At 42.9% G+C, this 115,343-nt stretch carries 86 protein-coding genes (1 of these 86 cut by a window edge); 60 read left to right on the top strand and 26 right to left on the bottom strand.

What is annotated here, in order from left to right:
* A protein-coding gene (locus HUW51_RS07025; RefSeq protein ID WP_228466953.1) for a protein O-mannosyl-transferase family crosses the window boundary here: on the bottom strand, window positions 1-1,639 show its 5' portion. Its footprint begins 1,541 nt before the window's first position; 1,639 of the gene's 3,180 nt are visible here — the first part of the coding sequence; it begins with the start codon at window positions 1,637-1,639; the stop codon falls past the left edge of the window.
* 169 nt (window positions 1,640-1,808) lie between these two features.
* On the opposite strand from HUW51_RS07025, the gene HUW51_RS07020 reads away from it, so the two are divergent.
* The 3 genes from HUW51_RS07020 to HUW51_RS07010 all read left to right on the top strand — a co-directional run bounded on the left by HUW51_RS07020 (window position 1,809) and on the right by HUW51_RS07010 (window position 5,834).
* The gene (locus tag HUW51_RS07020; protein ID WP_185273270.1) at window positions 1,809-3,062 is read left to right on the top strand and encodes a sensor histidine kinase; all 1,254 of its coding nucleotides are present in this window, start codon (window positions 1,809-1,811) and stop codon (window positions 3,060-3,062) included.
* Between the two features lie 25 nt (window positions 3,063-3,087).
* On the top strand, window positions 3,088-3,783 hold the full coding sequence (locus HUW51_RS07015; protein WP_185273269.1) for a response regulator transcription factor: 696 nt from the start codon (window positions 3,088-3,090) through the stop codon (window positions 3,781-3,783).
* 308 nt (window positions 3,784-4,091) lie between these two features.
* Window positions 4,092-5,834, top strand: a complete 1,743-nt coding sequence (locus tag HUW51_RS07010) for a S41 family peptidase (protein WP_185273268.1) — start codon at window positions 4,092-4,094, stop codon at window positions 5,832-5,834.
* A gap of 26 nt (window positions 5,835-5,860) precedes the next feature.
* Here HUW51_RS07010 and HUW51_RS07005 read toward each other — a convergent pair whose 3' ends face one another.
* Complete coding sequence (locus HUW51_RS07005) at window positions 5,861-7,345, bottom strand: hypothetical protein (RefSeq protein WP_185273267.1); 1,485 nt, start codon at window positions 7,343-7,345, stop codon at window positions 5,861-5,863.
* 373 nt (window positions 7,346-7,718) lie between these two features.
* On the opposite strand from HUW51_RS07005, the gene HUW51_RS07000 reads away from it, so the two are divergent.
* The 13 genes from HUW51_RS07000 (at window position 7,719) to HUW51_RS06940 (ending at window position 25,108) form a co-directional block, all read left to right on the top strand.
* Complete coding sequence (locus HUW51_RS07000) at window positions 7,719-7,892, top strand: hypothetical protein (protein WP_185273266.1); 174 nt, start codon at window positions 7,719-7,721, stop codon at window positions 7,890-7,892.
* A gap of 134 nt (window positions 7,893-8,026) precedes the next feature.
* Entirely contained in the window at window positions 8,027-9,751 is a 1,725-nt protein-coding gene (locus tag HUW51_RS06995) for an ABC transporter substrate-binding protein (RefSeq protein ID WP_185273265.1), read from the top strand.
* A gap of 3 nt (window positions 9,752-9,754) precedes the next feature.
* On the top strand, window positions 9,755-11,146 hold the full coding sequence (locus HUW51_RS06990) for an ABC transporter permease (RefSeq protein WP_185273264.1): 1,392 nt from the start codon (window positions 9,755-9,757) through the stop codon (window positions 11,144-11,146).
* Window positions 11,143-12,267, top strand: a complete 1,125-nt coding sequence (locus HUW51_RS06985) for an ABC transporter permease (protein ID WP_185273263.1) — start codon at window positions 11,143-11,145, stop codon at window positions 12,265-12,267. The genes HUW51_RS06990 and HUW51_RS06985 overlap by 4 nt, the downstream gene beginning before the upstream one ends.
* 306 nt (window positions 12,268-12,573) lie before the next feature.
* Window positions 12,574-12,807, top strand: a complete 234-nt coding sequence (locus tag HUW51_RS06980; protein ID WP_185273262.1) for a hypothetical protein — start codon at window positions 12,574-12,576, stop codon at window positions 12,805-12,807.
* A 497-nt stretch (window positions 12,808-13,304) separates the two neighbouring features.
* Window positions 13,305-16,355, top strand: coding sequence for a SusC/RagA family TonB-linked outer membrane protein (locus HUW51_RS06975; RefSeq protein WP_228466952.1), 3,051 nt, complete (start codon window positions 13,305-13,307; stop codon window positions 16,353-16,355).
* 20 nt (window positions 16,356-16,375) lie between these two features.
* Complete coding sequence (locus HUW51_RS06970) at window positions 16,376-17,995, top strand: RagB/SusD family nutrient uptake outer membrane protein (protein ID WP_185273261.1); 1,620 nt, start codon at window positions 16,376-16,378, stop codon at window positions 17,993-17,995.
* Window positions 17,996-18,228: 233 nt separating this feature from the next.
* Window positions 18,229-19,155 (top strand): sugar phosphate isomerase/epimerase family protein, encoded by a 927-nt coding sequence (locus HUW51_RS06965; protein WP_185273260.1) that lies wholly within the window; start codon window positions 18,229-18,231, stop codon window positions 19,153-19,155.
* A 26-nt stretch (window positions 19,156-19,181) separates the two neighbouring features.
* Window positions 19,182-19,952: a 3-keto-disaccharide hydrolase gene (locus HUW51_RS06960; RefSeq protein WP_185273259.1), complete on the top strand. Its 771-nt coding sequence runs from the start codon at window positions 19,182-19,184 to the stop codon at window positions 19,950-19,952.
* A gap of 42 nt (window positions 19,953-19,994) precedes the next feature.
* Window positions 19,995-21,335 carry a Gfo/Idh/MocA family protein gene (locus tag HUW51_RS06955; protein ID WP_185273258.1) on the top strand — a complete coding sequence of 447 codons (1,341 nt, stop codon included), beginning with the start codon at window positions 19,995-19,997 and terminating at the stop codon, window positions 21,333-21,335.
* A gap of 222 nt (window positions 21,336-21,557) precedes the next feature.
* Window positions 21,558-22,649 carry a DUF6807 domain-containing protein gene (locus tag HUW51_RS06950; RefSeq protein ID WP_185273257.1) on the top strand — a complete coding sequence of 364 codons (1,092 nt, stop codon included), beginning with the start codon at window positions 21,558-21,560 and terminating at the stop codon, window positions 22,647-22,649.
* Window positions 22,650-22,971: 322 nt separating this feature from the next.
* Complete coding sequence (locus HUW51_RS06945) at window positions 22,972-23,994, top strand: glycoside hydrolase family 43 protein (protein ID WP_185273256.1); 1,023 nt, start codon at window positions 22,972-22,974, stop codon at window positions 23,992-23,994.
* Window positions 23,995-24,052: 58 nt separating this feature from the next.
* Window positions 24,053-25,108, top strand: coding sequence for a family 43 glycosylhydrolase (locus HUW51_RS06940; protein WP_185273255.1), 1,056 nt, complete (start codon window positions 24,053-24,055; stop codon window positions 25,106-25,108).
* Between the two features lie 24 nt (window positions 25,109-25,132).
* Here HUW51_RS06940 and HUW51_RS06935 read toward each other — a convergent pair whose 3' ends face one another.
* Window positions 25,133-27,433, bottom strand: a complete 2,301-nt coding sequence (locus tag HUW51_RS06935; protein ID WP_185273254.1) for an InlB B-repeat-containing protein — start codon at window positions 27,431-27,433, stop codon at window positions 25,133-25,135.
* 654 nt (window positions 27,434-28,087) lie between these two features.
* On the opposite strand from HUW51_RS06935, the gene HUW51_RS06930 reads away from it, so the two are divergent.
* The 4 genes from HUW51_RS06930 to HUW51_RS06915 all read left to right on the top strand — a co-directional run bounded on the left by HUW51_RS06930 (window position 28,088) and on the right by HUW51_RS06915 (window position 32,704).
* A complete protein-coding gene (locus HUW51_RS06930) occupies window positions 28,088-28,483 on the top strand; it encodes a c-type cytochrome (RefSeq protein WP_185273253.1) in 396 nt (131 codons plus the stop codon).
* Between the two features lie 426 nt (window positions 28,484-28,909).
* On the top strand, window positions 28,910-29,950 hold the full coding sequence (locus tag HUW51_RS06925) for an aldose epimerase family protein (RefSeq protein ID WP_185273252.1): 1,041 nt from the start codon (window positions 28,910-28,912) through the stop codon (window positions 29,948-29,950).
* Window positions 29,951-30,034: 84 nt separating this feature from the next.
* Complete coding sequence (locus HUW51_RS06920; RefSeq protein WP_185273251.1) at window positions 30,035-31,195, top strand: galactokinase; 1,161 nt, start codon at window positions 30,035-30,037, stop codon at window positions 31,193-31,195.
* A 486-nt stretch (window positions 31,196-31,681) separates the two neighbouring features.
* Window positions 31,682-32,704 (top strand): UDP-glucose--hexose-1-phosphate uridylyltransferase, encoded by a 1,023-nt coding sequence (locus HUW51_RS06915; RefSeq protein ID WP_185273250.1) that lies wholly within the window; start codon window positions 31,682-31,684, stop codon window positions 32,702-32,704.
* 299 nt (window positions 32,705-33,003) lie between these two features.
* Here HUW51_RS06915 and HUW51_RS06910 read toward each other — a convergent pair whose 3' ends face one another.
* On the bottom strand, window positions 33,004-34,065 hold the full coding sequence (locus tag HUW51_RS06910) for an oxidoreductase (RefSeq protein ID WP_185273249.1): 1,062 nt from the start codon (window positions 34,063-34,065) through the stop codon (window positions 33,004-33,006).
* Window positions 34,066-34,511: 446 nt separating this feature from the next.
* A complete protein-coding gene (gene proS / locus HUW51_RS06905) occupies window positions 34,512-35,987 on the bottom strand; it encodes a proline--tRNA ligase (protein ID WP_185273248.1) in 1,476 nt (491 codons plus the stop codon).
* A 172-nt stretch (window positions 35,988-36,159) separates the two neighbouring features.
* Here proS and HUW51_RS06900 point away from each other — a divergent pair, with 172 nt between their 5' ends.
* Both HUW51_RS06900 and HUW51_RS06895 read left to right on the top strand, forming a co-directional pair.
* The gene (locus HUW51_RS06900) at window positions 36,160-37,464 is read left to right on the top strand and encodes a hypothetical protein (RefSeq protein ID WP_185273247.1); all 1,305 of its coding nucleotides are present in this window, start codon (window positions 36,160-36,162) and stop codon (window positions 37,462-37,464) included.
* Window positions 37,465-37,481: 17 nt separating this feature from the next.
* Entirely contained in the window at window positions 37,482-39,005 is a 1,524-nt protein-coding gene (locus HUW51_RS06895) for an OmpP1/FadL family transporter (protein ID WP_185273246.1), read from the top strand.
* A gap of 90 nt (window positions 39,006-39,095) precedes the next feature.
* On the opposite strand, the gene HUW51_RS06890 is transcribed toward HUW51_RS06895, so the two are convergent.
* Window positions 39,096-39,977 carry a hypothetical protein gene (locus HUW51_RS06890; RefSeq protein WP_185273245.1) on the bottom strand — a complete coding sequence of 294 codons (882 nt, stop codon included), beginning with the start codon at window positions 39,975-39,977 and terminating at the stop codon, window positions 39,096-39,098.
* A gap of 183 nt (window positions 39,978-40,160) precedes the next feature.
* Here HUW51_RS06890 and HUW51_RS06885 point away from each other — a divergent pair, with 183 nt between their 5' ends.
* Both HUW51_RS06885 and HUW51_RS06880 read left to right on the top strand, forming a co-directional pair.
* Window positions 40,161-42,371 (top strand): S9 family peptidase, encoded by a 2,211-nt coding sequence (locus HUW51_RS06885; RefSeq protein ID WP_185273244.1) that lies wholly within the window; start codon window positions 40,161-40,163, stop codon window positions 42,369-42,371.
* 163 nt (window positions 42,372-42,534) lie between these two features.
* A complete protein-coding gene (locus HUW51_RS06880) occupies window positions 42,535-44,010 on the top strand; it encodes a DUF2079 domain-containing protein (protein ID WP_185273243.1) in 1,476 nt (491 codons plus the stop codon).
* A 581-nt stretch (window positions 44,011-44,591) separates the two neighbouring features.
* Here the strand turns inward: HUW51_RS06880 and HUW51_RS06875 are convergent.
* Window positions 44,592-45,380, bottom strand: coding sequence for an SDR family oxidoreductase (locus HUW51_RS06875; protein ID WP_185273242.1), 789 nt, complete (start codon window positions 45,378-45,380; stop codon window positions 44,592-44,594).
* A gap of 35 nt (window positions 45,381-45,415) precedes the next feature.
* Window positions 45,416-45,880: a GyrI-like domain-containing protein gene (locus tag HUW51_RS06870; protein ID WP_185273241.1), complete on the bottom strand. Its 465-nt coding sequence runs from the start codon at window positions 45,878-45,880 to the stop codon at window positions 45,416-45,418.
* Window positions 45,881-46,125: 245 nt separating this feature from the next.
* Between HUW51_RS06870 and HUW51_RS06865 the strand changes: the two genes are divergently transcribed.
* Complete coding sequence (locus tag HUW51_RS06865; RefSeq protein WP_394353946.1) at window positions 46,126-46,644, top strand: 3-hydroxyanthranilate 3,4-dioxygenase; 519 nt, start codon at window positions 46,126-46,128, stop codon at window positions 46,642-46,644.
* A 161-nt stretch (window positions 46,645-46,805) separates the two neighbouring features.
* Window positions 46,806-47,237, top strand: coding sequence for an OsmC family protein (locus HUW51_RS06860; RefSeq protein ID WP_185273240.1), 432 nt, complete (start codon window positions 46,806-46,808; stop codon window positions 47,235-47,237).
* Window positions 47,238-47,687: 450 nt separating this feature from the next.
* On the opposite strand, the gene HUW51_RS06855 is transcribed toward HUW51_RS06860, so the two are convergent.
* From HUW51_RS06855 to HUW51_RS06845, 3 genes are all read right to left on the bottom strand, one after another.
* Window positions 47,688-48,878 (bottom strand): serine hydrolase domain-containing protein, encoded by a 1,191-nt coding sequence (locus tag HUW51_RS06855; RefSeq protein WP_185273239.1) that lies wholly within the window; start codon window positions 48,876-48,878, stop codon window positions 47,688-47,690.
* Between the two features lie 436 nt (window positions 48,879-49,314).
* Window positions 49,315-50,319: a flotillin-like protein FloA gene (floA, locus tag HUW51_RS06850; RefSeq protein ID WP_185273238.1), complete on the bottom strand. Its 1,005-nt coding sequence runs from the start codon at window positions 50,317-50,319 to the stop codon at window positions 49,315-49,317.
* Window positions 50,320-50,502: 183 nt separating this feature from the next.
* The gene (locus tag HUW51_RS06845; RefSeq protein WP_449369437.1) at window positions 50,503-51,012 is read right to left on the bottom strand and encodes an NfeD family protein; all 510 of its coding nucleotides are present in this window, start codon (window positions 51,010-51,012) and stop codon (window positions 50,503-50,505) included.
* Between the two features lie 178 nt (window positions 51,013-51,190).
* Here HUW51_RS06845 and HUW51_RS06840 point away from each other — a divergent pair, with 178 nt between their 5' ends.
* The 3 genes from HUW51_RS06840 (at window position 51,191) to HUW51_RS06830 (ending at window position 55,396) form a co-directional block, all read left to right on the top strand.
* On the top strand, window positions 51,191-51,877 hold the full coding sequence (locus HUW51_RS06840) for a class I SAM-dependent methyltransferase (RefSeq protein ID WP_185273236.1): 687 nt from the start codon (window positions 51,191-51,193) through the stop codon (window positions 51,875-51,877).
* A 322-nt stretch (window positions 51,878-52,199) separates the two neighbouring features.
* Window positions 52,200-53,363, top strand: a complete 1,164-nt coding sequence (locus HUW51_RS06835; RefSeq protein ID WP_185273235.1) for an MFS transporter — start codon at window positions 52,200-52,202, stop codon at window positions 53,361-53,363.
* Between the two features lie 1,142 nt (window positions 53,364-54,505).
* Window positions 54,506-55,396 carry a hydroxypyruvate isomerase family protein gene (locus HUW51_RS06830; protein WP_185273234.1) on the top strand — a complete coding sequence of 297 codons (891 nt, stop codon included), beginning with the start codon at window positions 54,506-54,508 and terminating at the stop codon, window positions 55,394-55,396.
* Window positions 55,397-55,727: 331 nt separating this feature from the next.
* Here HUW51_RS06830 and polA read toward each other — a convergent pair whose 3' ends face one another.
* On the bottom strand, window positions 55,728-58,583 hold the full coding sequence (gene polA / locus HUW51_RS06825) for a DNA polymerase I (protein WP_185273233.1): 2,856 nt from the start codon (window positions 58,581-58,583) through the stop codon (window positions 55,728-55,730).
* Window positions 58,584-58,936: 353 nt separating this feature from the next.
* On the opposite strand from polA, the gene HUW51_RS06820 reads away from it, so the two are divergent.
* Complete coding sequence (locus HUW51_RS06820; RefSeq protein WP_228466951.1) at window positions 58,937-59,302, top strand: ATP-binding protein; 366 nt, start codon at window positions 58,937-58,939, stop codon at window positions 59,300-59,302.
* Window positions 59,303-59,321: 19 nt separating this feature from the next.
* A complete protein-coding gene (locus HUW51_RS06815) occupies window positions 59,322-63,056 on the top strand; it encodes a hypothetical protein (protein WP_185273231.1) in 3,735 nt (1,244 codons plus the stop codon).
* 268 nt (window positions 63,057-63,324) lie between these two features.
* Here the strand turns inward: HUW51_RS06815 and HUW51_RS06810 are convergent, their stop codons facing one another.
* Window positions 63,325-64,230 carry a hypothetical protein gene (locus HUW51_RS06810; protein WP_185273230.1) on the bottom strand — a complete coding sequence of 302 codons (906 nt, stop codon included), beginning with the start codon at window positions 64,228-64,230 and terminating at the stop codon, window positions 63,325-63,327.
* Window positions 64,231-64,595: 365 nt separating this feature from the next.
* Between HUW51_RS06810 and HUW51_RS06805 the strand changes: the two genes are divergently transcribed.
* On the top strand, window positions 64,596-65,495 hold the full coding sequence (locus HUW51_RS06805; RefSeq protein WP_185273229.1) for a hypothetical protein: 900 nt from the start codon (window positions 64,596-64,598) through the stop codon (window positions 65,493-65,495).
* Window positions 65,496-65,568: 73 nt separating this feature from the next.
* On the opposite strand, the gene HUW51_RS06800 is transcribed toward HUW51_RS06805, so the two are convergent.
* From HUW51_RS06800 to HUW51_RS06780, 5 genes are all read right to left on the bottom strand, one after another.
* Complete coding sequence (locus HUW51_RS06800) at window positions 65,569-65,805, bottom strand: DUF2442 domain-containing protein (RefSeq protein WP_185273228.1); 237 nt, start codon at window positions 65,803-65,805, stop codon at window positions 65,569-65,571.
* Entirely contained in the window at window positions 65,786-66,022 is a 237-nt protein-coding gene (locus HUW51_RS06795) for a DUF4160 domain-containing protein (RefSeq protein ID WP_185273227.1), read from the bottom strand. Before HUW51_RS06795 ends, HUW51_RS06800 begins: the two co-directional genes overlap by 20 nt.
* A gap of 189 nt (window positions 66,023-66,211) precedes the next feature.
* Window positions 66,212-67,003 carry a TPM domain-containing protein gene (locus tag HUW51_RS06790; RefSeq protein ID WP_185273226.1) on the bottom strand — a complete coding sequence of 264 codons (792 nt, stop codon included), beginning with the start codon at window positions 67,001-67,003 and terminating at the stop codon, window positions 66,212-66,214.
* A gap of 107 nt (window positions 67,004-67,110) precedes the next feature.
* Window positions 67,111-67,551: a TPM domain-containing protein gene (locus HUW51_RS06785; RefSeq protein WP_185273225.1), complete on the bottom strand. Its 441-nt coding sequence runs from the start codon at window positions 67,549-67,551 to the stop codon at window positions 67,111-67,113.
* A 192-nt stretch (window positions 67,552-67,743) separates the two neighbouring features.
* On the bottom strand, window positions 67,744-68,322 hold the full coding sequence (locus HUW51_RS06780; RefSeq protein WP_185273224.1) for a LemA family protein: 579 nt from the start codon (window positions 68,320-68,322) through the stop codon (window positions 67,744-67,746).
* Between the two features lie 606 nt (window positions 68,323-68,928).
* Here HUW51_RS06780 and HUW51_RS06775 point away from each other — a divergent pair.
* The 11 genes from HUW51_RS06775 to HUW51_RS06725 all read left to right on the top strand — a co-directional run bounded on the left by HUW51_RS06775 (window position 68,929) and on the right by HUW51_RS06725 (window position 84,469).
* A complete protein-coding gene (locus HUW51_RS06775) occupies window positions 68,929-70,260 on the top strand; it encodes a hypothetical protein (RefSeq protein WP_185273223.1) in 1,332 nt (443 codons plus the stop codon).
* Window positions 70,261-70,328: 68 nt separating this feature from the next.
* Entirely contained in the window at window positions 70,329-70,730 is a 402-nt protein-coding gene (locus HUW51_RS06770) for a hypothetical protein (protein ID WP_185273222.1), read from the top strand.
* 384 nt (window positions 70,731-71,114) lie between these two features.
* On the top strand, window positions 71,115-72,563 hold the full coding sequence (locus HUW51_RS06765) for a hypothetical protein (RefSeq protein ID WP_185273221.1): 1,449 nt from the start codon (window positions 71,115-71,117) through the stop codon (window positions 72,561-72,563).
* 232 nt (window positions 72,564-72,795) lie between these two features.
* Window positions 72,796-73,173 carry an endonuclease domain-containing protein gene (locus HUW51_RS06760; protein ID WP_185273220.1) on the top strand — a complete coding sequence of 126 codons (378 nt, stop codon included), beginning with the start codon at window positions 72,796-72,798 and terminating at the stop codon, window positions 73,171-73,173.
* Window positions 73,174-73,310: 137 nt separating this feature from the next.
* Window positions 73,311-76,781: a hypothetical protein gene (locus HUW51_RS06755; RefSeq protein ID WP_185273219.1), complete on the top strand. Its 3,471-nt coding sequence runs from the start codon at window positions 73,311-73,313 to the stop codon at window positions 76,779-76,781.
* 347 nt (window positions 76,782-77,128) lie between these two features.
* Window positions 77,129-78,478 carry a hypothetical protein gene (locus HUW51_RS06750; RefSeq protein WP_185273218.1) on the top strand — a complete coding sequence of 450 codons (1,350 nt, stop codon included), beginning with the start codon at window positions 77,129-77,131 and terminating at the stop codon, window positions 78,476-78,478.
* Window positions 78,479-78,647: 169 nt separating this feature from the next.
* The gene (locus tag HUW51_RS06745; protein WP_185273217.1) at window positions 78,648-80,375 is read left to right on the top strand and encodes a hypothetical protein; all 1,728 of its coding nucleotides are present in this window, start codon (window positions 78,648-78,650) and stop codon (window positions 80,373-80,375) included.
* Window positions 80,376-80,538: 163 nt separating this feature from the next.
* Window positions 80,539-81,198 carry an OmpA family protein gene (locus tag HUW51_RS06740; RefSeq protein ID WP_228466950.1) on the top strand — a complete coding sequence of 220 codons (660 nt, stop codon included), beginning with the start codon at window positions 80,539-80,541 and terminating at the stop codon, window positions 81,196-81,198.
* 167 nt (window positions 81,199-81,365) lie between these two features.
* Complete coding sequence (locus tag HUW51_RS06735; protein WP_228466949.1) at window positions 81,366-83,579, top strand: prolyl oligopeptidase family serine peptidase; 2,214 nt, start codon at window positions 81,366-81,368, stop codon at window positions 83,577-83,579.
* Window positions 83,580-83,658: 79 nt separating this feature from the next.
* Window positions 83,659-83,853, top strand: a complete 195-nt coding sequence (locus HUW51_RS06730; protein ID WP_185273216.1) for a hypothetical protein — start codon at window positions 83,659-83,661, stop codon at window positions 83,851-83,853.
* 133 nt (window positions 83,854-83,986) lie between these two features.
* Window positions 83,987-84,469: a GNAT family N-acetyltransferase gene (locus HUW51_RS06725; protein ID WP_185273215.1), complete on the top strand. Its 483-nt coding sequence runs from the start codon at window positions 83,987-83,989 to the stop codon at window positions 84,467-84,469.
* 66 nt (window positions 84,470-84,535) lie between these two features.
* Here HUW51_RS06725 and HUW51_RS06720 read toward each other — a convergent pair whose 3' ends face one another.
* The 3 genes from HUW51_RS06720 to HUW51_RS06710 form a co-directional block, all read right to left on the bottom strand.
* Window positions 84,536-84,844, bottom strand: coding sequence for a DUF4286 family protein (locus HUW51_RS06720; RefSeq protein ID WP_185273214.1), 309 nt, complete (start codon window positions 84,842-84,844; stop codon window positions 84,536-84,538).
* A gap of 521 nt (window positions 84,845-85,365) precedes the next feature.
* Window positions 85,366-87,798 carry a TonB-dependent receptor gene (locus tag HUW51_RS06715; RefSeq protein ID WP_185273213.1) on the bottom strand — a complete coding sequence of 811 codons (2,433 nt, stop codon included), beginning with the start codon at window positions 87,796-87,798 and terminating at the stop codon, window positions 85,366-85,368.
* 132 nt (window positions 87,799-87,930) lie between these two features.
* Window positions 87,931-88,221: a hypothetical protein gene (locus HUW51_RS06710; RefSeq protein ID WP_185273212.1), complete on the bottom strand. Its 291-nt coding sequence runs from the start codon at window positions 88,219-88,221 to the stop codon at window positions 87,931-87,933.
* A 375-nt stretch (window positions 88,222-88,596) separates the two neighbouring features.
* Between HUW51_RS06710 and HUW51_RS06705 the strand changes: the two genes are divergently transcribed.
* Window positions 88,597-89,478: a toxin-antitoxin system YwqK family antitoxin gene (locus tag HUW51_RS06705; protein ID WP_185273211.1), complete on the top strand. Its 882-nt coding sequence runs from the start codon at window positions 88,597-88,599 to the stop codon at window positions 89,476-89,478.
* Window positions 89,479-89,668: 190 nt separating this feature from the next.
* Here the strand turns inward: HUW51_RS06705 and HUW51_RS06700 are convergent, their stop codons facing one another.
* Window positions 89,669-90,025 (bottom strand): YraN family protein, encoded by a 357-nt coding sequence (locus tag HUW51_RS06700; protein ID WP_185273210.1) that lies wholly within the window; start codon window positions 90,023-90,025, stop codon window positions 89,669-89,671.
* 135 nt (window positions 90,026-90,160) lie between these two features.
* On the opposite strand from HUW51_RS06700, the gene pgi reads away from it, so the two are divergent.
* The 11 genes from pgi to porN all read left to right on the top strand — a co-directional run bounded on the left by pgi (window position 90,161) and on the right by porN (window position 102,405).
* Window positions 90,161-91,828, top strand: a complete 1,668-nt coding sequence (pgi, locus tag HUW51_RS06695; RefSeq protein ID WP_185273209.1) for a glucose-6-phosphate isomerase — start codon at window positions 90,161-90,163, stop codon at window positions 91,826-91,828.
* 221 nt (window positions 91,829-92,049) lie between these two features.
* Entirely contained in the window at window positions 92,050-92,781 is a 732-nt protein-coding gene (gene lipB / locus HUW51_RS06690; protein ID WP_185273208.1) for a lipoyl(octanoyl) transferase LipB, read from the top strand.
* Window positions 92,765-93,169, top strand: a complete 405-nt coding sequence (locus HUW51_RS06685) for a hypothetical protein (RefSeq protein ID WP_185273207.1) — start codon at window positions 92,765-92,767, stop codon at window positions 93,167-93,169. Before lipB ends, HUW51_RS06685 begins: the two co-directional genes overlap by 17 nt.
* Window positions 93,170-93,382: 213 nt before the next feature.
* Window positions 93,383-94,405, top strand: a complete 1,023-nt coding sequence (locus HUW51_RS06680; protein ID WP_228466948.1) for an MraY family glycosyltransferase — start codon at window positions 93,383-93,385, stop codon at window positions 94,403-94,405.
* Complete coding sequence (locus HUW51_RS06675) at window positions 94,365-95,588, top strand: DUF4271 domain-containing protein (protein ID WP_228466947.1); 1,224 nt, start codon at window positions 94,365-94,367, stop codon at window positions 95,586-95,588. The genes HUW51_RS06680 and HUW51_RS06675 overlap by 41 nt, the downstream gene beginning before the upstream one ends.
* Window positions 95,589-95,655: 67 nt before the next feature.
* Window positions 95,656-96,447: a uroporphyrinogen-III synthase gene (locus tag HUW51_RS06670; RefSeq protein ID WP_185273206.1), complete on the top strand. Its 792-nt coding sequence runs from the start codon at window positions 95,656-95,658 to the stop codon at window positions 96,445-96,447.
* 165 nt (window positions 96,448-96,612) lie between these two features.
* Window positions 96,613-97,575 (top strand): PorP/SprF family type IX secretion system membrane protein, encoded by a 963-nt coding sequence (locus tag HUW51_RS06665; protein ID WP_185273205.1) that lies wholly within the window; start codon window positions 96,613-96,615, stop codon window positions 97,573-97,575.
* 225 nt (window positions 97,576-97,800) lie between these two features.
* Complete coding sequence (porK, locus tag HUW51_RS06660; RefSeq protein WP_185273204.1) at window positions 97,801-98,814, top strand: T9SS ring complex lipoprotein PorK/GldK; 1,014 nt, start codon at window positions 97,801-97,803, stop codon at window positions 98,812-98,814.
* Between the two features lie 121 nt (window positions 98,815-98,935).
* Window positions 98,936-99,727, top strand: a complete 792-nt coding sequence (porL, locus tag HUW51_RS06655; protein ID WP_185273203.1) for a type IX secretion system motor protein PorL/GldL — start codon at window positions 98,936-98,938, stop codon at window positions 99,725-99,727.
* A 48-nt stretch (window positions 99,728-99,775) separates the two neighbouring features.
* On the top strand, window positions 99,776-101,359 hold the full coding sequence (gene porM / locus HUW51_RS06650; RefSeq protein WP_185273202.1) for a type IX secretion system motor protein PorM/GldM: 1,584 nt from the start codon (window positions 99,776-99,778) through the stop codon (window positions 101,357-101,359).
* 20 nt (window positions 101,360-101,379) lie between these two features.
* Complete coding sequence (gene porN / locus HUW51_RS06645) at window positions 101,380-102,405, top strand: type IX secretion system ring subunit PorN/GldN (RefSeq protein WP_185273201.1); 1,026 nt, start codon at window positions 101,380-101,382, stop codon at window positions 102,403-102,405.
* Between the two features lie 219 nt (window positions 102,406-102,624).
* Here the strand turns inward: porN and HUW51_RS06640 are convergent, their stop codons facing one another.
* The 4 genes from HUW51_RS06640 to porW form a co-directional block, all read right to left on the bottom strand.
* The gene (locus HUW51_RS06640) at window positions 102,625-104,832 is read right to left on the bottom strand and encodes an FUSC family protein (protein WP_185273200.1); all 2,208 of its coding nucleotides are present in this window, start codon (window positions 104,830-104,832) and stop codon (window positions 102,625-102,627) included.
* A gap of 109 nt (window positions 104,833-104,941) precedes the next feature.
* Window positions 104,942-106,750, bottom strand: coding sequence for an excinuclease ABC subunit UvrC (uvrC, locus tag HUW51_RS06635; RefSeq protein WP_185273199.1), 1,809 nt, complete (start codon window positions 106,748-106,750; stop codon window positions 104,942-104,944).
* Window positions 106,751-106,881: 131 nt separating this feature from the next.
* A complete protein-coding gene (locus tag HUW51_RS06630) occupies window positions 106,882-109,194 on the bottom strand; it encodes a penicillin-binding protein 1A (protein ID WP_185273198.1) in 2,313 nt (770 codons plus the stop codon).
* Between the two features lie 3 nt (window positions 109,195-109,197).
* Window positions 109,198-112,284: a type IX secretion system periplasmic lipoprotein PorW/SprE gene (gene porW, locus HUW51_RS06625; RefSeq protein WP_185273197.1), complete on the bottom strand. Its 3,087-nt coding sequence runs from the start codon at window positions 112,282-112,284 to the stop codon at window positions 109,198-109,200.
* Window positions 112,285-112,491: 207 nt separating this feature from the next.
* On the opposite strand from porW, the gene HUW51_RS06620 reads away from it, so the two are divergent.
* From HUW51_RS06620 to HUW51_RS06600, 5 genes are all read left to right on the top strand, one after another.
* On the top strand, window positions 112,492-112,725 hold the full coding sequence (locus HUW51_RS06620; RefSeq protein ID WP_228466946.1) for an AtpZ/AtpI family protein: 234 nt from the start codon (window positions 112,492-112,494) through the stop codon (window positions 112,723-112,725).
* Window positions 112,726-112,868: 143 nt separating this feature from the next.
* Window positions 112,869-113,252, top strand: coding sequence for a hypothetical protein (locus HUW51_RS06615; RefSeq protein WP_185273196.1), 384 nt, complete (start codon window positions 112,869-112,871; stop codon window positions 113,250-113,252).
* 42 nt (window positions 113,253-113,294) lie between these two features.
* Complete coding sequence (gene atpB / locus HUW51_RS06610) at window positions 113,295-114,350, top strand: F0F1 ATP synthase subunit A (RefSeq protein WP_185273195.1); 1,056 nt, start codon at window positions 113,295-113,297, stop codon at window positions 114,348-114,350.
* 38 nt (window positions 114,351-114,388) lie between these two features.
* On the top strand, window positions 114,389-114,658 hold the full coding sequence (gene atpE / locus HUW51_RS06605; RefSeq protein WP_182414102.1) for an ATP synthase F0 subunit C: 270 nt from the start codon (window positions 114,389-114,391) through the stop codon (window positions 114,656-114,658).
* 149 nt (window positions 114,659-114,807) lie between these two features.
* Window positions 114,808-115,302: a F0F1 ATP synthase subunit B gene (locus HUW51_RS06600; protein WP_185273194.1), complete on the top strand. Its 495-nt coding sequence runs from the start codon at window positions 114,808-114,810 to the stop codon at window positions 115,300-115,302.
* The last annotated feature ends 41 nt before the right edge of the window (window positions 115,303-115,343 follow it).

The following is a 115,343-nucleotide window of genomic DNA, read 5'->3' as shown; positions in this document are numbered from 1 at the left end:
CTTTGTTGGTGGCTACGTTGTAAGGTAAAGCCTGATTATTATTCCTGGGCCAGTTTACGCCGGCATGTTGCACGTCGCTGTCGCGGCCCACAAAATTCCAGAGAAAATAACGCCCGTACATGTGCCCTAACTGGTAGCGCAGCATATACAGCAGGTTTTGTCCGAAAGTTGGTAATTTACTTGGGTCGATGGATACCCATTTCTGGTACTCGGTTAAATGGTTCGGGTCGCTGCTGTAAAGCCGGGGTAAAAGTTGTAAGCCTTTCGGGTCGTAAACCGGTTCAATTTTGTAATCAGCAATTTCGTAAGTTTCTTTTCCTTTGGTGTATTCGGGTTTGCCCGGCTTTTGATCTATTAACCCGGTGGCGTATTGCGGCCCGTAGAGCAAAGGCCGCTGTTCGTATTGTTCGCGTTTAAGGTAAGAAATAAAGCTAAGTACATCTTCCGGGTTGTTTTCGTCGAGCAGCGGGTTGTAATTAGACCGGATCGGAATAATTAAATAAGACGAATACCCCACTACAATAAAAACAAAGCTTAACAGAAAAAGCTGAACACCCGTTTTTTGATTCTGGTGAGATTTTCGTAAGCCAAAAATTAACAGCCCCATGAAGATGATCCCAAAAAGCAGCAACCCGCTCCGGAAGGGCAAACCAACGGCATTTACAAAAAACAACTCAAATGCTCCGGCTACGCTGGGCAAGCCTGTTATAATACCGCTCATCATTATCCCGATTAAAGCTAAACTAAGCAAAAAAGTAAGTAAAGCGCCTCGCCAGGTAAAAGTATACTGGTGGTAATAGTAGATAAAGGCCATAGCCGGGATAGCCAGTAAGTTAAGTAAGTGTACTCCAATGGAGAGGCCCATCATGTAAGCAATGAGCAACAGCCAACGGTAACCCACCATCTGGTTATTACTGCCTTGCCATTGCAGCATGGCCCAAACTACAAAAGCCGTAAAAAACGACGACAAAGCATACACTTCGGCTTCTACCGCCGAAAACCAGAAAGAATCGGAAAAAGCAAAACTGAAGGCTCCCACTGCGCCGCTGCTAATAATTAAAAATACTTGTAGCTTGGTTGGCGCTGTAGCTGGTTTTACTAAGAGGCGTTTAGCCAGTATGGTAATGGTCCAGAATAAAAAAAGTACGGTAAAAGCGCTGGCCAGCGCCGAAATGCTGTTTATATAAAAAGCTACCCGGGTAACTTCGCCGAAAGCTAATAAAGAAAAAAGCCGGCCCAGCAGTAAATACAAAGGCGCTCCCGGTGCATGCGGAACCTGTAATTTGTAAGCCGCCGCAATAAACTCCCCGCAATCCCAGAAACTGGCAGTTGGTTCCAGGGTAAGTAAATAAACGGCCAACGTTAAAGCAAAAATGAACCAGCCTGCCCAGCGGTTTACCCGGGGTAATAAATCAGCCGTTTGGGGGTTATTGCCGGCCAAACCCGCGAAGATAGCCCTAAAAGGAATCAGCAGGCCCAGAATTACTAACCCAGGTCCAATGGTTAAGCCTACAATGCCAAAACCATAAGGCTGATCGTCCAGGCCCATGATAATAAAGCCTAGAAATAAAGTAATTAATCCGGCGAGTAAAATCAGGTAGTTTCTTTTCCCGAATACCGAAATGGGTTGCTTTTGCATGGCAGTTTGCTGTTTTAGGCAAACATACCGGGCAAATAACTGCTACCTGGTTAACGAGTTGTAAAAAGATGTTAATGAAATGTTAAAAAATTTAAAAAAGTGATTTTGTAGCTTATTTTTGATAAGTAATAAGAACAATGCTAGAGCCATGAACCGCAAGAAAATCAGAATGATAATTGTACTGGCTACCTTTTCGCTGGGCGGATTAGTAACGGTACAGCTTTTTTGGTTGAACAAAGCTTTTAAGGCTGAAGAAAAAGAATTCAACTTCTCGGTGCAGGTGGCTTTAAGCAATACGGTACAGCACTTACTGGAAAAAGCAGATTTAACAGCAACACCTAAACCCATCAAGCAGCTCGCTTCCAGCTCTTTTCTCGCGGAAGTAAACGCCCCGGTAAAAGCTCAGGAACTGGATACTTTGTTAAAATACGAATTTAGCCGCCGGCATCTTACTATCCCGTACGAATACGGCATTTTAAACGCCGAAGATGATACCCTGATGTTTGGGAATTACGTGCCTGCCACGTTTAAAAAACAAAATTTATTAGAAAATCAAGCTGATTTAACTACCACCACGCCGCCGGGGCATTACAACTTTGTGGTAGTTTTTCCTGATAAAAATACCCACATCTTTAACGAAATGCAGTTCTGGATTTTGTCCACCATCGTGTTATTAGTGGTAATCGTTTTTTTTGGATACACCTTGTATTCTATTCTGCAAGAAAAGCGCTTATCGGAGTTAAAAGCCGACTTTATTAATAACATGACGCACGAACTCCAAACCCCTATTACCAATATTGCCATTGCCAGCGAAGTACTTAAAAATTCGGGAGCTAATTTACCCTCCGCCAAAACCCAACGTTACCACGAAATTATTTTTCAGGAGAACGAGCGTTTGAAAGAACAGGTAGAACGCGTATTGCAAATGGCCGAACTGGAAAAAAAAGAAATGGCGCTTACCAAAACCCAAACCAATGTGCACCAATTGCTGCAGGATAGTTTACAACGGCTTAGCTTGCGGTTACAAAAACGCGCCGGTAAAGTTTCCTGCCACCTGCAAGCTTCCCAGTTCACCATCCAAGCCGATAGCATGCATTTAACTAATGCCTTGTACAACATCCTCGATAATGCCGAAAAGTATTCGCCCCAATCTCCGGAAATTCAAATTTCAACCCGGAATTACCAGAAAGGCATTTTAATTTCTATCGCCGATAAAGGTTTAGGTATCCGCAAAGAAGTACAATCTTATATTTTCGATACTTTTTACCGGGTGTCGACGGGTAATGTGCATAATGTGCGGGGTTTTGGCTTAGGGTTGAGTTACGTTAAAACCATTATTCATGCCCACCAAGGTTCTATTTGGGTAAACAGCCAGGAAAACCAGGGCAGTTGCTTTGAGTTGTATTTGCCGTTTCGGGCGTAGTAGCAGAAATGCTAAATTTTTAAAAATGATGCGTTTACTACTCGTGGAGGACGACGAAAATCTAAGTTTTCTGGTGCAAGATAACCTGGAACAACAAGGGTACAAAGTGCACCTATGTCGCGATGGCTTTAGCGGGTTACAAGCTTTTCAGCAACAAACTTTTAATTTGTGTATTCTGGATGTCATGTTGCCGCTGTTAGACGGTTTTACGCTGGCGCAGGAAATCCGGAAATTAAACGAGCATATTCCCTTTCTTTTTTTAACGGCCAAAGCGCAGCCCGAAGACCGGATTTATGGTTTACAATTAGGCGCTGATGATTACCTGACAAAACCTTTCCGACTGGAAGAATTAAACCTACGCTTAAAAGCGATTCTTAAACGCACAACCGGAGCGGCAGTAAGTAAACCCGTAAACAACGCTTTATTGTATTTCGGCAAAAGCCATCTCGATTATCCTAATTTATTGTTGTGGGTGCAAGGACAAAAACTGCAACTTACCCAAAAAGAAGCCGATGTGCTCCGGATGTTGGGGCAACAATTAAATACCATTGTTAAACGGGAGGTTATTTTAAAAGCCGTATGGGAAGACAACGGTTATTTTGTAGCCCGGAGCATGGATGTGTTTATCTCGAAACTTCGAAAGTATTTGCGGCCAGATTCTACTTTAAAAATTGCTACTATTCACGGGGTGGGTTATAAGCTGGAAGAGTTAGCTAATTAGGTGTAATCTGCGCTACATATCATTAAAATTGTTCTTTTTTGGTATTAATTTAATTGCGCACAGAATCGCATTATCGAAGCCTTTTGCACTGGTTCCGGTAAATTTTTAAAAAAATATGCCGCAACAAGAGTATAAAAGAGCCGGAAAGGTGTCTTTATAAATAAATGCTTTAACGATTAAATAATGGTAAAACAAACACTTTCAAATGTATTTGAACCTATATTGCTGTAATTTCGGCGAGATAAAGTTTAGTTTGTTTTGTTTAGTACCAAAGCTATTGATTTAATGCTTCGGCGTGTATTGGGGTTATGAAAAAATATGCATCGTCTTTGTACCAAAAGGCTTTTTATGGTTGTTTGTTGCTGTTGGTTGTAGGGGCATCTTTTGGTTTTACCGATCGCTACTTCGAAATCGCTAAAAACCTCGATACTTTCGCGACCATTTACCGGCAGCTAAACAGCAATTACGTAGACGAGGTAAACCCCGCTAGCCTGGTTCGCGAAGGCATCAACGCCATGCTTTCTTCCCTGGATCCCTACACCGAATACATTCCGGAGTCGGACATGGAAGATTTTAAAATGAATTATGTAAGTAAGCAATACGCCGGCATTGGAATTTCTTTGTTCACCCGAAAAGATAAAATTATTGTTTCGGAGCCTTTCGATGGCTTTTCGGCACAACGGGCCGATATCCGGGCGGGGGATGAAATTATTGCCATTAACAACATCTCGGTGAGTGGGCGAAACAGCAGCAACGTAAGCGACTTACTAAAAGGTCAGAAAAACACCCCGGTTAAACTTACCATTAAACGGCTCGGCGAAAAGCAAGTGTTAGAGAAAACCGTACTCCGGGAAATCATAAATTTTAAAAATGTTTCCTACGCGGGTATTCTGCAGGACCACATCGGTTACATTAAACTCGATAAGTTTTTAGAAAATTCGGCCCAAGAGGTAAAACAATCATTGCTCGACTTAAAACAACAACACCATATAAATGCCCTGGTGTTGGATTTACGCGGTAACGGCGGCGGCATTGTGCAGGAATCCGTAGATATTGTAAACCTGTTCGTAGAAAAAGGAAAGAAGATTGTTACCCAAAAAGCCAAAATAAAAGATAAAGACGTGGTGTATAAAGCGACCCAGCCCGCAGTAGACCCGCTTATTCCGCTGGTTGTTCTGGTGGACCGGGGTTCGGCTTCGGCGTCGGAGATTGTGGCGGGCGCTATTCAGGATTTAGACCGGGGTACCATTATTGGTAACCGTACCTTTGGCAAAGGATTAGTGCAGCAAACCATTAACCTGCCTTATAATTCTTTATTAAAAGTTACCGTAGCCAAATATTATACACCCAGCGGACGCTGTATTCAAGCCCTCGATTACACGCATCGCAATCTGGATGGCAGTGTCCGGCGGATATCGGATTCACTGATGGCAGAGTACAAAACAGCTAACGGCCGCTCGGTTTACGATGGCAGCGGTATTTACCCCGACTTAATTACCAAAGAAAAAAATTACCATAATATTGCGTACAGTATTATTAGTAAATCATTGCATTTTGATTACGCTACGCGTTACCGGGCTACCCATGCCACTATTCCGGATGCCCGAAACTTTAATTTAAGTAATGCCGACTACCAGGATTTTATTAAATATTTAGCGGATAAAAAATACGATTATACCACGAAGAGCGAAAAGAACCTGGAAGAGCTAAAAGCCATTGCTGAAAAAGAAAAATACTTCGACGACATTAAAGAAGAATACAGTGCTTTAAAAAGCAAACTGGCCCAGAATAAAAAAGACGATTTAAGCCGCTGCCAGAACGAAATTAAAGAAGTGCTGGAAAGCGAAATTGTATCGCGGTATTATTTTCAAAAAGGCCGCCTCGAAGCTTCGTTCCGGACAGACCCAGATGTGAAAGAAGCCATTAAAGTGCTTACGGATAAAAACTTATATGTTGCCATTTTAAAAGGCCACGGACCCTATAAAGTAATTGGTAAACCCAAAATGGATGCCTTGGTAAATGCCGGCAACCGGGTGGTGAACAATAATTAAGATAGCAAATTACACGGCCTGTTCAATTATTGATCTTTCAACATTTTTAAAATTAAAGTCCAAAGGTGCTCGTAGGGCATAATTTCTATTTCGGCGTAAGCATCGCCGGGCACGGGGGTATTTTTTAACCGGTGTAGTAGCGGCTCGCCTTTCTTTTTAGCCTGATCATAATCTAGGTTTTCTTTTACCAGCAATACCAATAATTTAAAAAATAAAAGATTGCGCTTGCTAAGCTGGTGTTTTAAGTGGCGATCGGCGTATTTCTTAAGCGAATCAATCCGGTAATTTAAAGCATCCGTATCCTGCGACCGCACAAAGTACATAAACTGCAAAATTAAAATAGCTACATTAAAGCCTTGCTTATCTTTGCTGTGCTCCGGCACCGAACCCATGAGCTTCCGGTAATTAGATTGTTTAATAAACTCGTCCGAAGGGTTTACAAAGTACAGATAGGTGCCGTATAACGACCAGCGTTCCTGAGCCGTACGCGATATTTTTTTGTACGAGGTATTACGCATTACCTCGCCGTACAATTTAGCTGCTTGGTCGTATTTCCCGGCGTGCATGGCTAGTAAAAAGTAGTTTTCCATAAAAGCAAACCAATTGTTCGTAGACCGGTTAAAAACCTGAACGTACGAGGCCGCCGCTACCAAGCCTTTTTCGTATTCTTTTACCCGCAAATAGGCATACACATTAATAAACTTATTGTAACGTTCGTCAAAACGTTTTTTGTTGATTTTACCTTTTTGTAAAAGCTTTTCAATGTTAGCGGTGGTTTTTAAAATTTCGTCAAAGTTGCCGGTGAGCTCGTGCAGCGAAATGCTTAGCTTATAATAAAAATCAAAAATGTTGGCCGAGTTGGTTTTTGTCCAAAGCGCTTCCAGCTTTTGAACTACATTTTTTAATTTTTCTAAATATTTGTTTTTGGCGACTACCGATTTATTTAATTCTAAACGCGAAGTATAATATAAATCGGCGGCTTCTTGCTCTAGAGCGGCCAGCGCCCGGTACTTGGCTAAAGTGCTTTTGGTTTTATAAAAGTTGGTAGAAGAACTACTCAGGGAGTAGTTTTCCAGGAGCAGTTGGTAGCAGTCTATGATAATCTGCGTAAACTCGGCTTCTTCGGCCAATGCCAGGGCTGTACGTAGTAAACTTGCCGAAATCGTACTTTCCCCCTCATTCATTAAAGTGCGCGCCTGAAATAGTAAAGCAAGGCTTTTTTGTTCGTAGCGGTGCGAAATCTTAAGGCTTTGATCCGTGAAATCAAGAAAGAACAAATGATTCAATAACTTTTTACGCAACCTGGATTTCAGCATTTTAATGCGCGGGTCGTTGGGTAGGGTCTTGTACATTAAAGCCGCCGCCTGGTGGTCGCTTTCGCATTGGCCTGTGCGGATTAAGTGAAATAGATCTACTTCCTTATTCGGGTTTTTAGTTTTTAACTCTAACAGCGGGAAATTTTTTTGCCCTCTGGTTGTTACTATTTTAACTAATTCGCGCAGGTCATTCATGCAAAAAACGGCTTAAAGTTGGATATAAGAGGAAATCTTTAATTGGAAATGATTAATACAGTTAAAAAAAACGGTGTTACTTTTCGCAACAAATTTTCCTTTCCAAGTTAAATAGTTATTAAGATATTTGTAATATGTATTTTTATCTATTTGTTACTATAAGTAAAAATATTAGCAATATCTTTGAATAGCAACCGCGCTCTGTTTAATTTAATCAAAGATATATAGATAATTATATGTGTTTATTACTATGGCTCCTTGGAATTTTAATGGTTACCTTTAATGGCACTTTTTCCTTTCTAAGTCCTATTTTATGTGCCAACTTTGTTTCAACAAAATAACCAAACAGAAAACAATTTAAAGCCATAAAATCATGTTAGAATTACTCGTAGCCACACTTATCCAAGTAACTGTTTTAACCAGTGGTTCTGCTCCTGTTAAAACTACTACAGCCACTACTTCCACTACCACTACTGTTAGAACATCAGCTGCGGCACCCACTTCTACTACTAGCATTGGTACTTCTGGCTGGGACGATAGAAACTAATAAATCAGTATTTTAGCTACGTTTGCCGGTTAGTATCGAAGCAAACGCGTTGTTATATTTTGGGCAGAGTATTAGATTTGTTGTTAACTTATTTTAGTTTTGTTAAACTTCGCTTAAGTTAATAGCAATCTATAATGAGGGTAAGATTACTTTTCTTCTTTCTGCTGCTGCACATATTTATACAAGGTTGCCGGCCTGCAGGTAACAAAGAAGAGGTAGTGGTGCGGGTTGCCGCCGATCCGGAATCTTTAAATCCTATTTCTTTTACTACGGCTAACACGGCTCAAATAGTGGCTTTGTTGTATCAATCGTTGTTAACGATTGATTTGCAGGACCAGCAATTAAAACCATTGTTGGCCGAGCAACTGCCTACCGTAGTACAGGCCGAAGATAAATCGTTTATAACGTACCGCTTGCGGGAGGAAGCCGTTTGGGACGATAACCAGCCCATTACGGCCCAGGATGTAGCGTTTACGTTAAAAGTAATTAAAGCGCCACTGGTACGCAACGATAATTTGCGGGCGGTTTTAGAGTATGTGCACGATATTCGGGTAGATGCTGCCGATCCTAAAAAGTTTACCATTGAGTGCCGTAAGTATGCGCCTAACATGAGCTGGGAAACCGGCGATTTTGCCATTCTGCCGGCCCACATTGTTGACCCGCAGCAATTATTAACCGCGTTTACTATTCCGGAACTGGAAAGCCAGTACGATTCGCTGGCAAACCACCCCCAAATAAAAGCTTTTGCCAATTGGTTTAACAGTGCGCGGTTTACCAATAACAAAACTTTTTTAAAAGGGAGTGGCGGCTACGAGCTAAGCGACTGGAAAACTGGACAATACGTAAAAGTAAAGAAAAAGCAAAATTGGTGGGCTGCCCGGCTTACGCCCGCTATTTCTTACATTACCGCCGAACCCACTCAAATAAATTTCCAGATTATTCCCGAAAATACCACGGCGTTGCTGGCTTTAAATAACGAGCAGCTGGATGTGTATGCCGGCATCCCCGCCAATAGCTTTGTGCAATTGCAGAAAAATGCGGGTTTTCAGAAAAACTACGCGCTTTTTACCCCCAATACTTACGATTTTACTTACATCGGCATTAATGGCCGCAACCAGAAGTTTGCCGATAGAAGAACGCGTCAAGCCATCGGGCATTTGCTGGACATTCCGCAAATGATCCGGGTAGCGCTGGGAAGCTTTGCCGTGCCCACGGTTGGTATTGTAAACCCCGCCGATAAAATTTATTATAACGATAGCATTTCGCCGTATACGTTAAATTTAGCAGAGGCAAAACGGCTGCTGAAAGCCGCCGGCTGGCTGGAAACAGCGACCGGCTGGCAAAAGCAAATAAATGGCCAGGTAGTGCCCCTCACGATTAATTTTGATTATAGGGCCGGTAATACCGAGTTCGAAAATGTTTCTTTTATTTTCCGGCAGGCGGCAGCTAAATTAAAAATACCAGTAAATGTGCACCCCGTAGAGGCCAATGTGCTTAATAAACGGCTAAAAGCGCACGATTTTGAAGTTACTGTTCGATACTTATCCGGAAATCCGGGAATTTTTAATTTTCGGCCCATTCTGCACACCGAGAACGCTGACCCAGACGAAGGAAATTTTACCGGTTTTGGTACTGCCCAAAGCGATCGGTTAATCGAAGAAATTAGCGAAACAACCAATCAGCAGCACCGCATTGCTTTATTGCGTAAATTCCAAAAAGTAATGTACGACGAAAGCAATATGCTTTTTTTGTACTTCAACACCGAACGCATTGCTATTCATAAACGGTTTACCAATCTTAAAATTTCGGCGGCCAAGCCCGGCTACGATATAAGTTCTTTTAAGTTAAAAAGTAATTAGCCTATGGTACGGTACGTACTAAAACGTTTGGTATGGCTAATTTTTACCCTTTGGCTAATTTGCTCACTTGTTTTTTTCTTAAGTAAAGCCGTACCGGGTACCTGCCTCGATTGGCAACTCGGCGAATTTGGCCAGACTATTAACAGCACTAAAATAACCACCGGCCAATCCGGCAACAAACCCGTAATCCCCCTTTTTTACTTTTCGGTGCATTCCAGGGCCGTGCCCGATACGTTGTACCGGATGCAACCCGAACAGCATCAGCAATTTTTTAAAAATTTAATATTGCTCTCGGGCAATAGAGCGGCAGTGCAGGCTTTTTATCAAACAATAATAAACTTACAGAAAAGTGCAGCGCAGCTACCCAATCTTACTCTCAGTGAAAAGCAACAGTTACGTTATCAATTAGAATTAATTTTTGCGTTAGCCGATAAAACCCAGTTGGAACAAGCTCTGCTCCGGATTAAAAATCAGGTAAGCACGCGGTCGTACCCAGTAAGTTACCGTGAAAAAGTAACGTTGGCACAGCAGCAATGCCAGGCAATTTTTAAAAAAAAGCAAATTTTAAATGTATTAATGCCGGCGGTTACCTGGTATGGTTTTACAAATGAATACCATATTTGGTTTACCAACTTTATTCAGGGTAATTTAGGAACTTCCTGCCTTAACCAAGATCCTGTGAATGAGGTAATTGCCGAGGCATTTGCGAATACATTTGTAATTACTGTTTTGAGTTTAGGGTTAATTTTTATTCTGGCTTCGGAGCTGAGTATTTGGTTAAGTAATGCCCGTCGCGCCAAATGGAAGCAAACAATACTTAGTCTGTTATATGCCCTCGATAGCGTGCCGTTGTTTATTGTGGCTTTAATCTTAATTACTTTGTTTGCCAGCAACAGCTATTTCAATATTTTCCCGGCTTTTGGTTCTGCTCCGGATTCTGTACCGGGCGTGCCGGCTTATTTAACCTGGGTGTACCAATTGCCTTATCTGGCTTTGCCGGTAATTAGTTTAACCTTGTCGGGTTTACCTTACGTTACGGGCCAAACTTACCAGGCTATTCAGCAATTATTGTCCCGTGAGTTTGTATTGGTGGCCAAAGCGAAAGGCCTACCGGAGCAACTGGTTTTACGACGCCACGTGTGGCGAAATGCCTTGCTAACCCTTATTACATTATTTACCGGATTTTTACCCGTAATTATAACCGGAGCGGTAATTATCGAGAATATTTTTGCTATTCCGGGTATGGGCAGGTTATTGTACCACACCATTCTGGCGCGCGATTTTCCGGTATTAATTGGTATTGTACTTTATCTGGGCTTAATTAAAATTTTAGCGCATGTTTTAGCCGATATTTTGTATTACCTGGCCGATCCGCGCATTAAAGTACCAGCATGAATGTAATAGCAGATAACTCCAGACGAAAAAAAGCAGGCAAGTGGCGGTGGACTGAGCGGCTGGCGGGCGGTTATTTGCTGTTATTTTTAATAGTTGCTTTTATGTTGCCATTTACCGGTATGGTGCAGCACCCTTACGAAAACTTAAACCCGGGCCCGATTAGTCAACCGCCATTTATTTTTTCGTCTGGTTTGGGTAGTAATAACTCCAGTATTTATTGGCTGGGCACCGATGGAACAGGGCAAGATGTGTTGGCTAATTTAATTTACGGCGCCCGTACAGCCTTAATCGTGAGTGTGCCGGCAATGGTATTGGCTACTATTATTGGGGTAGGGCTGGGGTGCTTAGCAGGTTTTTGGGGCAATTCGGGTTTGCGGGTGCTGGTAGTTAATTTGGTGATAAACGTAATTCTGTTGCTTGTTGGGCTTTATTATATTATCTATATCCGGCAGGTACATTGGTTAAATGCTTTTAAGGTTGGTTCTTCTAAAGTATTACTTGAATCAGGCATCGCTTTACTTACACTGTTTAGTTTAGGTGTTTTGGGCTGGCTATTAGCTAAATTTTTTAAAAATTTCGGTTTTAAGAAACAAATAACGTTGCCCATAGATCATGTTGTGCTCCGGCTAATTGAGGTAGTGGGGGCTATTCCTCGTTTATTATTAGTGATGTGCCTGGTAGCTTTTGTGCAGCCTTCCTTAATTAACGTTATATTTTTAGCAGCCTTTACTTACTGGACCGGTATTGCCCGTTTAGTGCGCGCAGAATTGTTGCAAATAAAAGAGTTGCCTTACATCGAGGCGGCCCGGGTAGCGGGTATGTCTGATGTACGTATACTTTTAAAGCAGGCTTTGCCCAATGCCTTGCCGCCGGTAATTGTGGCAGTGGCATTTGGGCTCGGCAGTTTAATTAGCCTGGAAGCCACTTTATCTTATTTAGGAATTGGGATACCCCTTGAGGAAGCAAGTTGGGGCAAAATAATTAAAGGCATACTGCAGAATTCGGATGCCTGGTGGTTGGTTGTTTTTCCTACGTTAACTTTATGCTTTACCGTGTTGTCGTTGCAAATAGTAGCAGAACGTATTTTAAAAGAAATTACCCCCACCCGCCAGGATTTTTAAAAAAAAATCAATGTTACAGATTGGTTTTATTTGCGAAACTTTGCGGATTGTTTCTGCCAATTACTAACAGAATTTAAAATAAATTATTTACATTAATTTGCTTATTAACAGTTGATTAAAAATTATTTATTTTTAAAATTTGCCGCTTCATTCCTGCGCGCTTACTTGTCCGATTAGGTAATAAAGAATGTTACCAACGACGCAGAATTTTCTTTTAATTAAAAGAGGAAAATAAATAGTATTGTAGGTAGTGATTAGTTAAATAAGGACTTGCTGTAATTACTGAAAGCGCAATAGTAATACTAAATGGCAAAAGTTTATTGTTTAAAAATTCCGGGATCTACCAAAATTCTAACCCTCCGCAACGTACGTCCTGTAAAACCGGCGGCACATACGGTCACTTCGTGCCCTGATTCCATCTTGCTGGATTTAGCGGGCAATTGCTTTACCAATAAACCCCAGGCCAGTATTATTATTGGCGGTTACGTAATCCAAAGCCTCGATTCAGAAGGATCTGTTGATCTTCAAATAAAGTATTAGCCTTTCTTTTAACTTCAGCTTTGCCTATTTTAATAAAAGATTAGTCGGCTGTTCTACGAGGTAAGATTGTTTTTATTATGTTGCATTTGCAAACGTTTTCGGTAACGTTTGCAGAAAAAATATTAATTTTTCATTATTTAATTGCTTGGTAATTACTGCTAATTTTTGTATGATTGTTATCCCCGGTAATTAACAATGTAATACTTACCAGCGCTTATAACGACTTGGTACCAGTAGCAAAATTTTAAATTTTTTAAATATTAAAATTTGTTGGCTTCTTTAAATTCTTAATTAACCAATAATATGCCTCATATTAAGTGATTTTTATCTCTTAATATAGTTTGTGATTTAAAAATTTTTAAAATTTCTAAATTTATATTTAACCATTTTTATTTTCTTGATTTTTAAAAATCTGCAAAAATTATGTTGCTTATATGAAAAATTTTACTCTAAAACAAAGTTCGCTTATTTGTATTTTGTTGATAAACGGATCTGCAATGCTATATCCGGCCCTGGCCAATGCCAACCATAATGCATCTCCCGGGGGCATGGCTGCTTTTACCGCTTTAAAACCGGTGCTGTTCGATTGGCAGATAACCGGTAAAGTTACTACCCCAAACGGGGAAGCTTTGCCCGGGGTAACGGTGTTGGTTAAAGGAACTACAATTGGAGCTACAACTGCCCCGGATGGTACCTATACTTTAAACATACCCGAAAAAGCAACCACGCTGGTATTCTCATTTATTGGCTATACCACCCAGGAAAGGGCAATAACCGGTCCCGGAACAATAAACATTACACTTTCTGATGATACCAAAGCTTTACAGGAAGTGGTGGTAGTGGGGTACGGTACGCAAAAGAAAAGCCAGGTTACCGGCGCTATTTCTTCGGTTTCGGCGAAAGAAATTTCAGAATTGCCCATTACTAACCCGCAGCAAGCTTTGCAAGGTCGGGCCGCTGGGGTAGAGGTATTAAGCCAGGGTAACAGCCCGGGAGGCGGTGTAAACGTGCGGATCCGCGGGCGGCGGTCTTTTAACGCCGGCAACGACCCACTTTTCGTAGTCGATGGCATTCCGCTTTCTGGCGATATTAATGATATTAACCCGCAGGACATTGAGTCCATGGAAGTGTTAAAAGATGCTTCTTCTACGGCTATTTACGGGTCCAGAGGGGCTAACGGGGTAGTAATTGTAACTACCAAACGCGGCGCACCCGGCAAAATAAGTATATCCTACGACGGGTATTTTGGCGTGAACAGTATCATCAACCAGTACGACGTAATGAACGGGGCTGAGTTTGCCGAATACAAACGCGAATCACGCCGCACTACCGGTAAATACAACGACGCCGATCCGGTTGGTTCCGATAAAGCCATTTTTGATGCGGTGGAGTTAGAAGGAATTGCGCAAGGCCGGTCCACGAATTACCAGGATTATATTACCCGCACTGGTACCCAGCAAAGCCATCAGTTAGGCATTTCGGGTGGTTCCGACAAAACGCGTTATTCCGTTTCGTTTAACCACTTTTTTGAAAAAGGAGTAACCATCGGTCAGGATTTTACCCGCGACAATATCCGGATTTCCCTAGATCAGCAAATCGGCGAAAAATTAAAATTTGGGGTTACCATGATGGGGAGCTTAGGTAAATTAAACTTTGGTCCGAACCCTTACGGCGTTTCTTTACGCGAAAACCCTTTGGGTACGCCCTACGATGCCAACGGTAACTTGCTTTTCCGGAATACCTCTGATGGCGCGCAAACCAACCCTTTATTAGAAGTTGTACCCAATGCCATTGTTAATGAAAACCGGCGCGGCCGGATATTTACCAGCTTATTCGGCGAGTACCAGATTGCCAAAGGATTATCTTACCGCTTAAATTTTGGACCGGATTACTCTACCCGCAGAAGTGGTCAGTTCCAGGCTAGTCTTACCAATGCCCGTTCCGGCGGTACCCCGTATGCCCAAAACGATAATAATTACTTGTTCTCCTACACCCTGGAAAACATCCTGAACTATACCCGCAAGTTTAACGAAGCGCACGATTTAAATATCACCGGCTTATTCTCCATCCAAAAAGAGCGGCGGGAGTTTTACCAAATCCGGGCGAGCGGTTTAACTTCAGCCCGGCAGTTATTCTATAAACTATCGCATGCGCCTAACATCGAAGGCATTGACAGCGACCTGAACGAAAGCGGTTTACTATCTTACATGGGCCGGGTAAACTATGGCTTCCGCGATAAATACCTCTTGACCTTAACTACCCGGATTGATGGTTCTTCTAAATTTGCCGGCGAAACTGGTTTGTTTGGCGATACAAAAAAATATGGTTTCTTCCCGTCAGCGGCTATTGGCTGGCGCATCAGTGAAGAAAGTTTTATAAAAAGCATTCCGTTTATCGATAATTTAAAATTACGGGCCAGCTACGGCCTTACCGGTAACCAAGGCATTGGCGCTTACGCTACACAAGGTGCTCTAAACCGCACTACTTACGCTTTTGGTACCACCGGCGCCTTTGGTTATTCTCCTCGGGCTTTGGTAAATCCGGACTTACGCTGGGAAACTACCGCTACTACCAACGTGGGCTTAGACTTTGGCTTTATTAATAACCGCATCTCTGGTTCGGTGGAAGTGTACCAACAGAACACTTTTGATTTGTTGATGCCTCGGAACCTGCCCTTTACCAGTGGCTACGGTAGCGTGCTTCAGAACGTAGGTAAAAGCAAAAACTCCGGTTTAGAAGTAGCGGTTTCTACGGTAAACGTAGATAGGGGCGGCGACGGCTTTAAATGGACCACCGATATTAACTTTAACTCCAACAAAGAGCAAATTGTAGAAATTTATAATGGTAAAAAAGACGATGTAGGTAGCTTGTACTTTATTGGTCAGCCTTTAACCGTTTACTACGATTACGAAAAACTGGGAATATGGCAAACCAGCGAAAAAGACCAGGCAGCCTTGTATAAGCAAGCTCCCGGCGAAATAAAAGTAAAAGACCAGAATAACGATGGCGCCATTAACGCTTTAGACCGGAAAATTCTAGGTTCTGATATTCCGGATTGGTCTGGCGGTATTACTAACCGGTTTAGCTACAAAGGCATCGATTTCTCGTTCTTTATTTTTACCCGACAGGGCAGTATGATTCAAAGCGATTTATACAACAACCTGAACTTCCTGGCAGGCCGGTATAACAACATGGACGTAGATTACTGGACGCCTACCAACCCGACCAATGCCTATCCGCGGCCTAACCAGAACCAGGAGCGTCCTTTGTATAACACTACCATGTCGTATTTCGATGGCTCATTTACCAAAATCAGAAACATCAGCTTAGGGTATAATATTCCTACGGCCATCAGCAACAAATTAAAACTATCCTCTTTGCGGGTGTACGCCAGTGCCCAGAATCCATTTATTTTCTCGAACTACGGCAACAACCTGGATCCGGAGCAAGCCAGAGGCCGCAGCAACGATCGGGAGCAGGTTAATTTAATTACCATCAGTACGCCATCTGCCCGGCTGATTATGTTTGGGATAAACGCTAAATTTTAAATTTTAGGAAGCATTTTATTATGAAGAAGATATTATTATTAATAGGTGGTCTGGCATTTATGAGCCAGGCTTGTAAAGATATCCTGGACGAACAAGTAGTATCTAGTGTTACCCCGGAATATTACCAAACTACTACCGGTTTTGAGGATGCAGTAAAAGCCTCGTACGAGCCTTTGCGTACCTGGTACGGCACCCAGCGCGGCTTTACCCTTACCGTTTTCGGTACCGATACTTATACCAAAGGAGCTGACGGTGATTACAAGTTTGTGAACGATTATACGCCCAACTTAAACTCGCAGGTAGATTATATACGGGATCTCTGGAATGATTTTTACCGGGCCATTAACACCACCAATACCGTAATCGATCGGGCGCCAAATATTACCTTAGACGAAACTTTAAAAGGCATCCGGGTAGGAGAAGCTAAATTCTTGCGGGCGCATTATTACTTTGTGCTGGTGCAAACCTACGGTCCTATTCACATATCACTCAAAGAAACTACCCAGGTGCAAACCACCGCCAGCCGCTCGTCGGTGAAAGATGTGTACGATGTAATTGTGGCAGACCTGGAAAGTGCCATTGCGGTATTGCCGGCGAAGCAAAACGATTACGGCCGCGTTACCAAACCCGCCGCCGAACACTTACTGGCGAAAGTGCTCTTAACCCGGGCCAGCATACCAGAAGCAGCTAAACCCGACGATAACCAACGGGCTGCCGATTTAGCCAAAAGTGTTATTAACAATTACGATTTTTCTTTGCTGCCTACGTTTGCTGCCGTATTCGACCAAGGCAACCAGCAGCACTCCGAGGTGGTATGGTCCGTGCAATACACCCAGGATTTAATTACCAACGGAGGCGGTAACAGCGGTCACCTTTACTTTTTAATGGAATACGATGCAGGCCATAAAGGAACCATGCGCGATATTGCCAATGGCCGTCCGTTTAAACGGTTTAAACCTACGCAGTACACCCTCGATTTATTCGACCGTACCAAAGATTCGCGCTATAATGGCTCGTTTAAGCAAGTGTTTTATGCCAATAACCCAGCTACTTTAGCTCCCGGCATGAAATTAGGCGATACCGCCATTTGGGTAGCTCCCACAGATATATCCGCCGAATACAAAGCCTCAAAAAATTACCGGATTATTGACCGGGCCGAAGTTTTCTCTTCGGGCAATTACCGGTACTTTCCTTCTTTAAGTAAATTTTTAGATCCGCTGCGGCCATCGGTACAGCATGAGCCCGGTTCCCGCGACTTTATGGTGGCCCGCTTAGCCGAAACCTATCTGATTGCCGCCGAAGCTTTATACAAAGTGGGTAACATCGACGAAGCTGTGCAACACATCAACGCCATCCGCCGTCGGGCTGCTATCCCGGGCAAAGAAGCAGAAATGGAAATAACGCTGGACCAGTTAAACATGGACTTTATTCTGGATGAGCGGGCCCGCGAGTTATTAGGCGAAATGGACCGTTGGTTTGACCTGGTAAGAACCGGTACTTTAGTAGACCGCGTTAAAAAGTATAATCCGGATGGCGGCCCCAATATTCAGCCGTACCACGTATTACGCCCCATCCCAAGCGACCAAATTGACCGGACCGAAGGCGGTGTGGCATCTTTCCCGCAAAACACGGGTTACTAAGTTTTAAAAAATTTAAAAAAAATGGTTGTTTAGCCCGGCTAAGCAACCATTTTTTTAAGGTTGCAAACGTTCACGATAACGTAATCGGAAAATATCTTGGTTTTTTACTATGATAGAACGGTAAATAAATATAAATTTAAGGAGCTGAAAAACTCGTTTAGCTCTTTTAAACTGGTTAGAGCTGTATTTTACCGGTTTAAGCTAAGTAAATACCAGAAGTAAAGTCCAAAATAATGTCACAAGAAATATCCCGCCGCCGCTTTCTCTCGCAAATAAGTTTGGCCGCCACGGCACTGCCTTTAGCTGTTTTTTCTTCCAATGCTTTAGCGGCTGTTTTGGCGCAAAACGGCATCAAGTTAGGCTACTCGGCTATTACCTGGGAAGGCAACGATATGCAAGCTATTAAAGAAATCGCGGCGCTGGGTTTTACCGGTATTCAGTTGCGGGCTAACGCCTACCAGGAGTACGGCCAGAAACCAGCCGAATTAAAAAAGATTCTGGACGACGCCAAGTTAGAACTGGCCATGCTTTCGAGCGGCAACGCCAACATAAACACTGGCAACGACGAAGGCGAGATTAAAAAACACGTAGAGCACGCCAAATTCGTGAAAGCTTTAGGCGGTAAATACATTCAGGTAACTAATTCGTCGAGGCCCAAAACCGGCACGCCCACCCAAGAAGACTTAGTAAAATACGGCAAATTACTCACCGAAGTAGGCAAGCGCACCCAAGCCGTCGGCATCCAAACTGCTTACCACAACCACATGCACCAACTCGGCGAAACACCCGAAGAAGTGGACGTGATTATGCAAACCGTTGATCCCAAGTACGTGAGTTTATTACTGGATATCGGGCATTACCACCAGGGCGGCGGCGATCCGGCCAAAGCCATCCGGCAATATAAAAGTCAATTAAAAGCCTTGCATATAAAAGACGTGCGCGATAAAAACGCCATAGACCCCAAACGTCCTTACCAGTTTGTGGAGTTAGGGCAAGGCAAAGTAAACTTACCGCAGGTTTTTGCGGCTTTAAAAGAAATTAAATTTAACGGCTACGCCATTGTGGAACTCGATGCCGTGCCGGAAAAAGGCCGCACGCCTTTAGAAAGTGGCCAGATCGGGCGCGATTATTTAAAAAATCAATTAAAGTTTAGTATTTGATTTACAAGAGTATAGTATTACTAATTATGATAAATTTAAAATTATGTATTCTTACTGGTTCAGTTGTTTTCAGCTTATGGGGTACTGGTTTCGCCCAAACAAGCGCAAGTAAAACCAAGGCGGCTGGCAGCGCGGTAAATACCTTAACCGCCGCCGAAAAAAAGCAAGGCTGGCAATTACTCTTCGATGGTAAAACCACCAACGGCTGGCGCGGCGCGCACCGCGAAACTTTCCCGACGCAGGGCTGGCAGGTAAAGAATGGGGAGTTATCGGTGCTGCAATCCGATGGAGCCGAATCGCAGAACGGCGGCGACATTGTAACGAAAGAAGAATACGGGAACTTTGAGTTAACTCTGGAAGCCAAACTTACCGAAGGCGCCAATAGTGGCGTAAAATACTTTGTAACCGAAAAAGAGCCTCCGCATCCCGGTTCCGCTATTGGTTTAGAATATCAGATCCTCGACGACGATCGCCACCCCGACGCTAAAATGGGAAAAAACGGCAACCGCACTATCAGCTCTTTATACGATTTAATTCCGGCCAAAAACAAAAACGCCAAACCCATTGGCGAGTGGAACCAGGTGCGCATTGTATCTAAAAACAACCACGTGGAACATTGGCTAAACGGTACCAAAGTAGTGGAGTTTACCCGCGCCAGTCCGGAATACCGGGCTCTGGTAGCCGAAAGTAAATACAAGAATTACCCCAACTTCGGCGAGGCCGCTACAGGGCACATTCTCTTGCAGGACCACGGCAACACGGTGCATTACCGCAACATTAAAATCAGGAAAATTTAACCCGCAGGTATATTAAATAGTGCTATTAAACCTTAATTAATAATGGAAAATAATAAAGAAAATTCCCGGAGAGATTTTATTAAAAAAGCGGCGCTCGGTACCATTGGCGTAGCCGCCATGGGCATCAGTGCGAAAAGCTACGGCCGCATTTTAGGCGCCAACGATCGCGTAAATGTGGGTATTGTGGGTTTCTCCAGCCGGTTTAAAAGCTCCCTGGTTCCTTCGTTCATGGACCATCAGAAAGAGTTGAATTTTGCTTTTATGGGAGTTTCGGACATCTGGAACCGCCGCCGCGACGAAGCAGAAGCCTATATTAAGGAAAAAACCGGCATGAAAATTAAAAAATACCGGAACAACGACGAACTCTACGGAAATAAAGATATTGATGCCGTTATTATTTCTACCGCCGATTTTCAGCATGCTTTAATGGGTGTGGAAGCCGTAAAAGCCGGCCGCGACGCTTACATTGAAAAACCCATGGCCGAAAGCATGGACGATGCCCGGGCCATTTTAAAAGCGGTAGAAGAATCGGACCGGATTGTGCAGATTGGTTCGCAGCGCCGCAGTGCCCCCAACTACATTGCCGCCAACGAGTTTATCCGGTCGGGTAAATTCGGCGATATTACCATGGTAGAAATGTGCTGGAACGTAAACCAGCCGGGCCGCTGGCGGGTGCCGCTTACCAAAGAAATCCGGAAAGAAGATACCGACTGGGACCGTTTTTTAATGAACCGGCCCAAAGAAGCCTGGGACCCCCGGAAATATTTAGAGTTCCGTTTGTTTTATCCGTACTCCACCGGTATTCCGGGCCAATGGATGTCGCACCAGATTGATACCGTGCATTGGTTTACCGGCCTGGACCACCCCCGGAGCGTATCGGCCAACGGCGGTATTTACATGTGGAAAGACGGCCGCAAAAACGCCGACACCATGACCGCGGTATTTGATTACGGCCCAAAAGACGATATGAGCAAAGGCTTCCAGGTAGTGTTCTCTTCGCGGTTCCATAACGGGGCCGGCGGTACCAAAGAACTGTATTACTCCAACGGCGGTATGATGAACCTGGATACCAACAAAATAACTTCTGAAGGCGGTTTAACCCAAAGAATGGCCGATGAAATGGGTATGAAAGCCAATTTGCTGCAGGAGTTTACCTTGCCTAATGCCACCAAAATAGAAACTGCCGCTAACACCGGCGGCGACCCCATGACTTCTTTGCACATGCGCAACTGGATGGAATGCGTGCGCAGCCGTAAAACCCCGAATGCTTCGGTACGGGCCGGTTACAACCACTCCGTAGCTAACCAAATGACGTACGCCGCTTTAACTACTGGCAAGAAAATAAGCTTCGACGATACCAAGCAGGATTTAATTCTCAGCTAGTTTAATTTCTGGTTAATCTATGTAAAAAGGAGGGGTGATAATACGTAAGTTTATCATCCCTTTTTACTTACCGGGGCAGCTGCGCCGTGCTCAGGCAAAATGTAAAATTTTGTAAAATTTAAAATTTTTAAATTTCTGTTATTCCGGAGGAACCTATTTTGCTACACAGCAGAAAAGTTTCTATTTGAATGACAGAAGGTTTGTTTAACTGTTTCGATAACCATGCAGCAAATAAAAAAGAAGCCTGTTGGGGCCGGTATATTTCTGGTAGTTCTTATAATCAGCGCCGGTTTTATTTTAAAAAAACAAAGTGCCGTTGAAACTAAAGCCCAAAAATTTACGCTGGTAGCTGATGCCAAAAACAAACGGGTAGATGTGCTGGTAGATGGCCAACCTTTTACTTCGTACTTCTACCCAAATGATTTAATGAAACCGGTGTTGTACCCCATCCGCACCAGTAAAGGCACGCTTATTACCCGGGGCTGGCCCTACGATCCGCGACCAGGCGAACGCGTAGACCATCCGCACCACGTGGGTTTGTGGTTTAACTACGGCGATGTAAACGGCCTCGATTTCTGGAATAACTCTACCGCCATTGAAGCCAGCAAGAAAAACGGGTACGGCACCATTAAACACAACAAAATTTTAAAAATGACCAATGGCGATAACCAGGCCGAACTCGCCGTAACCATGGATTGGCAAAAGCCCGACGGTACCAACTTGCTCCGCGAAGACACCCGCTTTATTTTTAGCGGCTCCGGCAACAGCCGCTACATCGACCGCATTACTACGCTCACTGCTTTAAAAGAAGAAGTATTATTTAAAGACAACAAAGAAGGCGTGATTGGTTTGCGGTTAGCCCGGGAACTGGAACACCCTTCCGATAAGCCCGAAGTATTTACTGATGCCAGCGGCAAAGCTACGCCGGTAGCTAAACTAAATAACGAAGGCGTTACGGGTAAATACCGCAGCTCCGAAGGCAAAGAAGGCGATGCCGTGTGGGGTACCCGGGGCAAGTGGGTAAACTTAACCGGCACCATTAAAGCCGAACCTGTTTCGCTGGTGCTACTGGATAATCCGCAGAACGTGGGTTTTCCTACGTATTGGCACGCACGCGGCTACGGTTTATTTGCGGCTAACCCCCTGGGCCAGAAAGCAATGAGCGAAGGCAAAGAAGAGTTAAACTTTAAACTGGCCCCCGGTAAATCGGTTACCTTCCGCCACCGCCTGATTGTGCACTCCGGCAGCAATTTAACCGACGAGCAGGTAAACGCCGAATACCAGAAATTCGCCGGTAAAAACAGCAAGCTGTAAACAACTTATCCCAGAATATTTTTTCATTGCTTCATAAAATGGGTTAAACCCGGTGGTTGCTAACTGTCGGGTTTCTTCGTTTAAGATAGTTTAAGCAAAGTTTTGATAGCGCCTAAATCAAATTTTTTAAAAATTTAATCAATTACAAACCATGGAGTAAAAGTTAACCGGAAAATGCTACGGGAGATTTGGTAGGCTTTATTAAAATGAATAAACTTAATGCCCGTTGTGAAAACGGCGGCTATTTTAAAACATTATCGTGTTTTTACGGCAGCAACCAGGTTGTAAACTGCTTTTATCCGAAGCGTTTTAGCGTTCTAAAATGAAAAAATTTAAAAAAACAGATGCTCTGCTTTTAGCATTAACAATTTTTTGGAGTGCTTTAACTGCCCAGGCGCAGGATAAAACCTTTACCAATCCGCTGTTGCCCAACGGACCGGACCCTTGGGCTTACCGGCATACCGACGGCAATTACTACTTTATGTCTACGGGCGGCAATAAACTGGCTATTTACAAATCGAAAACTTTGAGCGGTATTAAACAAGTCAGCCCGCAGGTAATCTGGACGCCACCCGCCGCCGGGCCAAACAGCAAAGACATCTGGGCGCCCGAAATCCATTTCTTAGATGGCAAGTGGTACATCTACTACACGGCCACGGACAAAGCCAACCCCGGCGATAAAACCCGCTACGTGTTTGTTTTGGAAAACGCCAGCCAAGACCCACTCACCGGCACCTGGGTAGATAAAGGCAAAATAAATACGAATTACTCTGGCCTGGATGGGTCGGTGTTTGAGCACCGCGGCAAACGTTATTTTTTGTATTCGGCGTACGTGGGGCCGCAAAGCCGCTTGTTTATCGCGGAAATGAAAAACCCCTGGACCATCAGCGAGAAGCAAATAGAAATTGCCAAGCCTACTTATGACTGGGAAAAGTTTAAAGACCGCGAAATTCTGGAAGGACCGCAGTTCTTAATGGGGCAGAAAGGTACTTTGCACATTATTTACTCGGCCAGTGCGTGTTGGGACGATAATTACGCGTTGGGCATGCTTACCGCTTCGGCTACAAGCGATTTATTATCCGGGAAAACCTGGCAAAAAGCCCCTGCTCCAGTTTTTAAAGCCTCCCCGGAAAACAACGTATACGGCCCGGGCCACAACAGTTTTACCAAATCGCCGGACGGCAAAGAAGATTGGATTGTGTACCACGCCAAGTCCGAAGCAAACGGCGCATGCAGTGGCCGCAGCACACGTATTCAAAAGTTTACCTGGAAGCCAAATGGTACTCCGGATTTCGGGATACCTTTAGCCATTGAAACTGCCATTACAAAACCATCCGGGGAGTAAGAAATAGGGCGTTTATTTTCGTACCGGAAAAACAAAATTTTTAAAAATTCTTAATGCTATGAAGTATTCTTTCGCTTCTAAATTCCTGATTTTACCGCTTATTCTGGTTTACAGCTTTTTTATAAATCCCGAATCAGCTGATGCTCAATCCGGCGCAGCTACCAGCGGCCAGCAAAAGCTTACCTATCAAAATCCGGTATTTAATCATGATTTTCCGGATCCTAATCTGGTACAAGCCCCGGATGGCTATTTCTATTCGTATTCTACTCAGGCTAATTGGTCGAGGGATAATTTTGGCGGGCCTTTTATAACTCCGATTTTGCGCTCCAGAGATTTGGTAAACTGGGAGAAAGTAGGCGATGCGCTGACCAAAAAACCGGATTGGAAGGAAAAAGGCGGTATTTGGGCACCCGATGCGGTCTACTACAAAGGCAAATACTTCCTGTACTATTCTTTCTCTACCTGGGGCGACCCGAACCCAGGCATTGGCGTAGCTACTTCTGATAAACCCGAAGGCCCCTTTACCGACCATGGCAAGTTGTTTCTGAGTAAAGAAATTGGCGTAGATAATTCCATCGATGCATTTTTCTTCGAGGATAAAGGCGTACCGTACTTAGTCTGGGGCAGTTTTCACGGGATTTACGGCGTAGAGCTTTCCGAGGACGGTACCCAAGTAAAAGGCGAAAAATTTAAACTGGCCGGCACCGCTTACGAAGGTTCTTACATCCATAAAAAAGGCAAATACTATTATTACCTAGGCTCTACCGGCACCTGCTGCGAAGGCGAAAAAAGCACTTACGAAGTAAAAGTAGGCCGATCTAAAAAGTTTAAAGGTCCTTACCTGGATAAAAACAAGAAACCGTTGCTCGAAAATGGCGGCACCCAGCTCTTAAGTAAAAACACCGGCCCAACGGGCTTTGTCGGCCCCGGGCACAATGGTGATTTGGTAACGGACAAAGCCGGCCAAACCTGGATGCTCTACCACGGCTTCCGGAAAGACAGCCCGGAAACGGGCAGGGTAATGCTACTGGATAAAATTGAATGGAAAAAGAAGTGGCCGGTAATTAAAACAGCGCAACCATCCATAACGCCGCAAGAAGGGCCAGTTTTTTAAAATTTGTGGATTTTCAGCAAGCTATTATTCTTTCATAAGCCTTAATACTACTTTTTGCTGGTTGCTATCTTTGTTATGCAGGTGTAAGTAGTAGATTCCTCTGGTCGGCATGTGTTTAGAAAAATTAAACTCTAGCTGGCTGGTTGGTTCGCTTAATTTTAGTTCTCCTGTAGCTAAAGTTTGCCCCACTTCCGATACCAGCGTATATACTACCTCTCCTTGCCAGGCAGAGCCAGGATTTACCTGAACTTGGCCTATTGTAGTAGGCACAGGATAAGCTACCGCCAATATAGTACTGGCTATCGCGCGATTTTCTACTTTAAAACTTACGGTTAAAGGTGGGCCTGCCGTGCCGCCACTAGCCGCAGAGTAGGCCGTAGCCTTTAAAGTATAATTACCTGTAATGGGTGTCCAGTTGTTGTAGTTGCCCGTATTATCGCCGAATAAAGCATAGGGAGTTGTAGTTTCCGTAATGTTTCGGGTTTGCGCACCGCTTAAGCTAAATACCACGCGGCCGGTGGTGGCGGGGTTCGTGTTAGCCCGAATATTTAAATTTTTGACCAAGGCTAGGTTAATAACATCGTTGGCAACTAAATTTCGGATGGGCTGATCGGTTGTGGCATTCATCAAGGTAAAGCTTACCACCTGCGGTCCGGCAGGAGTAAAGTTAGCCGTAATACTTTTATTAACTGTCATGGTTATTGGCAAGGGATTGGTTGTTCCCGTGGCAGCACCAGACCAGCCAGTGAAGCGATAGCCACTGGCCGGCGTTGCCGTTAAAGTAACCGTAGTACCGCTGGGGTAACTGGTTTGATTAGGATTTTTAGTAACAGAGCCACCAGTCGTAACATTTACCTGCAAAGTATAAGTAGGAACCGGTTTTACGGTAACGGTTACAAGTTCTTCATCGGTTAAAACCGGCGAACCTGTATCGGTTACTTTTACAGTAAAGGGGAACGTGCCTGCCTGCGTAGGTTTCCAACTAAAAACTCCCGTGGTGGAATTAATAGAAGATCCGGTGGGGGGCTTAATTAAAGAATACATTTTAGTTTGGCTTGCATTTGCATCAGTGGCCGAAGCTGTAAAGCTTACAGTTTGGCCAACAGTAATGGTTTTGTTGCCAATGGGGTTAAGCACTGGAGCCGTATTGGGTTGTTCCCGGCGCATCAATGCTTCTAGGTAATAATACTCCGCAAAAATAATAGGTACATCTATTTCGGTTCCGGCGGGTTTGTGCCCGGTGCTATGCAGCAAGGTAAATCCCCGGTTTTGTTCTGCTGGTGAAATGTACTGGGTAGAAAGGGTGGTCATTATTTTATCGGCGGTAGCCAAATAACTACTGGCTTGCGTGCTGTAGGTGCTTAATTCGTACAGAGCAGACGCGATAATAGCAGCTGCAGAAGCATCGCGCGGCTCATTTGGAATAAGAGGTGCATCAAAGTCCCAGTAAGGTATTAAGTCAACGGGCAATCGTGGGTGATTTAGAATAAATGCGGCAATTTTTTCGGCGTGTTGCAGATATACCGGGTTCTTAGTTTCGCGGTAGCACATGGTGTAGCTATACAAGGCCCAAGCTTGGCCTCGAGCCCAAGCCGACGAACTACTATAACCCTGAAAAGTGTCTTTTTTTAGTACCTGGCCAGTATTGGCGTCATAGTCCACCACGTGCCAGGAGCTCCCATCCGGGCGGAAGTGGTTTAGCAAGGTGGTATTTGCATGCGATACCGCAATGTTATAATACGATATATCCCCGGTTAACCGGGTAGCCGCAAACAGCAACTCCAAGTTCATCATGTTGTCAATAATTACGGGGTATTGGAACAAGTTAGTACTATGATCCCAGGATCGGATACAACCTGTTTTTGCGTTAAACCGCGTAGCTAACGATTTTGCTGCTTGTATAATAGCATTGCGATACGTGGCATTAGGCTGAAGCCTATAACCAGTGCCGTAGCTGCAGTAAATTTTAAAACCTACGTCGTGGGTACCCGTGTCGTACTGCTCGGGGGCGAGTTTGGCGGTATAAGCTTGGGCTTGCGCTAACCAGAACGGGTCTTTGGTGTGCTCATATAAAAACCATAAGCTCCCCGGAAAAAAGCCACTAGTCCAATCTTTCGTAGCTACCAGCTTTAACGTGCCTGTAAGGGTGAGCGAACGCGGAATAAGTAAATCGGGCCGGTCGGGCGTTTGCGCTAAGGTAATTTCTTGAAGTAAGTGCCTGGTTTGGGTTTGTATGTGCCCAAACGCATTATCCACCGCTACTTGAGCATTACTAGTTAACCACCAAAATCCAAATACAAATAATAGAACTAATTTAACCCTCATAGTTTTATAGAATTATTAAGAACGAAAAAGATGAAAGTAAACTAAGGATACTTAGCTTATGCGAGATCATATTTTAGTGAACTCGTTATGGCTTGGGATTTCAGTTATTTTAAAATAAAGAGCGGTAAGCCTGTAAACATGAGTAAGCGTGTTCGCCTCTGCGTATTGCCGTGTAGATGTTGTAAAAGTAGATACTTAAGTAACCAGCTTTGTTACCCTTTGGGGCTAAGTATAGTGACTAGCCCAGAAGTTTACTCAGAAATAAATGGAGTTTATTGTAGAACGTAGAAGTAATTTTTGCGGACTCAAATGCGGTTATTTTATCTGGAATAGTTGGTAAACACCATAATTATGGTTGACACCATTTTTGATTTTAAAAAATATAGTATTAGTAAGCCAAGCAAAAGAGATAAAATTTGAAAAAAAGGTATAAAAATTGTTACTTAGAGTTTTGTTTAGCAAGCATGTAGCCACGTACAGCTTATAAGGTATCCCCCTTAATAAACGTTTACTAATGTAAAGGTGAATGGCTGGTTTTAGTGTGGTTGAAAAGTGCCGGAACGGTTGTTGTGTTTCAGAGGAATAATTGCCAGTTGATGCATTCCCGGTAGACGTAGAATTTAAATTAATAGCTCCATATACGTAAAATTAAAAATGAAAAAAGTAGTTAATTGTTTTAAAACTGCCGCTTTAGCTGCGGTACTCTTGGCTTCGTCGGCGGCTTATGCCACTACTGGTGTACCGGTGCAAGGATCGGCAAATTTAAAAGGGAAGGCTCTTATGGATAAAAGCGACTGTAATGCTTGCCATCAGATGGAAGTGAAAGTAGTAGGACCTTCTTTCAAAGACATTGCAAAAAAATATAGCGCTGATAAAACGGCTGTAAATAAACTTTCTGATAAAATTATTAAAGGTGGCGCTGGTAGCTGGGGCGATATCCCGATGGCACCGCACCCGCAAGTTTCTAAAGCCGATGCTTCTGAAATGGTAAAATATATTTTATCGTTAGCGCCGGCTAGTGGGGCTAAACCTGCTGCCAAAAAAAGCTAATCTAACGTAACAACAATTTTAAAAAGGCCGGTAACAAGTAGTTGCCGGCCTTTTTTATTGAATTTAATTATTGGGTTTAGCGGAAATATCCGGTGTTTTTAAGCATTTTAAAGTTACAACCTACAACAGGGTTTGCTTTTATTGAAACAAATTCGCTTTTATAAATTATGCCTTTGTTATACTTGCAACCTTAAACCAGGTATTAGCCTTGGTTTAATTACTGATTTTTTAGTAGGTTATGCCGGATTTTATAAATACCGGTAGTTTCGTGGATGGAGTAAATAAAATTTTTAAAATTTAACGCTCATTTTAATTCCTTGAGGGTAATCTGGCGTAAGCAAAGTTTAAAACGAATCCATCAGAAAAGCCGAACAAAGTGCTGCTACGATTCCCGGAGCAGAAAATAGATCTACCAATAATAAACTCATGCAAGAAGAAAATTTTGGTAAAATCCCGGATGGTACCGAAGTAAAGCTGTATACGCTTACTAATAAACAAGGTACGATAGTAAAAATCACCAATTACGGCGGCATTATCACACAAATTGTTACCCCGGACAAAAACGGACAAGCTGGCAACGTGGTATTGGGGTTTGATAACCTGGATACGTATTTAGCCGGACATCCTTACTTTGGTGCTATTGCCGGCCGTTGCGCCAACCGCATTGCCCAAGGCAAATTCACCCTGAATGGGCAAGAGTACACCTTAGCCATAAACAACGGACCGAATCATTTACACGGCGGTTTGCAGGGTTTCGATAAACAAGTGTGGACTGCCCAAATGCTGCGCGAGCAAAATGCTTTACAGCTAACCTACATTAGCCCAGATGGAGAAGAAGGCTATCCGGGTACCTTAACTACCATAGTTACTTATACACTTACGGAGGCAAATGAATTAAGAATAGACTACGAAGCTACTACCGATAAAGCCACCCCGATTAACTTAACCAACCACAGCTATTTTAATTTGTCGGCGGGGCAGGCCGAAGATGCTTTAAACCACGAGGTGTATATTCAGGCAGACCGGTACACGGTAATCGACGATAACTTAATTCCTACCGGAGAGTTACGGCCTGTAGCTGGTACGCCCATGGATTTCAACACCCCGCACACCATTGGCTCGCGCATTGCCGAGGTAGATGGCGGCTACGACCATAATTACGAGCTCACCAAAAAACAGGACGGTCAACTGGAATTAGCGGCCTGGGTATATGAACCATTAACCGGCCGGGTACTAGAGGCTTATACCACGCAACCGGGCATGCAGTTTTACTCTGGCAACTTCCTCGATGGCTCTTTAACTGGTCCGGATGGTAAAATTTTTAAAAAACACTACGGTTTTTGCCTCGAAACCCAGCATTTTCCCGATTCACCGAACCAACCCAGCTTTCCATCTGCTATCCTGAACCCTGGCGATACCTTTAAGCAATCCACTGTTTACCGGTTTCTGGTGCAGGATGAGGCCTAAGGTGCCTGGTTGTAAACAAGCCAAAAATCTCTGCGTAAACCAAGCTATTATCAGCCGTTCACTTTGGCTGCTAAATCTAAAACTATGATCAACGAGATAATTTTAAAATTTAAAGAACTTTACAAACAAGAACCGGTACTAGTGCGCTCGCCGGGTCGGGTAAACTTAATTGGCGAACATACCGATTATAACAACGGCTTTGTGTTACCGGCTGCCATTAATAAAGAAGTTTACTTTGCCGTGGCTCCTAACAACACGAACCTGTTCCGGGCCTACGCTTTTGATTTGCACGAGCAGGCCGAGTTTAGCTTACAGGACGTAAAAAAATCAGACATTGGCTGGGCTAATTACCTGTTGGGCGTAATCGCGCAAATGCAAGAAGCCGGTCACCAGTTATCTGGTTTTGATGTGGTATTTGGCGGCAATATTCCCATTGGGGCGGGTTTATCCTCTTCAGCAGCCATTGAGTGCGGACTAGGCTTTGCCTTAAATCACATCTTTAACCTAAACATCGAAAAGTTTGACCTGGTAAAAATGGGGCAGAAAGCCGAACACGAATTTGCCGGTGTGATGAGCGGTATTATGGACCAGTTTGCCAATACTTTCGGCAAAAAAAATCATGTGGTAAAACTCGATTGCCGGTCGTTGGAGTACCAGTATTATCCTTTTGATATTACCGATTACCGCATTGTGCTGTGCGATACGCAGGTAAAACATTCGCTGGCCTCCTCGGAATACAATACCCGCCGAAAAGAATGCGAAGCCGGCGTAGCCTTGTTGCAAAAATATTACCCCGAAGTACAAAGCCTGCGCGATGTTACCGAAGAAATGCTGGCTGCCCACGAAAGCGAATTTGAACCCATTATCTACAAACGTTGCCGCTACGTGGTGCAGGAAAATAACCGCGTAGAAGCGGCCTGCCAAGATTTAGAAAACAACGACCTAGCTGCGTTTGGGCAGAAAATGTTCGCATCGCACCAGGGCTTACAACACGACTATGAAGTAAGCTGCCGGGAGCTGGATTTCTTAGCTGATTTGGCACGGCAAGATGATTCGGTTTTAGGCGCCCGCATGATGGGTGGCGGTTTTGGGGGCTGTACTATTAACCTAGTAAAGCTAAGCGGCCTGGATGCCTTTACGCAAAAAATGACCACCGCCTACCAGCAAGAATTTGACGTAACCCTAAAAACCTACGTCGCCGAAATCGTAGACGGAACCGGTTTAGTTGGAAGGTTAGAAAGTTAGAAAGTTAGAAAGTTGGAAGGGTAGGAGGTTGCAGGTTGGGAGTAAAGAAAGCTCCCCTCCTTGGATAAGGAGGGGTTGGGGGTGGTTGACTATAGCAGTGGAAGATGCAAGAACGTAACCACAATCAGAAAAATTTAAAAATCTACTCCGCCAGAAACGCAACAACTTAAATCCTGCTAAAGCGGGCAATTGAATTAGGTGGGTAAACTTACTTTATTGGTATTAAACTCAGGAGAAAATAAAATTTTTAAAAATTTATAATATAGAGTTGCTACGGTTTAACATGAAGGGGTATTTGAGCAGTTAGAAGAGGATTCAGCGGAAGTCACCGCCCAGTTTACCACCCCCAACCCCTCCTAAAGCAGGAGGGGAGCTTTCTTTACATGTACCTAGTACCATTTTACCACTTCAATTATTTATCACTTTAATCCGTGGACCGTCGACCATGGACTGTTAACTATTAACTATCGACTAAAAACTAAAACTATGGCATTTGATTTAGCAGAACATCCGCACCGAAGATATAATGCACTTACCGGCGAGTGGGTTTTAGTGTCGCCACACCGGGCCAAACGGCCTTGGCAAGGCCAGCAGGAAGAAGTAGAAAAAGAAACCCGGCCGGCTTACGATCCAAAATGTTACTTGTGCCCCGGCAACGAACGGGCAGGTGGTGAGAAAAATCCGCCGTATACCGAAACTTTTGTTTTTAACAACGACTTTGGCGCTTTACAGGAAAACACGCCCACCGGCAGTTTCGAAAAAAGCGGATTGTTAAAAGCCGAAAGCGAGCGAGGTATTTGCAAAGTTATCTGCTTTTCGCCCCGCCACGACCTGACCTTACCCGATATGGCAGTAGCCGATATCCGGAAAGTAGTGGATCTCTGGCAAAACGAATACGAAGAACTGGGCAAACTCGACTTCATTAACTACGTCCAGATTTTTGAAAATAAAGGCATTATTATGGGTTGCAGCAATCCGCACCCGCACGGTCAAATCTGGGCGCAAAGCTCTATACCCGTGGAGCCGGCTAAAGAATTAGTTCAGCAGCAAAATTACTATAGTGCCAATAACCGCAGCCTACTCCACGATTATCTGGCCATAGAGCTGGAAGAAAAAAAACGCATTGTGGTAGAAAACGAGCACTTCGTAGCCTTAGTCCCATTCTGGGCGGTGTGGCCTTTCGAAACTATGATCGTGAGTAAGCGCCATTTCGGGAATCTGAGCGAGATGACCGAAGCCGAAAAAGATGCTTATGCCGATAGCATTAAGAAGTTAACCACCGTTTACGATAAGGTGTTTAACGTATCATTCCCGTACTCGGCGGGTATTCACCAAACCCCAACGGATGGGCAGGAACATCCGGGTTGGCATTTTCACATGCACTTTTATCCGCCTTTGCTGCGTTCGGCTACGGTTAAAAAATTTATGGTGGGTTACGAAATGCTGGGCAACCCGCAACGCGACATTACCCCCGAAACTGCCGCTGATCGTTTACGGAGTTTGGTGTAGTAAAACGATTTGCAGGAGAAACAGCCAGAAGATACAAGCTTGTTTGGTGTATCTTCTGGCTATTTTTTATGTCATATGGTTAGAATTAGTAGTTTGGTAAAAGGGAAAAAGTTAAAATTCCTGCTTAGCAGTAGAAAATTTAAAAAAATCAACCACCCCCAACCCCTCCTTATCCAAGGCGGGGAGCTTTTTTGCGATTAATAAATAGCATCAACCAGTTAGCAGAATCCATTTACAACCTGCAACTTGTAACCTGCAACTAATAACTTTCCAACCTTTTAACTTTTCAACCTTCCAACTCAATCAACCAAAACCGTCCGCTTCTCATTGTGGCTTTGCTGGGCTAGTTCTATGAGCTGAATGCCAAGCGCAGCTTCTTCGGGTTCTACTTGCAGTTCCTGGTCTAAGCGAATGGCTTCGTAAACGTTTTGGTAGAAACTAGGGAAGGAGCCGGGTAACGTTTCGATGGTGCCGGTAAAGTGTATGCCGTTTAGCTGCGTATTAAGCTTACCCCAATCCGCAGTAGGCTCCTGGCCCCAGGTAGGTCCGGTAGGTATTTGCCCTGCCTTTAAAGCTTCTTCCTGTGGGTCGATGCCGTATTTATGAAAAGAACCTTCGGTGCCGTTTAAAATATAACGCGGACCGGGTTCGCGCACCAGATAACTGGATTTGATGCTGGCTACCAGGTCCGGATAATGCAAGGTAATATCGTAGTAGTCATCAATCTTGCCTCCGGGGCGTTGCGTGCCTAAGTGCGCGGTAATGGCTTGCGGTTTGCCGAATAAAACCAAAGCCTGGTCGATCATGTGGGAGCCCAGGTTATACAATAAACCGGACCCAGGGCCGGTTTCTTCTTTCCAGGTGTTGGCTTCTATGTAATTCCGGAAACGGTCGTAATGGGCTTCGTAATACACGAGTTTACCCAGGAGTTTTTGCGTAACTATTTGTTGAATGGTGCGGAAATCGCCGTCCCAGCGGCGGTTCTGAAAAACCGTTAAAATGCAATTCTGCTCTTTAGCCAGCGTAATCAGTTCAGTTGCTTCCTGGGCTGTAACAGTAAAAGGTTTTTCCATTACCACGTGTTTCCCGGCGCGTAAAGCCTGCTGTCCCATTTCAAAATGTAGCGCATTGGGCGTGTTAATTACTACCAGCTCAATGCTTTCGTCTTGAATAAGCGCTTGAAAATCACGGACTACTTCTACTTCCGGGTACCGCAATTTCGACTTTTCGCTGCTGCGTTCCAGCACTTTGGTTAGTTTAAAGTGCGGACTAGCTGCCAGCAAAGGACCATGAAATACCAAACCAGACATGCCAAAAGAAGCTAAGCCCACCGTGATCGGGGCATTTTGAGAAGAAGCCATAAGTTGCTGCAACTTGTTTTACCGGAAAATTCAAATATACAAGCAAAGCCAGAGGAAGCAATGTTTTGTAAGATTTTCTTGAATGGTAAGATTATTTAGATTTGATTTTAGTACATCCGCAGAAGATGAGAATTAATGGAGCGATGATAGCGAGGATAGAAATAAAAATTTTTAAAATTTTCTGATTCTAGCGACTTCTCTCTGGCCAGTGTTGGTTTAATTTCTTAACCATCCGGATTTCAAATCCGAGTGCTCTGTAAAATGAAATAACAAATCCCGTTCAGCTTTCTTAATTCTGAATAAACGGCACTTAACCATTACTAGAAACTGCAAACAGGAACATGAAAAACTAACCCCGGTAAGTTTTATAACTTACCGGGGTTAGCTTAAAATATAAAAATCCTGATACTTGTGTCCTGATACTTGCGCCTAGAATTTACTAGTGTCTAGTAGGCTCGGGCAAAATGCACGCGACGGCCAGAAGGTTTACCGGTTAAAATACAAGTTCCTTCTTCGGCTTCGGCATCCAGGGCAATGCACCGGATGGTGGCTTTGGTTTCTTCTTTAATGCGCTCTTCCGTTTCAGGGGTGCCATCCCAGTGGGCTAATACAAAACCGCCTTTGGTATCCAGCACGTTTTTAAATTCTTCGTACGAATCTACTTTGGTAATGTGCTCTTCCCGGAACTGGAAAGCTTTCTGGTAAATGTTCTCCTGAATTTCATTTAACAAATCAGCTACTTGTGCATCTAAGTTTTCGAGCGGATAAGTGGTTTTAACTTTGGTATCGCGGCGGGCTACTTCGGCGGTGCCATTTTCCAGATCGCGGGCGCCAATGGCAATACGTACGGGTACGCCTTGCAGCTCGTACTCGGCAAACTTCCAGCCCGGCTTCTGGGTATCGCGGTCGTCAAACTTTACGGAAATGCCGCGCACTTCTAAAGCTTGCTTTATCTGTTTGGCTTTTTCCGAGATTTGAGCCAGTTGCGTTTCGTTAAAAAATACGGGAATAATTACTACTTGGATCGGAGCCAGCATAGGAGGTAATACCAGGCCATCGTCATCGGAGTGGGCCATAATCAAAGCGCCCATCAAACGGGTGCTCACACCCCACGATGTTCCCCAAACGTATTCTAAGCCGCCTTCTTTCGTCGCAAATTTTACATCAAAAGCTTTCGCAAAATTCTGACCCAGGAAATGCGAGGTGCCGGCTTGTAAGGCTTTGCCATCCTGCATCATGGCCTCAATGCAATACGTTTCCAGGGCACCAGCAAAACGTTCGTTCGGGCTCTTTACGCCGCGTACAACGGGCACGGCCATGTATTTTTCGGCAAACTCGGCGTATACGCCCAGCATTTGTTCGGTTTCCGCAATGGCTTCCTGGGCCGTGGCGTGGGCAGTATGGCCTTCCTGCCACAGAAACTCTGAAGTGCGTAAAAACAAGCGCGTGCGCATTTCCCAGCGTACCACGTTGGCCCATTGGTTTAACAACAGCGGTAAATCGCGGTACGATTGAATCCAGTTTTTGTACGTATTCCAGATTACCGTTTCGGAAGTTGGCCGCACAATTAATTCTTCTTCCAGTCTGGCGTCCGGATCCACCACAATACCGCTGCCATCTTCGGCGTTTTTAAGGCGGTAGTGCGTTACTACGGCGCATTCTTTGGCAAAACCTTCTACGTGGTTGGCTTCTTTACTGAAGAAAGATTTAGGAATAAACAAAGGGAAATAAGCATTGCTATGACCGGTTTTCTTGAACATGTCATCCAGAATGCGCTGCATCTTTTCCCAAATGGCATATCCGTACGGTTTAATTACCATGCAACCCCGTACCGGCGAGTTCTCGGCTAGGCCAGCTCTTTTTACTAACTCATTGTACCACAGGGAGTAATCTTCGCTTCTTTTCGGTAAGCTTTTGCTCATTTTTCTATTATTTTTCGTATATTTGTATTGGAAAATTCGTAGTTATTTGGTACGAGATTTGACAATTAAAATAATATATCAAATCTGCTCAAAATTACGTTAAATTATAATAAAGCCAACCTTTAACGGGCGGCTGTTTAAATTTTGTACTAAGAGTTATAGCCCCTATACCATGAAATACTTACATAAACTAACGTTGGTACCATTGGCAACCCTCCTGCTGGCAGGTTGCAGTGGGCCTACTGCCATTCAGTCATCTACCGAAACGGATGATTTATATTATGCTTCAACGGATAAAACCGTTTTTGCCAGCAAACCTACGGCGGCTGTAACCGAAAATAATGTAGCTACGGAAGCGAATACAAATACCAACAGCGACGAAGTAGCTAATCCGGAATATTCGGGTACTACTAACAATAACCGCAGCAACAGCAGTTCGTACAGCGATTACGATTATTACTCCGAAGATTATACCTATGCTTCGCGGATTCGTCGGTTTAACAGCCCGTACCGGGGCATGTCTTATTACGATTTTGCCTACACCGATCCGTATTGGTACGGTTCTGGCTTTAATGCTTACAATCCATTCTACGATCCGTTCTCCTATGGTTATGGTTCGGGCTTTTACCGTCCGGGCTTCTATACAGGTCTTTCTTTAGGCTTGGGCTTTGGTAATCCGTTTTTCTCGCCTTATGCAGGTTATGGCGGATTTTACAATCCGTACGGCTACTATGGCGGCGGCCTTTTCTCAGGTTATCGTAATGGGTTTTATAACGGCTATTACAATGGGTTCTATAACGGCTTTTATGCCAATGGCGGCAACTACGATCGTTATCCTACTAACTTTCGGCCACGGAATTATGGCCCACGCCCAGAGCGCAGCGTAGTGCCTACCGATCGTAATACAGCCGGTAATCGTGTAACGCCTAATACGGGTAGCCGGGTAGGTGATAATACTGGTGGTCGTCCGGCTCGTATTGTGAGCGGTGGTGGCTTAATCGCGCCTAATACTGGTACTGGTAGTGGCTCTCGCGTTGGCGATAATTCCGGAACAACTACGCAGCCGCAAGGCCGGGCGGTACGGGGTGCTCGTACCGGGGTTGTTAATCCGGTAGATGCTGGTTCGGTAATTACGCCAAACAACAACCAGCCAGCGCGGGTAGGTACCGACAATGCCAATATCTACCGGCCATCTACGCGTCCGGTTCGTCGGTTCGAAGGCACCATCTCGAATGAGCCTGCCCCAACCCCACCTAGCTTCCCGGCCGAAACGCAACGGCAAAGTCGGCCAGCACGGGTAATTGAATCCCGGCCACGGACTTTTGAAACCACGCCGCGGCAGGATATCTTCCGTTCGCAGCCTGCTCCACGCAACAACGATTCCTGGAGCCAGCCAAGCCGGTCTTCTTTCCCATCTGGGGGTGGCAGTAATGGTGGCGGCGGCAGCAGCGGTGGCGGCAGACCCAGACGTAATTAATTTCCTACTGATTTAAAATGAAGAAATATAGATTTTTAATAGCCGGCTTAATCTTTTTAAGCTGGACAGGGAAGGTATCGGCCCAAACCGAGGTCGATGCCCTCCGTTATTCCCGCACCGATTTTGGTGGTTCGGCTCGCATGCAAGGTATGGCGGGGGCGCAAACAGCTTTAGGGGCAGATATTTCTACGATATCGGGTAACCCGGCTGGTTTAGGCTTGTACCGCCGTTCCGAAATTTCTTTTACACCAGGTATTAGTTTATCCGGCAGCGAAAGCCGGTTAAATGGCAGTACCAGTGCTACGGATCAGCGCAATATTTTGAATATCCCTAGTTTAGGTATTGTTTTTACGAAACGTAAATCCGATACCGACGAAAGTGACTGGCGCTCGGGTGCCTTTGGTATTGGCTTAACCCGCTTGAACAATTTTCAGAACCGGTTTAGCTACGGTGGCCCCGTTGATCAAACCCGGTCTATGGTACAGTCGTTAGGAGAAACAGCTATTGCCAACCAACGCACCGAAGCTGACCTGGATGCAGAATATGACAACGGCATTAATACTTTAGAAGGCTTAGCTTATTCTACGTACTTAATCGGGGTAAATAAAATTCCTACTAATCCAAATAATCCCAATTCGCCAACTCAGGAAGAAATTTACGTAGAGTCGCAGGGGAATTTAAGACAGAACGAAACCATAACCAGCAAAGGCGCACAGAACCAATGGGACTTTTCGTACGGAGCCAGTTACCGCGATAAGTTGTACCTGGGGGCTTCGGTTGGCCTTACTACGGTGCGCTACAACCAGACGCGCGTTTACCAGGAAGTGGATGCCGATGCGAATACTGATTTTCAGGATTTAACCTTAAGCGATGAGTTTACTACTACCGGTTCGGGTATAAATTTAAAAATTGGGGTAATCGTACGGCCAGTGGATGCGGTGCGTATTGGTTTATCGGTGCAAACGCCAACGTTCTATACCTTGCGCGATCAGTACACCACTTCTATGGCAACTACTTTTGGCGGTTCTACGCCAGGTAACTATAATGCTAGTGTTGTGCCCGGCGATTTTGAGTATACTTTAACTACGCCCATGCGGGCCAATGGGGGAGTTGCTTTTTTTGCCGGTAAAAACGGGTTTATATCCGCAGATGTAGAATACGTAAATTATGGCGGCGCCCGCTTAAATAACAGCAACGGTGCTGATGCTTTTTCCGGTACCAACGATATTATTAAAAATACCTACCAGTCTACCTTAAATTTCCGGGTAGGCGGTGAGTACCGGTATAATGTTTTCCGGGTAAGAGCGGGCTATGCGTTGTACGGCGATCCTTATAAAAGCAGCGCTTACGACCGCGATAAAAGATACATTACGGCTGGCGTAGGTATTAAGCAGGAAAATCACTTTTTTGATTTAGCGGTGGTAAACTCCCGGTACAACAGCGTGTATTCGCCTTATTCTTTAATAGATAATTTGCAACCCGTAGTTAATTCCGAAAATACAACTAACAGCGTGTTATTTACCGTTGGGTTTAATTTTTAAAAATTTAATTATTTAAAAAAGCGCGGCTCTGATTTACCGGAGCCGCGCTTTTTTTTGAGTATTTTGAAAACGGGCTGCACCTTGATTTACTTACTTCTCTACTTTTAATTCAAATCTTAAAGAATCCTGCGTTCTGAAAACTTCGCTGATGCGGAGTACCGCCATTTTATTCTTTCTGGTTCTAAAGGCTAACACATCATTCACTTTTAAATTTTCCGCTCTGGCTTGCCCCGGAGCAGAGGGATAGGCATTTTTTATTTTAGTAACATTATTAATTTCATTAAAACCTTCAAGGGTTAATGCGGTTCGAACTAAGGAATCTCCTTTTATTAAACTTAAACTAGGTTTTTGCGTGCCGATGTTGTTTAACACAAAATCAATATTAGCGCTTTGCTCGTTTATCGCGTAGGTCGGGAAAGCAGTACCAGTTGCCGATGCAAAAGTATAAAGGCTGACTGGCACAACTAAAGGATTAACCCGGATAAGCAGCACATTACTATAGGTGTAGTAAGTTGATTGATATGTATTAGCCGTGCTCGTAGTTCTGATGCGGACAGATCTCGTATAAGTTTTATTATTACTATCAGTTACGGTAAAGTTCCAGGTTTCCCGACTAGCTAAATTACGGGGCGTATAAACTACCGGCATCGAAAATGATTTGGTTTCTGGGGCTAAGGTAGAATCTAAATAAATCATCTCATACTTCTTATCAGGAGTGGCGGCGGTATCGTAGTTGAGAGTTACCAAAAATTTAGTTAAGCTCACGTTTTCGGCGGGAGCCTGGGCGTACACGCCCGTAGTAACTGACGCACCACCCGGCTTGGTAATATTTTCCGAAACGTAATTCTGATTGGTACTGGAAACCAACTGCAGCACCGTAGGCGCTTCCGGTTCGTTGTTACAGGCAGTAACTAAAACCGTAAAAAGCAATAAGAAAATCGGGGCAAACGTAGAATTAAAATTTTTCATCATGTAAGTACCAGGCAAAATATGTGTTCTTAGAACGAATCAAAATTACTTATTCTGTATACGATTTGATACTAACCTTCATTATAATTTAAAATTTGGTTCAGCGTTCTGGTTACTACTTATTGGTGAGAGGGAATAGTTTCGTGTAAAACCGGTAACTTTGCATCGTTAATTTTTAACTGTCTTATGCGTATACTTTTTTATAAACATTTCTCTTTTTTACTTCTTATTTGGCTGTTCTCCGGAGCGGTAAATGCCCAGCAAAAACAAAAAATTACTTTAGAAGATATCTGGCAGCAAAACACCTTTGCTGCTAAAACAGTGAGTGGTGTAGATTGGGCTAAAGATGGACGTTACTATACCTCCATGGTAGCCAACGACCAAACCAATGCTACCGATATTATCCGCTATAACGTTACCAACGGCCAACCGGTAGCTATGGTAGTAGCCGGGAAAGATTTAAAAGTAGCGGGTAGCGATAAGCCCATTGATTTTGAAGAGTACACCTTTAGTGCCGACGAGCAGAAGATACTTTTTGCGACCGAAACCGAACCTATTTACCGGCATTCTTCGCGTTCCGAGTATTACGTGTACGATGTAAAAACTAAAACTCTCCGGCCTTTAAGTAGCAAAGGAAAACAGCTTTTTGCTACCTTTTCGCCGGATGGTAGCCGGGTAGCCTTTGTGCGCGATAATAATTTGTTTTACGTAGATTTAGCCAGCAACCAGGAAAAGCAAATTACCACCAACGGCGAGCGCAATAAAATTATAAACGGCGGCACGGACTGGGTGTACGAAGAAGAATTTAGTTTTGCCAAAGCTTTTTTCTGGTCACCGGACGGATCTAAAATTGCTTTTTATACCTTCGACGAGAGCCAGGTAAAACAATACACGCTGCAAATGTGGGGTCCTTTGTACCCGCAGGATTATACTTTTAAATATCCTAAGGCCGGCGAGGCAAACTCGGTAGTAACTATTTCGGTAGTAGATTTAAATTCCAATAAAACTACCCGTCAGGATATTGGCACTGAAACCGATATTTACATTCCGCGCATTGGCTGGACCGAAACGAAAGATTTGCTTTGGATTCAGCGCATGAACCGTTTGCAAAATACTTTGGAAATACTGCACGCCAACGTAAACACCGGCAAGACTACGGTTGCGTTACGCCTCACCGACAAAGCTTATATTGAGATTACAGACGATTTAAAATATTTAAAAAACGGGAAGCAGTTTATTATTTCCAGCGACAAAGACGGCTACAACCACTTGTATTTGTATGATATGCAAGGCAAACAACAGCAGCAACTTACCAAAGGCAACTGGGACATAACCGATGTAGTAGGTGTTGACGAAAAACAAGGTTTGGTGTATTATATAGCCGCCGAAGTATCGCCGATGGAAAAGCAACTATACAGCGTAAACCTGAAAGGTAGCAACAAAAAACGGTTAACCATAGCCAAAGGCACGCACCGGATCAGTATGAGTCCGGATTTTACGTACTACCTCGATTACCAGAGCACCGCCAACACTCCGCCGGTAGTAAGTTTGCACGCCGCTCCCAGCGGTAAATTAGTAAAAACCTTAGAAGAAAATACTCAACTGAATGCCAAATTAAAGCAGTTTGATCTATCGCCGTTGCAGTTTATCTCGTTTAACACCAGCGAAAATGTAAAACTGAATGCGTATGTAATTAAGCCCAGCAATTTCGACCAATCTAAAAAATATCCAGTATTGATGTTTGTGTACGGCGGTCCGGGTAGTCAGCAGGTATTGGATACATGGAATAGTGGCAATTACTTCTGGTTTCAGATGCTGGCGCAGCAAGGCTATATTGTGGCTTGCGTAGATAACCGGGGTACAGGCGGGCGCGGAGCCGCTTTCCGGAAAATTACCTACGCCAACTTAGGCCATTACGAAACTATCGACCAGATAGAAGGCGCCAAGTATTTCGGGAATTTGCCTTACGTAGATAAAAACCGGATTGGTATTTGGGGCTGGAGTTTCGGGGGTTACATGACCTCGTTGGCTTTAACCAAAGGCGCCGATTATTTTAAAACTGGTATTGCCGTGGCACCCGTTACTAACTGGCGCTATTACGATAATATCTACACCGAACGTTATTTAAAACGGCCACAAGAAAACGCTGCTGGCTACGACGAAAACTCGCCGGTAACGCACGCAGATAAATTAAAAGGCAAGTATTTGCTCATTCATGGTACCGGCGACGATAATGTGCATTTCCAAAATGCCGTAGCCATGGAAGATGCGTTAATTGCAGCCAACAAACAGTTCGATTCGTTTTATTACCCCAACCGCAACCATGGCATTTCCGGCGGCAATACCCGCCTGCACCTATACACCATGATGACTAACTTTGTGCTGAAGAACTTGTAAGGGAAATTGGTGAATTTTTAAAAATTTTACTTTTTATTAACGGAAAAGCCATTTTGAGGATGATTTTTAGTCTTGTTCTCGGAATGGCTTTGCTGTTATGCTGGAATTCAAAACTTGTCTTTACAGCATTTAATTATCATCTACTACTAAGGATTATTTAATAATGATTGCTCCGGCATTAAAAAGCCACAAAATTCTACTAATTCTCCTGATCGTATTTGGGATTATTTACGGACTTATATCGCTGGTTAATCATTATAACTTCCGCACGTATGCGCTTGATTTAGGTTTGGTAAACCATGCTATTTATGATTACGCGCACTTCCGGGTGAATTACTCTACCTTATTGGTAGATGCTGCTCCTATGAATTTTCTGGGGTCGCATTTTACCTTATTGCCCTTGCTGTTCTCGCCTTTGTACTGGTTGCTGGGTTCCTACACGTTATTAGTCGTGCAAATTGTGGCAGTTTTGTTTGGGGGTGTGGGTATTTACGTTTATTGCCGGCACCGCTCTTCCAGCCCGACTATGCCGTTGTTAGTTACGGCTCAGTTTTTTTTTATGTGGGGAATTTACTCGGCCCTGGCTTTTGATTACCACGATAATGTGGTAGGGGCCATGTTGCTACCTTGGTTCTTCCATTACTTCGACCAGAAAAAATATTGGTTGGCTTCCGCGTTTTTTGGGCTACTAGTTATCAGTAAAGAAAACATGGCTTTATGGGGCGTTTTTATTGCGGTGGCTTGCCTGGGTAAATACTTCCCTGATAAATCTGCCCGGAAAGTAGCGTTGAGTTTAGCCGTTATTACTACCGCTTACTTTATCATAGTTACTTCGGTAATTATGCCGGAATTAAATACTACCCATCGCCAGTTTGCCCAATTAATCCGGTACCAACATTTAGGAAATTCTTTTGGCTCTATTGTTCAGTATTTATGGCAACACCCGGAAGTTATTTATTCGCATTTATTTTTAAATACTACCGGTAATCCTAAGTTCAATTATATCAAGGCCGAGTTATACGGGATGATTTTGCTTTCCGGTGGCGTATCTTTCCTTTTCCGGCCCTGGTATTTGTTTTTATTATTGCCAATTTTCGCCCAGAAATTATTGACCCACGATTTTACTTTGTGGGGCATTAATTACCAATATTCCATTGAGTTTGCCCCGGTATTGGCCTTGGCTACCTTCGAAGCCTCGACTAAGTTTAAGCCGGTTTTTCAAAAAAGATATTTAGTGGCCTTTCTGGTGCTTACTTTAGCGGCTACCAGCGTTACTTTAGTAAAACGTAAATCGAAATGGTTTATAAAACCTTTGGTGCAGTTTCAAAGGCGTATGCATTACCGTTCACTTTTCGACCGGGAAAAACTACATGCGATGTTGCAACTGATTCCCAAACAGGTTTCCGTAAGTGCTTCCTCTTGTTTAACTCCCCGCTTAGTAGAACGAGAAAAATTGTATCATTTCCCGGTAATCCGCGATGCTACGTATATTGCCTTGGTTAAAACAACGGAAGAAGGAACCTACCCGCTTACTCCCGCCGCTTATACCCAGAGCATAACTCAACTCCGGCAAAACTCAAATTTTAAAATTATTTACGAAGACGAGCAAGCAATTGTATTTCAGAAAATAAAGATGTAACGCAGTTTCCAATTAAATCAGAGAAGCTGACTCAAGCCTTATGGATTTAGAAATTTAGTTTTCTGCTGCAGCAATATATATAGCATTTATCCTCCCCCTACCCCCTCCAAAGGGGGACTTATCTTCTGCTGATTAAATCTAAAAGTTCATGTTACTAATTCATCAATTAACAAATTCAAAAATTTCCTAAAGGCAGAAAGACAAACATCAACCGTAGCTAAGCGTTACTGACACCAGTTTGGCTATTGAGGGCCTTCTAAGGTTCCGGATCTGCGCAGCAGAATTCCGAGGTACGAGGAAAGGAAGCTTAGACAGCCCGAAAGAGCCAAATGAGGCCCGCCGGCCATGAGGCAAACTCAGCCCGTTCAAATACGTTGGGACCAGTAAATGGAGACGGGAACCGGCTCCAAGTAATATCAGTAAGTACCTGGTCGAAAATAAATATTCATTCCGGTCGCTGCTTTAATAAAAAAAACAACCACCCCTGCCCCTCCTAAACTTAGGAGGGGAGCTTTTACCCCAACTTGTCCTGTATATTTTAATTTGTCTACTTACTTAGAAAAGTAAATTTTAAAAAAAAGTTACAAATTCCCCGTTCTACCCCCATCAACCGGAATATTAATCCCATTAATATAACCTGCTGCCGGACTAGCCAGAAAAGCAGCAGCAGCAGCCACTTCCGCGGAGCTACCAAAACGCTTAGCCGGAATATTTGCCAGCATTTCCGATTCTATTTGTTCGATGCTTTGCCCGGTTTTCTCTGCTTTAGTTTGGATAAGCGAAGTATGGCGGGCCGTAACCGTAGCACCAGGCAATACATTATTAACCGTAATGCCAAACGGCCCTAATTCCAACGATAACGTTTTAGCCCAGTTAGCCACGGCTCCCCGGATGGTGTTAGACACTCCCAAGCCCGGCAATGGCTGTTTTACTGACGTAGAAATAATATTAATAATACGGCCGTATTGGGCTTGTTTCATGAGCGGCGCTACAGCTTGCACCAAAATATGATTACAGATTAAATGGTTACTAAAAGCTTGTTTAAATTCATCTAAACCAGCATCTATAATCGGTCCGCCGCTAGGGCCGCCGGTATTATTAACTAAAATATGCACCACTGGTTTTGTAGCTACATAAGCTTTTATTTTTGCGGCCAGATCATCCGGGTTCGAAAAGTCGGCGCATATATAATCGTGTTGCTGACCGGTGGCTCGGTCAAGTTCCTGCAAAGTAGCTTGTAATTTTTCTTCGTTGCGGGCCACCAAAGCTACCGAAGCGCCCATTTGAGCCAGTTCTACCGCAATGGCTTTGCCAATGCCCTGCGTGCTGCCGCACACAATCGCTCTTTTTTGACTTAAATTTAAATCCATGGCCGTTTATACGTATGGTTTTTAAAATTTGATAGTTATGCCGTAATCGAAAGGTAGGTTTTTACAATAGCAGCTTCCGGATTTTGCGCCTCCGGGCCATACACATCAAAGTCGGCAGTGTATTTTCGGTTTTGGGTATGCTGCCAGATGTAATGCCAGGTTTGCCCTACACAATCAGGTAATTTGCCTTGCGAGGTGTATACCTGGTAATTAGCCGCCGGAATAGGTATACCGCTTAAGCCGTCCGGAATATTTTGCAGGGATTGTACTTTACAACCTAAAACCGTAGTGTAAGGACCCTGGTAGTCGCTTTCGTAATCGGTGTAGACGCAATAAAGATCATTATTTACTTTATCCGGGATTTGGCTTATTATATTTTGATTGAAAAACCGGCTCCACAGCGCACCAATATCTGCCTGAGCCTGGCCGTTTGCATTAGCTGTTCTAACCGAAATACCAATTATATAAAATTCATCCAGAACCGTAGTTTCAAATTGCATGTGCTAATTTTTTAAATTTTTCGATTTTTATAGAAGCTGCAAGCTGGTTCAAAGCTCTTTATTTTTCTGTTATCCTCCTATAGTAGCTCTCATTTATAATAGATTTAACTGCACAAGTTATGTAAGCGGCTTGCTTATTGGGAAATTGGATAGTTTAAAAGTGACGCTTATCTTAGTTGTAAATTACTTAAAGCTAATTTTTTCGTAGATTACCTGCAGCGAATACCTAATAACGATTAATACCTATGATCAGACCGTTGAATTTTCGTACCTGGATTGAAGAGCACCGCCATTTGTTAAAACCACCGGTAGGCAACGCCCAGGTTTTCCAGGATAATAAAGATTTTATTGTGATGGTAGTAGGCGGCCCTAATGCCCGCAAAGATTACCATTACAACGAAGGCGAAGAGTTTTTTTACCAGCTCGAAGGTGATATTGTACTCAAAATAATTGAAAACGGCAAACCCGTAGATATTCCGATCCGGGAAGGCGAAATATTTTTGCTACCCGGCGGTACACCACATTCTCCCCGTCGGCCAGCCAATACGGTTGGTTTAGTAATGGAACGGTACCGTCGCGAAGGCGAACAAGATGGTTTCTTGTGGTTTTGCGAAAATTGCGGCACCAAGCTCTACGAAGAGTATTTAGTTGTAACTGATATTGTGCAGCAGTTACCGGTAGTTATGAATAATTTCTTTGCCAACGAGGAGCACCGGACCTGTAAAAACTGCGGCACCGTTATGGAACCACCAGTAAAGAAGTAGCAATTATCAGGTAGTAAGTAGTATGTAACACGACAAAAATGTCAGGTTTTTTAAGCCTAAAACCATCCGGTGTAATTATTGTTATGAAAAGCAGGTACTAGGGTTATTGTCCGGATATTTCTATCCTGATACCTTTGTACTGATACTTATATTTAAAGAAAATGAAAGTTGAATTAAAGCGTGTCGATAATGCCTTCCATTTTGAGGCGGTAGGAGCAGCGGGCGTACCCGTAAATATAGATGCTAATCCCGAAGTTGGCGGGAACAATGCCGGCGCCCGCCCCATGGAAATGATATTAATGGGTTTAGGTGGTTGCAGCGCCATTGATATTACCTTAATTTTAAAAAAACAAAAGCAGGAAATCACGGATTTTCGCATTCACATTGATGGCGACCGGGAACCAAACGTAACGCCTTCTGTTTTCACCAACATTCGCATTCATTATGCCCTATCTGGTAACCTGGATGAGCAAAAAGTAAAGCGCGCTATTGATTTATCGATGGATAAATACTGCTCCGTTACGGCTATTTTAAATAAAACCGCGCAAGTTTCGTATACCTTCTCGATTAACGCGGTTTCGGTAGAAGTTTAGTAATTTTTGTTTCTTTCTGAATGGCTCTATAAGGGTATTCAGAAAGAAACTTTTGTTTTGCTATTACTGGAGCTTTGCAAGACGCTAGGCTCTTTCTCTGGTGCAAGTTTTCAAACTCGTACCTACCAATAAAGTAAAGTCTGTGACTTTACTCTGGCTTTAGCCTGAACCCGCCTCGGCTTTAACTAGCTGCTAAAAAGTAAATTTTTAAAAATTCAGTATTCTACCGTACTTCTTTGGAGTCTGTTTCAGCCTCCAGGCGTTGGCGCTATCTAGCTTGACAAGTAACCATTTTGCTTCGTGGCCGACGGACCTCGTTTGGCTCTCTCGCACTCGCTAGAATCCCTTTCCTCGACTCCGTCTGCGGAATACTGTGCACTAGAACCCAAGATTCGCAGAACCCGGAAGGCCCTCAACAGCCAAATTAGTATCAGTTTTTATTTTTGCGGTTTATAGCTGGGCAAAATGATCGATAAAGGCTTTGGCGAAATCGGAGGCAGTAAGATTGCTGTTTAAGTTTTTTCGTAGCGGATTAAATAGGCCAACCATGGGCAGTGGGTGGATAAGATGGTAAAAGGGCCGGCTAAGATCCTGCGAATTAGCCAGAGCAATAAATGTTAAATCTTTCTCCGGAATTTTTACCAGTAACGCTGAGTAGCCGGTCCACCAGCCGGTATGCCAGAGTAGTTTCACACCTTTGTAATAGGTTACGTACCAGCCCAAGCCATATTGGATGGATTTTCCTTTAACTGTTTCAAAAGGTGTAAAAATTTGCTGCCAGGTAGCTGCATTTAAAAATTTTTGTTCGTCCAGAGCATTCGAGTAAGTGGCTAAATCTGAAACCGTGCTCATCATGCCAGCCGCCGGGCCAAAGCCATACGTAAACTGAACTGGCACCAAATGCTTTTTCTGCCAATCGTAAGGCTTGGCCACTTTTTGCTTAAATAATTCTTTGTCGTACCCGGTTAAATTAAAATTAATACTATCATCTGTGCTCGGAACAGTATTTTTTAAATTTAAGGGTAGAATAATATTTTGAAGAAGTAAGTTGCCGAATGACTTTCCCGATGCTTTTTGAATTACTTTTCCCAGCTCCTGGTACCAACTGCCATTATACCGGAAAGTATAGCCGGGTTTAAACCCATTCCAGGTATTTCCCATAGCCGTATGGGTTAGCAAATGTTTTACCTTTATTCTTTCGTCGCTGCCCCAACGGGCACCCAGATTAATGTCGTATTTGGCAATAGGATCATCTAAACTTACTTTACCGGCTTCTACTAACTGCATCAGGATAATAGAACCGAAAGTTTTAGTAAGTGACGCAATTTGGTAAACGGTATTTTCATCGGGTGCAATTTGCTGCTCTATATCCGCGTAACCTAACCCTTTTTTCCAAACTAAGTGTTTGTTGTTTACTATCCCCACAGAAATGCCCGGAATATGGTACCGCTGGCGCAAAGTTTCCAGCTTTTGCTCAAAAGCGTTCACGTTGTTTTCTTGCCAAATGCTATTCTGGCGAATAATAGGCTTAATAGAATAGTCGTGCGCCTGAATCGGGTACGAAGAAAGTAATACCAACAAGCTTATAAAAAGCACGTTACCAGATAGGGCAAACCGGCATAATCTTAAGAAGTAGAGCATGGTAAAAATAAAATTTTAATTTTTTATTTTTAACTTAAGTTGCTACAATATAACTATTTACAATTAGTTTCTTTCTCGTTGAAAATTCTCTTTTTACTAATCAGAGAAAGAGCCGCGATAGAGTAACAATTACCAGTTTGGTGATGGAGGCATTCTGGGTTCTGCGAACCTGTGATTCCGGTGTGGCGCTGAGGTGCATTCCGTAGTGGAGTTAGGAAAAGAGAAAACAAGAAATGCCATAACTCATTCCCTGTTCTTAGCTTGTACTCAGAAAAAGGAACAACCAAAGCTCACCGGCCACGAGGCAAAACGAGAAGCTAACATTTATCTGTTATTCTCTGCTAACAGTCAGAATCTTTCAGGACGACAGTTTGGGAAAGGAATGACACTTAGCACCCGGAAGACCCATTTTGGGAAAAATTAAACGATTTAATTATTACGATAATTTCGTTTCGTCGCGGCCAGCGCGGTTGGTGGTGTTGCCAGTATTCGGGTTGGCAATGGAGTCCCGCATGTCGGTATCGGCTTGGATGTTGCGCATTTTATAGTAATCCATAATACCCAAGTTGCCCGACCGGAAAGCATCGGCCATGGCTTTCGGAATTTCGGCTTCGGCTTGCACTACATTGGATTTGGCCTCCTGGGTACGGGCGCGCATTTCCTGTTCTACGGCTACGGCCATAGCGCGACGTTCTTCGGCGCGAGCCTCGGCTACCTTTAAATCGGCGTTGGCCTGGTCAATTTGTAATTTGGCGCCAATGTTTTCTCCGATGTCTACATCGGCAATATCAATCGACAAAATTTCGTAAGCTGTACCGGCATCCAGGCCTTTTTGTAAAACCAATTTGGAGATTTTATCGGGGTTTTCGAGTACTTCTTTGTGCGATAAGGACGAACCAATGGACGTTACAATGCCTTCACCCACCCGGGCCAGAATTGTTTCTTCGCCGGCGCCACCCACTAATTGCGCAATATTAGCCCGTACGGTAACCCGCGCTTTGGCAATTAACTGAATGCCATCTTGGGCTACGGCGGCTACGTTGGGGGTATTAATTACCTTGGGGTTTACCGAAGTGGTTACAGCTTCAAATACATCGCGGCCGGCTAAATCAATGGCCGTAGCTTGTTTAAAAGTAAGCGGAATATTGGCTTTATCTGCAGAAATTAATGCTTTAATAACAGTAGGCACGTTGCCACCAGCCAGGTAGTGCGTTTCCAGTTCGCTGCCGGTAATCTGTAAACCAGCTTTGGTGGCCGTAATCAAAGAATTCACAATTAAGCTGGGCGGCACTTTCCGGATGCGCATAAAAACCAACTCAAACAAATTAATCTTTACACCCGAAAATAAGGCCGTAATCCAGAGGTTAATCGGTACGAAATACAAAAATACCAACAGTAAAACAAAGCCACCAGCAAGAAGAAGTAAAGGCGATAATTCCATGAGTTAAGGTTTAGTTGTTTGAGGAAGCCATATTTTTAAAATTGAGAGAAAGTTGTTTTGGCTTCATCTTAAAAATTTAAAAAAGTAAAATCTAATTGAGTAAAAGCATTGAATATCTAAAAGTTAAATTATTCAAAAATTTTTAAATCTAATGTCTAGCGTCTAGATACTAGTGTCTAACTTTTAACTTACCGGCTTTACAATTACTTTATAATGATTAATGCGGGTGATGATAATGGTTGTATCCGGATCCAGAAACTCGCCATTGGTGTGTACCTCGTAGGGTTGGTCGTGGAACATGGCGGTGCCCGAAGGCCGGAGCGCCGATAAGGCCTTACCAGTATCGCCTTCCTGTAGTTGTGGTTTTACGTTGTCGTTTACGCGGCTATGGTTTACGTCTTTTAAAGCAAACTTCGACCACACATCGGCTTTAAAACTAAAGAATACAATAGCAATGCTTAATACCAGGGCGATGCTCAAAATAATATGGCCATTAGCCATTCCCATTTTATCGTAACCCAGCCAAACCCCGACCGCTAACACCAGAAAACCCAGAATCCCAATCAGCGTGATGCCCGGTAAAAAAATTAACTCTACGAGCAAAAGCACCAAGCCAATAAAGACCAAAATTAATACCGTAATTAAGTCCATATTTTTAAATTTTAGTGCAAATAATAAATAGCATCTTAAAATTTTTTAAAGGCTACTGCTTAAAGATACACTTTTTAGCTGGTTATTTTATGAAAACTTTTGCTTAATTCTGGTTACAGCACCGTTCTGATTCACAGTAAAAACAGTGATTTAGGATTAGGCTTGGTGGCTTACGCTAGAAAGAGTACTTTTGCCGCTCGAAATTTTAAATCCTGGTATCATGGATGTATTCGGCCAAGCGTTGCGCGATTTTTACACCGACAACTTTACCCAAAAATTAATACTGCACACCAGCTACGGCGAGCCGGAAGACATGCCTCTGGACATTTTTTTCCGGGACGAGGATGAAATGTCGGAAGTAGAGCTCGAAGCACTAAGTTGCTGCTACGGCAAAGTGCTGGATATTGGGGCCGGCGTAGGCAGCCACGCCCTGGCGTTACAGGAATTAGAATTAGATGTTACCGCTCTGGAAATATCGCCTTTAGCCGCGGAAATTATGCAACAACGGGGCGTAGCAAAAATTATCAACCAGGACATTTTTACTTATTCCGGCGATACCTACGACACCTTACTTTTGCTCATGAATGGCATTGGTTTAGTAGGTGATATTGCCGGACTGCGCCAATTTCTGCAACACGCCAAAAAGCTACTTAATCCCAATGGGCAACTGGTATTTGATTCTTCGGATATTACTTATTTGTACGAAGGGAACTTCCCCACTGGAGAAAAGTACTACGGCGAAATTGCTTACCAATACGAATACCGCCAGGTAAAAGGCGAGTGGTTTAAATGGTTATACATCGACCAGGATACCTTAGCCGAGGTAGCCGGCGAAGAAGGCTGGCTCACGATTATTCAGTACGAAGACGAGCAAGACCAATACCTGGCCCGTTTGATTTTAGCTTAAATAAAGCCAGTTGCCAATTTTTTAAAATTTTAGTTAACAGATTAAATCAAAACCCCTTAAACAATATTCTGATCATTGTTTTCTCCATAGAGCAGATTAATATGGCGGATCTGCTAAGTAATAAGCACGTTTTTAATAATTTATTAATGGATAAGTCTTAACTTTGTGTAAATTACAGCGTATTAGCTGTTATATTGTAAAATATTTATTATTTTTAGTAATCAATAAAATATTTTGTAATTAATAATAGCTTTTGGAATGAAAATTGATAATCAAAAGCTATTAACAAACACGAGTACCTTTATTATTTAATTTTTTTAGTATGATTTCTCTTAGTTTACCCTCCAGCTTTCCGGTTTCGAAGAAAGTACACCGATGGGCGGTAAGTACTTTATTTTTTCTGCAAGGCTTGTGCTTTGCTAGCTGGGCCTCCCGGATTCCGACCATTCAAGATAAATTAGGATTAAACGAAAGCCAATTAGGCGCTGTTTTATTAGCTATTCCCATTGGCTCCATGATTTCGTTGCCCGTATCGGGCTGGCTAGTGGCCAAATTTGGGAGTAAAAAAGTAGTTACCTTGGGTGTGTTTTTGTACAGCTTAACTTTGGTTACGTTGGGTATGGCCCAAAATACTTTTCAGTTAATCAGCTATTTGTTGTTGTTTGGCTTTGGTGGTAATTTTTTAAATATTGGCATAAATACCCAAGCCGTGGGTGTGGAATCGATGTATAAAAAGCCGATTATGGGTATGTTTCACGGAATGTGGAGTTTAGCCGGTTTTTCCGGTGCCGCTCTGGGTACTCTGATGATTGGCGAAGGTATTGTGCCCGTGCAGCATTTTTTAGCCGTTACTATATTTGTAGTATTAGCAGCCCTGGTAAGTACCCGGTTTACTATTGCCGAAGATCCGAACCGCCAGGCCGACCAGCCGATTTTTGCTAAACCCGATAAATCTTTGCTGATGCTGGGCGTTATTGCTTTTTGTTCTATGATTTGCGAGGGCGCCATGTTCGACTGGAGTGGCGTTTATTTCCAGAAAGTAGTGCAGGCCGATAAAGCTTGGGTAGGGGCCGGTTACACCGCCTTTATGGCAACTATGGCATCCGGTCGGTTTGTCGCCGATTGGTTTACCGGTAAATTCGGTCTGAAACGTACGCTGCAACTAAGTGGGGTATTAATTGCTTCCGGTTTATTGCTGGCAGTACTTTTACCAAATTTAATTACCGCTATGGCGGGCTTTTTACTAGTAGGTGCTGGTGTATCGTCCATCATACCGTTGGTGTATAGCGCGGCTGGTAAGTCAAAAGTATTATCGCCGGGTGTTGCCTTAGCGGCTGTTTCTACCATTGGCTTTTTAGGGTTCTTAATGGGGCCTCCCATTATTGGTTTAGTAGCGGGTGCTACCAGTTTACGCGTTTCTTTCTTTATTATTGCCATTATGGGATTATGCGTGTCCTTTTTCGCAACCCGGGCTAAATTAGATTAAGAGTAAAAAATTTAAATTTTTTTATTCCTGCAAATCCAGATGGTACGCGTACTGTCTGGATTTTTTATTTATTCCTAAATAATCTCCAATAGCGTTTCCCTAGTGCTCTGCTAAGTAGAAATGGTAAGCTCGTATTAGTAGATGAGAAAGGTTTTTTAAAATAGATAAGGAAGGCTGTTCTTTGGAGCCTTTTCAAGTCTCCAGGCTGCGGTGCTAACTAACTTGCTGGCTACAAGTTTTGCCTCGTGGCCGGCGGACTCGTTTAGCTCTCTCGCACTCGCTAGACTCCCTTTCCTCGACTCCGTCTGCGGAATTTTGCTGCGCAAAACCGGAACCCTAGCAGGTGCTCAATAGCTAAACTGGTGTTAGTTATTCTTAGCTGCAGTTATTACCAATTTTGCAGGTATAGTTTTTTGTTTTATACCAACCAAGACTGATTGATGTTATCATCTTAAGTAAATGGACAAATTAAAATATATAGGATAAGTTGGAGGTAAAAGCTCCCCTCCTAAGTTTAGGAGGGGTAGGGGTGGTTGTTTTTTATTAAACCTACCAGGAAAATGAATATTTAATTCTGTCCTATTACTTTATTATAAGCTATGCTTAATTAGCTAAATTCATAAAGTTCTTTTACCTTATTACCTGTAGCACAATTTGATTTACTCTCCAAATAAGATTTTCTTACCAAAAAAGGCAATTTTATTAACTACTAGCGACTGACACCAGTTTAGCTATTGAGCACCTGCTAGGGTTCCGGTTTTGCGCAGCAAAATTCCGCAGACGGAGTCGAGGAAAGGGAGTCTAGCGAGTGCGAGAGAGCTAAACGAGTCCGCCGGCCACGAGGCAAAACTTGTAGCCAGCAAGTTAGTTAGCACCGCAGCCTGGAGGCTTGAAAAGCCTTCACGTAACTACTCAATACATTCTAATCTATCTTAATTTACTGAAATAAAGCTAAAATTAGTTACGGTTTATTTTTTAAGCAAATAGTGATGCTTTCCACTTTACTGAAGGTTAAGCCTGCTATAAATATCTAACTAAGTTTAGAAGTTTTAAGCAAAGTATTTCCTACATTGCATACTGGCAAATACCTGTAGGGTACGAGCCGTTAATGAATTTCACTCCTACCTTTATATCGTATTATTATGAAAAATGCATCTTCTCGGCGTGCGGCGTTAAAAAAAATTGCCGGTAGTGCCGCTATCGTAACGGTTGGCTCTACGCTGTCGGCCCGGGTGGCTGCGGCCGAACAAGCTATGGGAACTGAACTTAAAGGAAAAATTAACCACTCGGTGTGTAAGTGGTGCTACGACAAAGTGCCCCTCGATCAATTCTGCCAAGAAGCCAAAAAAATTGGCATAAAATCCATTGAATTACTCGGACCCGAAGACTGGCCAACTCTTAAAAAATACGGCTTAACCTGTGCTTTGCCCAATGGTGCCGGCAAGGGCATTGAGCAAGGTTTTAATGACCCCAAGCTGCACGACGAACTGGTAAAAAGTTACGAAGAAGTTATTCCGAAAGTAGCCGCAGCGGGCTATAACCAGATTATTTGCTTCTCGGGCAACCGTCGGGGCATGTCGGATGAAGAAGGAATGAAAAATTGTGCCGTTGGTTTAAAACGCCTGATGCCTACCGCCGAAAAGTACAAGGTAACTTTAGTAATGGAACTGCTTAACAGCAAAGTAAACCACAAAGATTACATGTGCGACCATACCGAGTGGGGCGTAGGCTTGTGTAAAATGATCGGTTCGGAGCGGTTTAAATTGCTGTACGATATCTATCACATGCAAATTATGGAAGGCGACGTAATTGCCACCATTAAAAAATACCACCCGTACATTTCGCATTACCACACTGGCGGCGTACCCGGCCGTAACGAGATTGATGAAACCCAGGAATTATATTACCCGGCTATTATGAAAGCCATTATAGAAACGGGCTTTACCGGTTTTGTAGCGCAAGAGTTTATCCCGAAACGTGAAGATAAAATTGCCTCTTTAAACCAAGGTGTAAAAATTTGCGACGTAGCTTAACTAGAAATAGAAAATTTTAAATTTTTAAAAAAGCAGGCTGAAAGGTCTGCTTTTTTTAGTTTAAGCTTGATGTTGTTTTACGTTAAGCGTAGAGTTAGCAAAGCGCTCTACGCTTTTTCCGGAATAGCCAATCTCTGATTGGCGTTAGCCAGATTTTGAGTAGAAATTTACTAAATACGCCAATCAGGAGATTGGCTGTCCGATAATGAGTAGAGTTCGCGTAGCGGTCTCTACTCATAACGAAGAGATGTAGCTGAAGTAAAAAAAAACAGGCTGTTAAACCTGCTTTTTATTTTTAGAGATTAACTAAATCTGGCTTATTTTAAAAATATTAATGAGCCGCCAGCCAATTATCGCCTACACCCATACCTACTTCCATTGGTACACTAAGTGGCAAGGCATTTTTCATTAATTCTTCAATCTTAGGCTGGATAATCGCTAGTTCTTCTTTGGGCGCATCAAACACCAATTCGTCGTGTACTTGCAGCACCATGCGGGTTTGCAGTTTTTCGGCCTCAATCCAGTTATGAATGTTAATCATGGCAATTTTAATAATATCGGCGGCGGTACCCTGAATAGGCGCGTTTATGGCGTTGCGTTCGGCGTAGCCCCGGATATTGGCATTGCGGGAGTTAATATCGCGCAAATAGCGGCGGCGGCCCAGTTTGGTTTCGGCGTATTCTTTTTCGCGGGCGCTGTTAATGGCGCTGTCCATGTATTGTTTTACCGCCGGAAACTCCTGCCAGTACGCATCAATAATTTCTACGGCTTCGCGGCGCGGAATACGCAAACGCTCGGCTAAACCAAAGGCCGAAATTCCGTAAATAATCCCGAAATTAATGGTTTTGGCTTTACGGCGCATATCGGCATCTACCTCGTCTAAGCCTACGTGGTACACTTTAGCAGCCGTAGAAGCGTGAATATCTAACCCTTTCTGGAAAGCTTCTTTCATGGTTGCATCGCCACTGAAATCGGCCATAATGCGCAACTCAATCTGTGAATAATCCGCTGAAACCAAAACGTGGCTGCTGTCGCGGGGAACAAATGCTTTTCTTATTTCGCGACCTTTTTCCGTCCGGATGGGAATGTTCTGTAAATTCGGGTTGGTAGAACTCAAGCGTCCGGTGGCCGCAACGGCCTGGTTAAACGAGGTATGCACGCGCCCGTCGCGGGAGCAAATTAACTGCGGCAAGGCATCGATGTACGTCGATTTTAATTTGGTCAGTTGCCGGTGGTCCAGAATAAGTTGGGCGATTTCGTGCTGGCCGGCTAGTTTAGATAGTACTTCTTCGCCGGTAGCGTGCTGGCCGGTTTTTGTTTTCTTCGTTTTATCACCGGTTAAATTTAATTTTTCGAACAGAATTTCGCCGAGCTGCTTGGGCGAGCCAATGTTAAAAGTAGTGCCGGCAATAGCGTAAATCTGTTTTTCCAGGTCCGAAATATAACCTGCCAGTTCTTTCGATGATTCGGCCATGGCGTTGCCATCAATCGAAATGCCTTCGTACTCCACGGTAGCTAACACCGGAATAAGCGGATTTTCTACTTCGTCGAATAACTTACGAACCTTGTTTTTCTCCAGGAGCGGCTCAAAGTAATTTTTTAATTGCAAAGTTACGTCGGCATCTTCGCAGGCGTATTCGTAAATTTCTTCGGGGCTTAGTTCGCTCATATTTAGCTGCTTCTTGCCTTTTTTACCAATCAGTTCGGTAATAGAAATAGGCGTGTAATGCAGGTAGGTTTCGGCGAGCAAATCCATGTTGTGGCGCATATCCGGCTCCAGCAAATAATGCGCGATCATGGTATCGAACAATGGTCCTTTTACGGCCACGCCGTGGCTCTTCATTACAAGAATATCGTACTTAATATTTTGCCCGATTTTTTTAATTTTTTCATTTTCCAGCACGCTCCGGAATTGATCTAGAATGGCTTGGGCTTCGGTTTCGTTATCCAGCGGCACGGGCACGTAATACGCTTCGCCGGGGATATAGCAAAACGACATGCCAATTAACCTGGCAGTAATGGCATCAATGCTGTTAGTTTCGGTATCGAAAGAGAATTCTTTTTGTTTTTCCAGGTACGAAACTAAACTGGCCCGTAGTTCCGGGGTGTTTATCAAGCGGTAATCGTGTACAGTCGTAGCAATTGTTTTCCGGACGGCTGGAGTTGTAGCTTCTTCAGTTGTACCAGCGCCGTTTTCGGTAAATAATTCGTCCATTTCCTCGAAAAGCGACGATTGCTGATCGGATTTTTTTCCTTTTACTAAAGTAGCTTTAGCGGCCGGAGCTTTACTGGTTGTAGATGGCGTTGGCGTACCTAAAATACGTGCGGCTAATTGCCGGAATTCCAGCTCGTCGAACAACGCCCGCAGTTTTTCTACGTCCGGACCTTTGTATTCAAAAACGCTCTCGTCGAAATCAATGGGCACATCTAAATGAATAGTAGCGAGTTCCTTGGAGAGTAAACCTTGTTCGGCGTATTGGATAATGTTTTCGCGCTGCTTGCCTTTGAGTTCGTCGGCGTGGGCAATTAAATTTTCTACGGAACCGTATCTTTGAATGAGTGATTTAGCCGTTTTCTCGCCGATACCCGGAATGCCCGGAATGTTATCGACGGCATCGCCCTGCAAACCCAGAATATCAATTACCTGCTTTACGTTGCTTACTTCCCAGCGTTCGCACACTTTTTTCACATCCAGAATATCTACGCCATTGCCCAAAAAGGCGGGTTTGTATAAATACACGTGGTTGGTTACTAACTGGCAAAAATCTTTATCCGGACTCATCATGTACACGTCGAAATCGGCTTTTTCGGCTTTGCACGACAGCGTGCCAATCACGTCGTCAGCTTCGTAACCCGGGATGAGTAACAGCGGAATATTAAACGCTTCGACTATTTTTTTTACGTACGGAATAGCAATGCCAATATCTTCGGGCATGGCCTGGCGGTTCGCTTTGTATTCCACAAAGTTTTCGTGCCGGAAAGTTTTAGCTGGTCCGTCCATGGCTACGCCAATATGCGTGGGTTTTTCTTTGGATAAAACCTCAAACAAGGTGTTGGTGAAACCCAGGGCGGCCCCGGTGTTCATGCCTTTCGAATTAATGCGCGGATTTTTACTAAACGCGAAATGGGCCCGGAAAATAAGGGCCATGGCATCCAGGAGAAATAATTTTTTGCTTCGTTCGCTCATGCTATAAAGGTATCGTGTATCTATTAGGTATGCAAATTACGTACGTGGGTAGGAGTAGTACGAGAACCAAGGTTTTTCTGGTTTGGCATTGCCAAAAACTTAACAGATAGGTGGCATTTGAGTTTTTGCTGGTGCTTTAAATTTCCGGATAAACCAGATGATCTCATGTTATCAATGCTCGTGAGAAATTAAAATTTTTAAAAATTCCGGAAAACAAGCAGGTGAAATCCGTAGAATTAAAGCAGTGCTAACCAGATAAAAAATTGCAGGCAGTTATTTTTATAGGTATTCCGGCTTCGGGGAAATCATTTTTTTACAAAGAAAGGTTTTTTAATTCTCATGTGCGCATTAGCATGGATTTATTAAAAACCCGTAAGCGAGAAGATCAATTTTTAAAATTATGCCTTGGTACCCACTCCCAGTTTTTAGTAGATAATACAAACCCCACTAAGGAAGAAAGAGCAAAATACATTAACCTGGCCAAAGACAAGAAATACCGGGTAATTGGTTACTTTTTCGCTTCTAGCGTAAGTGCAGCTTTAGAACGAAATAAACTACGAAAGGGTAAAGATCGGATTAAAGACGTGGGAGTAGTAAGCTTTTATAAGAAACTGGTGTTGCCGGATTTTGCCGAAGGTTTTGATGAACTTTTTTACGTGCAGTTGCAGCAACAGGAATTTGTTGTGAGAGCCTGGCAGGATAATGTTGCCCAGGGTTAAGAAGCTGAATTTTAAATATATGTTTAAAAAATTACTCCTATTAGGATTACTTAGTTGGGTGATTGCTTTACAACAAGTAAATGCCCAAGCGTTTGATTCGGTGGCGCAAGTAGTTTACCTACTAGGCAATACCGCTACCGCTGCTATTGCTCCTAACCATTTAATGGCTTTTCAGCAGGTTTTGCAGGCTGAAAAAAGTCCGTTTACCGTGGTGCATTTGGGTGATATTGCAGCTAACCGGGGTATTGGCAAAAGGTTAAACGCCGGAGCTAACCAGAAAATAGACCAGTTGCTGCAAATAACCAAAACCCGGGGAAAGCTGTACCTGGTACCCGGCGATAAAGATTGGGATAACTCCGGTAAAGAAGGCCTGGAAGATGTGCGACGTTTGGAGCAATACATTAAAACCCACCAAACCAACGCGCAAGTACTTTTACCGGGCAATGGTTGCCCCGGACCCGAAATAAGGGATATTGGTAAAACCATTCGGCTGATTGCTTTAAATACTCAATGGTGGATGCACCCGCACCGCAAACCCGCCGAACCCGACACCGACTGCGGTATTTTATCGGATGCCGAATTTTTAGAAACTTTAGAAAATGCCATTACGGATGCCCGTGGCCGGCAGATAATTATTGTGGGGCATCACCCGGTACTTTCTAATGGATTTTACGGCGGGCATGTGCCGGTAAAAAGCCATTTTTTTCCGTTCGCCGATACCCGGCTTAAACCACTTACCTGGTTGCCTTTACCGGGTTTAGGAAGTTTGTACGCTTCGTATCGGCAAAATACGGGCACTCCCCGCGACATGGCTAATCCGGGTTATCAAAATTTTATCGCCAACATGAACCGGGTATTTCAGGAACATGACCAACTTATTTACGCCGCCGCGCACGATTATTCCTTACAGCTAAATGCCCTTGAAAATAACTATCATATTGTTTCGGGTAGTTTTTCGCAGAAAAGAAATGTGGCTAAAAATATAGAAAGCCTGTTTAACCGAGTCAAAACCGGGTTTGCCAAAATTACCACCTACGCCAGCGGCAAAGTAACCACTACGTTCTTTCAATTTACTAAATCGGGTACTGCGGCCGAAGTTGCTAATTATACTTTACTGCAATCAGCTTGCAACCCTAACCCAGACAAAGCGATACCGGTAAACAAACAAGTAGGGCCTTGCATTAAACTGGAAATGCCCGCGCCTATTACCACCGAAGAAGTTACTACCAACGGCAATAAAGCCACGGTAATTGCCGGCCCCCAATACGCCGCCAAAGGTTTAAAATTAAAATTTTTCGGCCATTTATATCGGAAAAGCTGGGTGCAACCGGTACAGGTGCCCTTGTTGTATTTAAGCCGAACCCCGGAAAAATTACGGCCTTCTAAATTTAGCGGAGGGCGGCAAACTACGGCCTTGCAACTACAGGCCGCCGATGGTCGGCAGTTTGTATTCCGATCCGTGGATAAGGATCCGATTGGCGCCATCCCCCCTGAGTTGCGCAACACAGTAGTAACCGATGTGCTGCGGCAAATAACACCTACCGAGCAACCCTACGGTGCTTTAATTGTGAGTAGCTTATTAGATGCAACGGATATTTTGCACGCGCAACCTAAATTATATGTTTTGGGCGATGACCGGGTTTTAGGGCCATACCGGAAAAATTATCAGGAATTATTTGGAATGCTGGAAGAGCAACCGGGCGATGCCAAAGGCGAAACACCGGGTTTTGGCGGAGCCACTAATTTAAAAAACAGCTTTAAACTTTACCAGGAATTATACCGCGATAACAACAACCGCGTAGATGCGCAGGCTTTTGGCAAGGCCCGGGCTTTCGATATATTTATTGGCGATTGGGGCCGCCAACCCGATAACTGGCGTTGGGCTGGCTACAAAACAGATTCGCAGTGGGTATACCGCCCCATTCCGCGCGCCCGCGATCATGCTTTTTCCCGCTGGGATGGTGTAATTCCCTGGCTAGCCGACCGCAAATGGGCCATCCCGAATATCCAGAATTTTGACCCCGAAATTGGGGGCATCCGCAGCCTTACCTGGGCCGCCCGCCACCTGGATCGTTTTTTACTTACCTCGCTTACCCGCCAGGATTGGTTAAATCTGGCCGAGAATTTACAGCGTACCTTTACCGATGCTGTAATTGATAAAGCCATTGCTGAATTACCACCATTAATTGCCAAAGCCCAAGGGCAGGAGATTGGGGCAACCTTAAAAGCCCGCCGGTCCCGCTTACCCGCTGCGCTGGAAGAGTATTACGAGTTATTAGCCCAGTACGTAGATGTGGTAGGCACCAACAAAAACGAATATTTTAAAATTGAGCGCTTGCCCGATGCCCAGGTGCGGGTACAAATATTCCGGAAGAACGACGAAACTAATTTACCCCAGGGAGAACCGTATTACAACCGCATATTTTTTAAAAAAGAAACCAACGAGATTCGTTTGTACGGCTTAGGCGGGCAGGATGTGTTTGATGTTTCCGGGCAAACGGCAGCCAGCATTCGGGTGCGCATTATCGGGGGCGATGGTCAGGATAGCATCCGCGATGTATCGGCGGTTAAAAGTTACGGTAAAAGCACCGTAGTTTACGATAATAAAGCTACCAAGCTGGACCTAGGCAAAGAAGCCCGCAACTTAACTTCCGATGCGCCAGATATTAATGCTTTTAGCCCGACTTCGTTTGTGTATAATGCCTACAGTCCCAACGGCAGCCTCATCTATAATCAAAGCGATGGGTTTGGTTTAGCCTTAGGAATAACGTATAAGCGGCAGCATTTCCGGAAAAAAGATTTTGCCAGTATTTATTCTTTTGGTGCCCGGGCTACGCAATTTGGTAATTTGCAACTTACTACCAACACTTTGTGGCGCCACGTAGTAGGCCAATGGGATTTAGGCGCGTACCTGGATTTGGGCGGCTATTTCCGGACCTATGACTTTTTTGGCTTGGGTAATAACACCCAAAAAAATGAGAAGCTCTACAATGATAAATTTTACAAAGCACGTTACGGCGGTGTGATGTCGTCGGTGTTTGTGCAGCGGCAGTTTTTTCAAAAAAGTTATTTCCGCATCGGGCCCTTGTTTGAAACGCTCACCACCAACTTCCGCGAAAATTCATTTCTAGATGAGCCCAACGTGGCCTTGCCGCCGGTAAATACCACCAAGCAAAAACTCATTGGCATTAACACCGACTTTGTGCTAGACTTACGCGATAAGCTTATTTTTACCCAACGTGGCATTCGCATTTTGGTGCGGCATAATACCTATAAACCTTTAAAAAACAACGCAAAAGCTTACGGCCTCACCGAAGGTTTTGTTGATTATTACGCTACTGGTCGGGTTTATTTGCCGGTAACCTTAGCGCTACGGTTGGGGGGGGGCCGCAACTACGGCGATAACTTACCTTACTATAAATATACTACCTTAGGCATGCGCTCGAATTTGCGGGGCTACGTAATTAACCGCTTTGCCGGCGATGCCAGCTTGTACGTAAACAGCGAGGTGCGCTTCCATTTGGGCGAGGTAGAAAGCGCTTTTCTGCCATTCCGGTACGGCGGTATTGCTTTTTTTGACCGGGGACGGGTGTGGTACCAAAATAAGAGCGAAGGCCGCTGGCACGATGGGTATGGTTTCGGGTTTTACATTGCCCCGGTAGCCGAACGATTTGCTTTTTCGATGCTGTTGCAGCACTCCCGCGAAGAGGCAGTATTATTTTCCTTTGGTGCCGGTTTCCGGTTCGATCAGTAAAGTTGTTGCTTCTGCTGAATGTGTTATTGCATGATTGAGGGTAATTTTAAGGATATAACTATGGCGCGGAAGTTACTTCCGTGACTTGTATTTAGGTAAGTCACGGAAGTAACTTCCGCGCCATAGTGAAAATGTAAATGAGTACTTATCTCGAACGCACGTTATTTAACTTTCAGTATAAGGTGATAAAGTTTATCGTTAATCCTTGTATTAGAAATAAAAAAGAGGTTACCACATTGGTAACCTCTTTTTTTAAATTTACTAAATTTTACCGATTGTAACCTCTTTCGTCCGGATGGTTGCGGCGGGAGTTGTCTTGGTTTCGTACCCGGCCACTCATCGGGTCGTAGTGCCGAAGGGGTTCTTCGGCCGGGCCGCGATAACCATCGTACCCATCGCTTAACGAACCGACTACATTGGTGTAATCCATCTCGTTACCTACGTTATGTTCCTGATCGCTGCCGGAACCTTGCCGGAAGTGCGGCCGTTGCCGCGATCCGTAGTGTTGCTGCGGGTTATCTGTGTGCGTGCGTTGGTAAGGGTGCTGGCTAATGGAACCGCCGCTGGCGTAACCGTAATTGCTCCGGTTATTTATACTTTGGCCGGAATCGTAAATTTCGTAGCGGCTATCATCGTCGCGGCGGCGGTTATGGTCGTCCTGGTAATCGCGCCAGTTACCGCGGTGTTGCTGGTCGTGGTAATCGTTGCGATTCGGGCCTTCGTTGCTGGCGTAGCTGTTCTGGTCGCGGTAAGCCCCATAAATTTGCCGGTTGGGTGCCTGACCCCGGCCGTTTTCGTTTTGCCAGCCCTGTGGCCCATGGCCGCTGGTAGCATCAAAGCCGCTGCGGTCTTGCGGATGCCGTTGCGAACTGTAACCAGCGCGTGAGGAGCCAAAGCCTTGCGCCCCACCGTAGCTGCCCATGTTACCGTAGTTATTAGAGCCACCTTGGGTATTGCGTTGATCTGCCCGGCCCCGATTTTCGCGCTCATCAGCGTAGTTTTGGCCGCGACTGCGGTTATTATTCGCGTTATCCGGGTAGCGGTGGTAGTCGTCGCGGGCGGTGCGGTGGTCATCAAACCGGTAAGCACCCCGGTAATTACTATCATCCCGGCGGTTATTATCGTTCTGGTATTCTTCTCTTCTGGGCTGATATTGATCTTCTCTTCTGTTCATAGCTAAGTTATCTTAATAATGATACATCAAAAACTTACCTATAAAACGGTATTCGGGCCGGGTGGTTGGCAAAAATGCAATTTTTATGATTTACATAGCTTCTGCGTAAAGGAATATTTTTCAGGTTTTATTCTGGAGATGAATGGTTTACCTGTTTATAAACAATTATTTACCGATGAGCTATTTGCAATTTTGTAATCACAACAAAAGCAAGAGTGAATTTTTGAATTTATTTGAAATTTACTATATTAATGGAGTGTTAAGCTGGTAAGTTGTTGCGCTTGCGGCAAGCATTGTGGTTATTGATCGCCCCAGATTGATAGTAATAAGAACCGGATCTATTTTTAAATTAACGGATAAAAAGCATGGCTTGTTATGTAAAGATAGTACTCTTAAGTTTGGCTGTGCTGCTCTTAAGCCTTACCGCCAAACAGGCTTCAGCCCAAACGGCCACCGATACTACTGGCCTTTACCGCATTGAAACATCCGATGGCAACGAGTATTTCGGTAAAATTATAATCGAAGACTCAACAGGAATTCAATTAAGAACCGAAAAACTGGGTACTATCCGGATTGCGCGACCAGATATTAAAACTATGATTACTGTAAACGCTAAAAATTTAAAAAACGGCACTTATTGGTTTGATAACCCGCAAAGTACCCGGTATTTGTTTTCGCCAAACGGCTACGGATTGCGGGCCGGCGAAGGTTATTACCAAAATATTATGGTAGTGGTTAACCAGATTAGCGTAGGAATTACCGATAATGTTTCGATTGGTTTAGGTACCGTGCCATTGTTTCTGTTTGGTACCTCTACGCCGGTTTGGGTGCTACCCAAAGTTTCTTTTCCGGTAGTGAAAGATAAGTTTAATGTGGGCGCCGGAGCATTAGTAGGTACGGTAATGGGCGAAGAATCTGCCGGGTTTGGTATTGTGTACGGTATTACTACCTTGGGCTCCCGCGATAAAAATATTAGTTTAGGATTAGGCTACGGGTATGCGGGCGGCGATTGGGCGCGTACGCCTACTTTTACCTTAAGCGGCATGTTGCGAACCGGAAATCGGGGTTATCTGTTAACGGAAAATTACTTAATTGGTAGTGCTGATGGTTCTATTGGGCTAATAACTTGTGGTGGCCGGCGAATAATTAAAAAAGTAGGTCTGGACTTTGGTTTAGTTCTTCCGACGGGTTCCGAGATAGATACATTTATTGCTATTCCTTTTCTGGGTTTAACAGTGCCTTTCGGGCAAAAACCTACCCGCTAACCTTAATACTATTTTGGAAATAAGGAGTAATGGTGAAAATTTGAATTTTTTAAATTTTCATCATTGCGAGAACTTACAACAAAGCCGCAACCGATAAATCTTCGTCTAAACTTTCCCAGGCAATACCAATGCCGTTACCGATCAATCGCCATTTAGCGCGTTCCTCGTCGGAGCAGGTACTTAGCTTCGGAAACCATTCCAGCGGAATACCTAACTCACGGCCATCGTTGAGCAAAACGTATAATTTATCTTGGGCGAACCAAACCTGGTTAACGGTAACGGTTATCTTTTTACTTGCTGCTAAATTCATTCCACTTAGTTAAAAATAAAGATTGATGCTGTTGTACCAGGTTGCGAATATGACTTAGTTCGTTCGCATTAAAGGCAAAAGAGGTAGCATGTTCTACTGGCGCCAGGTAGTACTTGGCGTAGGCGTTGTTTTTTTCTATATGAATATGAGCTGGTTCTGTGGCTTCGTTGCTGAAAAAGAAAAAGCGCAAGCCATAGGTTTTTAAAATAGTTGGCATTTTTAGTCTGGTAAAATAAGGTACCTGGCCCGATAAGTAGTTGTTATTTTTTAGTAACAATCCGGACCAAACAACCAATAAGGCGCTTGCTGCCTGCGCGCAAGAATGTATTTAAAGATTTGTAGGGTGCTTAATAAATTTAAAATTAAGGTAGCACCAGAGGCTTAACGAAAGAGTAGCCGTAAAATTTTACCAATCGCTGCTGGCACCGCCGCCCCCAAAGGAGCCACCGCCAAAGCCACCGAAACCACCACCGCCTCCGCCAAAGCCGCCACCACCCCCAAATGGACCACGACCGGAAGAAAAATCACCGAAAATAACCGGCGGGAAGAAACCGCCACCCAACGTGCGCATGCCGCCGCCACCCCGGCCACCTCGGCCACCACGTCGGAACATACTAAAAATGATAATTAAGGCCAGAATACCAATAATCAGCCAGAACGAACCGCCGGACTCACCATCGCCGCGGGTATCGCGTGGATCGGCTTTGTATTGACCGCTAAAAATATCAATAATTAAATTGGTGGCTTCATCCAAGCCCTGGTAGTAATTACCGGCTTTGTAGTTGGGTTTTAAAGTATACTCGGTAATGCGTTTGGCTAAGGCATCGGGTAGCAATGCTTCCATGCCATAGCCGGTGGAAATATTTACTTTTCTTTCATCTACCGCTGTTAAAATTAAAATACCGTTGTTTTTACCTTTTTGGCCAATACCCCAACTTTCGGCTAACCGGTAAGCATAATCGGCTATTTCGTAGGGCCCAATGGACTTAACCGTAACCACAGCAATCTGAGTGGAAGTAGTATCGTTGTAATTACCCAGCTTCTGCTCCAAGGCTTGTACTTCATCCGGACTCAAGATGCCCGCTAAATCGTTTACCAGTCGCGGCGGATTGGGCCGGGGCGGAATGCCGGCATTATCCTGACCCCAAGCCAGAGCAACGCTGAAAAAAGTTAAAAACAGAAAAAAGTATTTTTTCATAATTAGTAGCAGGTAGTAAGTATCAAGTAGCAAGAGCTTAGTAGCAACTAATAAAAATCAATTAATTATATTCCTGATTCCTGCTACTTACTACCTGATACTGTAATTCAATCTTTCCCGAAGGAAATGTCGTTTTGCAATTCGTTGGTATCGGCCGCATCGCCGGCGTAAGGGAAAAACGCTTTTAACTGCTGGCCGGCCATTAATACGCCTTTGCTTAAGCCTTCGGCATACTGGCCTTGTTTAAAATGCTGAATAACCAAAGCGGTTACTTCTTTCCAGAAATCAGGGGGTACTACCGCGTTAATACCCGCATCGCCGAGCACCGCAAACTGGTGACTTTTAAAGGCCACGTAAAACAAAACCCCGTTGCGCAGTTTCGTCTGGTGCATGTGCAAATAAGCAAACACCTCTGTAGCCCGGTCGAGCACATTGCCTTTACAGGTATTTTCGATATGCACCCGAATTTCGCCGGAAGTATTTTTTTCCGCTTCCGCAATGGCCGCCACAATCCGGGCTTCGTCTTCCGCCGTAATGTCTTCTTTCATTTTAATAAGTTATGAGTTGAAAGTTAAGAGTTATGAGTTACTATTAATTGAGCAAACCAAGGCAAACTAAACGTAATAACCGCAGTTCGGGCTTTTAAAAAGTTATGTATTGTGGTTACTAAATTTTACCACTCATAACTTTTAACTCATAACTCTTAACTCCCGCAGTTACTTTTTAAGTAGCGTTGCTACTTAAAAAGTAACTGCGGGAGCGCGTTGGGCGTTAGGGTCGGCAGCGAATGGGGTTTTGCGTTCGAAGCCAAACCAGCCGGCAAAAATATTTCTTGGGAACGACCGGATGTAGGTATTGTAATCCTGCACGGCGTTATTAAAATTCATGCGTTCCACGGAAATCCGGTTTTCGGTGCCTTCCAGTTGGGCTTGCAGTTCCAGGAAGTTTTGGTTGGCTTTTAACTGCGGATAACTCTCTACGGTAGCCAGTAACCGCGACAAGGAACCACTTAGCTGGGCCTGCGCCGCCTGAAATTTCTCAATATTTTCCGGGGTTAAATCATCCGGGCTTAGCTGAATGCGGGTGGCCTGAGAACGGGCTTCGGTTACATCGGTTAAGGTTTTTTGTTCAAAATTGGCAGCGCCTTTCACGGTATTTACCAAATTCGGAATCAGGTCGGCGCGGCGTTGGTAGGCATTCTGTACCTGCGCCCACTTCGACGCTACATTTTCGTCTTTCGCTACCATATCGTTGTAGCCGCACGACGTTTGCGAAGCCAGAATAATAAAGCCAAAGAAGTAAAGCAATAATCGTTTCATAGTTTTTTAAAATTTAAGTTCAGTCTGAGCATTTAATTAAACAATAATAAGTAAAATTAACCAGATTATATTTGTCCGGTGTTGTTCCGGGTAAAAGCCTAATGCAAAAGGTGTTTTATGGCCGCTGCAGTTTAGCGTAAGCAAATACAACAGGTTTTATTTTACTTTTTACCAACCAATGTGGGTGCTCAACGAAGAGTATACGTATATTCCAGTAAATAATTTACATTTTCCGGTAGTTGTTCCCGAAGCAGGAAACAGGTTAGTTGTTTCGAATTGAGGTTGAGGTACATCTACCATTTCTGATTTAAAAATATTTAAAAACTGTGGCAGATGATATAACAGTCCGGAATAGGTTGAAATTTAAAAATCAAGGGCAGTTATAGGAAAACAATAGTTTTAAAGCTAATAAGTTAAACCAACTAAACTAAAACAGAAAACGCGCGGAAGCCAGAGCTGGAATCGGCCAAATGTGGCCAGAAAATTAAGCAGAGAATCATGCGGGATTTAAGAAATATTAGAACACCTATATTCGTTAGTGCGTAGACAGGTACCCCATTATCTAAATACTTACGTTAAACAATTCATCCACCTTAATCGCCATCCATGTCGAAGAGAAAGCGGCAATTTTTTAAAAATTTTTTATTTACAGCAACTGTGGTGGGGGCTATTAATTTAAGTGCCTGTTCCTCGGGCAGTAAGGACGAAGCCACTTCCGATAGCACTACCACCGAAGAAACTGCCACTACCAAAACTAAAACCAAAGCGCCCTCCGCTGCTACCGTGGGGCAGGTAAATGTTTTCCTGGAGATTTCGGGGAGTATGAAAGGTTTTATGCCGGCCAGTAGCGGCGGCCAGATTACCCAGTTTCAGGAAACCCTGGATGCTTTGCTGGCTACGGTGCAGCAAAATAACCAATTAGGCAAAAAGCAATTTTACGAAGTAAGCGAAAAAATAGCACCCGCTAATTATAGCCAAGTATCCAAACACTTACGCTACGGTTTAGAAGCAACCGCCAGCAGCAGTACTATTCCGGTTATGCTGGATTCTATTATTTCGAATTACAGCCAACCCAACGGAGTAAACGTGTTCATTTCGGATTTTATTTACGCGCCCGCCAATGGCCGTGCCGTAAACTTTGTGACCACCGATATTTACCAGGTAATTGCCAAAGCGCAGCAACAAGGCCAGGCGGTTTCTATTTTTGGTGCCACTTCCGATTTTAAAGGTACGTTTTACCCGGCCGTAAAAATTAATCACAAGACTATTCCTAACTGTTGCGCCACCGAGGTACCTTATTATGTATGGGTAATGGGCAAACCGGAGCAAGTGCAATTATTTAACCGCCAGGTAATGACGGGTAAATTTGCCGACGAAATACACCTGGGCTTTGCGTTCCCGGAGCCGGTTTATTCGGTACTGGATAAATATTTGCCGGTGGGTAATTGGTACTGCAACAGCAGCAATAATGCTTGCCACGAAATTACCGTTAGCGACCTGAATACTCCTTTGGAAATGGTAGTGGGTTTAAACTTAACGCAACTGCCAGCGTCGTATACCAACGAGCCTTACCTGAAGAAAAATCTAAAAATACAAGCCGACAACTCCGACGCGCAAATTACCGCTATTTATACGGCGGCTCAATTTAAAACGCAGAAAGGCGTAGCGGGCCAAAATACCAATCCTTTAAAACCGTACTCGCATTTTGTAAAAGTTAAATTTTCGAAAATGGCGGCCCCCGAAGTAGAGTTGCTACTAAGTTTACAAAACCAGCGGCCCGCCTGGGTGCAAAACCGCACCACCACCGACGATAGCCAGATGAACAATGACGGCGCCAAAACTTTTCAGTTAGCCGGTATTGTGGCAGGCGTAGAACGGGCATACAGCACCGAAAATAATACTGTTTTTACCGCTACTATTCAGGCCAAAAAAGAATAAAAACTTAACTGCGGAGGCAAGCTAATTGTATCACTTGCTTCTGTTTACATTCAAATTAAAAGAAAACCATGCTACCCGGATTTTTTAAATTTATCTACCAATTATTTTTATCGCCGCCCCAACCACCGCAAGCGCGCCCTACCTACTGGAACGAAATTTTTCCGAACGTAGGCTTGGTAACCGTACTGGCGGCCTTGGCCATGATGGTTATTTTTTATTACGTTATTAATCATTGGCTACCTATCGCATTTTTCCGGAAAGCGTGGCACTGGGCCTTGTTTATGATAATTAGTGCGGTTATTGGTTTCGCCTACGCCGTTAATTACGCCCACGGCAAAGAAGTGGAAGGCGACTACGTTTACCGGTTTGCCACGATAAATGCACTGTACGGGGCCTTATTTTACCTGATTTTTTCGTTCTTACTTCGACGCTGGTCCCGGGGAGCCAGTACTACCCCGGTCAGGTTTTAGGTTGGGTGCAGGTTACAGGTTGCAAGTTGCAGGTTGGAAAGTTTTAAAGTTGGAAGGTTGGAAAGTTGAAATTTTTAAAAATTTAAAATTTTAAAAATTTCTGTAGGCGATTGGCTGGCGCGAGCGTCCACGCTCGTGTCTACTATCTGGTAGGCCTCCGGCCGGGCGAACTGATAAGCAGTAATTAAAAGCAAATCAGCAACAAATTCCAACCGGCCAGAGGCCGGACGATAAGCCTCACGAGCGAAGACGCTCGCGATAAAGTAGAAATAAAAATAGGAAGGGCCTGCTTATAGCAGGTAAAAATTTGAAATAAGCATGTATTGATGCTTAGAGAAAACACGAAAGTCGAATATCTAACATCGAATATCCAAAATCTAAAAAATGGCAAAACTATTCATATTCGGTATTGGCGGAACGGGTTCGCGGGTAATCCGGTCGCTGACCATGTTGCTGGCGGCGGGTGCCGAAATTAAAAACTGCGAGCGCGTAGTGCCCATCATCATCGACCCGGACGCACAAAACGGCGACATGAACCGCACGGTGGAGTTACTAAAAACCTACAAGCGCATCCAAAAGCACTTAGGCCTCCGCGACAAAGGTTTTTTTAAAACCGACATCAGCACTTTATCCAACATTGCCAACGATAACGATGGTGCGGTGCAGGATACTTTTGTGTACGATTTTGGCGGTATTAACCAACGTTTTCGCGATTACATTAATTATCATTCTTTGTCGCCGGGTACCAAAAGCGTTGTAGAGTTATTGTTTACCCAAGATAACCTGGAGAGTCTGCTTACCATTGGTTTTCGGGGCAGCCCGAATGTCGGCAGTGTGGTGTTGAATAAAATAGTCGATTCGCCCGAGATTCAGTATTTTGCCAAGAACTTCCAGAAAGGCGACCGTATCTTTTTTATCAGTTCTATTTTCGGTGGTACCGGAGCGGCGGGTTTTCCGCTGTTACTTAAAAACCTGAAAGACCAACAAGCGCCGCTGGCTAACGCCGGCTACATTCAGGACGCTTTAACCGGCGCTATTACCGTGCTGCCGTATTTTGCTTTGCAAGCCGAAGATGGCAGCGTTATTGATTCCAACACGTTTATCACCAAAACCCGCGCGGCTTTATCGTATTACGAGCACCACCTGAAAGGCCTGGAAGCTTTGTATTACATTGCCGATACTCCCGATGCACCGTACCAGAACCAGCCGGGCGGTAGCGGTCAGCAAAACAAAGCGCATTTAGTAGAATTACTCAGCGCGCTTGCCGTTTTGGACTTCATGGATTACAATGCGGGTGATTTTAGTGCCGGCACGCTTTACCACGAATACGGTTTCACCGAAGATACCCGCGAAGTTCAGTTTGGCCACCTGGCACCGGAATCAAAAGAAAAAATTGCCGAGAGCCTGAGCCGCTTCCTGTATTTTGCCAAATACTTTAATAATCAGTTAAAAGACGATAGGGATTCGCCGTATTTTAAAAATCTGGAATTACAGAATTTACTCGGTAAAGACAGCTTATTTAAAGATTTAGATAAAATTATCAACAGCCCGGATTATGGTTTCCTAAACTGGCTCCGCGAACTAAACAGCAACCAGCGCAGCTTTGCCCCCTTCAACCTGAGCACCGACGATTTTAATCAATTAATTAAAGGCAAAGAAATTATCACTAAGTCCTGGAATATTTTTGATAAAGGCATTAGCCACGGTTTCTTCCGCAACGAACTCGATGCCGCCGAAAAGCAAATTCCCGAACAAGACCGTTTCCGCAAATTCATCCAACTCTTCGACCGGGTTACGGAGAAGGCGTTTAGTGAGAAGGTGAAGACGGTGTAAGGGGAGATTAAGGCTGTAAAAGGTAAGCTTAGAGATATAAAAATGGACATAGAGAATAACTAAAAGTCAACCACCCCTGCCCCTCCTTATCCAAGGAGGGGAACTTATATCTTTACTGAATTAGCAAAGATGTAATTTTCGCAAGTTGTGGCTTAGTAAAATGCTTAATTTAAAGATTAACAAAGCTCCCCTCCTTGGCTAAGGAGGGGTTAGGGGTGGTTGACTAAGACAGATGAAGATGCTAGAACGTATCCATAACCAGCAAAATTTAAAAAATCTGCGCCGCCAGAACCGGAGTAATTTAACCCCAGCCGAAGCTGAATTATGGAAGCATTTAAAGAACGGTCAACTTGGAAGGAAATTCAGAAGACAACACAGCGTTAATAAGTATATTCTGGATTTTTACTGCCCGGAAGAAAAGCTAGCGATTGAACTAGATGGGAAAGACCATTTTACAGATAACGGTTTTGAACGGGACGAGGAGAGAACAAAATTTTTAAAAAATTTAAATATTAAAGTGCTACGATTTGAGAATAAGGATGTATTTGAACAATTGGCAGCGGTATTGGGGGAAATAAAAGTAAATTTTACCACCCCCAACCCATCCTAAAACAGGAGGGGAGCTTTGACCCAATACAATTAACCAGAATACATTTAAAATATCCCTCGAACAACGAGCAGCGAATAATTAACAACGAAAACTCTGTGGTCTATCGACTGTGGACCATGGACTAAAAAATAAGAATTATGCCGAAAGTACTGCGCTTGCACGATAAAGGAAAACAGCAAATAGAAGGCTGGCAGCAATCCTCGCCGATAACGCATATTGAACTGAACGATATAACCGACCCCACCGGGGCCAAAGCCAGTAAAATTGTTACCTCCATCCCGACGCCGTTTGCCCGGATGCATTTGTTCGAGACGGCCTTTGATTTTGTGAATACCGATAAAAGTGGCAACCGGCATTCTATTTACCACGAACTGGTATCGCATTACTGGGATTTGTTCGAGCTGATTTTTAATTACCACCAGTACGCCCAGGCCGGTAAGAAAATTACGCTGCGGCGCTGGAACATCGATAGTGAACTGCAAATCCTGCGCAACAACCCAACTACTAAAATCCTGGGGGATACCCTACGGCTTTTCTTGAACGATGACCGATTTACCGGTTTTTCAGATTTATACCTGATTTACTACGAATACCATTTGCCCAACGGCGAAGCGGCGGAACGCTTGATTGGCGGGACTTCCCCGTTTACGTTATTCTTTACTGCACCTACCATACAGCCTTTGGATATTGAACGGCCGCAGGCCCGGGGGCACTATTTCGATAAAAATACGGTATTGCTGCACGAGCGGGACAAAGCTTTCCAGGATTTCGTGTACGGCTTGTTTATGGTGAAACCGGAACTGCGGAGCAAGTATTTCTGCGGCAGCGTATTTGCCAATTTACAAACCGACCGTTTTAACGCCATGGAACTACGCGGCGAAGTATCGCAGGCAAGTTTTGAGGCGCAGTATATTCCCTTAGCCGATGCGAATGGCAACCCGGTGCTGGTAAAAAATGTAGCGCTGCCTACCCGCTCGAACCGCATCGAAATAAACAGCGATTTATTCATTCGGATAAGCCCGGGGGTAGAGCATCCGGGTACTTTGCCGATTGTGTTAAAACCAAATTTAAAAATTGAGGCCAATTACATTAACTGGCAGCGTTGGGACAATGCCACTACTGTACCTTGGGCAGACCCGTTGCCACTGGAAAGCCGGGTATTGCCGGGTAAAAAATACAAATACCCATTCCTCACTATTGGCGATTTCCTGGAAGAATACCTGGTGGAACTGCCCTACGAAGTAAATACCGAGCGTTTTCAAACCGGCCAAATTACCTACAGCTATGGTGCCGATACCCGTGTAAAGCATAAGTTTCCGTACCTGCTGCCCATTAAACGTACTTTCTTTGATTATTTTGAAGTGCGGGATTTGTACGAGTTTCTGACGTTTACTATCGATATCAACCACGTAAAAGTAAGTTTGAAAATACCGGTGCAAAACGGGCAGTTTGTAACCTACGAGCGCAGCTATTACCAGAATCCGCAGAACGTAAAAGACGAGTTTGGCCGCGAAATTCCGGAAAAAGGGGCTATCATCCGGGCCAAAGTGGGTTTGGGAATATTTCCGTTCTACAAAATGCGTAATCAGCCGCAGCATAACGATTTATACAAAATTATGCTCGTGGACGATGATACCGCCCCTTCGCTGGTAAACAAAAACTACGACCTGCATTTTTACGTGGGTAGCCACCGCATTGAGGGGCAAGGGGGTAGCCGCAGTGCTACTAAAACCCAACGTACTTCTAAAAATCCGGCGGCGGCTGGTTCTACTTACTACGAGGTAAAACACACCCATTTCGATTATGTGGAATTGGTTTGTCCGCAAGGTCAGGATATAAAAGGCTTGATTGTACCGAAATGGACGGAGCTGGATCGGGGAACGCAGACTTTTACTTTTTCCGTGGATTTTGGTACCACCAACACCCACGTTGCCTACAATAACGCCCAGGGAGCGCACCCAAAAACCTTTACCATTGGCCAAAACGATATGCAGGTGGTGTTGCTCAACAGTCCATCCGCGGATGTAAATAAAACGGTTTACGAGCGTTATCGCGCCGGTTTTGGCGAGTTGTTTCCGGTATTACTCATTCAGAACCGCGAGTTTGTGCCGTCGTTTATCGGGGAGCAGGGGAGTATTTTTGAATTCCCGATTCGTACGGCTACCTGCGAAACTCCGAACTTCCCAAATGAACCGAAAAATGTACTCGGTAACATTAATATCGGCTTTGCGATTAACGCCGAAGTATCGATGGTGCAGCAAGCGCGTTACGAAACAAACTTAAAGTGGTCGCTGGAACTGGATACCCAAGGTGAAGCCCGGGTGGAAGCGTTTTTCCGGGAGCTATTATATATCATCAAGCACAAGGTAGCGCTCAACAACGGCATTATCGAAAATACCCGCCTGATTTGGTTCCGGCCATTGAGTTTTGATTTATTCTCTTTGAACCAATTTAAACAAAAGTGGGACGAAGCCTACCAGGAAATTTTTAAAACTTCTGAATTTACCGTATCGCTCACCGAATCGGTAGCGCCGTATTATTATCTCACAGCCACTAACCAGGTAGTACCTAACCGCGACGAAAACGTGGTAAACATTGATATAGGCGGTGGTACTACCGATTTGTTATTCCTGAAAGGGCAGCAACCGGCGTACAGCACCTCGTTTAGGTTTGCCGGCGACGATTTATGGGGCGAAGGCTACAGCCGTTTGCACGGCAGCGAAAAGTATAATGGTTTTCTGCAACTGTACCGGCAGGAGAGCCGGAATATTCCGGTGTCTGGCTCGGAGCAGGAAGCCCGCACGGCTTTTGAATTGGCCATGAACAACGACCAGTTCCGCTCCGCCGACGTAGTGAGCTTGCTGTTTAGCTACGACAACGAGTTAAAGTTCAGTCACCAGTTAATGAAAGCCCGGCACCTGCGGATTATTTTTTATCTGCATTACACGAGTATTATCTACCACATTGCGCAACTCATTAAACATCTGGAACTGGAAACGCCCCGGTATTTCTGTTTCAGCGGGAAAGGCAGTTTGTACATAAAGTTACTCAGCGGTGGCCCGAACCTTTTGGTAGTAGAACGCTTAACCAAAACCATTTTGCGGAAAGTAACCGGCAACGAACCCAAGCAAAATTTTAAAATTATTCTGGCTAATAACCCGAAAGAAGCCACAGCCAACGGCGGCGTATTGTTCCAGGGCTCAGCGCAGCAAACGGAATACGGCCATATTCAGGAAGTAAAGTTGGTGGGTGGTCAGGAACTGCAGGATATCCGGAGTAATTTTACCACTACCGAGCAAATTGATTCAACGGTGCGACAATCGGTAGTGGAAAATGCCAAAGCGTACCTGAAACTGGTATTGCAAGACCCCGAAATTACGTCGATGCTACCGGATTTAGGTGTACAAATCGACCCGAATTTCTTGTTACCGTATCTGCAAAACGAGGTAGAAGATAGCTTAAGCATCGGCCTGAACCAAACGCACCAAACCCTGCGCGCCGACGAAGTTCTGGCCGAAACGCTGTTCTTCTATCCGTTTAAGCAAACCTTGTATCAACTGTCCCGGGATTTGTACGAACGCCATTACGCCAGCAAAGCGGCGGTATAAAGGATGAATGAAGAATTTTAAAAATTAAAAAAATAGTAAACTGGCGTTAGTCTTAGCGTATGGAGACTTGGGACTTACCGACAAAAGCCAGTTTATGGATCAGCGAGTACCTAACCTAATACACGTCAGCCGGGAGACTGATTCTTGTTCATAGGCACAACTTACGCTTTGCTTAACACTTGCGCCAATTGATGCAGTTGTTTAATAAATAGAGAACATAGTTGAAATTTTAAATTTTTTAAAATTCCAGTTAACCAATTATGAAAGGGAGTAGTTCTTTTTAGCAATAACCCGAACGCGAAAAACTATATGCGCTATCTTTGCATAAGATTTTTAAATAGAGTACAATGAAGAAAAAGCTTGCAATTTTAATTTTTGGGATATTTCTAGGAATCGCGCCGGCAGGTTGGGCTCAGTCGGAAATGGAGCAGGCTAAACTGGATATCTGGACGGAAACGGCTGATTTTGTGTACCGCGATTCAAATTTACCAAATGCGGCTCAGTTCAATAATGTTTCCAGTATGGCCGAGTTTGTAGCCCTTATCAAAAAAGAAGATGCTACTTCGTCGATCTATTCAAAGCTATATAAACCCATTGAAGACGGTGGGTTCTACAAACAACCCAAAGCGGCCAAAGATCAGTTAAAAACTTTGGTCAAAAGCATTTACGCCCGTTTGCGCACCAACGACCAACGCATGAACGATATTAACCGCCGGCGTAAATTAGACGACCTGCACAAACAACTGCAGCAAATTGCGGCCGACTATGGCGTGCCAGCCGCTACAGGAGCACCCATTTTGCAAGAGGCAGTGGCTACAAATCCTGATAGCGCGCAGGCAAATGGGTCGTTTACTGACCCTGATGGCACCGATACAGATGCTACCGACGAAGAAAGATTATCCTCTTTGGCTAAACGTGATGATTCAACTACCTCAACCGGAAATAATTCTATGACTATACTTGCTATTGCCCTAGGCTTAATCAATTTAGTTTTAATTTACCTGCTCAACAAAGAAATTAAAAAACAAAGTAAACGCATTGACCAGCGGCGCATTGATATTGATAATCTGGCACAAATGGTAAATTTACCCGGTCGCACCGGCGCCGATAGCAGTAGTAAAATTACCATGGCTGCAGTAGAAAATTTAATTAACCGAGCTATTGCCAAAGAGCGGGAAAGCTGGCAGGCTAATGCTTCAGGTAGTACATCCGGGTCGCAGCGGCCAATAAAAATGGCAGCAGCAGTGCAGTCTCCGGTAACTCCACCTCCGGCTCCCACCAGTGCTCCGGTTCCTGTTCCCGACGACTCAGCAAGCATTGAGGAACTACTTACGCCACCCAATCTGGTAGCGGCTGCGCCGGTACCAGTTCCCGATAAGCCTCAAAGCAAGTTTGCCCGCATTCCGGTAAATGGCGGTTTTCACGAGCAGGATTTATACGATGCACCGCAACACGATAGCATTTACGAAATCCGGATTAGCCGCAAAGACCCGAGCCGGGCCATGTTCCGGATTGTAACTAACCCCAGCGTGCACCGCAGCGCCATCGAAAGTGCTTACTTATCGTTGAAAGATGCCTGCACCTACCAGATGAACAATACTAACGCTACCCGCATCGTAAACGACGAACCCGGCGTATTAAGCCAGGTAAATGGTTTCTGGAAGATAGACCGCAAAGCCCTCATTCATTTCGAGTAAAATTTAAAAATTTAAAAATTTACTGTGCTGATTTAAAAATTTCTGTTTGCCGGATAGGTTTAAATTCTGGAAAGTTGATAATTTATACATCCGGAACTTATCATAGTAATCAATATCAGGTTAACCGGCCCGTGTGTCGGTTAATTGCTTTTTATACGTAAGCCTTTTTATGTTCGAAATATTTTTAGAAGCCGTTATCATCATCGGGATTGTTTGTTTGCAAGGCTATGTATTTTGGCAGAACAGGCAAAAAATCAACCGGTTTGCTTCGCTTTATCCTGATAAACAGCGCTTAAACATTAGTAAAGAATACCTGAATGCCGCTGGCAACAGGGTGCAGGAAATCCGGAATAACTTATCGGCGGCGCATGCCGAAAAGCTGCAATTGCTGGAGCAAGGTAAAAAGTTTTTGTTCTTGCATAAGCCTTCTGAAATACACCGGGTAGTTAATTTAAATAATCGCGGCGACCAGGTCGAAGTTCGTCGCACCATTTACGATGGCTTTGCCTCTACCGCCGAAACGTATTTTATTCCTTACATCCGGCTGGTTAATTTAGCGGGTAGTAACGAAATAGAGTTGCTTGGCCTTAAATCGGATGCAGCGTCTGCGGTCCCGGTAATGCCGCCAACCACCAGCCAACCTGCTCCCGAAATAGAACTGGATTTGATTGCCGCCGAGAATCCGTCGCCGGAGTTCCTGGAAATTGTGAATGATACCAACAATTACTTGCGCAACAACAAAGGTGCCGCCGCCGATTTTAATATTTTAAAAGATATCTCGGAACGGCAATCAGAAGTACTGGAAAAAGAAATTAATTCAACCATAGCCACGCCGCTTTACGTGGGTTTGCTGGGTACATTTCTGGGGGTAATTTTTGGTTTGTCGGGTATTATTTTGGGTGGTGGCGTTACCAATGAGGCTATTCAAACTTTTATCACCGGTGTGGTAATAGCGATGGTGGGTTCGTTTGTGGGTTTATTGCTTACTCTTTGGGGAAATACTTTATTTAAAAACGCCCGCTTTACCCGGGATCGGTACCAAAATGATTACTATACTTTTTTGCAGGCACAACTGTTGCCACGTTTGCATTCCGATATGGCTGGTAGCTTAAGCAGCTTAAAAGCTGTGCTGGATGCTTTTAACCGGGAGTTTCTGGATAAAGTAGCCGATTTTAAACCGATTATCGCGGGTATAACGGCTAATATTGAGGTGCAGAAAGATTTTTTGAAAAAACTCGAAGAAATTGGCTACGACCAAATGGCCAAAGCCAGCTTGCAGGTATTTGATAAAGTAACGCAAAGCACCGAAGAGTTTCAAAAGTTTTTGGGTTATCAGCAAGCCTTAAATCAGTCTTTAGAAGCCGGTGCCGGTGCCGCTGCTTCCGTCCAAAGTATTCTGGACCGTTTAACGGGTTTTGAGCGCGGTATTAATAAGGTGGGGCAATACATTGGCCAGCACGACAACTTAATTCAAAAGCAGCTTGACTTTTTTGGTACCCACGAAAAAGAAATGAATGATATTTCGGCCAAAATAGAACAGTACTTCGACCAGGCGGCCGGCCGTTTAACCGAGCTGATGGATGCCCGTATGCGTTATTTAGAAAAAGATGCCCAAAATGCCTACGAACGCTGGTCCAGTCATTTCGAAGCCTTAAACCGAGACAATATTTACGAACGCGTAGTGCAGTACCTGGAGCCTTTTAAACGCTTAAATACGCAGCAAGACGAGATCAGCCGCGAAATAAGCCAAACTCAACGCACATTACTTCAGAAAATGGACCGCGATGCCGACACCCAAACGCGCCTGTTGCGGCAACTCGAATACATGAACCAAAACCTGGATAAAGTAACGCAACCCGGCATGCTGAAAAAGCTGATGGATCGGATGTTTAAGTAAAAGGATTAAAACACTGGTAAATCAAATGTCCCTCCGCATCTTAGGAGGGGAGCTTAAATTTAATATGCCAAGTACCGTTTACAGATAAATTATACAACCTTCTAACTTGCAACCTGCAACCTGCAACTTGTAACTTTTAAACCTTCTAACTTTTTAACCATTCTTGAACAACAATAAAGAAGACTTTTTCTGGCCCAGCTACGTGGATTTAATGACTAGTTTGTTCATTGTTATGCTCGTGCTGTTTGTGCTTAGCTATAAACTGTTCCGGGATAAAGAAAGCGAGCTGTTGGTGCAGGTAGAGCAACTCAATAAAATCCGGGAAATTGAAGCGGCCTTAAAAGGTTTGGAAGGCAAATATTTTAAATTCGATCCGGTAAATAAACGCCACGAATTAAAAGTACAAACCAAGTTTGATCCGAACAGCTGGGTAATTAAAGAAGCCGACAAAAAAGATTTATACGCGGCTGGCTTAACTTTAAAAAAGATCATCGACGATATTAAGCAAGACCAAGGTGTAAAATACCTGGTAATTATTGAGGGCATGGCCGCCCGCGACCCCTACGATCCTTCCTTTCATATCCGGCAACGCGATTACGGTTACCAGTTGAGTTATAATCGGGCATTAGCGCTGCTAAATTTATGGCAGAGCCGCAATATTAATTTCGATGAAAAAAGGTTTGAAGTAATTATTGCGGGCAGCGGTTTTTACGGTACTGGCCGTTACAAAAACAAGCGTGAGTACGATAACAAACGATTTTTAATTCAGGTAATACCAAAAATCGGAAAAATTGAACGTACTGTTGTTAGCACTACGCCTTAAAATTATTGAACAAGAAAACAAAGCAGCGCAGCACTGGCGTAAGTAAAGCCCACTGTTCCGGTAAAAATCACGGGTAAATTTAGCTTAGTAAATTCGTTCGTATTCTTCACTTTCTTGCTGTAATTTTCGTTATTTACAAATAGCCGTGGTACTATGATGATCGAGTTATGAATAAAAAAGCTTTAGTTATGTTGGTTAGTGGTTTTGGTCTGCTAACTGCTTGCAAATCTTCTGAAAATAATAATCCAACTACAACAAAAACCGAAATGGTTACCGAAACTCCCGCGCAGGAAGTAAGCGAACCCATGCGCAAGTTAAGTTTTCCGCATTCTGTTAGCGCTAAAGTAAATCAGGTCGATAATTACCATGGCACATCCGTTGCCGATCCGTACCGTTGGCTGGAAAATGATACCGCCAAAGTAGTAAAAGAATGGGTGTCGGGGCAAAACGAATTGACTTTCGGCTATTTAGATAAAATTCCGTTCCGGCAAAAGATTAAACAACGGCTCACTAAAATCTGGAACTACCCCAAGTTTGAAGCGCCTTTTAAAGAAGGTGGGAAATATTATTTTTTTAAAAATAATGGTTTGCAGAATCAGAAAGTACTGTACGTGCAAGATGGTTTAAAAGGGGCACCTTCCGTTTTTCTGGACCCGAACAAACTCTCCAGCGATGGCACCACGGCTATTAGCACCATCAGTTTTTCGGCAAATGGTGAGTACATGGCTTATGGCACTTCCGGCGGTGGCTCCGACTGGAACGAGTTCTACGTTATGGAAACGGCTACTAAGAAAAAACTCGCTGATTCGCTACAATGGATTAAGTTTTCGGACGCGGCCTGGTTTAAAGATGGCTTTTATTATAGCCGCTACGACGAGCCCAAGACCGGCTCCAAAATGGCCAATAAAAACGAAAACCATAAAGTATACTACCACAAAGTTGGCACCACGCAAGCCGAGGATCAGTTAATTTACGAAGATAAAAACCACCCGAACCGGTTGTTTTACGCCCAAACTACTGAAGATGAGCGTTTTTTAATTATTAGCGCTACCGAAGGAGCCAGTTCCATCAATGCTTTATTTTATAAAGACTTAACGGACGAAAAATCAGAGATAAAGCCTTTAATAGATAATTTTGAAGCCGAATACGTGCTGGTCGAAAACTTAGGTGATCGGTTATTAGTCCGGACGAACAAGAATGCGCCCCATTACCAACTGGTACTTATTAACCCTGAAAAGCCGCAGCCCGATAACTGGAAGGTTGTAATTAAAGAATCTGATAATGTAATGGATGAGGTGTCGCTGGTAAACAATAAATTATTGGTTACCTACATGCGCAATGCGTCCAGCCACTTGTTAGTGCACGATACCAAAGGTAAACTATTAAATCAGGTAAAATTACCCACTCTGGGCACCGTAACTGGTTTTAAAGGTAAGAAAACCGATAAAGAAATTTTCTACACGTTTAACTCTTTTACATATCCAAGCACCATTTACCGCTATACGGTTGCTACTAATAAATCGGAGTTATACCGCAAGCCCCAGGTAGCGGTGCAAATGGATGGCTACGAAACCAAGCAAATATTTTATACCAGTAAAGATGGTACCAAAATACCCATGTTTATTGTGCACAAAAAAGGCTTAACCCTAGATGGTAAAAACCCAACTTACTTGTATGGTTACGGCGGCTTTAATGTTTCGCTGTTACCTAGTTTTAGTATTTCGCGCATGTTGTGGCTCGAAAACAACGGAGTACTGGCTATTCCGAACCTGCGGGGTGGGGGAGAGTTTGGTGAAGATTGGCACAAAGCGGGCATGACGCCCAACAAGCAAAACGTATTCGATGATTTTATAGCGGCCGCCGAATATTTAATTAACGAGAAGTATACGAGTCCTAACCGTTTAGCTATTGCGGGCGGCTCTAACGGTGGTTTATTAGTGGGTGCGGTTAGTAATCAACGACCCGAGTTATTTAAGGTAGCTATTCCGGCGGTAGGTGTTATGGATATGTTGCGGTTTCATAAATTTACCATTGGTTGGGCCTGGGTAGAAGAATACGGTTCCAGTGATAACCCGGATCAATTTAAAAATTTACTGGCTATTTCGCCGCTGCATAATATCAAAGAAGGAGTAAGTTATCCGGCTACCCTCGTTACCACCGCCGACCACGACGACCGGGTAGTGCCGGCGCATTCTTTTAAATACATTGCCACCTTGCAGGAAAAAGGCGCTGGGCCCAATCCGTATATAATCCGGGTAGACGTAAATGCCGGTCATGGCGCAGGTAAGGCTACATCTTTACTGATAAATGAAGCCACCGATACTTGGGCTTTTATTTACCATAACATGGGTATTAATCCTTATACAGGTAAAAAAGTGTAATAATTTTAATATTTTTTTGCGTAATATTAATTATGAATTAAATTATCGCTATATTTAATTCATAATTAATATTACGCTTATGAAACTAACTGCTACTCTAATATATTTATTTTCTGGCCTGTTAGTAATAGGTGGAATCTTAATCTGGGTATTTATATTACCCGAAGAACAAGTATGTTTAGTTACCTCTTTATTTGGCGTACTTTTTTACGTGCTCGCCGCCCCGGAACAACCCCGCATTTACCGGCGTAACCTGCAACAAGAAAAGTTGTAGTATTAAAATTGAATTACGCTTCATAATTGCCATTTGTAAGTAATCTAACCACTGGCTATAAGTTCTTGCTAGGCGGTAACTTTTGTTATTAGGGTTAATCACTTAACTTGCCCCCACAACAAATTTACTAAGCATGAATATCGCTATTCGCCGGGGCAATTTAAATGATTTGCCGCAGGTTTACGCTTTAATTCAGGAACTGGCCGTTTACGAAAAGGCTCCCGAAGAAGTAACTAACACCCTATCGGCTATGCAGGAAGATGGTTTTGGCCCCAATCCGGTTTTTGAATTTATGGTGGCCGAAGTTGATAATACCATTGTGGGGCTTTGCTTGTATTACATGGCCTATTCTACTTGGAAGGGCCGGATGTTATATCTGGAAGATTTAGTAATTACCGAAACCTACCGCCGGTACGGCATCGGCAAAAAGTTATTTTACGCTTTTGCCCAGCGCGCCTTAGAGCTTAAAGTGCAACGCTTAAAGTGGCAAGTACTGGAATGGAACGAACCCGCCATTAAATTTTACCGCAGTTTAAACGCCAACCTGGATCCGGAGTGGATAAACTGCAATATGACTGCCGAAGAGATTGCTGCTTACGTGGCTGCAAACGCTTGAAAAAAAAAACTTTAAAAGTTATAAAAGTTAAAAATTAAAATTTCTAACTTTTATATAACTGCAACTTTAATCCATCACTTCCAGAATAGAGTGGAAGGTAACGTATTTATTTGGGTACCGGGCGTGGTGTTTTTTCTGTAGATCAGCTTCAAAATCGCGTTGGTATTCTTCCAGGTCTTGCATGTGGCGCGCAAAGTACTGCACCGCGTAAGTGGTACCGCCATTATCTTCGTACTCGGTAAGCATTTTACAAACCTGATACTTGATAAAATAGGTAGTGGCCATTACTTCCGGAATATGTACTTCTTTCATCCAGGTCAGCCAATCTTCAGCTACACTGTTATCAATATTTATGGTTACATTATATAAAATCATGTACAAAAATAACAATTTTATTCCTTAAACGATGTACCCAAAAAATGGTCTGGAACTTAGTACTGAAAAAAGGTAAATAAATATATATTAATTTATATTAAACGTGTGGCGGGCTAAGTTAAACAGGCTAGACTAGGTGTTCGTCGAAAAATAGTTTACAAACATCTGATTTACTTTATATTTGTATATCAATTAAAAACAAACGCAACACCAAAGCGGGTTTTACTTGAATAGTGAAATAATTTTATAAATAATTAAATTAAGTTCTGTTTAGAGCTGTTTTACTTGTTAACATTCACGCACTTATAATATTTGCAAAAGTTATTAAATTTTTAAAAATATTGTATTTTCCTGGTTTTGATAAAGGCAAATTAGTACTTTTAAGAACCATTTAAAATAGTAACAACAACCAATAAGTATACTATAAAGGAGCAGCCCCTTGGGCTGCTTTTTTATTTACTTCTATTTTTAAAAATCCTGTTTAATCAGCTTGTTATTTCCGAAAGAACTCTCCGGAATATTTATTTTGGGTGATGGATGGTGAAAGATACGGGTATATGTAAACGCAGGCCAAAGTTGCGGCCTATGTTATAAACTCCCCGCCGGTTGGTAGCCTCGTTTACTGCGGCGTATTTTAATCGGCTTAAATGGTTTTGGTAGGCCACATCAAATAAATTACTTACTGTAAAATAAAGCGTAGCTAAAGTTCGCTTCCCGTTGGTTATGTCGGCGCCCAAGCCGCCGTTCAGCAGCGTATAAGCTGGGGTAGCGGTTTCGGTGCCGTATGCCCTATAAAAGCGATTTTGCCGGAAATTATGTTCTAACTCTAACCGGGCAAAGATATTACGAAATACAGAGCTAAACTTTTTTAAATTTACCCGAAGTTCGGATACTAACCGCGGTGCCGGAATAAAAGTCAGGTATTTGGTAGAATCGGGTTGGTTGGCTTGTGTGCCCCGCACCAGCGAAAAAGAATTTTCGAAGTGTAGCCAATCCAAGGGGTGCGGGTGAATATCTAAACTTACTTCGCCGCCAACTAAGCGGGCATTGCCTTGTACGTATTTAAAAGTAGCCGCTAAATCATTTGGATCGCCGCTCAGCGAATCGCCGCCAAAGGCGCTGGTTAATTTTTCGGCAAATATGTAGTGCTGCACGGCATTATAAAACCCGCTTAAGCCCAGTGTTACGTGTTCGGTGTTTGCGTTAATGCCGGCATCTACTTGCAAACTGGTTTCCGGGTTTAAATTTGAATTACCTACTTCGTACCGGATGGTGCCTTCGTGAATGCCGTTAGAAGCTAGCTCCGAGATATTAGGCGCTCGAAAACCACGGGCTGCGTTTAACTTTACCGAAACTTTTTCGGAAAAATCGTAAGTGCCACCTAAACTACCGGAGATATTAGAAAAATTGGTTTTAAAGCCCATAAACTTAATAAAGCTAGCATCAGTAGAATTAGGTACGGGAACTTCGTTTTCATTTAAATAAAGTGCATCGGCGGTAAGCCAACGCTGGTCGAAGCGTAAACCGCCGCTTATATTTAAATGGCCAAAGGTTTTTTTAGTAAAGCCAAATACGCCAGCGTCTTGTAAGCGGTATTCCGGTATTAAAAATTCTATGCCTTTGTTTTTGTTGCGCTGCTGCATGCCGCTGAGGCCAAAAGTAGTTTCCCAACCATTTACTTCCGGTAAAAAGTATTTGGCATCGTAACTAACCGTTTGTAAGTCAAAAAACAACGATTTTTCATTCTCATCCAGCGCATTGCCGTATTCTTTGCGTAAGTTTTGCTGATAATCTACGTTAACGGCTAGCCTGGAAGCTCCCAGAATAAAGTTGTTTTGCAAGGCAATACGCCGATGGTTGATGCTTTGCCTGGGAATATCCAGGTGATAACCTTTTAAATCGGCGGGAGTTACTGGTAGCTCTGTGGTAGTTGAATCCGATTCAGGCCAAATTTTTAAAAAATTTCCATTTTCGTCGCGTTCTCCTTCTACTAAACCTATTTCCTGGTTAAAAGAACTAAAATTTAAATGCGAAAAGCCCCAGCTTTTGTTTAAGCCAATATAGCCACTGCCATTTAACTCGTTAAAACCCGAATTATAAACCGGGCCATCGTACCGGTTCCGATAATTGCCGGCTTGTTTGCTGCTTAAACGCGCCTGCCAGTTAAAACCGTTGATATTGCCCGCATTAAAAAGAGAATAAGTTTGTAACCGGTTGTTGGTTTGATATCCCGAAGTCAAACTACTTACTATTCTACCTTCTTCTACGGGGTCGGCGGCAATAAAATTAATAACGCCGGCCATGGCATCGGAGCCATACATTATACTGCCGGGGCCTTTTACTATTTCGGCCCGATCCACCGAAGCTTCGTCAATTTCAATGCCGTGTTCATCGCCCCATTGCTGGCCTTCCTGCCGCATGCCATTGTTTAAAGTTACAACCCGGTTCGCGCTCAAGCCCCGGATTACCGGCTTAGAAATAGCAGCCCCGGTAGAAATTTGAGAAATGCCCGGCGCATGGGCAATGGCATCAATAATGTTACTGGCCGAACGCTGATTTAATTGTTGGCTGTTGATAACCGAAGTAGGTACCGGATTGCGGCGCATTTCCGTGGAAGCCGAAACACCAGTAATAATTACGGTATTTATTTCGGTAGCGGAAGAAGAAAGCGGAAAGTTTATTTTGGTGTCGCCGTTAATGGTAATAGAACGGGCCGTGGTAACGAACCCTACATAACTAATTTGCACCAGAAACCGGCCTTGGGGTAAATTCCGGATTTGAAAATCTCCGGTGGAATTGGAGGCAGCTCCCCTTCGCAGGTCGGGCAGGTAAACCGTAGCTCCAATTAAAGGTTCCTGAGTAGCTTGGTCTATCACTTTTCCGGTTAAAGTATTTTGCGCCAGAGCTGGAACGGCTGCAATAAAGAATAAGATGTACAGTATTAATTTAGGCATAATAGCATAATAAAAGCTATTGGGATTACCCGGGTGGGGGCATACCAATAAACTTAATTAAAAATAAATTGCGCTATTTCAGGATAAAGTAAACCCTGATCATAATAGTAAGAGAGCACAAAAATTTAAAAATTATGCTACCGGTGGCCCACGATAAGCCTGATTGTTAGGAAAAGTAAATTTCCATACCGAAGTAATTACTGCCTGGTAGATAGTAACTGAGGAAACTATTTGTGCCCGGAATGGGGTTTGCGTAAAATAAAAGAGACTGTTGAATAAATGATCGGTTGGGCAGTGGATATGCTTTTGTTCCAGTTTTGCAGTAATATTTTTGGAAATGGGCTTATGCGTTGTGTGCTGATGGCGGTGTAAGGCCAGTACCATTTCGTCCGGAATAATAATCCGGCAAAATAGCAAGAGCATGAAATAAGCGGTAAATTTCCGGAATAAGCTCACACCAGCAATAGTTATAGGTGGTAAAGTTAGCCACAATTAAATTTAATGCAATTCTTTTAAGTTAAAGCATAGCCACTTCTATTAGTTAAGAATAGCCAGGAGCATGGTTATTGTAATATTTAAAACTCTTACTTGAACTGGAATATTGAAATAAAAGTTTTGCATTATATTAAATAAGAAATAGAATACCAGAATCGTTTTTAAAATTAAATAAGTTTGATTAGCTCCTGATTATAATACAGGACAATTTTACTTATTTCGGTTTTTAATTGATCATGCATCAACCTTTTTTAACTGTTTTTTATAATGCACCGGTTTAAGATTTTAACGGGAGTACTTTGTATGCTTCTGGTTTGGCAAAGTACCAGCTGTAGCCAGCGCAACTACAACGTAGATGCCGAAACTGCACCAACAACGTCGGCAAAAGGCGGATTATTTAAAAAAAAGTTAGTTGAACCGGTTGCTGCACCCGTAGATACAGCCCGGCCATCGCTGGCTACTACGCCCGTGGTGGATACCACGCAGCAAGACGTAAAAAAGCGGAAGAAGCAAAAAAAGAGCAAAAAGTTATTCCTGGGCTATCGCATCCGTAAAGGGTATGTGAAATCTGGTAAAGGCCCAAATGCCACCATCGAGAAGTTTTCATACCTCGCTCAGTATGTAGAGCCCAGTATGTACGCCCCCGCCAAATACTTTTACGATACGAAGAGCCACCGGATTAAAAAAGCACGTACCATCGACCCGAAACGTGCCCGGGTTTTGCATGGGCCTTACAAAAAAATGATTGGGGGCAAGGTAGTAGCCGAAGGGTATTTTTATATCGGAACCCGGCATTTACGTTGGGAGTCTTACAACAAACAAGGTATTTTAACCAGCAAGTCGCACTTCGAGAAAGGCTTTCCCCGGGATGCTATTGTAAATTACTACGATGGCGCCCAAACAAAAATGAAAGAAGTAATACCATACGTTAATAACCGCATAGAAGGAGATTACGTGATGTTTCATCAGAACGGTTTACTGGCTTGGGAAGGACAGTTTGAAAAAGGGAAAAGAGTGGGAGTATGGATTGAGTTTTACAATTTCCGGAACCGCAAGCATTACGAATACCAGTACCCGGAAACTGCCGATGATCAACCTTTCGAAGCTTTTCTGCTGAAAGAATACGACCGCAACGGCAATCTTATTTACGAAAAAGGCAAACTGGATAAGCGGCCAAAAATGTGAGTTAGTCGACAGTCCATCCTCGACAGTCTATAGATTATAGTTATCGGGGTATAGTGATAAGCTAATAATAAATTATTAACTCCATTACCAAGGAGTAAGTTGCCAAGCTTGTAATACTTTTTTACCGGTTAATATGCAACTACTAAATCGCCCGTCCGGGGACTGTGGTCTAGCGACTATGGACCGTGGACTAATGAAATGCATCTTCGATGTGGTGAATCTCATAAGGCAGGTGGTCGCCGCCACTTATCGCAATAATATCAAACCGGATATCGTGTTGCCAGTTTAGCTGGTAAATAAATTCTTCGGCGGCCAGTAAAAACAAATCTACTTTCTTTGGGGTAATTGCTTCTTCCGGAAAGCCGTGCCGGGTAGTGGTACGCGTTTTTACTTCTACAAAAATTAAAACCGTAGATTTTTGCGCAATTATATCAATTTCGGCCCGGTGGTAGCGGTAATTACTGGCCAGAATAGTATATCCGTTTTCAACTAAATAAGCAGCGGCTATTTTCTCGCCTATCTGGCCGGTTTGGTTATGTTTTGCCATGTAAAATGTTACCGTTACCTATTGTAAAGGTTCTACTTTTGTTCCTGTTGCGCAGGAAACCGCAATTTTTTAAAAATTTACTGACTTTTCTTTTGGGAATGTTATTAATTTCGCCCAAGTCAAGCAACTACTACTATGTTACAAAACATTAACCCGGTTACCACGAATTCCTGGAAAAAGTTAGAGCAGCATTATGCTATCATGAAAGATAATCATATGGTAGACATGTTTGCTATGGATCCAAGCCGTTTTGCTAAATTTTCGTTGCACTTCGAAGATATTCTAGTTGATTTTTCAAAAAATATAATTAATGATACTACCCTCGAAGCTCTGCTGGAATTAGCAGAAGAAGCGCAGGTTAAAGATGCCATTGAGCAAATGTTTAGTGGCGATAAAATAAATCTGCGCGAAAACCGGGCCGTGCTGCACGTTGCCTTACGTAACCGGTCGAACGACCCAATCTACGAAGACGGCGAAGATGTAATGCCGGAAATAAACCAGGTATTAGAGCAAATTGAAGTTTTTTCAAAAAAAATAATTGCGGGTGAATGGCTGGGCTATACCGGCAAACCAATTACGCAAATTGTAAACATTGGCATTGGCGGTTCTGACCTGGGGCCTTACATGGTAACCGAAGCCCTAAAGCCCTACCAAAAGCCTAACATACAAGTGCACTTTGTATCCAATATAGATGGTACGCACATTGTAGAAACCCTGAAAAAGGTAGACCCTGAGACGACGCTGTTCATGATTGCCTCTAAAACATTTACTACCCAGGAAACCATGACAAACGCCGAAACGGCTAAAACCTGGTTTTTGGAACACGCGCAGGACGAAGCCGAAGTAGCCAAACATTTTGTCGCGATTTCTACGAACCTGGAGGCCGTAAAAGAGTTTGGTATTGCCGAAGAAAATATGTTTGTGTTCTGGGATTGGGTTGGAGGCCGCTACTCGCTATGGTCTTCTATCGGGCTTTCTATTGCGTGCTCCATTGGTTACGAAAATTACATTCAGTTACTGGAAGGAGCGCATGCCATGGACAAGCATTTCCGGATGACGCATTTTGAAAAAAACATTCCGGTATTATTAGCTTTAATCAGCATTTGGTACATTAACTTTTTCGGGGCGCAAACCGAAGCTATTTTACCTTACGACCAGTACATGCACCGCTTTCCGGCTTATTTTCAACAAGGTAATATGGAGAGTAACGGCAAATCCGTAGATCGTAACGGCGACCGGGTTACTTACCAAACCGGGCCGGTTATCTGGGGAGAGCCTGGTACCAACGGGCAGCACGCGTTTTATCAACTAATTCACCAAGGTACTCAGTTAATCCCCTGCGATTTTTTAGCGCCTGCTATCAGCCATAATCCTACCGGCGACCATCACGTTAAGTTGCTATCGAACTTTTTTGCACAAACCGAAGCCTTAATGAATGGTAAATCTTTGCAGGAAGTAGTGGAAGAATTAAAAAATGACGGTTTATCCGAAGCCGAAATTAAAGAGTTAGCGCCGGTTAAAGTATTTGCCGGAAATAAACCCACTAATTCTATTTTATTTAAAATTTTAGATCCGCGTACCTTAGGTAGTTTGATTGCCATGTATGAACATAAGATATTTGTGCAGGGCGTAATCTGGAATATTTTTAGTTTTGACCAATGGGGTGTGGAACTGGGAAAACAATTAGCCAAAAAAGTACTGCCTGAACTGCAAAGTACCGAAGAGATTACTGCGCACGATTGCTCCACCAATGGGTTGATTAATGCTTATAAGGGCATGTGTAATCAATTTTTTAAAAATTAACTGCCCTACACCATCCTAATTACTTCTTTATTGTTTTTATAAATAAGTAAGCACTGAATTTTTTTGTAATTCCGGTTTGTTAAGCTTTTATATAAGCACAATTATAATTTGGCGAGTCCCTGTTATAATTGTGCTTTAACTACTAAATTAAGTTGTAATATTAGTTTAAAGGTTACGTTAGTTAAAGCTAAAAACCTGTTGATTGATTATTTTTAAAATCTGTGATAAATAAAGAAGTTACCTTTATTCCCTTAGGCACTATAGATTACCAGGAAGCCTGGAATTATCAGGAACAATTGTTTGCCCAAACCATTGCCATCAAAACAGATAACCGGAATTTACCACCCCAAGAACAAAAGATTACGCCTAATTATTTGCTGTTCTGCCAGCATCCGCACGTATATACGCTAGGTAAAAGCGGCCAGGAAAGCCATTTGTTATTAAATGAACAAGGCTTACAAGAACACCAGGCCCAGTTTTATAAAATTAATCGGGGTGGCGATATCACTTACCATGGGCCAGGGCAACTAGTAGCTTATCCTATTCTGGATCTTGATAATTTTTTCACCGACATTCATAAGTACCTCCGGCTCTTGGAAGAAGCTGTAATTCTAACTTTAGCCGATTTTGGCATTCGGGCTGGTCGGATTGCTGGTTTAACGGGGGTATGGCTTGATTTTGAGGAACAGAAAAACCCGCGGAAGATTTGTGCAATGGGTGTTAAATGCAGCCGGTGGGTAACCATGCACGGTTTGGCCTTAAATGTAAATACCGATTTAACTTATTTCGATCATATTATTCCGTGCGGTATTCCTGATAAAGCGGTTACTTCTATGGAGCAAGAACTTGGCAGACCTGTTATGCTGACGGAAGTAGAAGAAAAACTCTTAAGCTATTTTGAACAACTTTTTGGGGCTACCTGCCATATACTTACCAATGAAGCAAGATATTAATTTTGATCCGGTAGAAGGAGTTACAATTGCCGTGGTTTCGGAGTCCGATACAGCAAGTACGCCCGCCTGGAGTGTTTATCTTATCAACCAGAACGATCTGTATCTGGATAATGTGTTGGTTTCATCCAAGGGATATGGTGAACAAGAAGGGGAAAAAATAAAAACTTCTGTTTTGCGCCACATGTTTGAACAGGTGCAACCTAAAAGTTTTGTAAAAATAGAACCCATCGATCCGGCCATTTTTCAACTTTATAATGAGTATTGGGTGAGTTACTACATCGGGCGTAAGATCTACGATAAAAAGTTTGTTTTTGTGCCAGGTTCTATTGTAGAAGAAAACCTTATTTATATTTCGATGGTTGGCCGCAAAGGAGTACTGCATAATTAATAATACTTTACAGCCGGCCTTTAAATAAATGCACTTAGGAAGGATTGTGAACGGATTTCGGGAAGAGTAATTGTTGATTTTTTAAAATTTTTAAATTTTAATGGCAAGTAGCCCGGCAATCAGTAACTTTATTTTAGTTTATACAATTATACGGGCTGCAGTTATTAGGTCGTCTGCATATAAAAGTAATTGCATTACTTTTACAAATACTCTATGATTTCATTATTGCTTTCTTTTAGTTGGTCGTTCTTAATTGCCCTGTTTGCGGTACCTTCTATTATCTATGTAGCCCATTTAAAAAATATTCTGGATCAGCCAAACTTACGCACCGTACACGAATCATTAACTCCGCGCCTCGGAGGCCTGGCTGTATTTGCGGGTTTTATGTCGGCGCTCACCATATTCGGTGATTTAGGCAATGGAGTGCAGCAGTTATTAGCCGGTTGTATTATTCTGTTCTTTATTGGCTTAAAAGATGATTTAGTAGCTATATCGCCTTTTAAAAAATTTGCGGTACAATTGCTGGCCAGTGGTATTGTTATGGTAATGGCCGATATCCGGATAACCAGCTTTCAGGGTATATTCGGCATTCATGTGCTGCCAATAGGTACCAGCTTTGCTTTTACTTTTATAATGATTGTGGGTATAACCAATGCCATTAATTTAATAGACGGCCTGGATGGTTTAGCCGGCACAATTGTTCTTATTATTACGAGTACTTTTGGTTGGTTCTTTTTTATGCACAACAGCAACTACGCTTTTGTAGCTGTTTGCCTCATCGGCGGAATTTTAGGATTTTTAAGATACAATTTTCATAAAGCAACCATTTTTATGGGCGACACCGGCTCTTTGCTTTGCGGGTTTATTATATCGGTGTTAGCCATTGAGTTTATTGAAATGCGGGTGGTAAACTCATCGCCCACCATTACATTAGGTATTTTGTTTGTACCCTTATTTGATACTGTGCGGGTATTTATTATTCGCATTTCTAAAGGTATATCCCCTTTTTCACCGGATAAAAACCACATTCACCACCGATTATTAGCTATGGGGTTCCGGCAAATAAATACGGTACTTATTTTAGCTTTTATTAATATTATCGTTATCGGTTATGTAGTATTATTAGACCACATGGGTAATTTATACTTGTTAGGTTCGCTGGTACTGTTTTCGGTTCTGTTAAGTTTTATTTTAGGTGTATACAAAGCTAAAGCTCCTGCCCGCATTTCGGCTTAAGAAAATCCATGTTTTAACCTTTGGGTTTTTTATAGGCTTATGGCTGCTGGCCAGTAGTTTGCAGGCGCAGGATGGCCGCAACATTAATCTTAAAAATAAGAACCAGATATCTGCTGATTGGTTGGTATTTAAACCTGCCCATAATCGACTAACCTTATATTTACCTGATTACCACGGACCGGTAAACGCATTGTACCAATGGGTATATATCCGACCGGAGCAGCCCTTTAGAATTAACTTTACTGCTCGCGAAGGATTATGTATTTTTATAGATAACCAGCTTATTTTTACCGCAGATTCGGTGGCGAGTTATGAGGTAGATTTAACAAAGCTAATAATTAATAAACCCGATGCGCTCCGGCAGCATCTATTATGTATCTGGCATCCGGGTGGGCAGTTAAATTATCAAACTTTCCGGAATGCCGTACTCACGCCACAAGAAGCTGCCGAAATTCAAGTAAATATTAAGCCAGTTAGTGCCAGCATTAGTATTCAGCCCAAAAACATACCTAACCAAAATGTATTTATTTTATTCTTGCTATTAATCGGGCTTATGTACGGCAGCCTGCGAACTACATATACCAGCGATTTCTATAGTATATTCCGGCTTAATACGTTTTTAAGAAGTTCATCCTTAGAAGAAGGCTTTCTGGCTAAGCCAATTAGTAGCTGGTCTAGTATTTTATTTGTGATAGCTTTTTCCCTCTCTTTTGCGTTGGTAATTGTTGCTATTCATACGAATGTGCAGAATAACTTCATCTTTAATCGCTTATTTCTGGTATCAGAAGCCGATATTACTTCTAAAATTGTTTTTTATACTTTTCTGATTTTTGTTTTTATTCTTGTTAAGTATATTTTTTTACGGGTAATGGGGATTATTTTTGGTTTAAAGCAGTTAGTAATGACGCAATACCGCGAATTTTTGCGTACTACTTTGTTTATGGGCCTATTTTTCCCGCTAATTATGCTGTTGTATTTGGTGTTAAATACCGCTAATCCCCAATTAGTTTTATTCGTGTCTAATATTGCGGTGGCCAGTATTCTGATTTTTACTGTATTAAGGATATTTTACACATTAAATAAAAAAGTGTCGCTTCGTAATCTTCATTTGTTTTCGTACATTTGCGCCACGGAAGTAATACCACTTATTATACTTATTAAGTTGATTGTTTTTACTTATTAAGTACAAAATAAGCCGGAGTAGCTCCAAAAACGACTTTAGAAATATATTCGAACAACAGAACTAATATATGGCCGAGAGTAAAGAAAAGCCGGGTACTGATAAACACGCCGTTAAAATAAAAAGCATTTTAGTTACCCAGCCGAAACCAACTAACGATAATTCTCCTTATTTAACGCTGGCTCAAAAGTATGGCATTAAGGTAGATTTTCGGGAGTTTATTCAAGTGGAACCTGTACCTTACAAAGAGTTCCGGAAAGATAAGGTTAATATTCTGGAGCATACTGCTGTTATTTTCACGAGTCGTAATGCCGTTGACCACTTCTTCCGGATTTGTGCCGAAAGTAAGATTGAAATGCCAGCCGAGATGAAATACTTTTGTATTTCTGAACAAACCGCGTATTACCTGCAAAAATATATAGTACTTCGCAAGCGTAAATTATTTACTGGCGAAAAGACGGCTACTGACTTATTTGAGGTTATTAAGAAGCATAAGAACGAAAAGTTTCTGTATCCTTGCTCTAATATCCGGAAAGACGATATTCCGGAGTTTATGCGGGCCAACAATTTTAACTTTACCGAAGCCGTTATTTACAAAACAGTAGCTGCTGACTTATCTGATCTAGCCGAAGTAAAATACGATTGCATTGCTTTTTTTAGTCCATCCGGAATACATTCTTTATTTGTAAATTTCCCGGACTTTAAACAAAACAATACGCGTATTGCAGCCTTTGGCCCTACAACGGCGCAAGCGGTACTGGATGCTAATCTGGAATTAGATATTGTGGCGCCTATGCCCAATGCCCCTTCTATGACGGGTGCCATTGAACTTTATATTCAAAAACAAGCCGGAAAAAAGTAACACCTTCCTGTTAAAAAAACGTACGGTTGAAAATATAAGATGCGAACAAAAAATCGTTATGATTTTGTGTTGCTTTGCATTTGCATTATATTTTTATCTATTTTTGGTTAGATTCCACGCTTTTTAAAAGCTATTGGTATACCCAAATTTTCTTTAAACCGTACTATGAGGAAATATTTCTACGTTTTAACTGTACTTTTAATTGTTCAGGTAAGTGCTTTGGCGCAGCAACAGCCCCAATTTAGTCATTATAGCTTTAATGGGATGTATCTGAGCCCCGCTTACGCTGGCATTACGGATAAAACGGAAGTAAATATGTTATATCGTTATCAATGGGCCGGGTATCAAGCTAGCTTTGATGGCAGTGGTGCGCCTAAAACCGGACTAATTTCTATTTCAATGCCGGTACGATTTTTGGGCGGAGGGATAGGGATTTATGCCACCAATGATAGGTTAGGTGCTACTGAATCAAGTAGCGCATCTTTGGCGTATTCTGCACATTTAAAAGTTGGATCCGGCAAACTAGGTATAGGTATTCAGGGAAATTTAACAAATATAAAAAAAGGAAGCTATCGACCGAACGATCCGGATGATCCTAGTGTTCCGGAGAATAGTTCAGATAGTAAATATGATATTGGTGCGGGGCTCTGGTATCAGTCTTCTAAATTGTATATTGGCGGGGGAATAAATAACTTACTGCAATCACAGTTTAGGTTTGAAGACAGTGCCCGTACCCGGACGAATGGGTTTGGTTTGTTTACAGCACGAAATCATGCTTTTTTTACGGCAGGTTATTTTCTAGAAGTTTCGCCGGCGGTAACGGTGGTGCCAACAGCAATAGTGAAATATGATTTAAATAAGGTGTCAGTTGAAGCTGGAGGGAGGGCTGTTTTAAACGAAAAGTACTATGCTGGAGTGGGGTATCGGCACCAAGAAGCTGTAACTGCAATGGCTGGATTGTATCTAACTAAAAATAATGCATTGCAACTTGGTTATGCTTTTGATTTAACAACTTTTAATCCAGAAGCTAAAGCTTTAACGTCACACGAGTTGATTCTTGCTTATTCCATTCCTCGACCTGCGAATATTATAAAACCTATTATTAAGACTCCACGTTATAGTTTCTAGGATATATACAAAAAAATCTGGGTTAATATCCTTTATTTGTAATTTGCTGATTATCAACAATATGGGTATTTGTTATGATTGCTTATAATATCTGCTATAAACCCTGTTAAAGTTGGAGAAATACTAATTAAAAGCTATTGTTTTTAATTTTTCTCTTTGCTACCTTTGCTCAGTACTAAAATTGTAATAGTTATATTTGATATTACTTCTTTGTTTACCTTGGTTATGAATAAATTTCTAAAATTGTCTTTTATTGCTGTTTCAGTAATAGTTTTAGGCGGTTGCGGTATGCGCGGCGGTCCTGAAGGAGACGTAATAGGGGCGCAAGATCGTCCAGAGTTTAATCCTCAGGAAGTTCCCTACGGAATGGTGCCTTGCCCTGGAGGAACGTTTCATATGGGGCAAACTGATCAGGATATTGCCGCTACCATGTCTAATTTGAATAAGCAAGTTACTATTCGCGGATTTTACATGGACGAAACTGAAATCACGAATAATGAATATCGGGAGTTTATGAATGCCATTCGGGAAGACTCTTTAGATATTTTGGGAGAAGAATATGTAATGACTGAACTGTATCCGGATACAACGGTTTGGATGCGGGACTTTACTTACTCTATGGGCGACCCCATGATGCAATATTATTATACGCACCCGGCTTTTGATAATTATCCGGTAGTGGGTGTGGATTGGAATGCCGCCAAATATTTTTCGGATTGGCGCACCAAGCGTAAGAATGCGTTTTTAATAGAAGATGGCCAAGCGGCTATGCCCGATTTCCGGTTGCCTTCTGAAGCAGAGTGGGAATATGCTGCCCGGGGTGGCCGCGATATGGTTACTTACCCTTGGGGTGGGCCTTACCTGCGTAATGCGAAAGGATGTATGTTGGCTAACTTTAAACCAGGCAGAGGCGATTATTACAGCGATGGCTATTCTTACACCGGCCCGGTAGGGCAATATTTTCCGAACGATTTTGGTTTATATGATATGGCCGGAAACGTAGCCGAGTGGTGTGCAGATGCTTATTATGATGCAGCGGTGCCAGTGGTTTGGGATTTAAACCCTGTTTATAATAATGATAACGAACCGCGTAAAGTGGTAAGAGGGGGATCCTGGAAAGATGTGGCATATTTCTTGGAAACAGGTACCCGGAACTTTGAATTTGAAGATTCAGCCCGCTCTTACATTGGATTCCGTAATTCTATGATCATGTTAGGTGATCGCCAGCGTTCAAAATAGTATTTAACTTAGATTTCTATTTAACAAGAAAAATAAATAAAAGTAAGTACAAGCAATTCAAACTAAATCTAAAACAAAACAGTTAATTCATCATCCACAAAAAAACAAATTCTAAAACAAAATGAGTAAAGCAAAAGGTGGCAATTTCCTCTTTGATGTGATAATGCCAAAAGTATACGGTATCGGTGCTGCAGTTGTAATTGTAGGAGCTCTTTTTAAAATTCAGCACTGGGAAGGTGCTGGGGCAATGCTTACTGTAGGTCTGTTAACTGAGGCCATCATCTTTTTCTTAAGTGCTTTTCAACCGCAAAGCCATGATGTAGATTGGACTCGTGTTTACCCGCAATTGGCCGATGATTACACAGGGCCTAAAGCTCAAATTACCCCAAGTGGTCCTTCTATCACGGGTGACTTAGATAAGATGTTGCGTGATGCCAATGTAACTCCTGCCAGCATCAGCTCTTTAGGTCAAGGACTGAATCGTTTGAGCGAAGCTACCTCGCAAATGGCCGATTTAGGGGATGCAACCATTGCAACAAAAGAATACACTACTAAAGTTAGAACTGCTGCCGGCTCCCTGGAAAAAATCAACGAGGCATATGTTTCTACCGTTGATGCTATTAAGCAAATGGCTAACGCTACTTCTAACACACGTGAATACCACGAACAAGTGCAGAATGTAACCAAGAACTTAGGTGCTTTAAATGCGGTTTACGAAATGGAACTGCAAGATGCCAATAATCATTTAAAGTCGATGAACAAGTTCTATGGTAGCTTAACTGTAGCAATGCAAAACCTGACTGATGCATCTAAAGATACAGAGCAGTTTAAAAACGAAGTTGGCACTTTAACTAAAAACCTGCACTCTTTAAATAATGTGTATGGTAATATGTTAAATGCGATGCGTTCTTAATCCTGAGCTAACAACAAAAACAATTAATTAAAAAGCATTTTATAAAAAATGGCTGGAGCAAAAGAAACCCCAAGGCAGAAGCTTATTGGTATGATGTACTTGGTACTTACTGCGCTGTTAGCGTTACAAGTAAGTTCTGCGATCATCTTAAAATTTAAGTTTCTGGACGACAGTTTGATGACGGTTAACAACAAAACTAAATCAGATAACGACGGAGTCCGGAAATCAATAGAAACAACAGTTGCGAAAGGTGGTAACCGCCCCAACGATAAAAAAGTATTAGATCAAGCTTCTGAAGTTCGTGCTAAAACTACCGAAATTATTAATTACGTAGAAGGCCTGCGTGCTGAACTGATTAAGAGAGCCGGTGGTATGGAAGGTGATGCTTATAAAGATCCAAGTGCGGAAGATGCAGTAGCTACTTATATGATTGGCCCAAATAAAGGTAAAGGAAAAGCGTACGAGCTAAAAGATCGTTTAAATAAATATGCTAATGAAATGCGGGTTTATAATCCATCTATTCCGCAGTTAGCCGTAGATGCCAAAGACGACCCAATAGCTGGTAAAGACCCTAACCAGAAAAGAAAAGATTTTGCCGAACTTAATTTTGAAGCTACTCCTTTAACTGCCGCTTTAGCAGTTCTGGCTCAAAAAGAAACAGAAATTTTAAAATATGAGGCAGATATTCTGCAGACTTTGGCCGGTAAAGTAGGAGCCGATATTATAAAATTCGATAAAATATTTGGTAATTACAGCGCGGCTTCTAACACCGTAGCAGCCGGTACTAAATACTCCGCCGAAATGTTTATTGCGGCTACTTCAAGTGCTATTGCTCCGCGCATGTTCTTCGAAGGCCGGCCAGTAAAAGTAGAGAATGGCCGTGGTAAAGTAGAGTTTGTTGCCTCGGCTGGTGCTTACGACAAAGATGGTAATGCTAAAAAAACATGGAAAGGTCAGATTAAAATGACCCAAAATGGGCGGGATACTACCTTTAACGTTTCTGGTGAATACGTAGTAGCAAAACCTGTTATGTCTATTCAATCAGCATCGGTACAAGCTTTATATTTGAACTGCGGAAATAAGTTAGACGTTCAGGTTCCTGCTTTGGGAGCATTATATGATCCTTCTTTCTCAGCATCCGGAGCTCAAGTGTCAAAAGGTACTAAAAAAGGTGAGGTAATGATTTTACCAACTGCCCGCCAAGTAACATTAAATGTTAGCAGTGGTGGAGCCGCTATCGGTAATCAAACTTTCCAGGTTCGTCCTGTGCCCCGTCCGGATATTGTTTGTTTAGCAAACGGCCGTCCGGTTGATGAAAAAAGAGGTTTACCTGCTCCCGGACCAAGACAAATCTCAGTAGAAGCTATTGCGGATGAAAGCTTTAAAAATATGTTACCGCAAGATGCTCGCTTCCGGGTAACTGAATTTGAAGTAACATTAGCCCGTGGAAGAAATATTGTTCAAGAACAATCTTTTAGTAGTAAAACAGCAAACATTACTGCTATGGCAGCCCAGGCCAGACCAGGCGACCGATTGATTGTAACAGTAAAAGATTTAAAACGTGCTAATTACAAAGATCAATTTGAGGATGTGCCTGTAGGTGGTAAGTCATTCGTGATAGCATTAAATTAATTTTTGAATATTAAATTAATATGAATAAGTTTCTGATATTGGTATTAGGTGTAAGTTTATCGGTAAATGCTTTTGCTCAGCAAAAGAAATCTACTGGTACTCCTGCTTCAAAACAAACGCAACAGCTAAGTCTACCAAAAGCAACAGGCACACCAGCCAAAACTACACCTGCAACGCAGGGGGGGGCCACGCAACAATCAGCGGCAGGTGGTTCGGTAAATGGTGGAGCAGGTCAAACATCCACTACTGTAACAAGTGGTAATGCCTCCGCCAGACCAATACCAGAAACTGACCTCATGTATAAAAAGGTAGTTTGGCGCGGCTTGGACTTACGGGAAAAGCAGAACAAACCGATGTTTTCGGTAAATAAAGAAATTACAAAAGTAATAATCGATGCCGCAAAAAGAGGTGAGTTAATACCTTACAAAAATGATTCTTTAACCACTCCTTTATCAGGTAATGATTTTAGTGTGAAGTTAACGAAACCCGATGAGGCAGGTGATGCTATGTCGGAGGAAGAAAAAAAGATTTTTGGTAATGCTCCTGCTGAGGAAGATGATGTTTTTGCTAAGTTAAATAACAAAGGCAAAAAAGGAGCAACCGCAGCCGCTGCCCCAGTGGTAAGTATGAATGAGTTTTTCCCGAAAGAGCTTTATCAACTGGAAATGAAAGAAAACATTGTTTTCGATAAAAAGCGCTCCCGGATGTATTACGATATTCAAGCTATTACTTTAGTAATACCTGTAAAATATTCAGCTAAAGGTGTAGAAGAAAGAATTGCTTCTTTTAAATACAGTGATTTAGTAAAAGTATTCCGGGCGCATCCCAACGATGCTATTTGGTATAATGAGCAAAATGATGCGCAGCATAAAAACTTAGCCGATGCATTTGATTTAAGATTATTTAGCTCTTACATTAAAAAAGTATCTAACGCCAACGATGATGATTTAGCTACTATCAACGAAGGGTCGCAAAAAGGTCTGTTGGCTTCTCAAAAAGCAGTAGAAGAGTTGATAGAATGGGAATCTAGTTTATGGAGTTACTAAAAAATTAGTTTTTTAAATAATAAAAAAGGAGGCTTTAAATGCCTCCTTTTTTATTATAAAGCTGTTTAATATTTATAGCGCTAGTTAAAAATACTTGCTGGAATGATGTTTTAACCACTAAGTAAAAACTTTTGCTTTCAGCAAATGTATTGCTGCTGAAACTGCCCGGGAAAAGGCTTTAACAAAGAATCTAAAAATAAGAAGCAGCGACTATACCGGCTATAAAAGGTTTAAAGCCTGAACGTGTTTTTTTAAATTATAAATTGTAGCAGCAATCTTATTTATTTGTTCATGAATAAGTTCTTCCTTAAGGGCTAATGTATTTACATGCAGTTGAGGATTATCTATTTCAAATGATGTATGGGGCGGGAGTTGCATTATGGTGCTAGCAGCTCGGAATGGCATATCAGCAATAATATTTTCCGTTACTATCTTTTCTGAAGCAATATAATCCGCATACCTGGTAAGTTGATCAGTATAATCTTCTAAAACAGTAACCGTTTCCGGGAAAGACGTTTCTTTACTAAATTCAGGTAAAAGCGTTGCGAAAGAAGTTAATTCTCTGGTTAAACGGTTGTTCTCAAAAGCAATACTCTGGGCTAATTGCAACTTCTGTTTTTTTGTGCCAGGCTCTAGTTTTAAGCGCACAATGGAATCTGCAATGGATAAGTTAGCAACTTCGGCTTTTCTCCGATCAGCAATGATACGCGCATGAAAACCTGTTTTAGCTGTTAATTCGTGTTGTAATTGTATTAAAAGATCGCGGTTAGCCAGTACTCCTTTGGCTAATATACTTCGTACCCGAAACCGTTCCCAATTGGGCCAGAGTAAAAAAGCCCCTACAATGGCCAACACGCCACCTAAACTGGTCGCAAATAAACGATAAGTAGCATAATGCCAGTCTATATTACCCGAAATCTCGAACATTGCTACCAACATCATGGTAACAAATACAACGGCCAGGGTGTAGTTGCGCTGTTGTAAGTAAATGAACAAAAAGCAGAATATAGATATAAGCAAAATATAGATGCCCGGTGATAGTAATTGGATGAGCAATAATGTGCTTAAAGCAGCTCCGATGGTGGTACCAGTTACTCTTTGTAATGCTTTTTGCTGGGTGGTGCCATAATCGGGTTGCAGAACTACCATAACCGTAAGGGCAATCCAGTAGCCTCTAGGAATATCAAAAATATAAAATAAGGCAATGGAAATAGCCGTTAAAATCATGAGCCGCAAAGTATGCTTTAACGGAACATTTTTAAATTTAAAAAAACTAGAAACCGCCAGTAATTTGCTTAAAGGTGGATAGTGCATTGGCGTAGATTGCGTCTGCTTTTGTTTTCTTTTTTCTCTAATCCGGTTTAATAAAAGTTGCGCGTCTTGTAAATAATGCACCGCAGATTGAAGTAAAATAACAATTCTGTGTAAATCTAAACTACTCGATAAATCAGCTGCTTTAGCATCCAGATGTTGTTGCAATTGATTGGTGGCTACTTGGGCCTCTTTAATCATCTTTTCTAGATGCCGGAAATCTTTCTCCCGACCCATAACCAATATGTTAGCTACTGCTTTAGCCGCTTGCGAGGCACAAGAAAAGCAGAGCTGTAAGTCGTACTTCCACGGTCCGGATAATTTTTGCTGACGTACATTTTCCAGGTTAGAGTACATGGCTAACATGGTAGCGCCAAAACGGGAAGAAGCCCTTACAACTTTTAATAAATCGCGGCGGATAAGGAAAAATTCTTGATCTTTTTTTCGCAAAAAAGGTAATACATTATTAATGGCCGTACGCAGATTAGCTTCTTTTTTTTGAATATCATCGTTGGACTCAGATTTACGGGGAGAGTCAGCTAGCCATGCAGCCAGATTTCCGCCTATTTCCCAAGGCAAAGCTAAGTTTGTATAATAAGGTAAATTAGGCCGGATAGGCCAAAAGAACAACATTATCAACGAAGCCCACATACCACCCAGCCAGGTAGCCAACATACGATATAAACCGGTTTCAATATCGTGAGGACCATTTAAGGATAATAAAAAAACAATAACCGCACAAAGGCCAAGCGTCTGACCATGGGCGCCCAACTCCTTAGCCAAAGAAGAGATGCCGGCAATAATGGCCATGGTTATTACTACCAACCAAAAGTGGGGACCAACTATGGTACCTATAAAGGGAGCAATACTGATAAAAATTAGACTGAAAACCAGTATAAATGCTTTTCGGGGGTAGGTTGTTTGCAGCTTAGTAGAAAGCAACAATTGAGAGGTTATAGCAGCAAAGCTACCATAAAGCGCTAGGCCAAAATATTGAGATACTACTAACGGAACAAGTAAACCTGAAGTAATTAATAAGGCTCGGAAAATGTCTGGATCGAAATATTCTTTGCGGAGAAAAAGATGAATTCTGGAAATAGCATTTTTTAATACCATGTTCTGGTATATATTAAACAAAGGCGTATAAGTTGCAGCGAGAAATAAATTTATAAGTTATCAGATATAAAAATTTTAAAAATTTTGCCAGAATATGGTTGCTTTTCTTTTAAGCCGTGCTTTCCTGATTAAAGTAATCCAAGAGAATCTTTGTTTTAGCTTTCCCAATCTCAGCAATTAACTCAGCCTCGGATAGCTCTTTTATTTTTTTTACTGATTTGTATTTAGAAAGTAACTTTTGTGCCGTAGTAGGTCCTAAACCTTTAATATCGGTAATCTCTGTTTTAAGTGTACCGGCATTACGTCGTTCGCGGTGAAAGGTGATACCAAAACGGTGGGCTTCGTTACGGATACGTTGCAGCAACCGCAGCGATTCTGATTTCTTATCAATGTAAAGCGGCAAGGTATCGCCCGGGTAAAATATCTCTTCTAAGCGTTTGGCAATACTTATTACGGCTACCTGGGTATAAATGCCCAAATCTTTTAGCGCTTTCACCGCCATACCCAGTTGTCCTTTTCCTCCGTCAATTACAATTAACTGGGGTAACGGAGAATCTTCATCTAAAAGCCGGCGGTAACGGCGCGTCACAATTTCGTACATGGAAGCAAAGTCATCGGGACCCACCACGGTTTTAATGTGAAAATGCCGGTAATCTTTTTTACTGGGTTTAGCATTCCGGAAACAAACCATAGAGGCTACGGGGGTAGTACCCTGAATGTTAGAATTATCAAAACATTCAATGTGCTTGGGTAACTCGCTTAAGCGTAAATCTTTCTTAAGCGTTTCCATAATCCGAACCTCATTAGAATCTTTCGATCTCTCGTTCATGCTTTCCTTTTCTTTGCGCAGGTATAGCACGTTTTTTAACGATAAGTTCAACAGTTTCCGCTTATCACCAATTTGGGGTACTGTAATATTTACGTTATTTAGAGGTAATTCTAACTCAACGTTAGTTAAAATTTCTTTGGATTCACTTTCAAAATCGTGGCGCAATTGAACAATAATAGTTGCTAAAATATCGGCATCCGATTCATCCAGTTTTTTAGTAATCTCCAGTGATTGGGTCTGGATAATGGCGCCGTTCATAACTTTTAAGTAGTTAATAAAGGCGCATTTTTCGTTTGAAGTAATGGTAAAGACATCGATGTTGGTAAGGGTATTACTTACTACCGTAGATTTAGCCTGAAAATCTTCCAGAACATCTAACTTTTGCTTAAAGCTATGCGCCACTTCATATTGCATTTCTTGGGCAGCAGCAATCATTTTATCTTTAAAATAAGCTTTGGCAATACTTAAGTTTCCTGATAAAATACTGCGGATTTGCAGGATGTGTTGGTTGTAAGACTCCTCATCGTACAGGTTTTCGCAAGGACCTTTACAGTTGCCGATGTGGTACTCCAGGCATACTTTAAATTTGCCCCGCTCAATGTTTTCCGGTGATAAGTTATACGTACAAGTGCGGAGCGGGTACAACGACCGAATCATTTCCAGAACTACGTTCATGTTGGTAACGCTGGCGTACGGTCCGTAATATTTGGAGCCGTCGTTAATTTTATTACGCGTACTGATTACCCGGGGAAAACGCTCGTTGGTAATACAAATGTAAGGGTAAGTTTTACCATCCTTCAGTAAAATATTATACTTAGGTTGGTACTGCTTAATCAGGTTGTTCTCCAGCAGAAAAGCATCACTTTCGGTATCCACAATAGTAAACTGAATATTGCGGATATTAGAAATTAACTTTCGGGTTTTTTTATTATGCTGGGTAGATTTATTAAAATAGCTGCTTACTCTTTTCCGAATATCTACTGCTTTCCCGACGTAAATAATTTCGTCGTTTTCATCGAAAAATTTGTAAATGCCCGGCCGGTTAGGCAAGTGTTTTATCTTTTCCCGTATAATCTCGTCGGCAGGCATAACTTCTTCCTTATCGCTGATTTTTAACTTCTTATAATTGAAATTTTTTAAAAATTGATAAATAACTTGCCCGGTATAAATACGTGGTGATAACCTTTAATGAAACCAACTGTGGTTATCCGGAATGAGCTTTAAATCCCTTCGTCCAGTTGAATATTTGGGTTTAAAATTTCATTTTGGTTAACCGAGTCTTGCGGTAAACCGCCCATATTATTGTACTTGGCACAATCAATTTCTACTGTTAACGGTGCAGTAGGTTTCGGGAATGGGCCAGTATTAATGGCAATACTTTTATCCGCGAGTACTTTTTGCATAAACAAGCCGTATTGTGGAAGGGCTAATTTATTTCCCTGCCCGTAAGCCGCACTCCGGAAGTGAATGCTCCGGTTTTCGCCGCCAACCCAAGATCCACAAACTAAATCGGGCGTAATGGCCATAAACCAGGCATCGGAATAATTGCTGGTAGTGCCGGTTTTAGCGCCAATTTCGTTTTTAAGTTTATGTCGGAAACGAAGGCCATAGTAAGAAGTGCCACCCTTTATATCAGCGCCGCCTTTTAACAAATGCACCATTAAGTAAGCCGTTTCTTCGCTGATAATATCCCGTGATTTTGGTACGAAGTTGAGCAGTAAATTACCGTTTTTATCTTCAATGCGGGTAAGGTAAACGGGTTCTGTCCATTTGCCACTATTTACAAAAGTACCGTAAGCCCCACACATTTCGTACAACGACACATCGCTGGAACCAAAACCCACGGCTGGTACTGGCTCAATTTTAGAAGAAAAGCCTAAGCGCTCGGCATATTTTACTATTACGGCCGGCGTTAATTTTTGCACCAAGTGGGCAGTAACCGAATTTTTTGAAAAAGCTAAAGCTTCGCGCAGATCAAAGGAACGCCCGGAAAATACGTTATCATCATTCTTTGGGGTGTAAGGGGGGCGACCATCTTCGGCGGGAAAGGTAACGGGCACATCCATAACCTGGTAACACGGCGAATATCCATTATCAATAGCGGCTAGGTATACTACCGGTTTAAACGTAGAGCCCGGTTGCCGACGCCCTTGTTTTACGTGGTCATATTTAAAATATTTGTAATTGTTGCCACCCACCCAGGCTTTAATGTAGCCATTTAATGGGTTCATAGCCATAAAGCCCGTATTTAAAAAGCGTTTGTAGTAAGCCAGCGAGTCCATGGGACTCATTACTACTTCTTTTTCGCCGGGGGCCTCCCAGGTAAATACTTTCATTGGTATTTTCTTGCGCAGGTAGTAATTGATAGAATCCTCATTGTCTTCGTAGCGTGCTTTTAAAGCTTTGTAGCGATCTGTAAGCTTTATTTGCTGCTCCAAAAAACCTTTTATGGTAGCGCCATTATCATAGGTCCAGGGTTCGCGGCCTTTCCAGTAGCTGGCAAACAGCTTTTGCTGTTTTTCCATGTTCTCGCGCACGGCTTCTTCGGCATAGCGCTGCATCCGCGAATCGATAGTGGTGTAAATTCTTAAACCGTCTTCGTACAGGTTATAGCCGTTTTCTTTGCACCAGCGCAACAGAAACTTACTTAACTCCGTCCGGAAATAGGGCGCAATACCGGTATTTTGATTTTCGACACGGTAGTCAAGAGCAATTTCTGTGCTTTTAGCCTGTTCTGCTTCAGTGGCCTGAATAAAGCCGTACTTTTGCATTTGGTCAATTACCGTATTGCGGCGCAGTAAAGACCGTTCCGGGTTTTTAACCGGGCTGAAGTAAGAAGGACCCTTCAGCAAACCCACTAGTACGGCAGATTCCTGTAATTGCAAATCCTTGGGGGCCTTGTTAAAAAAAGTTTTGGCTGCTGATTTAATCCCGAACGCACCGGAACCAAAATCAACGGTATTTAAATACATGAGCAAAATTTCTCTTTTGGAGTAAGAGCGCTCCAGCCGGATGGCCATTATCCATTCTTTGGTTTTGATAATGAGCATGCGCATACCCGGCACCGAACTTAAAAGGCCTTTGTTTAAGTCGGTGCGGGTACGAAATAAATTACGGGCTAATTGTTGGGTAAGCGTGCTTGAGCCGCGGTCTTGCTTGCCAGTAAGTTTATAATAGATTACGGCAAAAGAGCCTTTAAAATCAATGCCGGAGTGTTCTTCAAAACGGATGTCTTCGGTAGCAATAAGCGCATCTATCAGGTTCTGGGGCAGGTCGCGTAGTTCATCAACCGGAGACCTGTTTTCTAAAAAATACTTACCCATTAATACATTATCTTCTGAATATACTTCCGAAGCTAATACACTCTTGGGGTTTTCGAGGGCTCTAAAATCGGGTAACTCACCAAATAAATTTAAAAAATTTATACTTACAGCGTAAACGTATAAACCTAAACCCAGTAATCCGGCAATAAAAATTAACCAGATAGCAGAAATAATTTTAGAATAATAATTATTTGTTTTAGGCGAAGCCATGAATTAGAAATAAGTGTTTTTATAGAAAGCCAGGTAATCCTCTAATTTACCTTCTTTCATTAGAATCAGTAAATTTTCAGAAGAGATAGCAAAGGTAGCAAATTCTATTCCTCTAATCTTACTTAAAGGCGATTGCGGCGCCTTTTGTTTCGTAGCATAACTGGCTGCCTTTTTACCTGCATCAAATTCCTTAATAATTAAAAAATTAGTTGTACCGTTAAAAGAAGTAGAATCTACTGTTAACTTATCGGCCAGGTTATACTTGGCATTGTAGGCATTCATTTTAGTAAGTATATCTTTAAATGCCGGGTTATTTTTAGGATAAGCCACTACTACCAAATGCGGGGTAGTCAGGTTTGCTGTATAACTAGCTTTTGGCTCAGCAGGTGCAGGAGTAACCGGAGCCGGAGTTGTAGGCGTAGGAGTTGCCTCGGTAGCTGGCGCTGCATTATTGCCTGCCCCAGGAGTAGTGTTTTCTACCGGGTCTACGGCTTGGGTTACGGTATCTTGTTCGGCAGCTACCGGATCTGCTTGTTCAGAATTGGTGTCGGTTACATCCGAAGGAGCTTCTTCAACGGGAGCGGCCGGGTTGTTTTTGTTTTGTCTAGGTTGCGGCCTCCGGCGGTTTGGCCGGGGTAATTCTGCTTCGGCTGGTTCCGGCGCAACTGGTTCTTCTGTTACCGTTTCCTCTACTGGTTCTTCCGCAATTGGTTCTTCTTCGGTAACCTCCGGTACGTCGGGAGCGGTCTTTCTTTGAACTCTGGTTTTATTAAATTCCGCTAAGGATAACTTACCGCTTTCGTAAGCTTCAAAAGAATTTAAAATTTCTTCGGCATTAGGAATAAGCGTGCTATTGGGATACTGTTCGATAAACTGTCTTACAGCTGTTTTAAATACTTCCGGTTTTTGCGTGCGGCCAGCGAGCAAAACTTTAAGATAAGCCACCCGGTCGGCCAGTTCACTGTCCGGGTATTGCTGTTGTACCTGGTTAGCCAGAGTAATGGCCACCGGATAGCGCTGGCGATGGTAATTTACAAACGCGGAATCATACAGTTGCCGGGCTTTATTGTTATTAGCTAAAACCTGTTTTAAATAATCAGGCTGATCAATTAATCTGGCGTATTTACTTCCCGGGAGTTCTTTTTTAACTAAATCGGCGTAGGTTTTAGCTTTATCGCTTTTTTGTTCCTGGTAAATTAGGTACAAACTATAGTATGCTTCTGATTTATGTTTTGTAGCCGGGAATCGCTGTAGTAATTTCTCGAAAGTTTCGGCCGCTCGCACTGGTTCGTTTAACTGCTGCTGATAAATATTAGCTAAGTTAAAAAGGGCTTCTTCCACTAAATTATTAGATTCCTGCAGCCTTTCCGGACTATTGGGTATATCACGAAGCAATTCTTGGCGAGCTATTGCCGGGTTGTTCGCGATTGAGTCCGGAGCTGTATTATCGGGTCCTTTATCCGGGGTGTTTGCCGTATTGGTGGGAGATTGCGTAGCTACAGAGGACGCTAAACTAGACAAACGCCAGTTATCTTGTAACTGCCGGTTTCCCCACTTTTGTACGAACTCCGCCCGAGCCCGGGCTACCGAAGCTGGATTATCAAAGTACCAGGTACCTCCCGAATTAGCGTTGTTGCCCCGTCGGTTATTTCCATTGTTTAAACCAAAACTTAAATTTGATAAGTTACTTTGGTTTGAGGCATCATTGGCTAGTTGTTGTTCTTGTCGCAGCCTTTGCTGAGCCCTTTGTTCTAAGATTGTAACAATGCGCTTGTTTAAACTGGCAGAATCCAGGCGGGCTAAAGCCTGCAAGCTATCTTGCGTTTGTACCGTGGTATAATGCGTAGAAAATTCTTTTAAAACATCCCGCCGTTCCGAGGCCGCCTGGTAATCCACGCTAATGGGATCCATTGCCTGTACCGCACTGTCGTAGTAAGCGTAAGCCAAGTTATATTTTTGTAGATTTTCGTAATAAATTTTACCGGCTAGTAAATGCGAATATGCTTTTTGGGTTTCATTGGTAGACGGCGCTTTAGTTGATTGTTGTAAATACGCCAAAGCTGGCTCGTATTGTTGCTGTTTTAAGGCAAAACGGGCCATCTCGTAATAGATCTTATCTTTAAAATCAAGGTTCTTAGGATCTTTTAACAGTTTAGTAAAGTATTTATCAACCCGGGCTTTATCGTCGGGGTTAGATAACTCGGTTACTTGCCCTAAGTTTAACTTGCTGTAAAAACCAAGTTCGTAAGGAGGGTTATGTTTTACAATGCGGGTATAAACATCAAAAGCTTGTTTATTTTGGTTGGTTGCCTGATACAGTTGGGCAAGAATAAACCGGGCTCGAGCCTGGTAATCCTTGTTTTTCATGATCGGGATGGCCAATTTTAAATTATTGATTGCTAAGGTCGTGTCTTTTTGTTGTAAATGGTATTCTGCCCGGTTTAAAAATAAATGGATTGCATTGTTCTTGTTCAGTTTTACTTTTTTTAATAAATCCGAAACAGCAGCGGCGCTTTCGAAATCGCCTTGGGCAATAAAACAGCGCATTAACCAAACTTGGGCGCGGTACCGCACCTGGTCTTTCTTGCTGCTGGTATTAGCAAACCGGAATGTTCTAATAGCCTCATCAAAATCTCCCATAAAGTAACGCGCTTTGCCCACCAAAATGTAGCTGTCGCTGGTCCATTTACTCTTTGGGTGTTTTTTTATGGCGAAAGAAGCTTTCTTGATTACTTCTTCAAACTCTGGGCGAAACTGGGAAGTAAAAGCAGTATCTGTATTCGGGAACAGCGGTAAAATATGGTTATAATCATCCAGCGAAGCTTTGGTAATTTTAGCCTCGGCCGCGGTTAATCGTTCGCTACCTAAAAAATAAGCATTGTATTGCGCCGTAGTATTATGATAGACCTGGCCCAGCATTCCTGATTTTTCGGAACTGGCACATTGCCAGAATAAAAAACTAGTGGCAAAAAGAAGAAGAATATTTAAATTTTTTTTCTTCAAAACGTAAGAGGTATAAGTGCTACGTAGGATATAAGGATTAATAACCGGGTAATCTTTTGAATAACGTTTTACCAATGGATTTAACATATATCAATCAGTAAAAAGTATTTAACCAACTACACGGATAACGCCTAAAGTAATTAAAGGTTAAAAATAACCATTTTTGTATGGCTGATACAATATTCGTAAACAGAACCTTTTATCTGTTACTAATTACGAGGCACAACAATTGAACCGAAGGACCAGTTTCTCTAAAATTAATTAAAGTTGTACTTTTGTAAATCAGCACCCGTTATGGCATCCGAAGACTCTTCTAAAAACTCTGACGCAGAAAAAAGCAAGTTACAATCTTACATGAAGTACTCTGGCCTGGCCTTTCAAATGCTGATTGTATTGGGAATAGCGGCCTACGGCGGCATGCGGCTGGATGCTTATTTAGGCAATAAAAATCCTTGGTTTACCATCTTGTTTATGCTGCTGGGAGTAATTGGTTCTATTTATAAAATTATTGTTTCGGTAATGAAGTAATTTTGATACGATAATTAGTTACAGTCGCTGTCAAGTTAAATGCTAATTAGGAAAATAACCCGTCATTATTTAATCTGAATTTCCCTGTTATATAATTAAGTACAAGTAGTTTATTAACCTTTAGTTTTTTACGTAACTAATATATGTCTTTTTTTAAAAATTTGCTTTTTGTTACTCTATTTCTGGTGCTGGTGGCTGGCGCCCTTGTTTATTTACAAGGTTATAACCTGGTTCATCCGTATTTCTGGTACATGGTATTATTTTTTGTATTTGTTACGGGTTTTACCTACTACATTATTACTATGGGCAGCAAAAGCGATCCGGGTAATTTTCAAATGTATTACATGGGCGCAACGGCCTTTCGGGTGCTCATGTGCATGGGAGTTGTTTTTATTTACGTGTACTTTTCTGCGGAGCGCGAGCTGCAGTTTACTTTAAATTTCTTTTTACTTTATTTTCTGTTTACTGGGTTTGAAATTTACCACATTCTGACTAACTTGCGCCGAAATTCAAAAAAGCAGCTATAGCCTTTTAATTGTTGATAAAGGTCTTTATATAAAACTCTCTTGATGAAGAAGTTACTTGTTGTACTATTTTCTTTCTTTTCTTTTATTGCTACTGCCGCTGAACCCGCGCACGAGGAGACTAAATTTGATCCGGGTAGCATGATTACGCATCACATTACGGATGATTATTCCTGGCATTTTGCCGATAATTTCGTTTTGCATTTGCCGGTAATTGTTTATGGTAAAAACGGCTTGGAAGTTTTTTCGTCCAGTAACTTTTATAACGAGCATCACCAATTAGTTTCTTACAAAGGCTACGTATTAGAGCACGGGCATATTTATTACGCCAACGAAGAAGGAGAGCCTGTAACCGAAACAACAGCCGATGGTAAAGAAAAGCACGTTGGCCCTCTGGATTTCTCTATTACTAAAAACGTAGCCTCGTTGTTTTTAAGTGTAGCTTTACTATTAATTATATTCTTTACCATAGCTGGCCGGTATAAGACTAACCGGGGCAAAGCTCCTCGCGGCATTCAGTCCTTTTTTGAGCCAATCATTCTGTTTATCCGCGATGATATTGCTAAACCCAATATTGGTCCGAAGTACGAGCGTTACTTGCCGTATTTGCTCACGATATTTTTCTTTATCTGGTTTAATAACTTGCTGGGATTAATGCCTGGTGGCGCTAATTTAACGGGTAACATTGCTGTTACGTTGGTATTAGCGGTGTTTACCTTAATAATAACCTTGTTTAGCTCAAACAAAGCTTATTGGGCGCACATTTTTAAAACCCCGGGAGTGCCGGCGGCTTTATTGCCCATTATGATTCCGATTGAACTGGTAGGTATTTTAACTAAGCCGTTCTCGTTAATGGTCCGGTTATTTGCTAACATTACTGCGGGGCACATTATTATCTTAAGTTTATTTTCGCTGATATTCATTTTTAAAAGTTTTGCCATCGGGCCAATTAGTGTGGCTTTTGCCATCTTTATGAACTTTCTGGAGTTATTTGTAGCCTTATTGCAAGCTTATGTATTTACCTTATTAACCTCTATGTATTTTGGCGGCGCTGTGGAAGAGCATGACCACGCCGACGATATGGGACATGGAGCACACTAAACACTTTTTTAATTTTTTTCACTTTTTAATTTATAACTATGTTGTTAGCACTTTTGCTTCAAGTTGTACAAGGCCTTTCTGAAGGTACAGGTTTAGCAATTATGGGTGCCGGTATCGGTGCTGGTTTAGTTGCTTTAGGTGCCGGTTTAGGTATCGGTAGAATTGGTGGCTCTGCCATGGAATCTATCGCCCGTCAGCCAGAAGCTACTGCGCGTATCCAAACGGCAATGATTATTGCGGCTGCTCTTATTGAAGGTGTGGCCCTGTTTGGGGTGGTAGTTTGTCTGCTTATTTCATTCAAAGGCTAAATGCTTTAATTTCCGGCTGCCCGGCTCTTAGGGCATGCCTTCTAGCGCGGGTAGCTGGAAATTAGAATGAAGATAAGTCGTTATTGTGATTGTTTAAAAAGTGAATTTAAAAATTGGTTTTAACCAGTATTAATCGAAAAAATAATTAAATGGAATTAGTAACCCCGGGTATAGGCCTTATTTTCTGGCAAACCATTACCTTTATTCTGGTTTTATTTTTACTATCTAAATTTGCTTGGCGGCCTATTATGGCGTCTTTGCGCGAGCGGGAGCAATCTATCGAATCGGCTTTAAGTATGGCCGAAAGAGCAAAATTAGAAATGCAGGCTTTAAAAGCCGATAACGAAAAACTTTTGCAGGAAGCCCGTATTGAACGGGATCGCATCCTGAAAGAAGCGGCTGATAATGGCCGTACAATAATTGAAGATGCAAAAAACCGGGCAAGCATTGAAAGTAACCGTATTTTTGCGCAAGCAAAAGCAGAAATTGAAAACGAAAAGAAATCTGCTTTAGCTGAAGTTAAAAATGTAGCGGCAACAGTTTCGATAGAAATTGCTGAGCGTATTTTAAAACATGAACTGCGCGATGCCGGAACGCAGCAAGCTTTAGTGCAAGAATATTTAAAAGACGTAAAATTAAATTAGTTCTTAGTAAAAGATTTATTCCCAACTAAAAGCTAGCAACC

Origin of the sequence: Adhaeribacter swui (genome assembly GCF_014217805.1) — a bacterium.
GTDB lineage: Bacteria > Bacteroidota > Bacteroidia > Cytophagales > Hymenobacteraceae > Adhaeribacter > Adhaeribacter swui.
Note: the sequence above shows the minus strand (reverse complement) of the source record. Positions and strands in the feature narration are given on the sequence as shown.

Coding starts and splice junctions, on each gene's coding strand:
- HUW51_RS07020 (WP_185273270.1), top strand. CDS start 1,809: ATGATAATTGTACTGGCTACCTTTTCGCTGGGCGGATTAGTAACGGTA.
- HUW51_RS07015 (WP_185273269.1), top strand. CDS start 3,088: ATGATGCGTTTACTACTCGTGGAGGACGACGAAAATCTAAGTTTTCTG.
- HUW51_RS07010 (WP_185273268.1), top strand. CDS start 4,092: ATGAAAAAATATGCATCGTCTTTGTACCAAAAGGCTTTTTATGGTTGT.
- HUW51_RS07005 (WP_185273267.1), bottom strand. CDS start 7,345: ATGAATGACCTGCGCGAATTAGTTAAAATAGTAACAACCAGAGGGCAA.
- HUW51_RS07000 (WP_185273266.1), top strand. CDS start 7,719: ATGTTAGAATTACTCGTAGCCACACTTATCCAAGTAACTGTTTTAACC.
- HUW51_RS06995 (WP_185273265.1), top strand. CDS start 8,027: ATGAGGGTAAGATTACTTTTCTTCTTTCTGCTGCTGCACATATTTATA.
- HUW51_RS06990 (WP_185273264.1), top strand. CDS start 9,755: ATGGTACGGTACGTACTAAAACGTTTGGTATGGCTAATTTTTACCCTT.
- HUW51_RS06985 (WP_185273263.1), top strand. CDS start 11,143: ATGAATGTAATAGCAGATAACTCCAGACGAAAAAAAGCAGGCAAGTGG.
- HUW51_RS06980 (WP_185273262.1), top strand. CDS start 12,574: ATGGCAAAAGTTTATTGTTTAAAAATTCCGGGATCTACCAAAATTCTA.
- HUW51_RS06975 (WP_228466952.1), top strand. CDS start 13,305: ATGCTATATCCGGCCCTGGCCAATGCCAACCATAATGCATCTCCCGGG.
- HUW51_RS06970 (WP_185273261.1), top strand. CDS start 16,376: ATGAAGAAGATATTATTATTAATAGGTGGTCTGGCATTTATGAGCCAG.
- HUW51_RS06965 (WP_185273260.1), top strand. CDS start 18,229: ATGTCACAAGAAATATCCCGCCGCCGCTTTCTCTCGCAAATAAGTTTG.
- HUW51_RS06960 (WP_185273259.1), top strand. CDS start 19,182: ATGATAAATTTAAAATTATGTATTCTTACTGGTTCAGTTGTTTTCAGC.
- HUW51_RS06955 (WP_185273258.1), top strand. CDS start 19,995: ATGGAAAATAATAAAGAAAATTCCCGGAGAGATTTTATTAAAAAAGCG.
- HUW51_RS06950 (WP_185273257.1), top strand. CDS start 21,558: ATGCAGCAAATAAAAAAGAAGCCTGTTGGGGCCGGTATATTTCTGGTA.
- HUW51_RS06945 (WP_185273256.1), top strand. CDS start 22,972: ATGAAAAAATTTAAAAAAACAGATGCTCTGCTTTTAGCATTAACAATT.
- HUW51_RS06940 (WP_185273255.1), top strand. CDS start 24,053: ATGAAGTATTCTTTCGCTTCTAAATTCCTGATTTTACCGCTTATTCTG.
- HUW51_RS06935 (WP_185273254.1), bottom strand. CDS start 27,433: ATGAGGGTTAAATTAGTTCTATTATTTGTATTTGGATTTTGGTGGTTA.
- HUW51_RS06930 (WP_185273253.1), top strand. CDS start 28,088: ATGAAAAAAGTAGTTAATTGTTTTAAAACTGCCGCTTTAGCTGCGGTA.
- HUW51_RS06925 (WP_185273252.1), top strand. CDS start 28,910: ATGCAAGAAGAAAATTTTGGTAAAATCCCGGATGGTACCGAAGTAAAG.
- HUW51_RS06920 (WP_185273251.1), top strand. CDS start 30,035: ATGATCAACGAGATAATTTTAAAATTTAAAGAACTTTACAAACAAGAA.
- HUW51_RS06915 (WP_185273250.1), top strand. CDS start 31,682: ATGGCATTTGATTTAGCAGAACATCCGCACCGAAGATATAATGCACTT.
- HUW51_RS06910 (WP_185273249.1), bottom strand. CDS start 34,065: ATGGCTTCTTCTCAAAATGCCCCGATCACGGTGGGCTTAGCTTCTTTT.
- proS (WP_185273248.1), bottom strand. CDS start 35,987: ATGAGCAAAAGCTTACCGAAAAGAAGCGAAGATTACTCCCTGTGGTAC.
- HUW51_RS06900 (WP_185273247.1), top strand. CDS start 36,160: ATGAAATACTTACATAAACTAACGTTGGTACCATTGGCAACCCTCCTG.
- HUW51_RS06895 (WP_185273246.1), top strand. CDS start 37,482: ATGAAGAAATATAGATTTTTAATAGCCGGCTTAATCTTTTTAAGCTGG.
- HUW51_RS06890 (WP_185273245.1), bottom strand. CDS start 39,977: ATGATGAAAAATTTTAATTCTACGTTTGCCCCGATTTTCTTATTGCTT.
- HUW51_RS06885 (WP_185273244.1), top strand. CDS start 40,161: ATGCGTATACTTTTTTATAAACATTTCTCTTTTTTACTTCTTATTTGG.
- HUW51_RS06880 (WP_185273243.1), top strand. CDS start 42,535: ATGATTGCTCCGGCATTAAAAAGCCACAAAATTCTACTAATTCTCCTG.
- HUW51_RS06875 (WP_185273242.1), bottom strand. CDS start 45,380: ATGGATTTAAATTTAAGTCAAAAAAGAGCGATTGTGTGCGGCAGCACG.
- HUW51_RS06870 (WP_185273241.1), bottom strand. CDS start 45,880: ATGCAATTTGAAACTACGGTTCTGGATGAATTTTATATAATTGGTATT.
- HUW51_RS06865 (WP_394353946.1), top strand. CDS start 46,126: ATGATCAGACCGTTGAATTTTCGTACCTGGATTGAAGAGCACCGCCAT.
- HUW51_RS06860 (WP_185273240.1), top strand. CDS start 46,806: ATGAAAGTTGAATTAAAGCGTGTCGATAATGCCTTCCATTTTGAGGCG.
- HUW51_RS06855 (WP_185273239.1), bottom strand. CDS start 48,878: ATGCTCTACTTCTTAAGATTATGCCGGTTTGCCCTATCTGGTAACGTG.
- floA (WP_185273238.1), bottom strand. CDS start 50,319: ATGGAATTATCGCCTTTACTTCTTCTTGCTGGTGGCTTTGTTTTACTG.
- HUW51_RS06840 (WP_185273236.1), top strand. CDS start 51,191: ATGGATGTATTCGGCCAAGCGTTGCGCGATTTTTACACCGACAACTTT.
- HUW51_RS06835 (WP_185273235.1), top strand. CDS start 52,200: ATGATTTCTCTTAGTTTACCCTCCAGCTTTCCGGTTTCGAAGAAAGTA.
- HUW51_RS06830 (WP_185273234.1), top strand. CDS start 54,506: ATGAAAAATGCATCTTCTCGGCGTGCGGCGTTAAAAAAAATTGCCGGT.
- polA (WP_185273233.1), bottom strand. CDS start 58,583: ATGAGCGAACGAAGCAAAAAATTATTTCTCCTGGATGCCATGGCCCTT.
- HUW51_RS06820 (WP_228466951.1), top strand. CDS start 58,937: ATGGATTTATTAAAAACCCGTAAGCGAGAAGATCAATTTTTAAAATTA.
- HUW51_RS06815 (WP_185273231.1), top strand. CDS start 59,322: ATGTTTAAAAAATTACTCCTATTAGGATTACTTAGTTGGGTGATTGCT.
- HUW51_RS06810 (WP_185273230.1), bottom strand. CDS start 64,230: ATGAACAGAAGAGAAGATCAATATCAGCCCAGAAGAGAAGAATACCAG.
- HUW51_RS06805 (WP_185273229.1), top strand. CDS start 64,596: ATGGCTTGTTATGTAAAGATAGTACTCTTAAGTTTGGCTGTGCTGCTC.
- HUW51_RS06800 (WP_185273228.1), bottom strand. CDS start 65,805: ATGAATTTAGCAGCAAGTAAAAAGATAACCGTTACCGTTAACCAGGTT.
- HUW51_RS06795 (WP_185273227.1), bottom strand. CDS start 66,022: ATGCCAACTATTTTAAAAACCTATGGCTTGCGCTTTTTCTTTTTCAGC.
- HUW51_RS06790 (WP_185273226.1), bottom strand. CDS start 67,003: ATGAAAAAATACTTTTTTCTGTTTTTAACTTTTTTCAGCGTTGCTCTG.
- HUW51_RS06785 (WP_185273225.1), bottom strand. CDS start 67,551: ATGAAAGAAGACATTACGGCGGAAGACGAAGCCCGGATTGTGGCGGCC.
- HUW51_RS06780 (WP_185273224.1), bottom strand. CDS start 68,322: ATGAAACGATTATTGCTTTACTTCTTTGGCTTTATTATTCTGGCTTCG.
- HUW51_RS06775 (WP_185273223.1), top strand. CDS start 68,929: ATGTCGAAGAGAAAGCGGCAATTTTTTAAAAATTTTTTATTTACAGCA.
- HUW51_RS06770 (WP_185273222.1), top strand. CDS start 70,329: ATGCTACCCGGATTTTTTAAATTTATCTACCAATTATTTTTATCGCCG.
- HUW51_RS06765 (WP_185273221.1), top strand. CDS start 71,115: ATGGCAAAACTATTCATATTCGGTATTGGCGGAACGGGTTCGCGGGTA.
- HUW51_RS06760 (WP_185273220.1), top strand. CDS start 72,796: ATGAAGATGCTAGAACGTATCCATAACCAGCAAAATTTAAAAAATCTG.
- HUW51_RS06755 (WP_185273219.1), top strand. CDS start 73,311: ATGCCGAAAGTACTGCGCTTGCACGATAAAGGAAAACAGCAAATAGAA.
- HUW51_RS06750 (WP_185273218.1), top strand. CDS start 77,129: ATGAAGAAAAAGCTTGCAATTTTAATTTTTGGGATATTTCTAGGAATC.
- HUW51_RS06745 (WP_185273217.1), top strand. CDS start 78,648: ATGTTCGAAATATTTTTAGAAGCCGTTATCATCATCGGGATTGTTTGT.
- HUW51_RS06735 (WP_228466949.1), top strand. CDS start 81,366: ATGAATAAAAAAGCTTTAGTTATGTTGGTTAGTGGTTTTGGTCTGCTA.
- HUW51_RS06730 (WP_185273216.1), top strand. CDS start 83,659: ATGAAACTAACTGCTACTCTAATATATTTATTTTCTGGCCTGTTAGTA.
- HUW51_RS06725 (WP_185273215.1), top strand. CDS start 83,987: ATGAATATCGCTATTCGCCGGGGCAATTTAAATGATTTGCCGCAGGTT.
- HUW51_RS06720 (WP_185273214.1), bottom strand. CDS start 84,844: ATGATTTTATATAATGTAACCATAAATATTGATAACAGTGTAGCTGAA.
- HUW51_RS06715 (WP_185273213.1), bottom strand. CDS start 87,798: ATGCCTAAATTAATACTGTACATCTTATTCTTTATTGCAGCCGTTCCA.
- HUW51_RS06710 (WP_185273212.1), bottom strand. CDS start 88,221: ATGCTCTTGCTATTTTGCCGGATTATTATTCCGGACGAAATGGTACTG.
- HUW51_RS06705 (WP_185273211.1), top strand. CDS start 88,597: ATGCTTCTGGTTTGGCAAAGTACCAGCTGTAGCCAGCGCAACTACAAC.
- HUW51_RS06700 (WP_185273210.1), bottom strand. CDS start 90,025: ATGGCAAAACATAACCAAACCGGCCAGATAGGCGAGAAAATAGCCGCT.
- pgi (WP_185273209.1), top strand. CDS start 90,161: ATGTTACAAAACATTAACCCGGTTACCACGAATTCCTGGAAAAAGTTA.
- HUW51_RS06685 (WP_185273207.1), top strand. CDS start 92,765: ATGAAGCAAGATATTAATTTTGATCCGGTAGAAGGAGTTACAATTGCC.
- HUW51_RS06680 (WP_228466948.1), top strand. CDS start 93,383: ATGATTTCATTATTGCTTTCTTTTAGTTGGTCGTTCTTAATTGCCCTG.
- HUW51_RS06670 (WP_185273206.1), top strand. CDS start 95,656: ATGGCCGAGAGTAAAGAAAAGCCGGGTACTGATAAACACGCCGTTAAA.
- HUW51_RS06665 (WP_185273205.1), top strand. CDS start 96,613: ATGAGGAAATATTTCTACGTTTTAACTGTACTTTTAATTGTTCAGGTA.
- porK (WP_185273204.1), top strand. CDS start 97,801: ATGAATAAATTTCTAAAATTGTCTTTTATTGCTGTTTCAGTAATAGTT.
- porL (WP_185273203.1), top strand. CDS start 98,936: ATGAGTAAAGCAAAAGGTGGCAATTTCCTCTTTGATGTGATAATGCCA.
- porM (WP_185273202.1), top strand. CDS start 99,776: ATGGCTGGAGCAAAAGAAACCCCAAGGCAGAAGCTTATTGGTATGATG.
- porN (WP_185273201.1), top strand. CDS start 101,380: ATGAATAAGTTTCTGATATTGGTATTAGGTGTAAGTTTATCGGTAAAT.
- HUW51_RS06640 (WP_185273200.1), bottom strand. CDS start 104,832: ATGGTATTAAAAAATGCTATTTCCAGAATTCATCTTTTTCTCCGCAAA.
- uvrC (WP_185273199.1), bottom strand. CDS start 106,750: ATGCCTGCCGACGAGATTATACGGGAAAAGATAAAACACTTGCCTAAC.
- HUW51_RS06630 (WP_185273198.1), bottom strand. CDS start 109,194: ATGGCTTCGCCTAAAACAAATAATTATTATTCTAAAATTATTTCTGCT.
- porW (WP_185273197.1), bottom strand. CDS start 112,284: ATGTTAAATCCATTGGTAAAACGTTATTCAAAAGATTACCCGGTTATT.
- HUW51_RS06620 (WP_228466946.1), top strand. CDS start 112,492: ATGGCATCCGAAGACTCTTCTAAAAACTCTGACGCAGAAAAAAGCAAG.
- HUW51_RS06615 (WP_185273196.1), top strand. CDS start 112,869: ATGTCTTTTTTTAAAAATTTGCTTTTTGTTACTCTATTTCTGGTGCTG.
- atpB (WP_185273195.1), top strand. CDS start 113,295: ATGAAGAAGTTACTTGTTGTACTATTTTCTTTCTTTTCTTTTATTGCT.
- atpE (WP_182414102.1), top strand. CDS start 114,389: ATGTTGTTAGCACTTTTGCTTCAAGTTGTACAAGGCCTTTCTGAAGGT.
- HUW51_RS06600 (WP_185273194.1), top strand. CDS start 114,808: ATGGAATTAGTAACCCCGGGTATAGGCCTTATTTTCTGGCAAACCATT.